General features: G+C 71.2%; 75 protein-coding genes and 1 pseudogene (2 of these 76 only partly in view). 34 read left to right on the forward strand and 42 right to left on the reverse strand.

Annotated features, from left to right (window positions below; genetic code table 11):
• Positions 1-242, forward strand: the final stretch of a protein-coding gene (locus WME83_RS48070) for an ATP-binding protein (protein ID WP_437316422.1). The gene continues 1,336 nt to the left of window position 1, outside the view; only the last 242 of its 1,578 coding nucleotides appear in the window; the start codon falls outside the window, past its left edge; the stop codon is at positions 240-242.
• A gap of 15 nt (positions 243-257) precedes the next feature.
• On the opposite strand, the gene WME83_RS48075 is transcribed toward WME83_RS48070, so the two are convergent.
• From WME83_RS48075 to WME83_RS48110, 8 genes are all read right to left on the reverse strand, one after another.
• Positions 258-1,238 (reverse strand): alpha/beta hydrolase family protein, encoded by a 981-nt coding sequence (locus WME83_RS48075; protein WP_437316423.1) that lies wholly within the window; start codon positions 1,236-1,238, stop codon positions 258-260.
• An 8-nt stretch (positions 1,239-1,246) separates the two neighbouring features.
• A complete protein-coding gene (locus WME83_RS48080; RefSeq protein WP_437316424.1) occupies positions 1,247-1,645 on the reverse strand; it encodes a hotdog domain-containing protein in 399 nt (132 codons plus the stop codon).
• A 4-nt stretch (positions 1,646-1,649) separates the two neighbouring features.
• Positions 1,650-2,744 (reverse strand): fatty acid desaturase, encoded by a 1,095-nt coding sequence (locus WME83_RS48085; protein ID WP_437316425.1) that lies wholly within the window; start codon positions 2,742-2,744, stop codon positions 1,650-1,652.
• Between the two features lie 38 nt (positions 2,745-2,782).
• The gene (gene cfa / locus WME83_RS48090) at positions 2,783-3,955 is read right to left on the reverse strand and encodes a cyclopropane fatty acyl phospholipid synthase (RefSeq protein ID WP_437316426.1); all 1,173 of its coding nucleotides are present in this window, start codon (positions 3,953-3,955) and stop codon (positions 2,783-2,785) included.
• Positions 3,956-4,327: 372 nt separating this feature from the next.
• Positions 4,328-4,912 (reverse strand): Uma2 family endonuclease, encoded by a 585-nt coding sequence (locus WME83_RS48095; RefSeq protein ID WP_437316427.1) that lies wholly within the window; start codon positions 4,910-4,912, stop codon positions 4,328-4,330.
• A 52-nt stretch (positions 4,913-4,964) separates the two neighbouring features.
• Complete coding sequence (locus WME83_RS48100) at positions 4,965-5,708, reverse strand: SirB1 family protein (protein WP_437316428.1); 744 nt, start codon at positions 5,706-5,708, stop codon at positions 4,965-4,967.
• A gap of 46 nt (positions 5,709-5,754) precedes the next feature.
• Positions 5,755-6,564 (reverse strand): polysaccharide deacetylase family protein, encoded by an 810-nt coding sequence (locus WME83_RS48105; protein WP_437316429.1) that lies wholly within the window; start codon positions 6,562-6,564, stop codon positions 5,755-5,757.
• Positions 6,565-6,567: 3 nt separating this feature from the next.
• Positions 6,568-7,125 (reverse strand): hypothetical protein, encoded by a 558-nt coding sequence (locus WME83_RS48110; protein WP_437316430.1) that lies wholly within the window; start codon positions 7,123-7,125, stop codon positions 6,568-6,570.
• A 176-nt stretch (positions 7,126-7,301) separates the two neighbouring features.
• On the opposite strand from WME83_RS48110, the gene WME83_RS48115 reads away from it, so the two are divergent.
• The 7 genes from WME83_RS48115 to WME83_RS48145 all read left to right on the forward strand — a co-directional run bounded on the left by WME83_RS48115 (position 7,302) and on the right by WME83_RS48145 (position 16,317).
• Positions 7,302-8,771, forward strand: coding sequence for an MBOAT family O-acyltransferase (locus WME83_RS48115; RefSeq protein WP_437316431.1), 1,470 nt, complete (start codon positions 7,302-7,304; stop codon positions 8,769-8,771).
• 116 nt (positions 8,772-8,887) lie between these two features.
• Complete coding sequence (locus WME83_RS48120) at positions 8,888-9,220, forward strand: hypothetical protein (RefSeq protein WP_129580382.1); 333 nt, start codon at positions 8,888-8,890, stop codon at positions 9,218-9,220.
• 135 nt (positions 9,221-9,355) lie between these two features.
• Positions 9,356-9,946 carry a hypothetical protein gene (locus tag WME83_RS48125; RefSeq protein ID WP_437316432.1) on the forward strand — a complete coding sequence of 197 codons (591 nt, stop codon included), beginning with the start codon at positions 9,356-9,358 and terminating at the stop codon, positions 9,944-9,946.
• 49 nt (positions 9,947-9,995) lie between these two features.
• The gene (locus WME83_RS48130; protein WP_437316433.1) at positions 9,996-10,694 is read left to right on the forward strand and encodes a hypothetical protein; all 699 of its coding nucleotides are present in this window, start codon (positions 9,996-9,998) and stop codon (positions 10,692-10,694) included.
• A 212-nt stretch (positions 10,695-10,906) separates the two neighbouring features.
• Positions 10,907-12,007 carry a tryptophan 2,3-dioxygenase family protein gene (locus tag WME83_RS48135; RefSeq protein ID WP_437316434.1) on the forward strand — a complete coding sequence of 367 codons (1,101 nt, stop codon included), beginning with the start codon at positions 10,907-10,909 and terminating at the stop codon, positions 12,005-12,007.
• On the forward strand, positions 12,004-14,049 hold the full coding sequence (locus WME83_RS48140) for a DCC1-like thiol-disulfide oxidoreductase family protein (protein ID WP_437316435.1): 2,046 nt from the start codon (positions 12,004-12,006) through the stop codon (positions 14,047-14,049). The genes WME83_RS48135 and WME83_RS48140 overlap by 4 nt, the downstream gene beginning before the upstream one ends.
• Before the next feature lie 9 nt (positions 14,050-14,058).
• Positions 14,059-16,317, forward strand: coding sequence for a hypothetical protein (locus WME83_RS48145; RefSeq protein WP_437316436.1), 2,259 nt, complete (start codon positions 14,059-14,061; stop codon positions 16,315-16,317).
• 105 nt (positions 16,318-16,422) lie between these two features.
• Here the strand turns inward: WME83_RS48145 and WME83_RS48150 are convergent, their stop codons facing one another.
• Together WME83_RS48150 and WME83_RS48155 are read right to left on the reverse strand one after the other, a co-directional pair.
• Positions 16,423-16,848: a hypothetical protein gene (locus WME83_RS48150; RefSeq protein WP_437316437.1), complete on the reverse strand. Its 426-nt coding sequence runs from the start codon at positions 16,846-16,848 to the stop codon at positions 16,423-16,425.
• Between the two features lie 276 nt (positions 16,849-17,124).
• Positions 17,125-17,895 (reverse strand): SDR family NAD(P)-dependent oxidoreductase, encoded by a 771-nt coding sequence (locus WME83_RS48155; protein ID WP_437316438.1) that lies wholly within the window; start codon positions 17,893-17,895, stop codon positions 17,125-17,127.
• 129 nt (positions 17,896-18,024) lie between these two features.
• On the opposite strand from WME83_RS48155, the gene WME83_RS48160 reads away from it, so the two are divergent.
• Positions 18,025-18,672 carry a TetR/AcrR family transcriptional regulator gene (locus WME83_RS48160; RefSeq protein ID WP_437316439.1) on the forward strand — a complete coding sequence of 216 codons (648 nt, stop codon included), beginning with the start codon at positions 18,025-18,027 and terminating at the stop codon, positions 18,670-18,672.
• A 91-nt stretch (positions 18,673-18,763) separates the two neighbouring features.
• Here WME83_RS48160 and WME83_RS48165 read toward each other — a convergent pair whose 3' ends face one another.
• The 8 genes from WME83_RS48165 to WME83_RS48200 form a co-directional block, all read right to left on the reverse strand.
• The gene (locus WME83_RS48165) at positions 18,764-19,729 is read right to left on the reverse strand and encodes a hypothetical protein (protein WP_437316440.1); all 966 of its coding nucleotides are present in this window, start codon (positions 19,727-19,729) and stop codon (positions 18,764-18,766) included.
• A 139-nt stretch (positions 19,730-19,868) separates the two neighbouring features.
• Positions 19,869-20,018, reverse strand: a complete 150-nt coding sequence (locus tag WME83_RS48170; RefSeq protein WP_437316441.1) for a hypothetical protein — start codon at positions 20,016-20,018, stop codon at positions 19,869-19,871.
• 68 nt (positions 20,019-20,086) lie between these two features.
• A complete protein-coding gene (locus tag WME83_RS48175) occupies positions 20,087-21,514 on the reverse strand; it encodes a non-reducing end alpha-L-arabinofuranosidase family hydrolase (protein ID WP_437316442.1) in 1,428 nt (475 codons plus the stop codon).
• A 648-nt stretch (positions 21,515-22,162) separates the two neighbouring features.
• Positions 22,163-22,744, reverse strand: a complete 582-nt coding sequence (locus tag WME83_RS48180; RefSeq protein ID WP_437316443.1) for a hypothetical protein — start codon at positions 22,742-22,744, stop codon at positions 22,163-22,165.
• A gap of 31 nt (positions 22,745-22,775) precedes the next feature.
• The gene (locus WME83_RS48185; RefSeq protein ID WP_437316444.1) at positions 22,776-23,624 is read right to left on the reverse strand and encodes an SDR family oxidoreductase; all 849 of its coding nucleotides are present in this window, start codon (positions 23,622-23,624) and stop codon (positions 22,776-22,778) included.
• 208 nt (positions 23,625-23,832) lie between these two features.
• Entirely contained in the window at positions 23,833-24,588 is a 756-nt protein-coding gene (locus tag WME83_RS48190; RefSeq protein ID WP_437316445.1) for an FISUMP domain-containing protein, read from the reverse strand.
• Positions 24,589-24,780: 192 nt separating this feature from the next.
• Entirely contained in the window at positions 24,781-26,049 is a 1,269-nt protein-coding gene (locus WME83_RS48195) for a tetratricopeptide repeat protein (protein ID WP_437316446.1), read from the reverse strand.
• 216 nt (positions 26,050-26,265) lie between these two features.
• Complete coding sequence (locus WME83_RS48200; RefSeq protein ID WP_437316447.1) at positions 26,266-27,216, reverse strand: LysR family transcriptional regulator; 951 nt, start codon at positions 27,214-27,216, stop codon at positions 26,266-26,268.
• A 74-nt stretch (positions 27,217-27,290) separates the two neighbouring features.
• Here WME83_RS48200 and WME83_RS48205 point away from each other — a divergent pair, with 74 nt between their 5' ends.
• Positions 27,291-28,538 (forward strand): MFS transporter, encoded by a 1,248-nt coding sequence (locus WME83_RS48205; protein WP_437316448.1) that lies wholly within the window; start codon positions 27,291-27,293, stop codon positions 28,536-28,538.
• Positions 28,539-28,577: 39 nt separating this feature from the next.
• Here the strand turns inward: WME83_RS48205 and WME83_RS48210 are convergent, their stop codons facing one another.
• Positions 28,578-29,474: a polysaccharide deacetylase family protein gene (locus WME83_RS48210; RefSeq protein ID WP_437316449.1), complete on the reverse strand. Its 897-nt coding sequence runs from the start codon at positions 29,472-29,474 to the stop codon at positions 28,578-28,580.
• Positions 29,475-29,591: 117 nt separating this feature from the next.
• Between WME83_RS48210 and WME83_RS48215 the strand changes: the two genes are divergently transcribed.
• Positions 29,592-30,479, forward strand: a complete 888-nt coding sequence (locus WME83_RS48215; RefSeq protein ID WP_437322125.1) for a LysR family transcriptional regulator — start codon at positions 29,592-29,594, stop codon at positions 30,477-30,479.
• A 77-nt stretch (positions 30,480-30,556) separates the two neighbouring features.
• On the opposite strand, the gene WME83_RS48220 is transcribed toward WME83_RS48215, so the two are convergent.
• Positions 30,557-30,940, reverse strand: a complete 384-nt coding sequence (locus WME83_RS48220; protein ID WP_437316450.1) for a hypothetical protein — start codon at positions 30,938-30,940, stop codon at positions 30,557-30,559.
• Positions 30,941-31,170: 230 nt separating this feature from the next.
• Here WME83_RS48220 and WME83_RS48225 point away from each other — a divergent pair, with 230 nt between their 5' ends.
• Positions 31,171-31,797: a hypothetical protein gene (locus WME83_RS48225; protein WP_437316451.1), complete on the forward strand. Its 627-nt coding sequence runs from the start codon at positions 31,171-31,173 to the stop codon at positions 31,795-31,797.
• A 78-nt stretch (positions 31,798-31,875) separates the two neighbouring features.
• Here the strand turns inward: WME83_RS48225 and WME83_RS48230 are convergent, their stop codons facing one another.
• The 3 genes from WME83_RS48230 to WME83_RS48240 form a co-directional block, all read right to left on the reverse strand.
• A complete protein-coding gene (locus WME83_RS48230) occupies positions 31,876-32,805 on the reverse strand; it encodes a PP2C family protein-serine/threonine phosphatase (protein WP_437316452.1) in 930 nt (309 codons plus the stop codon).
• A 351-nt stretch (positions 32,806-33,156) separates the two neighbouring features.
• On the reverse strand, positions 33,157-34,521 hold the full coding sequence (locus tag WME83_RS48235) for a DUF1552 domain-containing protein (protein WP_437316453.1): 1,365 nt from the start codon (positions 34,519-34,521) through the stop codon (positions 33,157-33,159).
• Positions 34,518-36,275, reverse strand: coding sequence for a DUF1592 domain-containing protein (locus WME83_RS48240; RefSeq protein ID WP_437316454.1), 1,758 nt, complete (start codon positions 36,273-36,275; stop codon positions 34,518-34,520). The genes WME83_RS48235 and WME83_RS48240 overlap by 4 nt, the downstream gene beginning before the upstream one ends.
• 599 nt (positions 36,276-36,874) lie before the next feature.
• On the opposite strand from WME83_RS48240, the gene WME83_RS48245 reads away from it, so the two are divergent.
• The gene (locus WME83_RS48245) at positions 36,875-38,029 is read left to right on the forward strand and encodes a family 16 glycosylhydrolase (RefSeq protein WP_437316455.1); all 1,155 of its coding nucleotides are present in this window, start codon (positions 36,875-36,877) and stop codon (positions 38,027-38,029) included.
• Positions 38,030-38,180: 151 nt separating this feature from the next.
• Here the strand turns inward: WME83_RS48245 and WME83_RS48250 are convergent, their stop codons facing one another.
• Positions 38,181-38,537, reverse strand: coding sequence for a hypothetical protein (locus tag WME83_RS48250; protein WP_437316456.1), 357 nt, complete (start codon positions 38,535-38,537; stop codon positions 38,181-38,183).
• A gap of 258 nt (positions 38,538-38,795) precedes the next feature.
• On the opposite strand from WME83_RS48250, the gene WME83_RS48255 reads away from it, so the two are divergent.
• A complete protein-coding gene (locus WME83_RS48255) occupies positions 38,796-40,346 on the forward strand; it encodes an outer membrane protein assembly factor BamB family protein (RefSeq protein WP_437316457.1) in 1,551 nt (516 codons plus the stop codon).
• 39 nt (positions 40,347-40,385) lie between these two features.
• Here WME83_RS48255 and WME83_RS48260 read toward each other — a convergent pair whose 3' ends face one another.
• From WME83_RS48260 to WME83_RS48275, 4 genes are all read right to left on the reverse strand, one after another.
• Positions 40,386-42,074 (reverse strand): DEAD/DEAH box helicase, encoded by a 1,689-nt coding sequence (locus tag WME83_RS48260; RefSeq protein WP_437316458.1) that lies wholly within the window; start codon positions 42,072-42,074, stop codon positions 40,386-40,388.
• A gap of 79 nt (positions 42,075-42,153) precedes the next feature.
• A complete protein-coding gene (locus tag WME83_RS48265) occupies positions 42,154-43,782 on the reverse strand; it encodes a DUF1592 domain-containing protein (RefSeq protein ID WP_437316459.1) in 1,629 nt (542 codons plus the stop codon).
• A complete protein-coding gene (locus tag WME83_RS48270) occupies positions 43,779-45,167 on the reverse strand; it encodes a DUF1552 domain-containing protein (protein WP_437316460.1) in 1,389 nt (462 codons plus the stop codon). The genes WME83_RS48265 and WME83_RS48270 overlap by 4 nt, the downstream gene beginning before the upstream one ends.
• A gap of 252 nt (positions 45,168-45,419) precedes the next feature.
• Entirely contained in the window at positions 45,420-46,541 is a 1,122-nt protein-coding gene (locus tag WME83_RS48275; RefSeq protein WP_437316461.1) for a hypothetical protein, read from the reverse strand.
• A gap of 757 nt (positions 46,542-47,298) precedes the next feature.
• Here WME83_RS48275 and WME83_RS48280 point away from each other — a divergent pair.
• Entirely contained in the window at positions 47,299-48,657 is a 1,359-nt protein-coding gene (locus tag WME83_RS48280; RefSeq protein WP_437316462.1) for an LLM class flavin-dependent oxidoreductase, read from the forward strand.
• A 29-nt stretch (positions 48,658-48,686) separates the two neighbouring features.
• Here WME83_RS48280 and WME83_RS48285 read toward each other — a convergent pair whose 3' ends face one another.
• The gene (locus tag WME83_RS48285) at positions 48,687-49,883 is read right to left on the reverse strand and encodes an FAD-dependent monooxygenase (RefSeq protein ID WP_437316463.1); all 1,197 of its coding nucleotides are present in this window, start codon (positions 49,881-49,883) and stop codon (positions 48,687-48,689) included.
• 519 nt (positions 49,884-50,402) lie between these two features.
• On the opposite strand from WME83_RS48285, the gene WME83_RS48290 reads away from it, so the two are divergent.
• A complete protein-coding gene (locus WME83_RS48290; RefSeq protein ID WP_437316464.1) occupies positions 50,403-51,065 on the forward strand; it encodes an STAS domain-containing protein in 663 nt (220 codons plus the stop codon).
• A 29-nt stretch (positions 51,066-51,094) separates the two neighbouring features.
• Here the strand turns inward: WME83_RS48290 and WME83_RS48295 are convergent, their stop codons facing one another.
• The 3 genes from WME83_RS48295 to WME83_RS48305 form a co-directional block, all read right to left on the reverse strand.
• Positions 51,095-52,558: a hypothetical protein gene (locus tag WME83_RS48295; protein WP_437316465.1), complete on the reverse strand. Its 1,464-nt coding sequence runs from the start codon at positions 52,556-52,558 to the stop codon at positions 51,095-51,097.
• A gap of 1,154 nt (positions 52,559-53,712) precedes the next feature.
• Positions 53,713-54,264 carry a hypothetical protein gene (locus WME83_RS48300; protein WP_437322126.1) on the reverse strand — a complete coding sequence of 184 codons (552 nt, stop codon included), beginning with the start codon at positions 54,262-54,264 and terminating at the stop codon, positions 53,713-53,715.
• Positions 54,149-57,604, reverse strand: coding sequence for a DUF6531 domain-containing protein (locus WME83_RS48305; protein ID WP_437316466.1), 3,456 nt, complete (start codon positions 57,602-57,604; stop codon positions 54,149-54,151). Before WME83_RS48305 ends, WME83_RS48300 begins: the two co-directional genes overlap by 116 nt.
• A gap of 297 nt (positions 57,605-57,901) precedes the next feature.
• Between WME83_RS48305 and WME83_RS48310 the strand changes: the two genes are divergently transcribed.
• Positions 57,902-59,392 carry a HEAT repeat domain-containing protein gene (locus WME83_RS48310; protein ID WP_437316467.1) on the forward strand — a complete coding sequence of 497 codons (1,491 nt, stop codon included), beginning with the start codon at positions 57,902-57,904 and terminating at the stop codon, positions 59,390-59,392.
• A 162-nt stretch (positions 59,393-59,554) separates the two neighbouring features.
• On the opposite strand, the gene WME83_RS48315 is transcribed toward WME83_RS48310, so the two are convergent.
• Positions 59,555-59,866: a hypothetical protein gene (locus WME83_RS48315; protein ID WP_437316468.1), complete on the reverse strand. Its 312-nt coding sequence runs from the start codon at positions 59,864-59,866 to the stop codon at positions 59,555-59,557.
• Positions 59,867-60,144: 278 nt separating this feature from the next.
• On the opposite strand from WME83_RS48315, the gene WME83_RS48320 reads away from it, so the two are divergent.
• A complete protein-coding gene (locus WME83_RS48320; protein ID WP_437316469.1) occupies positions 60,145-61,374 on the forward strand; it encodes a winged helix-turn-helix domain-containing protein in 1,230 nt (409 codons plus the stop codon).
• On the opposite strand, the gene WME83_RS48325 is transcribed toward WME83_RS48320, so the two are convergent.
• Entirely contained in the window at positions 61,371-61,934 is a 564-nt protein-coding gene (locus WME83_RS48325; protein WP_437316470.1) for a hypothetical protein, read from the reverse strand. The two genes, WME83_RS48320 and WME83_RS48325, sit on opposite strands and share 4 nt — an antisense overlap.
• 251 nt (positions 61,935-62,185) lie before the next feature.
• On the opposite strand from WME83_RS48325, the gene WME83_RS48330 reads away from it, so the two are divergent.
• Positions 62,186-63,385, forward strand: coding sequence for a glycosyltransferase (locus WME83_RS48330; protein ID WP_437322127.1), 1,200 nt, complete (start codon positions 62,186-62,188; stop codon positions 63,383-63,385).
• A gap of 444 nt (positions 63,386-63,829) precedes the next feature.
• Positions 63,830-65,035 (forward strand): PAS domain S-box protein, encoded by a 1,206-nt coding sequence (locus WME83_RS48335; protein ID WP_437316471.1) that lies wholly within the window; start codon positions 63,830-63,832, stop codon positions 65,033-65,035.
• Here the strand turns inward: WME83_RS48335 and WME83_RS48340 are convergent.
• The gene (locus WME83_RS48340; RefSeq protein ID WP_437316472.1) at positions 65,029-65,145 is read right to left on the reverse strand and encodes a hypothetical protein; all 117 of its coding nucleotides are present in this window, start codon (positions 65,143-65,145) and stop codon (positions 65,029-65,031) included. The genes WME83_RS48335 and WME83_RS48340 overlap by 7 nt on opposite strands.
• A 482-nt stretch (positions 65,146-65,627) precedes the next feature.
• On the opposite strand from WME83_RS48340, the gene WME83_RS48345 reads away from it, so the two are divergent.
• Positions 65,628-67,706 carry a hypothetical protein gene (locus WME83_RS48345; protein ID WP_437316473.1) on the forward strand — a complete coding sequence of 693 codons (2,079 nt, stop codon included), beginning with the start codon at positions 65,628-65,630 and terminating at the stop codon, positions 67,704-67,706.
• A 166-nt stretch (positions 67,707-67,872) separates the two neighbouring features.
• Here WME83_RS48345 and WME83_RS48350 read toward each other — a convergent pair whose 3' ends face one another.
• Positions 67,873-69,396 carry a radical SAM protein gene (locus WME83_RS48350; RefSeq protein ID WP_437316474.1) on the reverse strand — a complete coding sequence of 508 codons (1,524 nt, stop codon included), beginning with the start codon at positions 69,394-69,396 and terminating at the stop codon, positions 67,873-67,875.
• Between the two features lie 292 nt (positions 69,397-69,688).
• Between WME83_RS48350 and WME83_RS48355 the strand changes: the two genes are divergently transcribed.
• A complete protein-coding gene (locus tag WME83_RS48355; protein ID WP_437316475.1) occupies positions 69,689-70,105 on the forward strand; it encodes a peptidase inhibitor family I36 protein in 417 nt (138 codons plus the stop codon).
• A 105-nt stretch (positions 70,106-70,210) separates the two neighbouring features.
• Here the strand turns inward: WME83_RS48355 and WME83_RS48360 are convergent, their stop codons facing one another.
• From WME83_RS48360 to WME83_RS48380, 5 genes are all read right to left on the reverse strand, one after another.
• Entirely contained in the window at positions 70,211-70,708 is a 498-nt protein-coding gene (locus tag WME83_RS48360; RefSeq protein ID WP_437316476.1) for a hypothetical protein, read from the reverse strand.
• A gap of 4 nt (positions 70,709-70,712) precedes the next feature.
• Positions 70,713-71,228 carry a hypothetical protein gene (locus WME83_RS48365; RefSeq protein ID WP_437316477.1) on the reverse strand — a complete coding sequence of 172 codons (516 nt, stop codon included), beginning with the start codon at positions 71,226-71,228 and terminating at the stop codon, positions 70,713-70,715.
• 37 nt (positions 71,229-71,265) lie between these two features.
• Positions 71,266-71,991 carry a hypothetical protein gene (locus tag WME83_RS48370; RefSeq protein WP_437316478.1) on the reverse strand — a complete coding sequence of 242 codons (726 nt, stop codon included), beginning with the start codon at positions 71,989-71,991 and terminating at the stop codon, positions 71,266-71,268.
• A 326-nt stretch (positions 71,992-72,317) separates the two neighbouring features.
• Positions 72,318-72,698 carry a hypothetical protein gene (locus WME83_RS48375; RefSeq protein ID WP_437316479.1) on the reverse strand — a complete coding sequence of 127 codons (381 nt, stop codon included), beginning with the start codon at positions 72,696-72,698 and terminating at the stop codon, positions 72,318-72,320.
• Positions 72,699-72,835: 137 nt separating this feature from the next.
• Positions 72,836-75,397, reverse strand: a complete 2,562-nt coding sequence (locus tag WME83_RS48380; RefSeq protein ID WP_437316480.1) for a transglutaminase-like domain-containing protein — start codon at positions 75,395-75,397, stop codon at positions 72,836-72,838.
• Positions 75,398-75,972: 575 nt separating this feature from the next.
• Between WME83_RS48380 and WME83_RS48385 the strand changes: the two genes are divergently transcribed.
• From WME83_RS48385 to WME83_RS48425, 9 genes and pseudogenes are all read left to right on the forward strand, one after another.
• Entirely contained in the window at positions 75,973-77,376 is a 1,404-nt protein-coding gene (locus WME83_RS48385; protein ID WP_437316481.1) for an FAD-binding oxidoreductase, read from the forward strand.
• Between the two features lie 270 nt (positions 77,377-77,646).
• Positions 77,647-79,773, forward strand: a complete 2,127-nt coding sequence (locus WME83_RS48390) for a PEP/pyruvate-binding domain-containing protein (protein WP_437316482.1) — start codon at positions 77,647-77,649, stop codon at positions 79,771-79,773.
• 11 nt (positions 79,774-79,784) lie between these two features.
• On the forward strand, positions 79,785-80,777 hold the full coding sequence (locus tag WME83_RS48395; RefSeq protein ID WP_437316483.1) for a lamin tail domain-containing protein: 993 nt from the start codon (positions 79,785-79,787) through the stop codon (positions 80,775-80,777).
• Between the two features lie 304 nt (positions 80,778-81,081).
• The gene (locus WME83_RS48400) at positions 81,082-82,797 is read left to right on the forward strand and encodes an ABC transporter substrate-binding protein (RefSeq protein ID WP_437316484.1); all 1,716 of its coding nucleotides are present in this window, start codon (positions 81,082-81,084) and stop codon (positions 82,795-82,797) included.
• A gap of 101 nt (positions 82,798-82,898) precedes the next feature.
• Positions 82,899-84,107 carry a cellulase family glycosylhydrolase gene (locus WME83_RS48405; protein ID WP_437316485.1) on the forward strand — a complete coding sequence of 403 codons (1,209 nt, stop codon included), beginning with the start codon at positions 82,899-82,901 and terminating at the stop codon, positions 84,105-84,107.
• Between the two features lie 261 nt (positions 84,108-84,368).
• Positions 84,369-86,660, forward strand: coding sequence for a DUF5916 domain-containing protein (locus tag WME83_RS48410; RefSeq protein WP_437316486.1), 2,292 nt, complete (start codon positions 84,369-84,371; stop codon positions 86,658-86,660).
• Positions 86,661-87,077: 417 nt separating this feature from the next.
• Positions 87,078-88,805 (forward strand): AMP-binding protein, encoded by a 1,728-nt coding sequence (locus WME83_RS48415; protein WP_437316487.1) that lies wholly within the window; start codon positions 87,078-87,080, stop codon positions 88,803-88,805.
• A gap of 14 nt (positions 88,806-88,819) precedes the next feature.
• Positions 88,820-107,746, forward strand: a pseudogene (locus WME83_RS48420) (non-ribosomal peptide synthase/polyketide synthase); the annotation flags it as partial.
• A 175-nt stretch (positions 107,747-107,921) separates the two neighbouring features.
• Complete coding sequence (locus tag WME83_RS48425; protein WP_437316488.1) at positions 107,922-109,124, forward strand: hypothetical protein; 1,203 nt, start codon at positions 107,922-107,924, stop codon at positions 109,122-109,124.
• Between the two features lie 41 nt (positions 109,125-109,165).
• On the opposite strand, the gene mxcH is transcribed toward WME83_RS48425, so the two are convergent.
• Positions 109,166-111,775 carry a TonB-dependent siderophore myxochelin receptor MxcH gene (mxcH, locus tag WME83_RS48430; protein ID WP_437316489.1) on the reverse strand — a complete coding sequence of 870 codons (2,610 nt, stop codon included), beginning with the start codon at positions 111,773-111,775 and terminating at the stop codon, positions 109,166-109,168.
• Between the two features lie 321 nt (positions 111,776-112,096).
• Here mxcH and WME83_RS48435 point away from each other — a divergent pair, with 321 nt between their 5' ends.
• From WME83_RS48435 to WME83_RS48445, 3 genes are all read left to right on the forward strand, one after another.
• A complete protein-coding gene (locus WME83_RS48435) occupies positions 112,097-113,782 on the forward strand; it encodes a cyclic peptide export ABC transporter (RefSeq protein ID WP_437316490.1) in 1,686 nt (561 codons plus the stop codon).
• Between the two features lie 181 nt (positions 113,783-113,963).
• A complete protein-coding gene (locus tag WME83_RS48440) occupies positions 113,964-114,737 on the forward strand; it encodes a 2OG-Fe(II) oxygenase (RefSeq protein ID WP_437316491.1) in 774 nt (257 codons plus the stop codon).
• A 90-nt stretch (positions 114,738-114,827) separates the two neighbouring features.
• Positions 114,828-115,343: the 5' portion of a 2OG-Fe(II) oxygenase gene (locus WME83_RS48445; protein WP_437316492.1), read on the forward strand. It continues 237 nt past the right edge of the window; the window shows 516 of its 753 coding nt (coding positions 1-516); it begins with the start codon at positions 114,828-114,830; its stop codon lies beyond the right edge, outside the window.

Genomic DNA, 115,343 nt, shown 5'->3' on the forward strand with positions numbered 1-115,343 from the left:
CGCGGGCCGCGGGCGGGGGCGCGCGCATCGAGGTCGAGGACAACGGGCCGGGGATCGCCGAGGCGGTCCGCGAGACGCTGTTCGAGCCGTTCATCACGACGAAGGAGGTCGGCGAGGGGACGGGGCTCGGGCTCGCGGTGTGCCGCGGGCTCGTCGAGGCGGCGGGCGGCGCGATCGGGGTCGAGGCCGGGGCCGAGGGCGGGGCGCGGTTCGTGGTGCAGCTGCCGGGCGCCGCGGGGTGAGCGGCCTCGCGCTCGCTACGCGCCGAGCCGCGCCATCGCGTCGACGGCGGCGCGCCGGAGCGCCTCGGCCTGGTAGACGATCGCGCCGGCGTGCCCGGTGTCGAGCCACCGGAGCTCGCTCGACCTCCAGTGCGCGTGGAGCGCCTCGACCTGATCGGGGAACACGTACCCGTCGCGGCGCGCGCCGACGAGGACGGTCGCGTCGAGCCGCCGCGGCGCCGGGTGGCGGTCGAGGTCGGCGGCGCCGAAGAGGGCGCCGAGCCGCGCCCGCGCCGCCGCGGGCCCGCCCAGCGCCTCGAACTCGACGCTGACGGACAGCATCCCCTCGGTGAACACCGGCACGGCGCTGCGGCCGGCGCCGAAGACCGCGACCGCGAGCGGGCGCGCCGTCACCGCCGCGGCCAGCGCCGCCGACGTCCCGCCCATGCTGAAGCCGACGACGCCGATGCGCTCGTATCCCTCGCGGGCGAGGTGCTCGACGAGCGCGCGCGTCTCCTCGACGGTGGAGAGGTTCATCAAGAGGTGCTCGGCCACGGTGCGGATCGCGGTGGCGCGCTGCCCGGGGGGCCGGCGGAGGCCGTACATCGCGTTCTCGAGGAGGATGACCTCGATGCCCTCGCGGGCGGCGAGCGGCCGGAAGAGCCGCGTCCGCGCGGCGAAGCCCTCGTCGCCGGAGGCCGCCAGCGCGACGTAGACCGGCCGGCGGCGCCCCCGCTCGGGCGCCCTGGGCGCGATGCGGCGCACGAAGGCCGTGCCCGCGCAGGGCGGCAGGCCCGGGAGCGCGGCGGCGAAGGAGCCGTCGGTCACGTCGACGAGCCCGTCCGGCCGCGGCCGCCCCCAGGCGACCGCCGCGGCGCGCGGGGGCTCCGAGAACCGCGCGATGGTCGGGACCCGGTCGAGGACGCCCTCGTCGCCCCAGCCGGCCGCGAACAGCCGGCGGCGGCGGGACAGGACGGCGTGGGCGTGGTCGAGCCAGTGAACGGATCGCGCGCGCACCGCCGCCCTCACGCTCCTCCGTCGAGCACCACGCCCCGGGCCTGGAAGCGCATCACCTCTTTCCCGTCCTGGTTCCAGCAGCCGCCGCGCATCGCGAGGCGCACGCGCCCCGGCTCGCGCGCGACCTCGGTGATGGTGGCCTCGCAGCGGATCGTGTCCCCGGTGAAGACGGGCCGCAGGAACTCGAACTGCATCTCCCGGGCGAGGAAATCGATCTCGCCGCCGAGCCGGGTGGGGAGCGTCGCCGTGAGCAGGCCGTGCACGACGCGCCTGCCCTGCGCGTCCGGCTGCGCGTGATGGCGGCCGGCGTCGCCGGAGATGCGCTGGAACTCGAGGACGTCCTCGTCCGTGAAGCGGCGCTCGACCGCCGACACGTCGCCGACCTGAAAGGCACGCTCGCGCTTCATCCCGTCATCCTCCTGCCTCGCGGCCCGTCTCGTGACATCCGTCGTGGAACCGCGCCCGCTCGGACGTCGGCCTGCCGTCGTAGTCGGTCCAGCGGCGCGCGTCGTAGTCGTAGAGCCGGCAGACGCGGAGGATGCGGCGGAGCTCCTTCACGCTCCACGCCTGGACGACGACGCGACCCGGCAGCAGCTCCTCCAGCCGCTCCTGGGCCTCCTTGAGGCGGACGAGCGGGATGCGCGGGTCGATGTGGTGGGCGAGGTGAGCCATGATGTTGGACGCGAACGGGCGCGTCCACGCGGGGAACCGGAGGTGCACCGTGCCGCGCACCGTGGCCTCGGCGAGCGACCACGCGTCGCGCCTGTCGTACCAGATCACGGAAGGGTGCGTGTGATTGAAGTAGACGACGAACCCGATGAGCCAGCCGAACGCGAGCCACGGGACGACGACGCCGAACGCCGCGCCCGAGAGCCAGCCGAGCCACGCGGGGCGCCCCGGCGCGCCCGCGGCGCCGGCCCAGAGGATGGCCGCGAGCTGCGCCAGCATCATCGACAGCACGAGCAGGCAATCCAGCGTATAGACGCGGCGCGGGCGGTCGAGGTGCTCGCGCCGGGGGAAGAACAGCCGCTCTCGCCAGATCTCGAGCGGATAGTACAGCGAGAGCCCGAGCGGCGTCCGATAGGCGCGGTAGAGCGCCCGGCGCAGGCGCGGGAGCGCGTCGAACTCCGCCTTCGAGAGGGGCGTCCAGACGAAGTCCTTGCCCTTCAGGTTCGTGTAGGCGTGGTGCGTGCGGTTGTGGGAGAGGTCCCAGACGCTGTACGGGTGATACGACGGCAGGAACGCGATGCGGCCGAGGACGCGGTTCCACGTCGGCAGGCGGGTGTAGCTGCCGTGGCACGCGTCGTGACCTATCATGAAGAGATTCCCGCTGAACAGGCCGGCGACGAGGCCGCAGGCGAGCCCGGCGAGGAGCGACGAGGCGGTGATGGCCCCGTAGAACGCCGCCCCGTAGGCGGAGAGCGACAGGCCCATGCGCAGGAGCGCCGATCCGAGCGTCCTGTGACGGTACGGCGAGAGCTGCTGGCGGAGCTGTTGCACGGACATGGCAGAGGCCCTCTCCGGGAGCGCTGCGGCGCGCGCCCTCAGCGCGGCGCGTGGTAGCCCCCGCGCACGCCCGACGGAGAGAGGACGAGCTGCCAGAGCTGGGCCGCCCTCGCGCGGAACGCCCCGGCGCACGTGAGGAGATAGCACTTCCACATCCGGTAGAAGCGCTCGCCGTACCGGTCGCGCAGCCGGGGCCAGCTCCGGTCGAAGTTCTCGAACCAGCACATCAGCGTCCGGTCGTAGTCCGCGCCGAAGTTGTGCCAGTCCTCGATCACCATGACGCCCTCGCACGCCTCCGTGAGCTGCGCCGCGGAGGGGAGGAGCGCGTTCGGGAAGATGTTGTCGTTCATCCAGGCGTCGTACGACGTCTTGGACACGTTCCCGCCGATGGTGTGCAGGAGGAACAGGCCGTCGTCGACGAGCTTTCGCCGCGCGATGGAGAGATAGCGCCGGTAGTTCTTGTACCCGACGTGCTCGAGCATCCCCAGCGAGACGATCCGGTCGAACCGCTCGGCCGTGGCGTCGAGCTGCCGGTAGTCCTCGACGCGGATCGAGACGGGGAGGCCGGCGCACAGCGCCGCGCCGAGCTCGGCTTGCTCGCGGGAGATGGTGATTCCGACGACCGAGACGCCGTAGCGCTCCGCGGCGAACCTCGCGAAGCTGCCCCAGCCGCACCCGATGTCGAGCACGCGCATGCCGGGCGCGAGGCCGAGCTTGCGGCAGACGAGATCGAGCTTCGCCTCCTGCGCCTCGTCGAGCGTCGCGGCGCCCCGCCAGTAGGCGCAGCTGTAGACCATGTTGCGATCGAGCATGGCGCGGTAAAGGTCGTTGCCGAGATCGTAATGCCTCCCCACCTGCGCGCTCCGCGCGCGGCTCTGGAGGTTGCGGAGCCGGCCGGAGAGCGCGCCCGCGGCGATCTCCGCGCGGGCGGCCCAGGGCAAGGGGACGCGCTGCGACAGGAGCCGCTCGGTGACGACGTCGAGGCGCTCCGCCTCCCACGCGCCGTCGACGTAGGCGTCGCGCAGGCCCGTGAGCCCGCGGGAGAGCGCGATATCGTAGACATCGTCGCGGAGGACGCGCACGGAGAGCGGGCCGCGCCCGCCTATCTCGATGCCGGCGCGGCGCGCGAGCGACTCGACCACCGCGCGAGGACGAGCCTTCTCGGGGCGGGCGAAGCCGCCGAGAGGCACCGCGAGCTCAGGAAACCACATGACTGCATCCCGGGATGAGCTGATGGAACCGTCACGCGCGTCGCCAGGGTCGTGAGCGCGGCGGACATGGCTCCATACGAGGAATCGTTACCAACCACCAGGGCGTCAAAGGCACCAGAGGACAACGAACCTGGTGATCTCGGCAGCCCGACGGCCGACACCGCATGATGGGTGTCGCGACATTGGCTGGAACGTAAGCGTGGACGAGAATGCCTGTCAAGCGTGAAGCCGTTTTGGCGCCGCCCGCGGACAGGGCTGCTCCGCGGCGGCCACGCAGGTTTCATGGGCGTGCGCCGCCGCGATCGACGGCCCGGGGCCTACCGGACGGATTCGTGCTCGGCCGCGGCCGAGGGGAGGCCGCGGCGCCGGGCGCTACTCCTCGACGGCACCCGGAAGCCACCACGAGGCGACCGCGAGCTCTCCGTGGAACGGAGGCAGCACGACGCGCTCGTCGTCCTGCGCCGTCGCCGTGAGCGCCGGCCTTTCGCCGACCGTCTCGAACACCTCGACCAGCCGGCGCATCGGGTCCACGATCCAGCTCCAGCCGACGCCGGCGCGCGCGTAGAGCGGCAGCTTCACCGCCACGTCGTCGCGGGCGGTCCGCGGCGACAGGACCTCGCAGCACCAGTCGGGGAGGATCGTCAGCGGGTTCTCGTCCGGCAGCTCGGGGACCCGCTCGACGCGGAATCCGCACAGGTCCGGCACGACGAGCCGGCCGCCGGGGAAGCGGATCTCGGTCTCGGGTTCGATCCACCAGCCGGCGCCGCCGACGTTCGCGTCGAACGGGACGAGGCCGTGCAGGCAGAGCCTGGCCGCGCGGCGATGCCGCTTCCCGGGCCGCGACATCGTGCGGAGGACGCCGGGCTCCAGGATCTCGCCCGTCAGGTGCTCGGGCAGGGCGCGGATGCGCTGGTAGAGCTCCTCGAAGGTCAGGGGGGCCGCGGCAGGTTGACCCATGCCAACGAGGGTATCCGATCGCGCGCAGCGCGCGAGCGGCGATCGGGCGATGTCAGTTCAGCCCGCGCCCCAGCGGCGGCCACGGCCGCTCCCCGCCGAGCTGGTCGAGCTCCTTCCGCAGCTCGTCGGTCGGCGCGAGCACCTGCATCCGCTCGAGCACGCTGCGCAGCCGCGCCGCGTCCGAGCGGCTCGAGTAGATCGAGCGCAGGTTGTTCAGCATGCGCACCAGGATCTGCCGCTTCTGCGCCGGCACGAGCAGCCGCGGGTCCGGATCGCGCGTGGCGCCGGTCGCGCGGGTGTGCAGCGCGCGCAGGTCGTCCCGGCCGAGCAGCCGGCCCTCGAACGGATCGATGAGCAGCACGCCGCCGCGGACCGGCGTCCTCACCAGGAAATGCCCCGGGAACGACACGCCCTGCGCCTCCAGGCCGGCGCGCTGGCACACCTCGAGGAGCACGACCGCCAGCGTGATGGGGATGCCCGTCCGGCGATCCAGGACCTCGTGCAGGTAGCTGTTCTTCGGGTCGTAGTAGTCGCCCGCGTTCCCGTGGAACCCGAGGTCGCCGTAGAACCAGCGGAGCAGCTGCTCGATCGGGCCGCTGCCGGGCGTCGCCTCCGGGGCGCGCAGCGGGCGCTCGATCGCCCGGCGCGCCTCGCCGCCGAGCTGGTCGAGCACGCCGAGGTAATGCGGGATGTCGAGGCCCGGGTACGCGGCGTCGTCGATGAGGAGCGCCGCCTCGGCGAGGTCGAGCTCGTCCTCCGGCCTCGCCGCGATATGCGCAAAGAGCGTCAGACTCACCGGCGCAGCCATCGGACGGAGCGTAGCGCCACCTGCGAGAAATGGTCTAGGCCAGGGCGTCGTCCCGGCCACCTTCGTCGAGCCACGCGTCGACGCGGACCCCGACCAGGTTGCGCTGGCTCATCGCCGCGAGGATCCGCGGGAGCGCCGCGACCCCCGCGGGCGCGTGGTCGTCGCGCTCGGCCGCGTCGTGCAGCAGCACGATGGCCCCGTCGCGGAGCCCCGGGATGACCCGGGCCGCCACCCGCTCGGGGCTTGCCCCGGCGAGCCCGTCGAACCCCCGCGCCGACCAGCCGATTACGTCGAGGTCGAGCGCGTCGACGACGCGGGCGATGCGCGGGTTCGTGTGGCCGACCGGCGGCCTGAACAGCGTCGGGCGGGCGCCGGTGATCCGCTCGAGGGCGTCGAGGCCCCGCCGGAGGTCGCGCTCGACGGCGCGGGCCGAGCGCAGCGAGAAGAGCCGGTCGTGCGCGTGGCTGTGCAGCGCGACGGCGTGGCCCCGCGCCACGATCTCGCGGACGAGCTCCGGGTGGGCCTCGGCCTTGCGGCCGATGACGAAGAACGTCGCCTTCACGCCCGCCTGGTCGAGGAGATCGAGGACCCGCGGCGTGTGCTCCGGGCTGGGTCCGTCGTCGAACGTGAGCGCGACGCCCCGCGCGCCGGGCGGGCCGCGCTTCACGACGTCCACGAACATGCCGAGCCCGAGGAAGAAGACCCCGCACAGGACGAGCGCGAGGTACCCGACGATCGCCGCGCCGGCGACCGCGAAGGGCACCGGCGCGACGAGCAAGGACCGCGCGACCAGCGCGAGCGCGCCGAGCGAGGCCGCATAGAGGAGCGCCCGCGCGACCGGCACGGCCTACTTCTTCGCGCGCTTCTTCTCGGGCTCGACCTCGAGATCGTCGTCGAGCTCGTCCGCCGCGGCGGACGCCGCGATGCGCTTGTTGCCCCCGGCCGCGGCCTTCACCGCCGGCTTCGCGCCCGGCCTCTCCTCGTCCGAGGGGTCGTTGTCGGCCTCGTAGAAGCCGCCGAGCAGGGCGGCGATCGCGGCGAGCGACGTGATCGCGAGGCCGCCGAACGTCCCCGCGCTCCCCGCGGCCTCGCCGAGCGACAGGTTCGCGCCGCCGAGCTCGCCGAGCGGCGCCGGCACCTCCATGGTCAGCCAGCGCCGCGCGGCGTACATCAGGCCCGCGCCGAGCAGCGCGCCCACGAAGGCCTTCATCCCCGCCTCGATCTTCGCGTCCTTGGCCCAGATGGGCTTGCCGGCGACGAGCCCCACGAGGACCCCGGCGAGCGCCGCGGCCACGTAGGCGACGATCGCGATGGGCGCCGCGTAGCCGAGCTTCGCCAGCCCGAACCCGAGCAAGCCCCCCACGATGAGCCCCTTCACAATCCCGAGGATCAGGCGACCCAGCATCTGCTCCATCCTTGGCACGACGCGGGGCGCCGTTCAACATGGCGCCGCGCTGCCGGCTGCACCGCGGGGCGCGCGTCGTGGTAGACGGCGCCCACCGCCCGGGTAGCCCGCGCGTTCGGCCCTGCCGGCCGCCGCGCCCCCCCTCGCCGCAAGCCTGACCCGGGCTCCGACCGGCCGTGCTCTTCAACACCCTCCGTTACGCCGAGTTCTTCGCCGCCGTCTTCGTCGGATCGTGGGCGCTCGTGCGGTTCGCCGGCATCCGCGCGCGCGTCGTGTTCCTGCTCCTCGTGAGCTACGGGTTCTACGCGGCCTGGGACTGGCGCTACCTGCCGCTCATCTTCGCCTCGTCCACCGTCGACTTCCTGCTCGCCCGCGCGATCGCCCGCGAGACGAGGCCCCGGGCGCGTCGCGCGATGCTCATCGCCACCGTGGCGCTGAACCTCGGGTTCCTCGGCTTCTTCAAGTACTGGAACTTCGCCCTCGAGAACGCGGCCGCGCTGCGCGCGTTGCTCACGGGCGAGCCGGCGAGCGTCGGGCACGCGTTCCGGGTGCTCCTGCCGCCGGTGGGCATCTCGTTCTTCACGTTCGAGTCGATGAGCTACGTCATCGACGTCTACCGGGGCGAGCTCCCGCCCCACCGGAGCTACCTCCGCTACCTGCTCTTCGTCGCGTTCTTCCCGCACCTCGTCGCCGGCCCCATCGTGCGCCCGCGCGACCTGCTCCCGCAGTTCGAGCGCGCCCCGAGCCTCACCCGCGAGGAGGCGGGCGAGGGGCTGTTCCTCGTCGCGATCGGCCTCGTGAAGAAGGTCGTCCTCTCGGATCAGCTCGCGCTCAACCTCGTCGACCGCGTCTTCGAGCGCCCGGAGAACTACTCGGCCCTGGAGGTCCTCGCGGGCGTCTACGGCTACGCCGCGCAGATCTACTGCGACTTCTCGGGCTACACCGACATCGCGATCGGCTCGGCGCTGCTGCTCGGCGTGCGGTTCCCGAAGAACTTCGACGCGCCGTACAAGGCGCAGAACCTCGCCGACTTCTGGCGCCGCTGGCACATCTCGCTCTCCACGTGGCTCCGCGACTACCTGTACATCCCGCTCGGCGGCAACCGCGGCTCGGAGCTCGCGACGTACCGCAACCTGATGATCACGATGCTGCTCGGCGGCCTCTGGCACGGGGCGTCGTGGAACTTCGTCTTCTGGGGCTTCCTCCACGGTCTCGGCCTCGCCGTGACGCGCGCCTTCCAGCGCGCCGTGAGGCGCCGGCGTCCGGAGGGCGAGGGCGCAGCGTCGGCCGCGCGCTCGCCCCTCGCCCGCTTCCCGATCCGCGCGCTGTGCGTGCTGCTGACGTTCCACTACGTCTGCCTCGCGTGGATCTTCTTCCGCGTGCCGACCTTCTCGCAGGCCGTGCTCATCCTGCGGCAGATCGGCACGCTGACGACGTTCCACCCGAACCTGCCGCCCGTGCTCGTCGCGCTCCTCGCGGTCGCGCTCCTGTCCCACTACGTGCCCGAGCGCCTCTACGAGCGCGCCCGCGGCGCCTTCATCGCGGCGCCCGCGCCGCTCCAGGGCGCGCTGCTGTTCCTGGTCGCGGTCTCGCTGCACGAGGCGGCGAGCGCCGCCGCGGTGCCGTTCGTGTACTTCCAGTTCTGATCCGGGCGCCGGGCGGGCGGGAGGGCTCGACCACGGGGGAGCCCGGGCGCCGGGCTCGCCGCATCGCCGGCTCATTTCTGGGGATCGCCGGAGGATCGGTGCATTACGCTCGTGCCGTGCGCCCGTCCCGTGCCGCTGCCCTCGTCCCCTTCGCCGCCCTCCTGGCCGGCGCGCTCTCGCCGGCGTGCAGCGTGGCCAACGTGCCGTCGAACGCGATGCCGATGGTCCGGGCGCGCGCCACCTCCGACCTCGACTGTCCCGACAAGGACGTCCGCGTCGAGGAGCAGCTCGGCGGCCAGTTCAAGGCCGTCGGCTGCGGCCGCAAGGCGTACTACCGGGCCGCGTGCGAGGCGCTCCGCTGCGTGGTGAGCGGCGAGGGCGAGGCGGCCGTCCCCTGGAGAGACCGGCCCGAGCCCATGGACGTCGACCGGGGCCGGGGCCTGCAGTAGGCCGCGCCGCGGCGGCTGACCCCGGGTTTTGCGGGCTTTTTTGGGGCACGTGGGCTCGGGTTCGAGGTAGCCTGCCGCGTCTCGACATCCGCCCAGGGGTTCGGCCATGGCCTTCATCACCACCGAGAGCTGCACGTGACGGACAGGGCGCCGGCCGACATCGACGGTCCGGAGCCGGCCGCCGCTGGACGGCCCGAGCCGGCGGAGGACGGCGAGCGCGCGCCGGCCGCCGCCGACCGGCCTGCGCCGGCCGGGCCGGACGCGACCTCCCCGCCGCGCGAGCCGGCCGACGCCGAGCCGCGGCGCCGGACGAAGAAGCGCGCCAAGCGGCGCGACGAGAAGGGGGCGTCGCCCCCCGGCAACGCCGCGCCGGAGCGCCCTCGCCATCCCGAGATCGAGCGCCTCGAGCAGGCGTTCGAGCGCGGCGACTACGCGCTGGTCCGGGCAGGCGCGAGGCGGCTCTTGGCGGAGGAGATCGAGCGCAGCAAGCCCGGCCGCGAGCCTCCGGAGGAGGACCACCCCTACCGCGCTCGCGACGAGGTGAAGTCCGCGCAGGACCTGGCCGAGCAGCACGAGCGCGAGCGCGACGAGATCCGCCGCGCCGCGCGGGCGCTGCTGCGCCGGACCGATCCCGATCCGCTCGCCGTCGCCCTGCTCCTCGCGGCGGCGGCGCTGCTCGCGTTCCTGTCGCTCTGGTACTGGTCCCACAGCCACGTGTCTCCGTGACGACCCCGCGCGTGACGACCCCGCCCGGTACCACCGACGAGGCAGCGCGGTGAGCCCCGCGATCGAGCGCACCCCCGGCCGCCCCCGCGCGCGGCGGCTCGCCGCGCTCGGGCTCGCGCTGCTCGGCTGCGGGGGCGCGCCCGCCCCGGCCCGGCCCGCGGCGTGGAACGCGGCGCCCGACGGGCAGCAGGGCGCCTCCTCGGGCACGCAGGCCGAGCGCTACTTTCCGCTCGTCGACGGGCACATCTACCACTACGCGACCATGAGCGAGGGCGGCGAGCAGGGCCTCCTCGTCGCGCGCGTGCACCGCGCGGACGAGCGCCGCGGCGAGCTCCGGTTCCCCTCCGGGGTGAAGCGCTTCGCGTTCACCCCCGAGGGCGTGATCCGCAGCGACACGGGCGTCTTCGTGCTCAAGGAGCCGATCGCGCCCGGCACGACGTGGACCGGCGAGCACGGCGGCCGCGCCCGGATCGCCGCGGTCGACGCCGCGATCGAGGTGCCCGCGGGCCGGTTCACGGGGTGCGTGCAGACGGTCGAGGAGCGCCTCGGCGACAGGCCGGCGCGCTTCGTGTCGACGTTCTGCCCGGACGTCGGCGTGGTGGCGATCGAGGCGGCGAGCGGCGCGAGCTACGAGCGGGCCGAGCTCAAGAGCTACGCGCCGCCCGTCGACGTCGGCCCCGACGGCCTGCGGCGCGCGCCGGCCGTCGACGTCGGCCCGCCGCCCGGCGCCCCCCCAGGCGCGCGGTGAGCGCGCCGCGGGTGGAAAACGCGCCGCGCGCCCCGCCGGTGGAAGGCGCGGCGGGCCCGTGAAACCGCCCTCCGGACCGGGCGCGCTTTCCGTGCGCGCGGCGCCGGCGCACTTCCGTTTCCGGGGTCGCGGGAAGTAGACTCCCGGCGCCGCTCGAGGCGCCGGCGCGCCGCGCGAGCTCCCCGGCGGCCCGTCTCGCGATCGCCACCGACATGAACTACTGGGATTATATCCACGTCGAGGAGCTGCTCGCCCTCCAGGGTGGATTCGACGACGACGAGCAGAAGGTCAGCAACGACGAGGCCCTGTTCATCGTCGTCCACCAGATCTACGAGCTCTGGTTCAAGCTCATCCTCCGCGAGCTCACCTCGGCGCGCGAGCTCTTCCGCCAGAACCCGGTGCCCGATCAGAAGCTCGCCTCCGCGGCGCGCTCGTTCCGGCGGGTCGTCACCATCTTCGAGCAGGCGATCCAGCACTTCCGGGTGATGGAGACGCTAACGACGCGGGATTACTTGGATTTCCGGGATCGCCTCATCCCCGCGAGCGGCTTCCAGTCGGCGCAGCTACGCGAGATCGAGGTCCTGCTCGGGCTCGACGACGCGGTCCGGATCCCGCTCGGCCGGGAGGGCAGCTACAAGGAGGCGCTCAAGGCCGCCGACGGGTCGCCGTCGTCCGCGACGCGCCGGCTCGAGGCGCGGCTCGCGAGCGGGCCGAGCCTCAAGCACTACCTGTACGAGTGGCTGTCGCGGACGCCGATCGACGGCTCGAGCGAGCCGGAGGCGGTCCTGGGCTTCCTGCGCAACTACATGCGCTCGATGCGCGCCGAGAACGAGCGCCGGGTGCAGATCGCGATCGACAAGGCGCTCACCCCGGCGGACGTCGAGCGGCTCCGCGCGCGGTACGAGGCCGAGAACGAGAACGCCGAGGCGTTCCTGCTCGCCGAGGACGACCCGGCCGCCGACGCGGCCACGCGCGAGAAGCGGCGGGCCGTCCGCGCGGCGATCGTCTTCATCGAGAGCTACCGCGATCTGCCCCGGCTCGCGTGGCCGCGCGAGGTGCTCGACCGCATCCTGGAGATGGAGCAGGCGATGCTCATCTGGCGGCAGCGCCACGCGCGGATGGTCGAGCGGGTGATCGGCCGGCGCACCGGCACCGGCGGCTCCGCGGGCGTCGACTACCTCGACCAGACCGCGCTGCGCTACCGCGTCTTCGGCGATCTCTGGACCGTGCGGTCCCTGCTCTTGCGACAGCCGAGCGTCCCCGAGCTCGAGCATGCATCGGATTACGGATTCCGGGTCGAGGACTCTCCGTGAAATCACTTCGCGATCATTTCTTGCGCATCGACGCCCGCTCGCTCGGGCTGTTTCGCATCACCTTCGGGCTGGTCCTCATCGCCGACCTGTTCGCGCGGTGGCGGTGGGTGCGGGACTTCTACTCGAACGAGGGCGTCCTCCCGAACCACAACCACCTCTTCAACCTCCGCGGCAAGCAGCAGGTCTTCAGCCTGTTCCACGCCTTCTCGACGGTGGGGGAGGCGCACTTCGCCTTCGCGCTCGCGCTCGTCGTCTACGCCCTGTTCCTCGTCGGCTACCGGACGCGCGTCTTTCACGTCCTCGCGCTCCTCGCGCTGGTGAGCCTGACGTCGAGGAACATCCTGCTCGAGAACGCCGGCAACTACGCGGCGATCGCGCTGCTCGCGTTCACCGCCTTCCTGCCCTGCGGGAGCCGCCTGTCGCTCGACAGCCTCCGCGCCTCGCTGGCGCTCCGGGACGAGAAGCGCGACACGGAGCTGAACGACCGGTCGCGGACCTCGGACGCCGAGATCGAGGCCGAGCGCCTGCCCGGCTGGTCGCCGACGTCGCTCGCCGCGCTGGCGGTGCTGCTGCAGATCGCGCTCATCTACCTGTGTACGGCGCTCCAGCAGCGCGGCGAGGCGTGGCGCGACGGCACGGCGTTCTACTACGCGCTCCACGCCGAGCGCCTGGCGAGCGACGCGGGCACCTGGCTCCGCGACGCCCTGCCGCTCGGCACGCTGCGCGGGCTCACGTTCGGCACGTGGGCCATGCAGCTCGCGATCCCGGCGCTCATCGTCGTCCCCGCGCTCTTCCGCTGGACGCGCGGGGCCGCCGCCGCGCTGATGGTGGTGCACGGGCTGATCCTCGGGGTCTTCTTCGATCTCGGGCTGTTCGGCTGGGGGCTCGCCGCCGCCGCGCCGCTCGTGATCCCCGGCGAGCTCTGGGACGCGTACGAGCGCTCGTGGAACGAGCGGCGGGCGCGCACGCTCGTGTACGACGCCGACTGCGGCCTGTGCCTCACGCTGTGCCGCCTGATCAAGCGGCTCGATCTGCGCGGGCACGTGGCCTTCCAGGGCAACGGCGCGCTCGACGAGCTCTACGTCCGCAACCAGACGGGCGCCACGGAGCGCGTGCCGATGCCGAAGGAGGTCACGCCGGAGCTCGTCGAGCGCACGGTGCTCGCGATCGACCGGAACGGGCGCGTGCACACGCAGGGCGGGGCGGTGACCGAGGCGCTCCTGGCGTTGCCGTTCGGCTGGATCGCCTGGCCGCTCAAGCTGCCGGGCGTCTCGCACCTCCTCGACGCGCTCTACGAGGTGGTCGCGACGCGCCGGCACCACATCAGCATGCTCCTCGGCAAGCAGGCGTGCGGGATCCCGCTGTTCGACGAGAGCCACGCGGACGGCGACGACGAGGGCGCCGCGCCGCCGAGCCCCGCGCCGGCGGTGCGGGTGGCGCGCCTCGCGCTCGGGTCGCTGCGCGAGGCGGCGGTGCTCGTGGTGCTCGCCGCGATGCTGGCGCAGACGGCGAAGGAGAACCCGCTGCCCGGCGCGGCCGCCATCCCGCAGGGGCCGGTGCTCGCCGGCGTGGCGTCGTGGCCGCGCATGCTGGCGCGGTGGGACGTGATGGCGCCCGAGCCGCCGCGGGTCAACGCGCTCCTCGTGATCGACGGCCAGACGCGCGCGCAGCAGCCGATCGATCCGCTGACCGGGGAGGAGCCGCGGCTGCAGCCGGCCGGGCACCCCGGGGCGAGGCTCGGCCAGCTCTGGTCCGACTACCTCGATCGCGTCCGGCGGCCGGAGTGGTCCGATTTCCAGCGCGCCTTCCGCGACTACCTCGCGAAGGGCGGGCCGCTCTCGGAGGAGGGCGGGCGCGAGATGTCGCTGACGGGCTACGACGCGTACTGGGTCTCGGCGCCGACCCCCGCGCCCGGCGAGCCCGCCCCCACGGCCTTCGAGCGGGAGAAGCTGTTCTCGCACTCGCGGGGGGGCATGGGGAAGCTCGGCGAGCGCATGCCGCCCCTCGCGCCGGGCCTCGCCCGACCGAACAAGCCGGACTGAGGCGCTCGCATGCGTGAGCCTGACGAGGACCCGAGCGCCGCCGATCGCGGCGCGCCGGAGGAGAGCGCGCGTGCTGGCGAGGCGGCGCCGGAGCAGAGCGCGCGTGCTGGCGAGGCGGCGCCGGAGCAGAGCGCGCGTGCTGGCGAGGCGGCGCCGGAGCAGAGCGCGCATGCTGGCGAGGCGGCGCCGGAGCAGAGCGCGTCACCCGGCGACGGCGCGCCGCCCGGCGACGGCGCGCCGCCCCGGGCCGCAGCCGGAGCCCCGAGGCCGCCGGCGAGGGACCGCCTCCGGCGCGCGGGGCGGTGGATCAAGGAGCATTACTGCACCATCGACGTCCGCACGCTCGGCCTGTTCAGGCTGGTGCTCGGCTTCCTCCTGGCGAGCGACTGCGTGCGCCACTGGGCCGAGGCGCGCTGGATCTACAGCAACGACGGGGTGCTCACCAACCACTACCACCTCTTTCACCCGAGCAGCGGATTCAACTTCAGCCTCTATCACGCGTTCTCGTCGCTCGGAGAGGTCCACGTCGCGTTCGCGCTCTCGCTCTTCTGCTTCCTCTGCTTCTTCGTCGGCTGGCACACGCGGCTGTTCTCGATCCTCTCCTTCCTGCTCGTGACGAGCAGGGACAACCGGATCGTCATGATCGAGAACGGCGGCTATGTCGTCGTGAACCTCATCACCTGCTGGGCGATGTTCATGCCGACCGGCACGCGCTTCTCGGTCGACGCGCTGATCCGCTCCTACCGCGAGCGGCAGGAGCGAACGGCCGCGGATCTCGCGGACCGGAGCCGCCCCGCGTGGGCGCTGCGCCCGTACGTCTCGGGGATCGTGCTCCTCGCGATCCTCAACCTGGCGACCATCTATTATTTCAACGTCGTCAACAAGTCAGGCCTCATCTGGCGCCGCGGCGAGACGGTGCATTACGTGCTGCACCTCGACCGCATGGTGACGGGGCTCGCGGTCGTCGCGCGGGAGTACATCCCTTTCTGGGCGAAGCGGGGGCTCACCTGGGGCGTCCTCATGGTCGAGGCGCTGCTCGTGATGTGGATCCTCTCGCCCTACGGCCGCCGCTTCACGCGCGCGCTGGCGATGCTCGGGATGTGGGCCTTGCACGGCTCGTTCGGCGTGATGATGCGCCTCGGCCCCTTCTCGTGGTTCATGATCGGCTGGTCGTTCCTGCTGCCGACGTCGCAGCACTGGGACGCGCTCGAGCGCTGGTATCGCCGCCGCGCGGCGCTCCGGGTCGTCGTCTACGACGCGGGCTCGCCGCTCGCCTTCGCGATCATGCGGCTCCTGCTCCGGCTCGATCACCTCGAGCTGCTCCGGTTCGAGGAGGCGCGCGCGCCGGCCTTGGCGGAGGCGGAGGCCGCGGGGGGAGGGGAGGCGGTGGGGGGAGCAGAGGCGCGGCCGGAGCTCTTCGAGGCGCGCGATCCGTCGGATGGCCGGGTGTTCCGGGGCGCCGCGGCGCTGCGCGAGATCCTGCAGGCGCTCCCCGGCGGTCGCTTTGCCCGCCCGCTGGTCTGGGCGCTCTGCCTCGGCGCGCCCGGCGCGCTGCTCGCGGCCGTGTCGCGGCGGCGCGACGCCATCGCCAGGTTCTTCGGGCTGGCGCGGCCGCCGCGCGCGAGGGCGCTGGCGGTGGGGAGCCCGTCGCCGCTCGCGGAGAAGGTCGCCCGCGGCCGGGTGATCGCGCGGGAGGCGCTGGTCGCGTACCTCGGGCTCTGCGCCGTGAGCCAGGCCATCAACGAGAACAAGAGCGTGCCTGCCGTCCTCAAGCACGCTCAGCCGAAGATCGTGCAGGCGACGATCGTGTATCCGCGGCTGCTCCAGGGGTGGGGGATGTTCGCCCCGAACCCGATCACCGAGGACGGGTCGATCAGCGTCGACGCGATCACCGTCGACGGACGGCACGTCGATCCGTTCACGGGGCTCCCGCCCGATCTCGAGCTCTCCGACGCGCGGGGGCTCGGGCTCGGGCAGATCCGGCAGGACTATTTCAACCGGATCCGGCTCGACCGGAACAAGCCGTTCCGCAAGCCCGGACTCCAGGACTACCTGCTCGGGTACCACGAGCGCACCGGGCGGCCGGACGACCAGATCGTCGCGTTCGACGTCTACTGGGTGCGGGATCAGTGCCCGAAGCCGGGGGAGAGCGCGCCGTACAAGAACGAGGCGATCCCGATCCTGTCGTACCGGAAGCCGGGGTATCGGCCGCGCCCGGGGCTGCCGCCGCTGCCGCCGGCGCCGAAGGAGCAGAGCGCGGGGAATTGAGCCCGCGTCGCGAAGAGGCGAGGGGGCGGCGAGCCGCCGCGAGCCGCCGGAAGCGCGCGATTCGGGGGGGCGTGGCGACGGATCACCGGGACGGTGGCAGGTCGGTCACCGCTGGCAATCGAGCGTCACGGTCCGGCCCGACGCTTCGGCGGGGACCGCCGTGCTGCGCACGTCGCCGCGCCCACACTGCCAGCGGGCGTAGTACTCCTTGGCGCAGCCGTACGCGGGATCTCCGATGACACGGTGGTCGATCGCGTACTGGCAGTAGGTGAGGCCGTTGCAGGCGCGGGCCAGGTTGTAGGTCTGGTTCCCTGACGAGGTGCCGCAGTTGGCCCCATAGGTCGCCTCGATGACCCTGATCGGGCTCCGCCTTTCCTCCTCGGCGGCATCGCTGTCCGGGTTGTCCGACACGCCCGCCGTCTCCCCCTCGCCGCCGATGTCCGCGGTCTCCGGCGCGGCGCTGGCGCTCGTCGAGGAGATTGCCAGGAATCCGCCGAGGAGCGCCCTGCTGATACCGATGAATGCCGTCACCTCGCCCTCCGACTCTCGCGGGCCACGGGCTCGGATCGCGGCGCGTCATCCCGCTCCGAGCACCCAGCCCGCACAGGTTGTTTAACGTCACCCCGGAGCGCGTCGAGCCCCTCGTCTCGGTGTCCAGCGCGGCTCTCCGAGTCGGTGTCCAGCGCGGCTCTCCGAGGATGGGAGAGCGTCCTGACCTTCCGGTATTCCGCATGTTCGCCGCGGCGGGCGCGCGGCGTTCGAGGCGGCGCTGCGCGAAGAGAGCAGCGACGAGCCCGCAGTTCCAGGTCACATCGGCCGGCCGCCGCTCGCGCGGATGATCTCCCCTGTGACCGCGGTGTTCACCGCCGAGCACAGGAAGACGATGGTGGGCGCCACCTCCTCGGGCCTCAAGAGCCGCCCCACGGGATACGCCTTCGCGCGCTGCGCTAGCATGTCCGGCGACGCCCGCGCGCTCATCCGGTCGGTCACGGTCAGGCCCGGCACCACCACGTTGGCCAAGATCCCGTGCGGCCCGAGCTCGCGCGCCAGCACCGCGGTGAGCCCGTGGAGCGCCGACTTGGCGGCGGCGTAAGGACCGGCGCCCACCACGCCGTCGAGCGCCACGCCCGAGGAGACGTTGACGATCCGGCCCCAGCCGCGGGCGCGCATGGAGGGCACCGCGGCCTGGATGGCGGCGAAGGCGCCGTCGACGTTGTCGTGGAGGGTGCCCTGCCACTCGTCGAGCGGGATGTCCTCGAACCGCGGCGCCTCCCAGGGCAGGCGCTCGCTCCAGCGGACCGCGTTGTTGACGAGCACGTCGAGCTGCCCGAAGCGCGCCACGGTGGCCGCGACCGCCGCCTTCACCGACTCGAGCGACCCGAGGTCGAGCTCCAGCGCGAGCGCCTCGCCGCCTCGCCGCTCGATCGCCTGGACGACCTCCGCTGCCTTCTCACGCTCGCTCCGGTAGGTGAGCGCCACGCGGGCCCCCTCGGCCGCGAGCTGCAACGCCACCTCCTTGCCGATCCCCTGCGAGCCGCCGGTCACCAGCGCGGCTCTGTTCTCCAGCCCCAGCTTCATGCGCCACCTCGCTTTCGGCGTGAAGGTAACCGAACTGGAAGAAACTTCCATGATGAAATTGGAAGAATCTTCCATTTGGGCCTGCGGTGGGCCCCTGGTCAGCGGCGCGGGGCTACGGTAGGGAGGGCCATGGCCGTGGCGCGACAGAGCGGCGTGGCGCGCCGGGAAGCGCTGCTCGACGCGGCGCTCCGCTGCTTCGAGCAGCGGGGCCTCTTGCGCACCGGCATCGAGGACGTCCGCAAGGAGGCGGGGGCGAGCCCGTCGAGCGTGTACCACCTCTTCGAGGACTTCCCGGCGCTCGTGGCGGCGCTGCTCGAGCGGACCTTCGAGCGGTTGCTGGGGGACGTCACCGCGCGCGTGCGCGCTGCCAGGACGGCGCGCTCGGCGGTGCGGGCGCTGGTCTCGGCGCACCTGACGTGGGTGCTCGACCACGAGGCCGAGGCGCGCTTCATGTACCAGGCGCTCGCGCTGGAGCTCGACGGGCATCACCGCGCCGCGCTGCGGGAGACGAAGGCGCGGCTCAAGGCGGAGATGACGGCGCACCTCGCGGAGCTCGGCGTCCTCTCCGGGGGGCGCTCGTCCGAGGTGATGGTCGACGTCGTGCTGCTCGGCCCGGCGCACCAGGCCTGCCGCGCCTACTTCTCGGCGCCGGGCGCCGTGGACCCCGCGTGGATGAAGGCGACGCTGCCCGACCTCGCGTGCGCGGCGCTGGCCAGGCTCGTGCCGAAGGAGAGTGGAAGTCCCCCGGCGGCCGGCGCACCTCGTCGCCGTCGGTGAGCGGCGTGGCGGGCCGCGGGAGGCGGTCGCTCGGGTGATGATGGCAGGTCGCGTTCTGCGGGCTCATGGCCCCGCAGAACGCGCTCGGAGCTCACGAGGGGCGAATCGGCTCCGCGAGCCAGCGGACGAGCGCCTCGCCCTCGAGATCGAGCAAGGCGTCCTCGACCTCGCCGGGGCCGATCGCATGGGCTCGCTCGAGGATCATGCGCTCTTCTTCGGACGTCGGCCGCCGGCCGATCCGCCGCGCGAAGAGGCGGCCGAGCAGCTCGAGGATCGCCTCCTGTTTGCCGCGTTGCTCTCCGCGCAGCTCGCCGCGTTGCTCTCCGCGCAGCTCTCCTCGTTGCTCGGCCTCGATGATCATCTCGCCGATGATCGGCGTGCGCCGGAGCAGCCCCTCTTCCTTGTCCTCCACCATCTTGACCAGCTCCTTGTGCAGAGTATGCCCCCAGGGATCGACGGTCGCCATCACGAGGAGCGCCGTGTACAGCTCGGCCCGCTCCTCGGCCGTCCCCGCCCTCGCGTGGATCTCGGCGACGACCTCCCGCAGCGCCGCCGCGGTCGCGTCGCGCGCGAGCGGCGCGAACACCAGCCAGAGCACGCTGCCGCGCGCCCGCAGCTCGGCGACGGTGCGCTGGTAGACGGCGTCGACGCGGAAGCGCGCGCCGCTGAACGGCCGCCCCGGCCAGGCGATGCGGCGCTCGCCCGACGCCGGCAAGCGCCGCCTGCGGCCCGACAGGACCACGGCGACGCTCTCGATCGGCGGCACCGGCTCGCCAGGGGCTTCGCGCCGGAGCGCGGCGAAGAGGAAGCCGAGGTACTCGAAGACGCGATCCGGGACGTCGTCGCGGAGCGCGAAGCAGAACTCGACGTGCAGCACGCGCGGCTGCTCGTCGACCCGCAGGCGCAGGGCCTTGTCGAGGCGGCGCTCCAGGGTCGTGACCTGGCTGTCGACCCAGCCGAGGACCTCGATGGCGCGGACCTCGGGGACGAGGGCGCGCACCAGGTCCTCGGGGCGCCTTCGGGCGAGGTGGCGCAAAGCGATGTCGGCGTCTCCCATGCGCGGGTCCATGGCACGGCGCGTACCAGGGGCGCGGGGGGCGAAAACCCCGCGTGCGGGCGGCGGCGCGCGCCGCGGGCGGGTGGCGGCGCCATGGCGGCGGCGGCCTCGCGCGAGCTTCGTCAGGTCCGGAGCCTCGTCAGGAGGAGCCCGTTCGCGAGGCCACGACGCTGAAGCGGATGCGCCCTGCGGACAGCTCGTCCCCCACCTTCAGGACCGCCGGGATCCCAGGGGTGAGGTGCTTTTGATGGCCGTCGCGGCACAGGTCGGTCCGGTTGTCGGAGCTCATGTCCTCGACGAAGCTCGAGCCCCTTCTACGGCCCAGTCACGATGGAGACCTCGAGGGCGCATCCGCGCTCACGGCACGGCCGTGAGCAACCCGAGGCTGTACTCGTTCAGGTCGTAGCTGCTCCCGGCCCGGGTGCGGCCCTGGAAGAGATATCGCATGTTGCACGTGTCGATCGTCATCGTCTCGTCGGGGTTGTCGCGGAGCATCTCGCCGTGGCTGATCCCGTCGTTCGACCAGCCGGCGCCGGTGACGTTGCTCTTCCCCGCGAAGGGGTTGGCCTGCGTGGCCGCGAGCGGCGTCCACGCCCCGTCGAGCCTGTCCGCCGTCCAGGAGCGGAAATACCGGCCGTCGCCGATGGCCTCGTGGATCAGGAGGTACTTGTTGCTGCCCTTGATCTTGTAGACGTTGGCGGCCTCGAATAAGGCGAACCTGGAGTCGCTCAGGGCGATGACCGGCGTGCCGAAGCCGTTCGGGAAGCTCGACTTGCTCGTCTGGCTTCGATAGAGATGTCCGTTGTCATCCGAGAAGAACAAGTAACAATTTGCATCGTCGCAGATCACCCAGAAATCGATCCATGTGCCCGAGCCCTTGTTCTCGGTGACGATGGCGGGCTCCCTCGCGATGAACGTCTTCGGCGCCGACCACGACCTGACGTCGCTCGGGTTCGTGCTTGTCGAGTAGGCAGGCGGCTGTGTCTGGTAGACGAGGTACCACAGCTTCTGCGGCGAGAAATAGAAGAGCTGCGGGGCGCACTTGTAGCCCGTCAGGTTGCGGTTGGTGCTCAGGTTCGTCTTCGGCGCCGCCCCGGCCTGGTCCCAGTCGGTGAAGTTCAGGTACGTCATGTTGTAGCCGCCGGCGTAGTGCGTCGCGTACACGTGCCACTTGCCGTCATGGAAGAGAACGGTCGGGTCCTTGATCGACACGGAGCCGCTCGGCGGCGTGATCAGCGGGGGCGACGCCGTCCAGTCGAAGCTCGTGGGCACGCCGCAGCCGCCCCCCGCGCCGCCGCCGCCTCCCGCGCCGCCGCCCCCCGCGCCGCCGCCGGTGCTCGTGGACCCGCCCGCGCCACCGCCGCCGCCCGCGCCGCCGGCCCCACCGGCACCGCTGCTCGCCGAGGAGCTCGCGGACGAGCTCGAGCTGCTGCTCGAGGAGGCGCTCGCGCTGGCGCCCGAGCCTCCGCTGCCGCTCACCGACGCGAGCGCGGGCTTCCCGGTGCCGTTGGCGCAGAACCCCCACGTCGCCGAGGCGCCCGGACCCAGCGTCCCGTTGTAGTTCTCGTTGGCCGCGTGGATCTGCCCGCCCGACGCGGTGACGCGCGCGTTCCACGCGTTGCCCAGCGTCGAGCCGTTGAGCCCGACGACGACCCCCCAGGCGGTGACCGCGCCGTCGCTCGTGTTCTTCACCGTGACGTTCGCGCAGTACCCGGTTCCCCACTGCGATTGCAGCGCGAGGTCCGCCTCCAGCGTGCCGTCCGGGCTCTTCACCGCGGAGTCCACGGATTCGCTGTCTTCGTGGTCAGCGATCCCGGAGATGCAGGCGAGCGAGCAGCACGCGACTGAGGCGGAGATGCAGCTAAGCAAATAGGTGATGCGCATAAGGGTTCTCCAGGGCCGGAGCGGCCGAACTGTAAGGTTTCGCCGTCGAGCAGCCGCCACACGATGCCTGTGTCGATGACCACACGCGGCATGGAGCCGAGGCGATGCTGAAGATGCGCGAGCGCGTGTCGGGGCTCATGGCCGCGACCGCTGTCACACCGCAGCCAGCCTGCGGGAACAAAGGAAAAGAATGCTACCGCGCGCCAATGTGAGCGTTCACATGGTCGATGTCAACGCCAATTCACCGACCCGCGGCCATCCTTCTGAATGCGGATGAAAGACTCGAGTACCGATGGATTCCATCTGTCCGCGCGGGCACGCGCGCTGCGTCCCTGTCCCGACGAGCGCGTCGACATCCGGAGCCGAGGTGGGAGCCCCGAAGGTGAGCACGCACATGACTCCCCAGGTCCGTTCTTCGCGATCGCCGTCGGCCGACGGGAGACGACCTACGGTGTCGTGAACCGCCATGGCCGTTCGCGCGGGCGGATCGAGGTCGCGCCTCGGCCACGCACCGGGCGCTCGGCCGCGCCGTCGACGGCGCTGCGCGGCTCAGCCCGGCGGGGGCTGCTCCAGGCGGTGCAGGTGGTGCTCCTCGCCGTTCAAGGTCAGCACCGCCATGAACCCGTTGCGCACGAGCTCCTCCTCGAGCCTGAACTCGTGCGTCCCCGGGGCGACCGAGGTGTCGACGACGCGCGCGATCGCCGGCACCAGGGTGGCGCCGGGGTAGCTGTAGATCTCGAGGCGCAGCGCGCAGGCGCGCTCGATCGTCGCGCGCGCGACGAACGCGCCCGCGCCCTCGGTCACCGAGAAGGCGCTCCCGAGCTCTCCCTCGACGGAAGATCTCCCGAGCGCCCAGGCGATCTGCTGGCCGGCGATCGGGGCATATACGTCCAGCACCATCACGTCCTTGTTCTGCTCCTTGAAGCGCGCGTGGAGGCGCGCCCGGGTGGCGGCGTCCACGCCGCCGCCGATGGTGATGAGGTCGAAGTCACCGGCGTGGAACTCCGCGTCCGGCGATGCGCTCGACGTGCCGACCGCCGAGTGCCCCTGCTGCTTCAGCGCTGCCACGCTCCGCTCGAGGATATCGGCCCTCTTGCCAATGACCAGGATCCTCTTCGGTCTCGATACCATGCTCTCTCCTCCCTCGCGATCTGCCGCCGCGTCATCGGAACGCCTCCACGTGGCGCTCCAGCCACTCGTCGAACGTCCGCGCCCTGCGCCCGAGGAGCTCCTCGACCGTGGGCGAGGGCTCCTCTCCGTTGCCGACCCTGATCAGCGCGAACGCCTCGAGCACGGCGCGGATGAACACCTCGGGGAGCCCCGCCTTCGTCATCTGCTCGCGGGCGGCGTCCTCGCTCACGTCGACGTACCTGAGCGGTCGCCCGATCGCGGCGCCGATCTTCGCGACCTGCTCCGCCGCGCTCAGGGCCTCCGGCCCGGCGAGCACGTACTCCTTGCCCTCGTGCCCCGCCGAGGTCAGCGCCTTCACGGCGACAGCCGCGATGTCGCGCTCGTCGATGGGCCTTGTCTTGGCGTCGCCCAGGGGCTGGAACACCGCGCCCTGCGCCTTGATGGAGCCGGCCCACTGGAGCGTGTTCGAGGCGAACCCTCCCGGCTGGATCATGGTCCAGCTGACGCCCGACGACTTGACCCTCGCCTCGGCCTCGCGATGCCAGCGGCCGATCTGGATGTCGGGCGCGCTGACGACGCTCGATGACGAGAGCAGCACGATGTGCTTTACGCCCGCCTTCTTCGCCGCGCCGGCCGCGTTGCCGGCGAGCTCCGGCAGGTCGCCGCCCGCGCAGACCAGAAACGCCCTGTCCGCGCCTGCGAACGCCGCGTCGAGCGTCTCGGGCTTCGAGAGATCGCCCTGCACGACGGCGACCTTGCCGCCGCGCTCTCCCAGCCTCGCCGGGTCGCGCACGAGCGCGCGGACCGGTTGGCCCGCCTCGACGAGCTGCTCGAGCACCGCACCGCCGACGTTCCCTGTCGCTCCGGTCACGAGGATCATCTGCCGCTCCCTCTCCTGGTCCGTGGTTCACCGCGCTCGCCTCGTCGGCGGGGGCGTCCGGAGAGCAACGTGCACCAGCGCCGCTCGAGCGTTGGACTGCACGCCAATGTATTGGAAGAATTCTGCTCGTTTGTTGCGCGCGCGCCGTGCGCCTCCTGCGCGCTCCGCAGCGCGCCGGCACGTCGCGGTCAGCGCGAAGCGCGGCGGATCACGTCTTCACGCAGCGCACGCTGCCGGCGTCCCGGCCATCGCTGGCGGTGCGATAGATACCGTCCGCGAAGTGTCCGAGCATGCGCACCCACCACATCCCGTCGTCCTCCGGGGTGGAGGTCCAGAACGACGTGATGTCATCGTCTTCCTCCGTGGTCCAGATGCCTTGCCAGAGTCGTACCCCGGCCGGCTCCGCGGCGAAGCCCCAGCGGTCCGTGGCGTCGCTGTTCCGCCATGCGCCTCGGGCCTTGAGCTGCGCGCCCGCATCGGCGCCGCGCCACCCTGTCCGGGGAAGCTCCTCGTCGAGCACCCCGACGGTGGTCTCGAGGACCTGCCAGTCCGCATCCGAAGGCAGCCGAAAGCCCGCGGGGCAGGCGTTCATCGCGGCGGGAGCCTCGTAGTGGCGACCCCAGCGGTCGCAGCCCGCCGGCTCGTCGCCGCGACACCACGAGCCCTCCGGGGTCTCGTACGCCATGTTCTGCGCGGTCCAGATCTGCTCGCCGATCCTCACCCAGCGGTACACCTGGCCATCGCGAGCATCGGTGAACGTGCCGGAAGTGCCGTCGAAGCTCGGTCCCTCCGGCGGCGCCTCCGATTCCCCTCCACCACAGGCCGCGAGCGCGACTCCGAGCGAGAGGGCCAGGGCCAGCCGCGCGGCAACCCCGCCTCGGGCGGTGGTGCCCTCCTGACGGCAGCGCCACCCGGCGGCACGCGAGCTCCAGCGAAGAGGGGAGGAAAGATAGGCAGCTTTCATGGCCCGTTCGTATCTCGGCCGCAGATTACGGGGAAGCCGGTCGCGGCGCCAACGAGCAGCAAGACTCCTGCGGCAGCAAGAGGCGAGCGGCGGCGTCGCTCGACGATCCCTCCCTGAAGGTCCGTACGTGCTGGATTCCATGGGCGTTCGCAGGACCGCCACCTCTCTGCGACTCGGCCGGATCAAGCCATCTCACCGCGCTCGGCCTTCGGCTTCTGCGATCGAGCGCGGCCGCTTGCGGCGACCGGCGGCGACGTCGTCGATCAGCTTCAGCACGCCACGCGTGATGGCGTCGGTGGGGTCGAGGGACAGCGCGGAGGTCGCCTCGGCGAGCGCGCCCTCGACGTCTCCTGTCAGCAGGAGGATCACGGCGAGGTTGCAGCGGAGCCCGGCATCCCCGGGCCGAAGCTCGAGCGCGCGCCTGGCGATCGGCAGGGCGTCGCGCGCGCGATCGAGCTCCAGGTATACGGCGCCGAGCTCGCGACATCCGTCGGCCTGCTCGGGATCGAGCGCGTGCGCGTGCTGGAGGGCGGCCAGGGCAGCGTCCATATCGCCCAACCGCATCTCGACCTTGCCGAGCAGCCAGAGGGTCGCGAACGTGCCCTTTCGCTCGGCCGCCTGCCGGAGCAGCGCCCGGGCTCGCTCCAGCGTGCCTCGATCCGCCGCTGCCAGGGGCTCTGACGGTGGCTTGAGCGCGAGGTGTCCGCTCATCTCGGCAGCCCGGGTGAAGAGCGCCTTCCCGTCGCGGAGATCGGCGGCGAGCGTCTCCGCGTCGGCGCGGACCGACGCTGGGAGCGACGGATCGCCGAGGAGCCCGTCCAGCACCTCGAGCGCGTCGCGCTCCTTGCCGTTGAGCGCGAGGGTCCTCGCCAGAGGCACGCGCACCCCCGCGAGGCGGCGGTCGGGGTCGGCGTGCACCGCGCGCCAGAACCAGGCTTCGGCCTCGGACCGGTAGCGTTCCTTTGCCTCCGGGCCGATGGCCGCCTCGGCGCGCGTCGACGAGAGCTGGCCTAGATCCGCATAGCCAGGCGCGTAGCCGGGCCATGAGCCGAGGATTCGTCGGAGCCAGAACTCCGCGTCGTCGAACTGCCCGCTCGACGCGTGCGCGGCCGCCTCCCGCCCGTACTCCACCGACTCTTCGGCGCTGATGAACCGCGGCATGGCCGACCACCCGCACCCGTTGCACATCCACCCGTCGACGGCCAGCGGGTACGCTCGCCAGATCTCGACCTGATCACCACCGCCCGCGGTCGTGAACACGACCTTGCGGAGCGGCCTGTCGCACCGCTCGCACGCCGCGATCTCCCTGCGGCCCGGCTCCCTCGGCTCCTGCGGGAACGCCTTCGCGCGATCGAGATCTCGCAGGATGACGCGGTCCTCCTCGAACGCGACATCTCCGGTGCTCCTGCGAACGCCGAGAGCAGCGAGGACGCGATTCCAGAGTGAGCTCAGTGAGGGCATAAAGAGTGTCTCGAGGAGGGGGGCCGTCAGGATGCGGGGCAGGTGAGGTCACGCCGAGCGAAGCGACGTGGGCGAGCGCCCGCGCTTGCGCCGAGTCCACGCTTCGCGATCGCCGCGACCCGACTGGAGACTACCCCGCGGGGTCGCGAGTCGCCACGCGGCCTCGACCGCTGCCCGAGCGGCCGCCCGCTCGAGGCCGGGCCGCGCGCCGCGCGATCAGCCGCGCCGCGGCGACGCGCCGTCGACCACCGCCGGCACGGACGCCCGCATCGCCTCGATGAAGCGCCGCAGCCGGGCCGGATAGAAGCGCGCGTGGGGATAGACCAGGTAGACGGGCAGCGGATCCGCCTGCCACGTCGGCGCGAGGTGCAGCAGCCGCCCTTCCGTCAGGTCGTCGGCGACCAGCCAGGACGAGGCCACGCAGACGCCGAGGCCCATCAGCGCGGCGCTGCGCAGGGCGTACAGGCTGTCGGTGCTCATGCGCGGGCGGATCGCGAGCTCGATCCGTTCGCCGCCCGACGCATGGGTCAGCGCGATCGTGTCGCGGTAATAGGTGCGCAGCGAGAGCCAAGGCATGCCGGCCAGCGCCGATGGATGGTCCGGCGGCGCGGCCCGGCCCAGCACCGAGGGGGCGGCGGCCACGATGCGCGGCACCTCGGCCAGGCGGATCGCCACCACCGCCGGGTCGGCCACCGCGCCGACCAGGATCGCGCAGTCGATGCCGTCGGCGATGAAGCTCGGCTGCCCGTCGCGCAGCAGCCACTCGACCGAGACGCGCGGGTAGCGGCGCAGGTAGTCGGCGAGCGGCTTGACCAGCTGGTGCTGGCCGAACGCGTGCGGCACCACCACGCGCAGCGTCCCGTCGGGCTGGTCGCGGTCGCCCCGCAGGTCCGACTCGAGCGCCTCCAGGCTCGCCAGGAGCGCCTTGGCCCGCTCGAAGCAGCGCTCGCCGTCCTCGGTCAGCTTCATCGTGTGCGTGGAGCGCTGCAGCAGCGGCAGGCCCAGCGAGCGCTCCAGCGCCTGCAGGCGGCGGCTCACGGTGGGCTGCGTCGTCCCGAGCTGGGTGGCCGCGGCCGACAGGCTCCCCGCCTCGACGATCCTCACGAACGTCTGCAGCAGCGCGACGCGGTCCATCGACGAGGGGGAGGGCGGCGCCGGCTTGGTCATGCGTCAAACGTATAGCCATCGTGCGCCCCACGCCACTACAGCGCCGGAGCGGCGCTCCACATACTCCGTGCACCATGCAAGCCATTCCGCTGACGCATACAACCCCTGCCATCGAGCCGGCGCCCGCCGCGTCGGCGGCGCCCCTGCCCTCCGCCCTGGTGCTGCTGCTGTCCGCCGGGGCGGGCCTGGCCGCGGCCTCGCTCTACTACAGCCAGCCCATGCTCGGCGTGCTCGGGGCCGAGCTCGGCGCGGGAGGCCGCGCGCTCGGCCTCGTGCCCATGCTGGCCCAGCTGGGCTACGCGCTGGGCATCCTGCTGCTTGCGCCGCTCGGCGACCGCTACGATCGGCGGCGCATCATCCTGGCCAAGGCGGCCGTGCTGGCGGCCGCGCTGCTGCTCGCCGGCGCCGCTCACGGGATCGGCGCGCTGCTTCTGGCCAGCCTGATCACCGGCCTGACCGCGACCCTGGCGCAGGACATCGTGCCCGCCGCCGCGGCGCTGGCCCCCGAGGCGAACCGGGGCAAGGTGGTCGGCACCGTCATGACCGGCCTGCTGCTGGGCATCCTGCTGTCCCGCGTGGTCAGCGGCTTCGTGGCGGAGCATTTCGGCTGGCGCACGGTGTTCGTCGCCGCGGCGGCCAGCATCGCCCTGCTCGGCGCGGCGATGTGGCGCGGGCTGCCGCGCTTTCAGCCGACCACGCAGCTGAGCTACGCCGCGCTGCTCGGCTCCTTGGCCGAGCTGTGGAAGCGCCACGGCGCCTTGCGCCGCGCGGCGCTGGCCCAGGGGCTGCTGGCGGTGGGGTTCAGCGCGTTCTGGTCCACCCTCGCCGTGATGCTGCACGGCGCGCCGTTCCACCTCGGCAGCGCGGCGGCGGGGGCCTTCGGCCTGGCCGGCGCGGCCGGCGCGGTGGCGGCGCCCCTGGCCGGCCGCATCGCCGACCGCCGCGGGCCCGAGCTGGTGACCCGCATGGGCGCCGCCCTCGCGGCCGTGGCCTTCGCCGCCATGGCGCTGTCGCCCTGGCTGTCGACGCACGGGCGGCTGTGGCTGCTCGGCGCCAGCGCCGTCGCCTTCGATTTCGGCATCCAGGCCGCGCTGGTGGCGCATCAGACCATCGTTTATGGCATCGAGCCCGGCGCGCGCAGCCGCCTCAACGCCGTGCTCTTCGTCGGCATGTTCGTCGGCATGGCCCTCGGCGCCGCGCTGGGCGGCGCGCTCTTGGCCCAGTGGGGCTGGCTGGCGGTGACGGCGCTCGCCTCGTCGACGGCGGCCGGCGCGCTCCTCGTCCGGCTCTGGCCGGGGGCGCGCCCGTCGCCGCGCGGGTGAGACCATCGTCCCGATCTCGCCGCCTCCCGGCGGCGCCAGTCAGCTCTCCCCGCAGCTCTTCTTGTACCAGTCGGCGATCTCTCCGCCGGTCGTCACCCAGACCTCGCGGCGCGAGGTGACGTGGGCGAGCGCCCTGGCGAGGTACTTGCTGCGATGGGGATGCCCGCTCAGGAACGGGTGCAGGCAGATCGCCATGACGCGCCCCGATCGCGCGCCGTCCTCGTAGAGGACGTCGAACTGATCGCAGATCATCCGCCCGAACATCTCGCCGCTCTGCCCTTGCTCGAGGAAAGCCGTGTAGTCGTTGATCTCGACCGAGTACGGGAGCGACAGCACCGAACCGCTCTTCACCCGCATCGGGTAGGGCTGCTCGTCGTTGACCCAGTTGGCGACGTACTCGACGCCGGCCGCGGCGAGCAGGTCGAGCGTGCGGTGCGATTCGGTCAGCCCCGGGCTGAGCCAGCCGCGGGGCCGCTGGCCGGTGCTCTGCCGGACGGCGTCGATCACGGAGCCGATGAGCTGCCGCTCCTCCTCCTCCGACTGGCCGTTGATCAGCGTGGAATTGTTGGTGCCGTGGCCCATCCACTCCCAGCCGAGCGCGTTCCCCCCCTCGATGATGCGGGGATAATGCCGGCAGACGTCGGCGTTGAGCGCCGCGGTCCCCTTCACCCCGTGCTTCTCCATCACATCCATCATCCGCCAGACGCCGACGCGGACGCCGTAGTCGCGCCAGGAGTAGTTCAGCACGTCCGGCACGAGGCCCGCGGTCGCCGCGATGATGGAGGCGGAGGGACGATCGAACAGGAAGTGCTCGATGTTGGGAATGACCCAGACCGCCACCCGCGCGCCGTTCGGCCAGCGCAGCGGGGGACGGTCGGGGATGGCGGAGTACGGGAAACGATCGTGCTGCTGCGGCGCCGGTGGAGCGTGCGACATCGACTCTCTCCTTGGTCGGGAACCCTGTGGACACGGTACATCCCCTGGACACCGTGGACAATAACGCTATAGTTCCGAACACTTCGGATCTGGATGTCCGAAATGGAGACGGCGCGAATGGACAGCCTCGGCCCGCTCAACGCCTTCGTTCAGGCCGCTCAGACGCGCAGCTTCACGGTCGCGGGGCGGCAGCTCGGCGTGTCGTCGTCGGCGATCGGCAAGGCGGTCGCGCGGCTGGAGGAGCGGCTGGGCGTGCGGCTCTTCCACCGCTCGACGCGCACGATCACGCTGACGCCGGAGGGCGCGCTCTTCCTCGAGCGGTGCCGGCGCATCTTCGCCGAGATCGAGGCGGCCGAGCTGGAGCTCTCGCAGACGCAGGGCGCGCCGCGCGGCAAGCTGCGCGTGAGCATGCCGCTCGCCGGCATGCTGATGATGCCGGCGCTGAGCGCGTTCATGCGAGCCTATCCCGAGATCGAGCTCGACCTCGATTTCTCGGACCGGCTCGTCGACGTGATCGAGGAGGGCTTCGACGCCGTGGTGCGCGCGGGCGAGATCCGCGATTCACGGCTGATGGCCCGAGCGCTGGGCACCTTCCGGCTCAAGCTCGTCGGCGCGCCCGATTACCTCGCGCGGAGGGGTATCCCGCGGAGACCGGAAGACCTCAGGTCTCACGCGTGTCTGCACCATCGCTACGCGACCAGCGGCAAGCTCGAGCCGTGGCCGCTGCGCCGCGGGCGCAAGCAGCTCGAGATCGATCTGCCGACGACGGCGGTGGTGAACACGATCGAGCCTCTGATCCACATGGCCGAGCAGGGGCTCGGCATCGCCTGCCTGCCGGATTTCGCCGTCCGCCGTCAGCTCGACGACGGCGCGCTCGTCACCGTGCTCGACGGCCACACCCATCACGCGGGCCTGTTCCGGTTGCTGTGGCCCTCGAGCCGCTACGTGTCGCCGAAGCTCAGGGCCTTCGCGGACTTCATGGCGCAGAACCTGTTCCCGGCGTGATCGACGCGCCATTTCAGCGCCGATCGACGGCGGATGCGGCGTTACGGCTCTCAAGCTCGGCGAACGAGAGCCGCCCGCTATAGAACCTCGAAGCCGCTACATTCGCGAAGGAAGCGGATGAACGTGAGGAGGACCTCTCGGTTCGTGCTGTAGTTTCGATGGGCGTCCTCGCCCTTGTAGAGCGTCCCGTCATCCGGATCGCGCGTCGTGCCGCCGTCGAGCAAGAGGCGGTCGCCCTCGGCGAGCGTCGGCAGCAGACGGGCTTCCAGTGCGTCCGCGACGAGCCGGCACTCTTCTTGGGTCAACCCGTTGCCGCAGAACTGGTCGTGAAGATCGGCGACGCGGGTGTCCGGGAGGACGTTCAGTCGACGGATGGCCTCCACCAAGGGGCGCCAATGCCAGAAGTTGACGCGGAAGCCGAGGTCGTCAGGGCGACCGAGATCGTTCAAGAGAATTCCCATCGGGCTCCGTCGCGCGTTTCGGCCGTGTGAGGCGGCGGCTCGGGTCGTCGTGGTAGGCCGGGTCGAGTGTCGTCGGGCGGGGGCAGGTGTCAACCCTGACGTCCGGCAGGTCGAGCGCGCCGGCGTCTTCCGCGACCAGCGCGGCCACGTCGTCCAGGATGCCCGCAGGGCGGGATCACGAGAACGCTTGCGCGCGAGGGCGGCCGCCATTTTCGTCTATCCTGGTCGCCATGATCAAGCCCAGCAGGAGCGGCCGAGGTGCGCCGTCGGACGACGTGTTCGCCGCGAGGAGGCGCAAGCCGGTGCCGCACGAGTTCGTGCTCGAGGCGCTGGCCCCGCTCGGGCCCGAGACGCGGCCGATGTTCGGCTGCGTGGCGGTCTATGTGGAGGACAAGATCGTCTTCGCCCTGCGCGACAAGCCCGCGCCGTTGCAGGACAACGGCGTCTGGCTCGCCACGTCGGAGGAGCACCACGCAGCGCTGCGCGCGGAGTTCCCGAACATGCGGAGCATCGCGGTGCTCGGGCGCGCGGTGACGGGCTGGCAGGTGCTCCCGGCGAACGCGCCCGATTTCGAGGAGGCTGTCCTGCGCGCGTGCGCGCTCATCCGGGCGGGCGATCCGCGCATCGGGAAGGTGCCGGGAGAGCGTCGAAAGCGGGGTGAGGCGCCGGCGAAGAAGGCGGCAACGAAGAAGGCGCCGGCGAAGAAGGCAGCGGTGAAGAAGGCGGCGGCGAAGAAGGCGCCGGCGAAGAAGGCAGCGGCGAAGAAGGCGCCGGCGAAGAAGGCAGCGGCGAAGAAGGCGCCGGCGAAGAAGGCGCCGGCGAAGAAGGCGCCGGCGAAGGCGGATCGCCCCCGATGAGCGACGACTGTTCCGCAGCGCTGGGGCGGCGTGCCCCGCGCGACGGCCACCGCCGGCCTCATGGATCACCGCGATGGCCTAAGGTGACCTTCCCCCTCGCAGCTCGACGACCGGAACCTCCTGGCCCGGCAGGGGCGCCTGCAGGTGTTCGCCGTCGACATCCGCCACCAGCACCGTGATGTTGTCATCCCCGCCCGCCCGAAGCGCCGCCTCCACGAGCGCGTCGCACGCTTCGACCGGCTCGGGATGGCGGCGGAGCGCCGCAGCGATGGCGGCGGGGTCGACGAGCGCGCCGAGCCCGTCGGTGCAGAGGAGCAGCCTATCGCCGCGGCACAGAGCGACCCGGGCGAGGTCGACGACGAGCGCATCCGACATTCCCACCGCGCGCGTGATGACATTCCGAGGAAGCTCGGCGAGCTGCTCGGGGGTCATGTCCAGCAAAGCGCGTGTCCCCTCCGGGAGCGAGTCGACCTCCTCGGGAGAGCGCTCGCGGGCCCTGCGGATGTCCTCGACCACGGTGTGATCGCGCGTGAGCTGGACGAGCCGCTCGCCTCGGAGGAGGTGCGCGCGCGTGTCGCCGACGTGCGCCACGATCACGCTGTCGCCGTGCAGCGCGGCCACGGTCAATGTCGTGCCCATCATGCAGCTGAGCGGGTGCCTGGCCGAGAGCGCGACAATCGCGCGGTTGGCGGCGACCACCGCGCCGCAGAGGAGTCGGGCTGATTCTTCCGAGGTCGCCGGGAGCGGTCCCCTGCACATCGCGGCGAGGATCTCGGCCGCGGCGATGTCGCTGGCGACGCCGGACGGGCCACGGCCGCAGCCGTCGTAGACGCCGAGCACGAAGACCGAGCCCACGAGGCGACCCTGCGCCGCGGGCGGGCCCAGCGAGTCGCCGCGGGCGAGATCGATGACCTGGAACGTGTCCTCGTTGTGATCGCGGCAAAGGCCTGGCCCCGAGCGGGCGGCGACCGCGATCGAGATATCGGCTCCCTGGGTCCGGTACGCCACGGGGAGATCCTAGGACACCGAACGGGTTGAAACCCCGAGAAAATGAACCACAGGGGCACAGAGGACACAGAGAAAGAGAGAGCTCAGAATCCTTTCTTCATCCCTCTGTGCGCTCTGTGCCTCTGTGGTTCCAATCTCTTCATTCTCGGGCGTTTCAAGCTGATTGGCGCTCTAGAACACCGAACACGTCGATCGGCCGAGAAATGAACCGCCAAGGACGCCAAGGAGAGAACGAGATCTTGGCGTCCTTGGCGGTTCGAATTTCCGCTCTTTCGAGCGGCTTCAACCCGTTTGTCGCTCCAGCGCAGCGCGAACAGGCTCCGGTCGAGGGCCCGCGCCGCGCCCCCCTGCTCAGGTGAGCGGCAGGGCGCCCCCGGTGTTCAGCACGCCCTCGCCGAAGCTCGTCATGTCGTCGAAGCCCATGTAGTGGAAGCAGCTCACGAGCATGTCGGCGAAGGAGCGCCTGCCCTTGAAGTCGAGCAGCCGCCCGCGCCGGAAGTGGTCGTGCGCCTTGCCGGCGAGGACGACCAGGGTGTCCTCGATGCTGTGGGTGTCGCCCTGCCCGAGCTCGTTCCAGTGCACGACGAGCGTGTGATCCCAGAGCGTGCCGTCGCCGTCGCTCGTGCTCTTCAAGATGTCGTAGAGCTTCGTGTTCTGCTGCCAGAGGTGCTTGTGGATCTTGCGGACGTCGGCGAACGCGGCGGGGTCGCTGTTGTGCGAGATGTCGTGGTGCCCCTCGCTGAGGCCCAGGTTCGAGTAGACCCGGTTGCTGGTGTTGCCGCTCCAGTTGAAGTTCACCACGCGCGTCAGATCGCAGGCGAACGCCAACGCGCTGATCTTGAAGAACAGCTCGCCGATGATCGCGTGGTTGTCGTCGGCGTAGGGGTTGAGCTTCTCGCCGAGCGGGGTCTGCACGCACGCGGCCGCGCCGTTGCCGGTCTGGAGCGCGCGCTCGACGTCGCGGATCGACTCGAGGTGCTGCTGGATCTTGGCGCGGTCCTCGGCGCCGAGCCGGGTGAGCAGGCTGTTGCCCTCCTCGCGCACCAGATCGAGGGCCGACTGCCGCTTCGCCAGGCGCCTCAGCACCTCTTGCTGCGCCGCCTGATCGTCGGACGTGAAGGCGAAGATGCGGGCGTAGGCCGCGTACGGGTCGGTCTCCGGCGGGATCGGGGTCTGCTGGCCCGCGGGCCCCGCGTGAGCGTGCGTGTTCCAGATGTCGTTCCACTTGTCCCCGACGCGGAACACGAGGTGCCGGTGCGCGACGCGCTCGTCGGCTTCCAGCACGCGGCCGCCGATCGCGTGGTCGGCGCTCGGCCCCTCCACGTAACCGATGGTGCTCTCGGTGCCGCCGATCGGGAACGACCCGGTGCCGGACTTCCACGGCGCGAGCGAGCTGCCGCCCTGCTGGTGGTTGTCGGCCCGCGCGTCCTCCGGCAGATCGTAGAAGCGCTTGTGCAGGTTGTTGAGGAACACGAGATCCTCGCGGTACGGCTCGAGCGGGGAGAGGAACTCGCCGAGCTCGAAGCTCGTCTCGCCGGCGGCGCTGAAGCGCTTCGCCGTCTCGTCGCCGTTCGCCTGGAAGACGAACATGATGCGCCGCGGGGGCTGCGCCGGCTGGGCTCGCGCGCGGCTCGTCCGCATGGCATCGAGGAACGGGAGCGCGAGCGCGACTCCGGACGCGCCACGCAGGAAGGTTCGGCGGCTCAGCGGTTTCATGGTCTCTCCGGGTGGATCACGGGGCGGTAGCGGAAGGCGTCGGTTCGCGTGAGCGCGACCACGAGCTCGGACAGGCTGTAGCCGCTCTCCTGGAAGGCGACCGAGAGCGCCGCCATCGAGCAGCGATCGGCGTCGGTCCGGTCGCGACCGTAGAAGAAGCGGAAGTTCTGCAGCACGTAGCAGGCCCGCGCCTCCTCGCTCTCCGCGAGGCGCTGTCCCAGCTCGGCGGCGTTCGCCACGGGGCCGTCGATGTCGCGCGTGTACGCGATGGTGCTGGAGGTGTCGACCGGCTTGCCGTCCTCGTCCGCGGTGCGGGAGCGGCCCACGGCGTCGAACGACTCGAACACCACGCCGATCGGATCCATCATCTGGTGGCACCCCGCGCAGGTCGGATCGGTGCGGTGGCGCTCGAGGCGCTCGCGCTGCGAGAGCCCCTCTCCGAGGCCCTCGAGGTCGAGCTGTACGTTGTTGGGCGGGGCGGGCACGAGCCCGCACAGGAGATCGGTGCGCACCTTGAGGCCGCGCCGGACGATCGAGGTGCGCGTCGCCTTGTCGCGCGTGAGCAGCATGCCCTGGGTCAGCACGCCCGAGCGGCCGGGCATGTCGACCCTGACGAAGTCGTCGCCGCTCACCCCGTCCACGCCGTAGTGCCGCGCGAGCGCGCCGTTCACGAAGCTGTGGTCGGCGGTGAGGAGCTCGCCGAACGAGCCGCCCGGGTCCGCGAAGACGCTCATCACGAAGGTGCGCGTCTCCTCTTGCAGCAGGGCGGGCAGGCCGGACGCGAGGTCCGGATACACCGCGGGATCGCGGGTCATGCCGCTCAGCAGGTCGATGTCGAGCCACTGGTCGAAGTACTCGAACAGGCGATCGGCCTTGGGGTCGGCCAGCATGCGCCGCACCTGGGCCTCGATCTGGTCCGGCGTGCCGAGCTCGCCCGCGGCCGCGGCGCGCGCGAGCTCCTCGTCCGGCTGCGACTGCCAGAGCAGGTACGAGAGCCGCGAGGCCATCTCGTACGGCGTGGGCTCGGTGACGTCCCCCGCGCTCTCCTTCCCGAACTCGACGCGGTAGAGCACGTTCGGCGACTGCAGCATGCTGAAGACGACCCACTCGATGCCGTCCTGGAAGGTGTAGCCGTCCGCGCCCGCGGTGAAGCGCTCCTCGTAGCTCTGGACCTCGGCCTCGGTGAGCGGCCTCCGGTACGCCCTGGCGCCGAAGGTGCGGATGAAGTCGCGCGCGCACTCGAGCTCACCCAGCGCCGCCGGATCGCAGGAGACCAGCCCCGGAGCCTTGGCCGCGACGGCGGCAATCTGCTCCGCGGCGTCGAGGTATTTCTGCGCGACGAGCGAGCCGACCGTCAAGAAGCCCGCGTTGTTGCGGAAGCCGAGCGACTCGGGCTCGTTCGGGAACGTGGCGACCGCCGCGTCGATGGTGGGGGCCACGCCCGGGACGCCGGCGAAGAGATCCTTCAGCGTGTTCGTGTACTCGTCGTTGCTGAGGCGGCGGAGCGGCGCCGCGCCGGGCTGCGGCGTCTGGCAGAAGGGCGAGGCCAGCACGTCGTCCGGGGGCTGGCCGCTCTCGGGCTCGCCCACGCCGCCGCTCCCAGCGCCCGGGCCGGGCCCCGTGTCGTCACCACCGGGCCCGCCGATCTGGCCGTTGCACGCCGCGACGAGCGCGAGCAAGAGCGGCGCTGCGCGCCTGAACCGTGAGCCGGTGAGCTCGAAAGGAAAGCGATGCGTGTGTTGCTCGGGGTTCACCGTCTCCTCCACGCCGCGTCCGAAGAAAGGCACGAGTCGTTGCGAGCGCCGACCCCATGGGTCGACGCCGGCACGGGTTCACGACGCTGCGACGCGACAGCGACGAGAGGAGAAACGTACCAGAGCTCGTTCGATCAGGCACACGCAACGGATCGATCGAGAACACTTTTGTGCGCCAACGACTCACTCGTTCATCCATTTTCTTTACTGTCGCTGCGCTTTTTGAATCTCCACGGCAACTGCGGCGTGGCGCCGGACATCGTCGAGATAGTAAGGTGTTTTAATTAAATGCCAGTCACCCCTCGCCGGCGGCTCCTGGGTCGCCGGTCCTGGGCGTCCCGGTGTCAGCGCCCGGATGCCGCTGTGGCCATGGACGTGGCGAGGCGCCGGAGATGCGTCATGCAGGCGCGTCCTCGCGAGAGGCGCTCTCCGCGGCGGACGACGGATATCTGCGCTGCGCGCTCCGCGGCCGCGTGGTCGCGCTCGACGCGGTGACAGGGGAGCTCCTGTAGCAGGCCTACCCTAGCACGGGCTGCGGCCACGGCGCCAGCCTCCCCTGCGGATCCGGCTCATGTTAACGTTCTCGCGGAGGTTCCACCATGCTTATGAAATTCCGTGCTGGTTCGATGATCGCCGCTGCCTCGCTGGCGCTGGCGGTGAGCTCGACCGCGGTCGCGAAGCCTTACAAGGGAGGAGAGCTCTACACGACCCAGGGCTACCTTCATGGTCGTATCGAGGTGCGCATGCGCATGGCGCGCGGGAGCGGCATCCTGTCGACCTTCTTCACCTACAAGGACGGCTCCGAGATGTCCGGCGCCTTCTGGGAGGAGATCGATATCGAGGTCTTCGGGAAGGACAACGCTCGGAGCTGGCAGTCCAACATCATCACCGGCATGGGCACGAGGGTGACGTCGGAGGCGGTCCACAACGCGGGCTTCTCCCTCGCCGACGGCTATCACACCTACGGGCTGGAGTGGACGCCGACCTACGTCGCCTGGAGCATCGACGGGGTAGAGATCAAGAGGTCGACGGGCGCGCAGGTGACCGCGCTGACGAACCCCCAGTCCCTGCGCTTCAACTTGTGGTCCTCCGAGGCCACCGAGTGGGTCGGACCGTTCGACGATTCCGTCCTCCCGCAGCACCAGTTCGTCAACTGGATCAAGTACTATCGCTACAACAATGGAGCCTTCGAGCTCGCGTGGCAGGACGATTTCAACTCCGTGGACAGCGGTCGATGGGGCAAAGCGGACTGGACGTTCGACGGTAACCGCGTGGACTTCGACCCGCAGAACGTGACGGTGAAGGACGGCACGCTGGTGCTGTCGCTGACACGGGAGGGGCAGACCGGATTCAACGGAGCCGTGCCCCGCGACGAGGGCACCGAGCCTGGCACCGGCGCGGGCGGCGGCGAGGGCGGGGCGGGGACGACGAGCGCCTCCTCCGGGGGCGGCGAGGGCGGGGCGGCGACGACGAGCGCCTCCTCCGGGGGCGGCGCGGGCGGGGCGGGGACGACGGTCGCCTCCTCCGGGAGCGGCGCGGGCGGGGCGGGGACGACGGCCACCTCTGGCGGCCCGGGCGGCGGCGCGCCGGGCGTGGGCGGTGCAGGCGGCGGGACGACGCCGGACGAGGGGTCCTCCGACGGAGGTTGCGGGGTCGTCGCCGCCGGAGCCAGCGCCCCGGCGAGCTCGTGGGCCGCGGCGCTCGCCGTGGGGCTCTCCGCCCTGGCGATGCGACGGCGCCGGAACCGCGGCTGATCTCGGGCCAGCCGAGCGGCTGAGGCGGCGTCGCCCGCCGCCGGCGGCGCTCCCGGCGGCAGCAGCAGCTATCCCCCCGCAGCGGAGGCTCCACGGCCGACGCGATGAGCGAACGCTGCGGGGCTCGCGGGCGCGCGGCGGCTTCTGGCGATCAACAGAAGAACACCTGCTCACCTCGCTGGAGAAAAGACGCGATCTGCGCCAGCCTGCGGTTGCCGCCGACAACCTCGGGCGGCAGGCGCGCGATGGCAGCCCGGAATGGCCCCTGCATCGCGGCGACCTCGTCCAGAGGGACATCGATCCCATGCGCGTGGTCACCGTCGAATTCGGGCCACACCTCGGGTGGGACGCCGTGGAGCTCGCAGTACACCTTCAGCTCATTCCAGCTCGAGTACGAGATGATCTCGGCGTCTCCATCGACGGGCACCACTTCATGGTGCGGCTGGCCGTCGTTGCCGGTGTAATGGTCGACGCGGAACTCTCGTGCGTGGAACAGCGATCCTGACATCGTGTCTCTGTCGTCTATCCGTCCATCCGTCGAAGGTCAAGTTGCGCTTCGGGCGGACGATGGGCGCCGTCGGATCCACCCGCATCGTCCTGAGCGGCGCTGCGCGATGCCTCCGGAGAATGCTGATCGTCGCTGCTTGACGCGTCCTCCAAGGTACAACAGTTCTCAGGACAATCCGAGACGCAGCGGCAACGGAGCTGGCCGGTCCAGGCCCCCGAGAGCTGCTGTCCTCGACATGCCGAGGGGGAGGGGATCATCATGGAGCGAATCTTGAGGACGCGGCCCGCGATCGCGGTCGCCGCTCTTGTCGTCCTGCTCTTCGCCGTCCAGAGCCGCGCGACCACGGGCGCGAGCGCCGGGCGCTGGACCGTCTTTGGCAGAGATCTCGCCAACACGCACAACGCGGACGACGAGTGCGACATCGGCGCAGCGAACGTCGGGTCGCTCTCCGTCCGATGGAGCTTCACGACGAGCGGCAGCGTCTCTGCGACGCCCGCCGTCGATCACGAGGCGGTCTATTTCCCGGACTGGGGCGGCAGCCTGTACAAGCTCGACGCCGACACCGGGCTCCCGCTCTGGACGCGCACGATCCCCGGCCTCACGGGCACGGCGGACGCCATCTCGCGCACGAGCCCGGCGCTCCACGGCCACATGCTGTTCCTCGGCACCCAGGCCGGGGCGCACCTGCTCGCCGTCGATCGCCGCACCGGCGATCTCCTCTGGAAGACGCAGGTGGACCCGCACCCCGCGGCCATCGTCACGCAGTCGCCCGTCGTGCACGGCGGCCGCGTGTACGTGGGCGTCTCCTCGCGCGAGGAGCTCTTCGCCGCGGACGAGGGATATCCGTGCTGCACGTTCCGCGGCAGCGTGGTCGCGCTCGACGCGGTGACAGGGGAGCTCCTGTGGCAGACCTACCTCGTCCCGGCGGGTTACAGCGGCGGCGCGGTGTGGGCCGGCGCGCCCGCCATCGACGTCGGCCGGCGCGCGCTCTACGTGACGACCGGAAACAACTACACCGTGCCGTCGTCCGTCGCGGCGTGCGCCGAGGCGGCCGTCGACGATCCCCTCGCCGCCGAGGCGTGCCTCGCGGCAGACGACCATATCGATGCCATCGTCGCGCTCGACCTCGACACCGGCGCGACGAAGTGGGCGCGCCGGCTGCAAGGCTTCGACGCCTGGACGGGGGCCTGCTTCTATGGCTACGACTGGTGTCCTTCCCCGATGGGGCCGGATTACGACTTTGGCACGGGCGCGGCGCTGTTCTCGGCCGGCGCGGGGGAGCAGCGCCGCGCGCTGGTCGGCGCCGGGCAGAAGAGCGGAATCTTCTGGGCGCTCGACCGGGACGACGGGAGCGTGGTGTGGAGCACGCTGGTGGGCCCCGGCGGGATCCTGGGGGGGATCATGTGGGGGGTCGCCCTGGACGAGGGCAGGATTTATGTGCCCATCGGCAACAGCGATGAGATCGCTCATACGCTGCACCCGTCGGGCGAGATCATCACGTGGGGGTCGTGGAGCGCGCTCGACGCCGCCACGGGCGAGATCCTGTGGCAGACCGCAGATCCCGCGGCGGGCGCGCAGGACAGGGGGCCGCTGACGGTCGCGAACGGGGTGCTCTACGCCGGCTCGATGAGCGGCGACGTGCATGCGCTGAGCGCTGCGACGGGCGCCATCCTGTGGAGCCACCCGGCCGACGGGTCGGTCAACGCGGGGCCGGCGGTGTCCCGCGGGACCGTGTACTGGGGGAGCGGGTACCAGAGCTTCGGCGTCGGCACGCCGGGGCATACGCTCTTCGCGTTCGGCCTGCCGTAGTTGGACCGGCGATGTGGCCACCACGGTCCCAGGTGCGCCTCATCGCTCCTGGCGTGGCGCGGTGACCCTCGCCCACACCGCCAGGATCATGGCCTGTTCCAGGGTGCTCGGCGGGGGATGGCCCCTCGGGGGCTCGGCCGGCAGGGGCACGGGGGGCTTTCCCCTGCGCCATGGCGCCTCGTGGCGCGCCGAGGCCCCGGCCGCGGGGCCGCGGCGCCCGACCTCGTAATCGACCGCGGACACCGCCTCCTCGAGGGTCGAGAAGCGCTCGACCAGCTTGCCATCCAGCAGGACGTGCCACCGCTTCCCGCGAGCGCCGCGGGCGAGGACGGCGACCTCGCTGATCGCGCCGGGCTTCCTCTCGAAATGGAGCGCGAGGCCGAAGCGGCCGAGCGACACCCACGCATTGCGCGAGATGGCCAGCACCTCGGGGTCGACGCGGAGGCTCAGGGGATCGAAGCGCGCGGCGCGCTCCTGGATCTCGCGCAGCGTGATGCGGCCCGCCTCGACCTCGAAGCCGGGGTAGTCGAAGGTCACCTGCCGGTAGAAGCGGCTCGCCTCGGCGGCGTCCCTGCCCTCGAGATCGAGGTCGCGGGGCATGCCGAAGAGCGAGGGGAGCGTGCACAGCTGGAGCGAGGAGAGGTCGACGAAATCGAGGACGAGGCAGTCCTTCTTGCCCGGATGGAGGCGGGTGCCGCGCCCGACGCACTGGGCATAGAGCCCCTCCGAGCGGGTGGGGCGGGCCATCGCGACGCAGGAGACGCCAGGGTCGTCGAAGCCCTCGGTGAGGACAGCGACGTTGGTGAGCACCTGGACGCGCTCTTCCCGGAAATCGGCGAGGATCCGGCCGCGGAGGTCGGAGGGCATGTCGCCGTGGACGTAGGCGGCCCGGACGCCGAGGTGGTTGAGCGCCTTCGAGAGGTTCCTGGCGTGCGCGACCGTGACGCAGAACGCGATGGTGCGCCGGTCGCGCGCGAGCTCTTGAAGGGAGCGGGCGACGAGCGCGTTGCGCTCCTCCAGGTCGACGGCCTCCTCGAGCTCGTCCGTGGCGAAGTCGAGGCCGCCCGCGTCGAGGCGGGAGAGGTCGGTGGCGGTGGCGACGCGGTAGCCGGTGAGGGGGGCGAGGTAGCCGTCCGCGATCATCTCGGGGAGGGTGCGGCTGTAGACGATCGCCTCGAAGACGTCGTCGAGGCCTTTGCCGTCGCCGCGGGCCGTCGTCGCGGTGAACCCGAGGAGGGTGCCGGTCCACGCGGGGTCGAAGGCGCCGAGCTGGCGGAGGACGCGGCGGTTGTCCTCGGCGGGGGCGTGGTGGCATTCGTCGTAGATCACGAGGCCGATGTCGCGGCCACGGGTGACCTGCTCGAGCCGCTTCTCGTGGAGGGAGCGTATCGAACAGACGATGACCCGCGCGTCCGCCGGGGCGCGGAGCTCGCCCTGCTCGACGGCGACCGCGGCCTGCCCGCCGAGGGCGCGCTCGATCTTGTCCTTGGCCTGGAAGAGGAGCTCTTCGCGGTGGGCGAGGACGAGGACCTGCCGCCTGGCGAGGCGGGCGAGATGGGAGAAGATGACGGTCTTGCCAGCGCCGGTGGGGAGGCACACGACCATGCGGCGGACGCCGCGCCTGCGGGCCGCGAGGACCGCGTCGATGGCGGCGCGCTGGTAAGGGCGCAGGGCGGGCGCGCCGGGGCCCATCGGCGCTGAGGGGGTGGTGAGGGGGGCGCTGGTCATGGGCTCTCGCGCTGGCGTCGCGCCAGCATAGCCCGGGGCCCCCGCCCGCGCCCTTCACGGCGCAGGCCCGCCGCGCAGGCTACTCCCGGCGAACGCGGGCGCGCATGTGCTCGGTGCCCGCGAGCTGCGCGAAGTACTCGACGAGTCCGATCTGCCCGTTCACGAGGCCCTGCTGGGCCTCGCTGATGGCGCACTCGGCCCCGAGCGCCCCACCGTAGGTGTAGGCCGCTCCGAGCTTGCTCACGCACTCGGTCACCTCGGGCGCGCCGGCGAGCGCCTCGGCCAGGCCCGTCGCGCCGACGACAGGCCGCTTCTCGCCCTTGACGACGATGTAGCCCGAGTCGTCGATGGGAAGGTGGCCCTCGTCGGCGCGGTAGCGCCCCGTCTCGTCGAAGTGCTCGAGCGCGAAGCCCGTCGGGTCGAACGACGCGTGGCACCCGTTGCAGGCCTCGGCCGAGATGTGGATCTCCTCGTAGCGCGCGCGCGTCGTCGTCTTCCCCGGATCGGGCTTGGTGATCGCCGGGATGTTCTCCGGCGGCGGGGGGACGTCGCCGCAGAGGAGCCGCTCGAAGACGAGCAGCCCGCGGTGGGTCGGCGACGAGCCGTCCATGCGCGAGTTCCCCGCGAGGATGGAGCCCTGGGCGAGCAGCCCGACGCCCCACTCCGCGGGCCGATCTACGCGCTGGAAGGCCGAGCCTGTGACGTTGCCGTACCCGTAGAACGTCGAGAGCTGGTCGTTGAGGAAGGTGTACGGCGCGGTCAAGAGCTCGGTCACGCCCGCGCCGCGGGTGTAGAGGACCTCCTCGAGGAAGAGGCGTGTCTCGTCCTGCATGAAGCCCCCATAGGTGCTGAAGTCGGGGAGGTTCTCCTTCGCGATCCCGTTCACCTTGCCATAGCTGAGCCACTGCTGCAGGAAGCGGCTCATCGCCTCGTGGCCGCGCGGCGAGCTGAGGAGCGCGCGCGCCTCCTCGACGAGCGCCTCCGGCGAGCCGAGCTCCCCGCGCGCCGCCTTGTCGAGCAGCTCGGGCGTCGGCGTCGTGCCCGTGTAGTTGTAGGCGAGCGCCGTCGCGAGCTCGTGCTGGGACAGCTCGTAGCGGCCGCCGTTGGGCGCGCCGATCTCCGAGCGGTAGAACGCGTGGGGCGACTGGATCATGGAGACCAGCGTCCACTTGAGGCCGACGCGGAAATCGGACTTCCCGCTCACCGAGGCGTGGAGCGCCAGGAGCTCGCTCTTCTCTTCCTCGCTCACCGGCCGGCGGAACAGCCGCAGCCCGTGCCGGGTGACGAACTCGGCGGCGCACTCGGGGCCAGGCTGCGTCGCCGCGCACGGGAGCGAGGTCGCCAGCGCGGCCTCGGCGGTCACGATGTCGGCGACGTCCTCCGCCGTGCCCAGCAGCTCCTTCGCGGTCTGGACGCCGACCTGCAGGGCCTCGGCGTCGTTGGTGAAGCCGAGCTTCGATGTCGGGTCGGTGCCCAGCCGGACGCCCGACCACGCCGCCGCGCCGAGTTCGGGGAAGATGTCGCGGAGGCTGTTCTCCAGCTCCAGCGCGGAGAGCCGCCGCAGCACCGGCGCGCCGACCTGCGCCTGCTCGCACGAGTCGCCGTCGATGGGAGGGTCCTTCTCGGGGTCGCCCCCGCCCGCGTCACCGACGCACGCGAGGAGCGATGACGCGACCCCGGCGAGCACCCACGTTTGCCAGCGGATCATGACTTCAGCTCCTGGATCGGCTGCGCGCTGTGCGCGCCGATCTGCTTGATGGAAACGCCCATGGCATCGCCGAGCGTGGCCAGCATGTTGACGTGGTCGGTGTCGACGTCGACGACGCCGCGGCTCGCGATGCGGCCGCCGGCGTTGCCGATCAGGACCGCCGGGAGATAGGAGTGGACGATCTGGTTCCCGAGGTAGACGTCGTGGACGTCGGAGTTGTGATCGGCGCCGTCGCCGATCTCGCTGCACACGTAGATGAGCGAGTTGTGCAGGACCGTGTTGCCCGGATCGAGCGGGTCGGGCTGGTCGAGGACGGCGAGCAGCTTCTCCGCGAGCCGCGCGAAGAACCAGCCCTGGATCGACGCAAACTCCATGCGACCGGCCGGCTCCCGGGAGTGGGACGTCGCCCCGTGGTAGGCGCTCGCGCTCCCGGGGCCGCCGTTGAAGCTCATGGGGAGATCGCAGTTGACCCACAGGTTCTGCATCGTGACGACGCGCGCGGTGCCGCACACCATCGCGTTGGCCGCGACCTCGAGGTGCGCGTCGATGACGCTCCGCAGGTTCGCCTGCTCGAAGACGCTCTTGCCGGAGAGCGCGTCGAGCGCGGGCAGCGCCGGCCTCTCGGCGCAGCCGTTCACGACCGGCCTGTCGGACGCGGCCTTGAGCGAGCGCACCGACTCGAGGTGCACCCCGAGCTTGCTCTGCTCCCTCGTGAGGCCCGAGAGCGCGCGCTGCATCTTCTCGAGCTGCCGCTCGGTGAGCCCGAGCGCCTCGTTGCGGAACGCGACCTCGTCCGTCGCCGGCGCGCCTCCGCCCTGCTGCCCGCCGCCGACGGCCCCGAGCATCTCCGCGGCCGCGGCCGCGGGGTCCTCGATCGGGCGCACCCAGACGCCCCCGTGCCTGATCAGGTACGAGTTCTTGTCGAACCCCGTCCCGTCCTGGTTCCTCGGGTATGGGTTGGCCCCGAGGTTGTAGGCCTCGACGCCGAGCGCCTGCGCGATGGTATGGTCGATCGAGTCGGCCCCGGCGCCGTCCTTCACGCCGGTGAGCACGCCGGAGACCGCCTCGTGGTTGCCGAAGCCGTTGATGCCGAGCCCGCGGCAGACATTGACGTATTTCCCGAAGGGCGCGAGCGCCGACAGGACCGTCGAGCCCTTCAGGAAGTCCGCGCCCGGGGAGCCGTACGGCTCGGCATACTCCATGGGCATGCCATGGGGGACGAAGTAGATGAACAGCCGGACCGGCGCCGAGCTCGGCTCGGCCAGCGCCAGGTTGCTCATGCGGAAGGCGAGCGGCGCCGCGATTCCGGCGCCGAGCGCCTTCAAGAAGACGCGGCGCCCCAGCGCGAGGTCGCTCTTTTGGTGTTTCTTGGCAAGAGAACGCATCTCGTCGTCTCCATTCGGGCAAAGCAAGAAAGCCCCGTGGATGATCGTCGTACCGTCGTTTTGTTGCTGCGCCGGTAAGAAAGGAAGTTTGGCGTGAGAATTATCTCACGGTCGGCACGCGAAGCAACTCCAATGAACGTCGATATCTTGTGCTGCGTTGCTCGGTGATGTAAAATACATTCGCTCGCGATACGCGGCCAGGCGGGGAGTGGGGCGCCGGGCGGAGCGACGGATACGTGCGCTTCGGATCGTTCAGCGGCGGTCGCGACGCCGACGCGCGCGGCCCGCGAGGGACAGCGCGAGCCCGAGCGCGGGCAGCGCCCAGCCGCACGCGGCGCCGCGGCCCGCGCTCGCCGAGCAGCCGACGCTGACGTGATCGTCCTCCGGGGTCTCCGGGGGGTCACCGCCGGCGCCCGGGCCGGGATCCGCGCAGGAGCTCACGTCATCCTCGGAGCATTCGCTGGGGTGCCTGTCGCAGCGTGCCGCCCTCGCGCTGCACCAGGCCTCCTCGAAGCCCTCGGGCGGAGCCGCGCACCCCTCGATGTCCTCGGCGATGGTCGCCGCGTCGGCCGGGAAGACGCCCGTCGCGCCGGCGTCGCCGTGCGGGACGCACGTGCGCTCCTTCTCGATCGTCGTGCCGTCGACGAGGCTCCTGTACGTGAGCTGGTAGCAGTACTCCGTGGCCGCGACGTCGTACGACTCGCCGAGGGACCCTTCCCAGACCGTCTTCTTGCCGAGCTCCTCCCCGTCGGGGCTCGAGAAGGAGAAGGTCTTCACGTACTGGCCCACGCCGTGGTCCACCCCCCCGCTCACGTCGAGGAAGACCTTGACGTAGCGCTCCACCTCTTTTGCAACGCACATCTCTTCAGGACCGCAGGTCCACCCATCGTCGATACAGCAGCTCGTCTCGCCGTGCCAGCGCTCCTCCACGACGACGCTGGCCTGGACGGGGACGGCGCCCACGTCCATGTCGACTGCGGCGCTGGCCTGGGTCTCCCAGATGTCGGCGCCGATGCTCTGTTGCTCGACCGTGACCTGGTAGGTGTGGCCGTCGACGAGCGGGGCCGCGGGGCGAAAGGCGAGCAAGCTCTCGCCCTCGCTCGCGGGCACGCCGGCGACCTCCTCCTGGGCGCCGGCGAGGACCTCGCCTGTTTCCTTGTCCGTGACCACGAGCACGGGCGCGGTCTCCGGACAGTTGGAGTAGCAGCTGACCCGGGCCACGATGACCCCGTCGAGCGGCACGGCGCGCGGGACCGAGGTCGCATAGCGCCCGTCCGGCGGAGGCGAGCAGGCGGCGCTCGGACGGGAGATACAGAGAGCGCTCAGGCCTCCCATGACGGCGAGGGTCAACGCGGCGAAACGAGAACAAGGCATCGAAGTTCCTCCTCGAGCGACCCGGCGCGGGTCAGCTCCGCAAGGGCGTGCGCGGACAGACGTGCCGGTGTGCAGTCGCCGTGCCTGCCGCGGCTCGCCCGACCGCCGCGAGGTTCTCGCGGGCTCCGCGCGCGCCGCGCATGACGTTGGTGTCAGGCTGTGCCGCCGGCCCTGGGCGAGCTGTCGCGCCGCCGAGCCTTGCGCGCGCCAGGCAGATGCGATGTGAGCATGCTCCTCGTCGCCGCATCGGTCGTCGTGGAGGAAGTCGCCTGCGCCCGCCGCGAACACCGCCCGTCCGGCGAGGCTCATCCCGTCCGAGGGCTCGAACGGAGCGATGCACGCGACGAGGCCAAGGCGCATGATGCGCGCCCCGAGGCCGGCCCCGCAGGCGAGCAGGTAGGGCCGGCCCCGCTCGTCCCCGCGAGGAGGAAGCGACACGTGACCGAGCGGGGCCGGATGGACAGCGGCGCGCGCCAACGGTCGACATCGCTGCCAAAGCGCCCGAGTCGGAGACGATCCTCGAAGTCCAACACGTGCTGGCCAGGGGATGTTGCCCGGGGAGCACCTCGGCAGCAGCACCCGTGCTTCCCCGCGGGCTCTCGTCGCGCCTTCTGGCGGCCCCTCCGGCGCGCCGGCACCGGCACGACGCTTGCCCAGGCGCTCCGACGGCGGCTCCGCCAGGGCCGACCGTCCCCGCCGTGTCGCCTCGGGCCCGCGGCGGCCGCCCTCCTCACGACCCAGCCTCAGGACCCTTCTCATGAGCTCACCCCGCAAGCAGCTTCGACTCGGCGCGTTCATCCCCGCCACCGGCCACCACGTCGCCGCCTGGCGGCACCCCGACGCGCAGGCGGACGGCGGTCACAGCTTCAAGCACTACAAGCGCGTCGCCCAGGCCGCCGAGGCCGCCAAGCTCGATGCCGTCTTCCTCGCCGACAGCGCGGCCGTCTGGGGAGGTGCCTCCGATCTCGAGTCCCTGTCCCGGAGCGCCCGCGCCGCGGCCTTCGAGCCGATCACCCTCCTGTCCGCGCTCTCGGCGGTCACGGAGCACATCGGCCTCATCGCGACCGTCACCACCACCTACAACGAGCCCTTTCACCTGGCGCGCAAGTTCGCGTCGCTGGATCACCTGAGCGGCGGCCGCGCCGGCTGGAACCTGGTCACGTCGGCCAACCAGGCCGAGGCGCAGAACTTCGGGCTGGACGCCCACGTGGAGCACGCCCGCAGGTACGAGCGCGCCGAGGAGTTCATCGATGTCGTGACGGGGCTCTGGGACAGCTGGGAAGACGATGCCTTCCTGCGCGACAAGGAGTCCGGCGTCTTCTTCGATCCGGACAAGCTGCACACGCTGCACCACAAGGGAAAGCACTTCTCGGTGCGCGGGCCGCTCAACGTGGCGCGCTCGCCGCAGGGGCACCCGGTCCGCGTGCAGGCGGGCTCGTCGGAGCCGGGCAAGGAGCTGGCGGCGCGCACCGCGGAGGTGATCTTCACCGCCCAGCAGACGCTCGCGGACGCCCGGGCCTTCTACGCGGACGTGAAGGGACGCCTGGCCAAGTACGGGCGCAGCCCCGAGCACCTGAAGATCATGCCCGGCCTGTTCCCGATCGTCGGGCGCACCCAGGCCGAGGCGCAGGCGAAGTTCGACGCGCTCCAGGACCTGGTCCACCCGACGGTGGGGCTCTCGCTGCTGTCGGGGATGATCGGCGGATTCGACCTCTCGAAGTACCCTGTCGACGGGCCGATACCGGAGCTCCCGGCCAGCAACGGCGGCAAGAGCCGTCAGGCCCTGCTCCTCGATCTCGCCCGGCGCGAGAACCTCACCATCCGGCAGCTCTACCTGCGCATCGCCGGGGCGCGCGGCCACAAGCAGCTCGTGGGCACGCCGGAGACCATCGCCGACCTGATGGAGGAGTGGCTGCTGAACGACGCGGCCGACGGCTTCAACGTGATGCCGCCCCACCTGCCCGGCGGGCTCACCGATTTCATCGACCTGGTGCTCCCCGAGCTGCGCCGCCGGGGCCTCTTCCGCACCGAGTACGAGGGCCGCACGCTGCGCGAGAACCTGGGGCTGCCGCGCCCCGAGAACCGGTTCGCCCGGCGCGCCGCCGGCGCCGCCTGAGCGAGCGCCGGCGGCGCCGAGCGCGGCGCTCAGCCTCCCTTCGCGTAGTCGGGGAGCTCGATCTTGTCGGCCGGCGAGGAGACGATCCAGCCCTCGCGTCGCCGCAAGAGGGGGCTGGACGCGACGCGAAGGGCCGTGTGGAGGAGCGAGACGCCGAGCCTCGATTTCGGGTGCGCGATCCTAGGGACGCCGGGTGGGAGCTTCTGGGCCAGGTCGACGTAGGGGCGCATGCGCTTCTCATAGGCCGCGAAGGCGTCTCGATGATCGGAGTGCCGCGACAGCTCGCCCGCGAGCACGTAAGCGCCGACGAGCGAGAGGCTCGCGCCCATTCCGCTGACCGGCGACGCACAGTACGCAGCGTCGCCCACGAGCGCGGCCCGACCGCGTGACCAGCGCGGCGCCATGACCTGGCTGACCTCGTCGAAGTAGACGTCCTCGGCGTCGGCCAGCGCGGCGAGCACCCGCGGCGACTCCCAGCCGGCGTCGGCGAAGACGCGCGCGATGAGCGCCTTCTGCTCGGCGGCGCTCAACCCCGCATGGCCGCGCGCGGGGGACAGGAACCACAGCGATGCCCGGGTCGTGCCCACGTTGTCCGGGCGCAGGATGATCGATCGGCTGCCGGGGGCGTGGTACCAGCGGGCCCAGGCGCTGTCGGACGCTCCGCGGGGCATCGTGAAATAGCTGCCATAGAGGCCGAGCGGGCGGATCGTGGGCTCGTCGCCGACGATGAGCGTACGGGTTCGTGAGCGGATGCCGTCGGCGGCGACCACGAGGTCGACGTCGCGCTCGGCGCCGTGCTCGAAGGAGACCGTCACCCGGTCGCCGTGGTCGCGGAGGCCCGTGATCTGGTTGCCAAAGAGATACTCCGTCGTATCTCGGGTGCGGTCGTAGAGAATCTTGGCGAGGTCGCCGCGAAGGATCTCGAGCTCCTGGGTAAACCCGCCGCCGTCCGAGCTCGCCGCGGGGAACTCGGCCTTTGTCGCGTCGTGCTCGTCGACGAAGCGGAGCCCCTGCTCCCCCGTGCTGGCGGCGCGGATGTCGCCTTCGATCCCCATGCGGCGCACGACCTCCCGCGCCGCGCCCTGGACGTCGATGTTCTGCCCGCCGAGCCGGAGCGCGCCGGCGCGCTCCACGACGACGGGCCTGATGCCGTAGCGCGCAAGCCAGAAGGCGAGCGCGGGGCCGGCGATGCTCGCACCCGCGATCAGCACAGTTCGATGTTCCACGGATCACTCGCTCCTATCTCTTACGGTGGCCGTGAGGCGGTGGGCCGCTCCGTCAGCCAGGCTCTAGATGTTGCATGAATTCAAGGAATGTCGACGCGCGGGTCGTGGAGCGGCAGGCCCGCCCGAGGCCACCTTGCACGTGCGGTGATCCATCGCTCGATCGCTGGTGTCAAAGAAGGGTCGCCACCGGCGCCGCGGTGACGGGCCCGCGGTGCAGGCGAACTCTGCGGTGAGACGACCTCTGCCGTTGTCCGGCCTCCGGGGCGGAAGCTGTACGTGAGTGTCAGTCAGCGGTGAACATGCGATTGGGGCTGGCCGCCGACCCAGATCTCGCCTGTATGATCCCGGCATGGGGAACGATAGCGTTGTTGGCGGCTCACCCGTGGCGCCGCCTGCGGGGTACGACGCCGGCGACATCTTGCATCAGGGGCCTCATGTCGTCGTCTGCCGGGCGCGGGGTACTACACGACCAAGCTCGCGCTCGCGTACCTGTACGGGGATCACGAGGGCGCGCTGACGATGGCGCTCCGCGCGCACGAGCGGCTCGCCGGCGGGGTCGGCCAGTACTTCGCGCTCGCCGATCTGCCGCTCTACACCTGCCTCACGATCACGGCGCTCGGCCCCCGGGCGGACCGGGAGGAGAGCGTCAAGCTCGCGAAGGCGCGGCTGGAGGAGGAGCTCGCCGAGCGGGCGCGCGTCGAGCAGGCGCGGGCCGAGCTCCAGGATGATCTCATCCGCGTCCAGCGCGACCGCCTCGCGGAGATGTCGTGTCCGCTCATCCCGATCACCGACCGCATCATGGCCATGCCGCTCATCGGGACCATCGACGCGGACCGGGCGAATCAGGCGCTCGAGACGGCGCTGCGCGGCGTGTCGGACACGGGGGCGCAGGTGGTCATCCTGGACATCACCGGCGTGAGCGTGGTGGACAGCGCCGTCGCGGCGACGCTCTTGCGGACGGCGGCCGCGCTGCGGCTGCTCGGCGCGGAGGTGGTGATCACCGGGGTTCGCCCGCAGGTGTCTCGCGCCCTGGTGAGCCTCGACATCGATCTCGGCGGGCTCGTGATCCACGCGACGCTCCAGCGCGGGATCGGCCATGCGCTCCAGCGGACCGACGAGGCCCCGCGCCTCGCGGAGCTGGCTGCGCGGGGGCCGAGGGCCCTGCGCGACGTGCCGCGGTGATCCCGGGGCTGCGGACGGGCAAACGAGAATTAGTTCGATTCTGCCTTCTCGCCGGCCCTCCTCCGCGAGGTCCACCGGAGCGCCTCGGGGAGGACGCCGGCGACGGCGGCGAGCGCGTCATCTCCACCGACGCGCGCGATGAGGGGAGCGAGCTGCTCCACGCCGCCCCAGCGGCTCAGGGTCGACACGAGCGTGACGTCCTCCGCCGCGTCCCCGAGGCTCACGGCGAACAGCCTTGCCGCCGTCGCGAGCGACATCCAGGGAGCGCAGCGCACCACGCTCTCCAGACCCTCGGTACCCCGGTCGTCGTGGTAAGCAGCGACAGCGCGCGCGGCGAGCGCGGGGCGCGACCGCTCGGGGGCGGCGAGACAGAGCGCCGCGAGGGCCATGATGCGCGCGGCCTCCGAGCCACCTCCGCCGCCTCCCTCGGCGATCTCCACCGCCGCCTCGAGTCCGAGCACCTGGATCGCCTCGGCCGCGTGATCACAGACGAGCCCCGCGGCGGTCCACGGGGGATCCAGCGAAGCCACCGCATCGCGCGCCGCTTGCACGAGCGAGCGGCCTCCCTCGGTCGCTGCGGCGCAGAGCAGCGGACGAGCGGCGAAGATCCCGCTGCCGCAGAGCTCTCGGATGATGCCGAGCGCGCGTTCCGGAGCGCCGAGCTCGGCGGACCGCACGGCCAGCGCGGCAGGGGTCGGGAGGGCCTCGTCCAGCAGCCTGGAGAGCTCGGCCTGCCCGAGGAACGGGAGCAGGGCGGCGGTGCACGCGTCAGTGTCGTGCCTCTCGGCATCCTCGTCGTGGTCGATCAAGAACGCATCGAGGGACATCGAGACCGCGCGGGCCCGCTCCTCATCGGGCAGCACTGGCAAGAGGGGCGCCAGCGCGTTCGCTCGGGACGTCGGAGGAAGAGACATCGCCGCGCGGAAGAGGGCGAGCGCCTGGTTCTGGCCGAGCGCCTCCGCCGTGGCGAGCCGCGCGAGCGCCTGCCCTGGCTTCGCGCTCGACAGCGCGCGCTCGACGGCTTGCTGGACGAGCGCTTCAGCCTCGGATTGCGGCAGGAAGTCGGCGGCCGTGAGCCACGCGCTCAAGTAGCTGTCGGGTCCTCCTTCCGCGCGCCACGTGGCCGAGACCGCCCACCGCGCGAACGTCGACGCCTCGTCGCTCGATGCAGCGCGCGTAGCGGTGAGCCATGCGAGCGCGTCTTCCCATCCATCTCCGCGCCATGCCGCGCCTGTCCTCCTCACAATGTCGAGCGCGCGCGCCTCGATGCTGGCGCGCAGCGGGGGAGAGGCGCGCGCCGCGAGCGCGAAGAGTGCGACGGAGAGCGCTCGCTCGGTGTCGTTCCACGCTTCCCCATCGGCCCCGTCGGCTTCGGGAGGCCACGCGCGATGCAGCGTTTCGAGAGCGCCCTGCGCGAGCGCGACCCTCATGAAGCTCGACAGCACGTCGAGCGGGATCTCCACGGCGTCTGAGGCGAGAAGCGGCGCCGACATCGAGCGTCGCACGCGTCCCAGCTCTGCCCGACGCGCAGCGAGATCCTCGCGCGAGCGCGGCCATGCCCACTGCGGTGCGCAGAGCGGAAGAAGGTCGGCGCGCGGTGCGCCGGAGGAGACGAGGTGGTCACCGGCGTACCGGCGGAGGTAGTTGACCGCGCCGCCCTCCGGTGTGTCGACGCTCTCCCAGGTGCGAACGAGCGTTCGGGCAGCCTCGGCGAACCGCTGCTCAGCGTGCGCGACGTGCTCCCGGTGCGCCGCCGCCCAGGCGGCGCGCAGGGCTTCATGACGAAAGCGAATCTGGCGACCCTCTTCACGCCATTGGAGAACCGGATCGACGGCCTTGCGATGCGTATCGAGAGAGCCGGTCACCTCGGCGGCCTGCGCCCCGAGGAGCGGCGCCAGCTCATCAGCGTCGAGCGGCGCGAATGCGCACGCGAGGGTCGTCATGAGCGCTTCCAGCCGCGCCGCACCGCGATCGCGGAGCGAGCTCGCGATCGCGTCCACATGAGCGCGTGGACCTGGACCATCGACGGCCGCCCAGGCGAGATGGTCGCGGAGAGATGGATCGACCTCCTCCAGGCGGAATCCGTCGACCGAAACATACGACACGTGCGCGGCGCGGAGGCCAAGCCGCTCTGCCCACCGCTCGGCAACGTCGCGCGTGCCGGAGACCGTCACCACCACACGCGCGGCGGAGCCTGGCGCGTCCAGCACCGAGCGGCGAGCGTCGTCCGGCCAGTCCACACATGCGTCAGGCGTGATCAAGCCAATCAAGAGCTGCGGCTGGCCGTCATCGCCCTCCCAGTTCATGATGCGGTTGACGAGGCTCGTGCGGACACCGAAGTGAAACTCGTCGAATCCCGTGCCTTCGGGCCATGGGCCGGCGGAGAGCCGCGCGAGCACTTCTTCCTCGAAGGCCGCGCCAAACACGCGTCCCGCGCGGACGAGGAGCTTCAGGGTGCCAGGACCTGTGATCGAGCAGAAGAAGCGTTCAATCACCGTGCTCTTCCCTGCGCCAGAGGGACCATGGACGACGCACGCCGACGGGCGCCCCGCTTCGTACCAGGATCGCAGCGCTTCGAACGCCCTGAGCTGGCCCTCACCAAAGAACTGTCCCTCCATCGAACTCTCCTGAACCCGGGGATGACTCGTCATCTTCGCCGGTACTTCCCGAACTTGCCGCGCTTTCCTCCCTCGCCTATCACCGCGTGGCTGATTCCGAGGCTCTCGAACATCTGTTGGCAAAGGTCGCAAGGGTTGACGCGGTTGCCGCCTTTGGTCTGAAATGTCTCGATCGAGACGTTGGGATTGTCGAACTTTGCTTTGAGTCGGCTGTTTACTTCTGCCCCCTTTTGCTCTTTGGTCATCGGTACAAACGGTTCCCTCTTGTTTCCCCTCTTCTTGGCGGCGTTTTGCTCGCTTTCGACCTCAGCGGTGATATCGTTCTTCATGCGCTGGAGCGCCTGGGTCTCGGCGCACGAGTTCTTGTGGTAGTCGTGCGGGATCTGTCCGCCTGCTTCAGGCTTCTTGTTTCTTGCTTCGTCGATATTGTATCCTTCGTACAGCACCGTCGCCGGCCGCGTGCTATTATCGACGATTCGCGTATAGACGAGCCCCCACGGGTCTCCGTAGCCGAACGGGTCGTTCCTGGCATAAGCGAATGTGTTGAGCCCGCCGAGCGGCTCCACCGGATCCGGCGAGATGTACCGGCCGAGCGCCGGGTCGTAGTAGCGGTAGCGGTTGTAGTGGAGCCGTCTCCGCATCGGCGTAGTGCCCCAGGAACCTGAGCGGCGTCGCCGCCCGCGCTCCCGCGCGCACGGCGGCTTCGCCCCACGCCGTCCTCGCGATCTCGGCGATGATTTGGCCGTCGCCGCCGAGGAGCCGCTCCGGGAAGCCCGCTAGGTCGTTGGCATAATAGACCCACGGTCCTTCGCGGGTCTCGCCGCCGCGCCGAACGATCTCCCGGTGCGCCAGCGGCTCGCCGTCACCATCGAAGCAATACCGCCGTTCGAACCTCACCTCGTCAGCGTCGGTGACCTCGTGAAGCAGGGTGCTACCGTGCCAGTAGAACCGTGTGCGCCGGAGGGACTGCCGGCTCCCGTCGGCGCCTCTCCGGTAGAGCTCCTTCTTCAGCCGCCGCGCGAACGCGTCGTACGTGTATTCGATCGCACTACCGTCCGGCAAGACCACCTCGGACAGCGTGCCCGCCTCTGCCCACTTATACGACGTGACGCGATCGCCCGCATCGGTCCGCTCGCGCCGCTCGGTGAGCCTGCCGAGCTCGTCCCAGACGAGCGTTGTCGTGCCCGTGCGCAGGAGCAGATCGCCGCCGCCGTACTCACGGCTTGCGCCCGTCCCACTCGCGTCGTGCACGTTGCCCGCCGGGTCGTAGGCGAAGAGCTCGCCACGAGCGCCCTCCGGCACGACCGCGACGAGCTGTCCGAGCGCGTCGTACTGGTAGCGGGTCCACCCGTATCGCGCGTCCCACAGGGCCGCAAGCTCGGAGGACGCGCTATACTCCATCCGCTGATGGAGCGTCGTCGCGGGCTCACGCGCGCCTGTCCACGCGGGCTCCCCCGGGCGCACCCGCCGCTCCAGCGCTGGCGACGTGACGTGCCTCTCGGCCAGCCTGCCCGCGAGATCATAGCTCAGCAGCACGCGTCCGCCGCGTGACAGCGCGCGCTCGATCTCCCGCCCGGCAAGGTCGAGCCGCACCTCCATCTCCTCGGCCTCGTCGAGCCGCAACGTGAAGCTGTGACCCGCGTAGTTTCGGCGCCATTCCGCGGTGTGGCCGATCGACGTCCGGAGGCGCACGGGAAGGCCGATGGCATCGTGCTCGACCTGGACCTCGAACGCCTCGCCGCCGACGATCTGCCGCTCCCTGACGATCGCGCCCGCGGCGTTGCGCACGAACTCCACCCTCCCGCCCGCAGTCTGGGCGGCCAGCACGTCGTCCCGGAAGTCATACTCGAACATCTCCTCGGCCCCGTCCGCGCGCGTCCGCTTCACGATGCGCCCGAGGAGGTCGCGCTCGAGAAAGACCTCATGGCCGCTCCCGAACGACACACGCACAACGCGGCCCGCGAGATCGTGATCGTAGCTGATCTCGCGACCGTCGAAGGTGCGCTCGTACTGCTTCAGCCCGGTCGGTCCCAGCTTGAACGAGTACATCTCCCCCCGTGCGTTGACGACGCGGACGAGCCGCTCCTTTCGGTCATAACGCAGCCGGACCGTGCTCCTGTCGGGTAGATGCGCCTCGGCGAGCGAGCCGGTGCCGCCCCGAACGAGGATAGTCCTCCGCCCGCCGGGATCGATCTCCTCGATCACGTTACCCAGGCCGTCGTGGACGAACCGCCAGCTCTGCCCGCCCGGTTCCTCCATGGAGACGAGTAGACCTTTGTTGCTGTACCTGTAGGAGGTGACCGCACCGCTCTCGTCGCGAACCGATGTACAGCGCCCGAGCTCATCGTATGTCGCTTGCCAGAGCACGACGCCGCTCTCGTCCGAAGCCTCGACGGCGTTGGCGTGGTCATCGTAGCGATAATGCCGACCACGCCCGTTGGGAGCCATCGTCTGCACGGGCAGCCCGCGCGCGTCGTAGCGCAGCTCGAATAGCGCGCCCGTGGAGTCCTTGATGAGGAGCGCGTCCTTCGTGTACTCGACGACCGTCTCGCCGCCGCCCGGATCAACGACGCGGGTGATGTCTCCGTTCGGCAGGCGCTCGATGTGCGTCTCCTGGCCAAGCGCGTCGATCACGCGCGTCTCGTTGCCGAGCAGGTCGCGCTCCCAGCGTGTGGTGGCGCCCATCGCGTCCGTGTACGACGTGAGGTGCCCGCGCGCATCGTAGGTCCGTGTGAAGACGCGCCCGTTCGCCACCGCCTTGTCGGCCTTGCCGTGCGCGTTGCCGAAGTACCGGAACACGCACGCAGCGTCGGCGACCTCGCTGTAGCCGTGAGTGCCGTAGTCGATCTTGACGTGGTGGATCCCCTTGGCCCTGGTATGCCCGTCCGCGAGGAACTCGGGCAAGTCGTCCTCGAGGCACGGATCGACCCCGCTCTCATGCTCACCCCACGTCTCGATGCCCCGCCCCGCTCGATCGTAGCGGAAGAAGACCAGGCCCGTCGGCAGGCGGTACGACGAGAGCCGATGGTCGTCGTCGTACGTGTACGCCGTCGCGTGGCCGTCCGCGTCGGTGACCTTGGCGAGATTCCCCGCTGAATCGTGCTCGTACGTCGCGGCGCGCACGACCCTCCCGGAGGCGCACACGATCTCGAGCGCCGCGATCCGCCCCTCGCGCGTCGTCAGGACGCGAGTTGTCCGGCCAACGGAGTCGACGATGCGCGAGAGCGATGCCCCGCCGTAGTAGAGCTGGATCCGGTTCCCGGCGCGGTCCTCAACCGCCGCGAGGCGGAAGCGCCGGCGCGCCGGGTCGCCGAGATCCGGCTCGAAGATCCGCCGCGTGCCGTCGGGCACGTCGAGCGCGAACCCCTCCTCGTGCCGGTGGAGCACCCATCCGTGCGGTCCGATTACGCCCACGTCCCGCTCGACGACGCCGAAGGACACGTCAAGGCCATCGTCCGTCCAGACCTTCGCGCCGCCGCCGCGGCGCAGCTCGACCTCCCAGGCGAAGCTGTGAGTCCAGCCGTGGCCGAGGCCGATGTCCCGCTCCCGGCTGGTCGTCGAATACGAGCGCGCGAGCTCGAGCGGTAGCGGCCCTGGCAGCGCGAGGTCCAGGACGGGCGCGGTGAACGCCCGGCCGGTGATCACGTCGATGGGATCTCCGTGCGACGCCGCGCCGCTGCTGCTGCCGCCGTGGTGCTGTGGGCATCCGCCGCCGTCCTTCCCGGGGGAACCGCAGGCGCTCTTGCCGCCGCCACCGGCGCCGCTGCCTCCGCTCTTTCCATCGGAGCCTTGACCGTTCTTCGAGCCGTTGCCGCCGCCCGCCCCGCTCCCGCCTCCTGCGCCTCCCCCGCCCATGACGAAGACGCCGGGGTTCATGCCAGGGATCGCGGGGATGTTCGGTACCGGGGCTGTGCGCGCCATCGGAGCACCTCCTGAAGCAGCTGGAGCAAACCCGAGCACCTTCCTCGATGTCAAGCTCACCACGGCCCAGACGCGAGGAGGGCCGACGCACCGTCTTGGCGGTGGTCCCGTCTGGTGCGGTCGAATGAATTCTCAACAATGAGACGCGGAACCGCTGCGCCCACGAGAGCTTGTCTCCCGCCCCGCACGGGCACCGCCCGCTCCGGCTCGCTGGGCTTCTGTGCGGGCGCGCGCGCAGACACTGGCTGGTGAATCGGCGAGAATTCCAGCGCCCGCGCGCGGGTGCTAGCGTGCCCCATGCGCGAGCGCCTCGACGGGATCGTCGCCAAGCTGACCGCCGTTCGCGCGCGGGGGCTCTCGTGCTTCGGCAGCCACGCGCATCGCTTCGAGCTGCAGCCGCCGGCCACCGAGGCCGAGGTGGCCGCGTTCGAGGCCGCGCGGCGGGTGCGGCTGCCCGAGGACTACCGCGCGTTCCTGCTGCTCGCGGGGCACGGCGGGGCCGGGCCGCACTACGGGCTCATGACGCTCGCGCGGTGGGACGACGCGCGGTACGAGGCGCGCGACGACCTCGACGCCGAGTGCCCGCTGCATCCCGACACGCTGCCGCCCGGCCAAGGTTGGCTCGAGGCGCTCCTGCCCGGCGAGGACGAGCCGATGGACCGCGCGCTGCGGGGCACGCTGACCCTCGGCACGCAGGGCTGCAGCTTCTACAGCCAGCTCGTGGTCACCGGGCCGGCGCGCGGGCGGGTGGTGTACGTCGACCTCGACGGCGGGCGACCGTACTTCCCCGAGAGCGCGGGCTTCCTCGACTGGTACGAGCGCTGGCTCGGCGAGCTCCTGGCCGGATGCAAGATGCATGGGTTCGGCATCGGCATGCCGGGCTTCGAGCCCGAGCTGGCCGATGCGCTGCGCCGGGGGGAGCGCCTCGTGGACGCGCTGACGGCGATGCGCCGGCTGCCGCGGGTGGGCAGGGACACGCTCGAGCTGGTGATCGCGCGGCTCGATCACCCCGACGCCGGCGTCCGGGAGCAGGCGCTGGCCGTGATCGGGGACTTCGACGGCGATGCGAGGGCGCTGGCGCGGCCGTTCTTGCGCGATCCCGCGCCGGGGCCGCGCCGGGCGGCGCTGGAGTGCGTGTGCAAGGGCGATGCGGCGCGCTGGGCCGCCGATGCCCGCGCCCTGCTCGACGACGCCGACGGAGCGATCGCGTCGGCGGCCCTCCGCGCCCTGGACGACGCGCAGGTGCTGACGCTGGCCGATCTCGTGCCGCGCCTCCGCGACGCGCGCCAGGGCGTGGCGGAGGATGCAGGCCGGCGCTTCGCGGCGATGGCCGGCCGGGGCGTGCCGCCGGCGGAGGCCGCGGCGTTCGCCGCCGCCGCCGCGGCGATGCTCGATCACGAAGGGCCGCGCGTGGCGATGTACGGCCTGGAGGTTCTCGCGCACGTCGACGCGCCGGAGCTCGTGGAGCGGCTGCGCGCGTCCGCGCTCGGCGAGGAGCCCTGCCACCGGATGGGCGCGTGCCGGGCGCTCGTCCGGCAGGATCGCGCCGCGGGCCTCGACGCGCTGATCGCACTGACGCGGCACGCCGATCCGTTCGTTCGCCAGGGCGCCGCGCGCTTGCTGGGCGAGCTCGGCGACGCCCGGGTGCGGCCGGCGCTCGAGCGGCTGCTCGAGGACGAGACCAAGCCGTTCGAGCGCACGGCGAGCGGCATCCTCACCAGCGTGTACCGCGTGTGCGACACGGCCCGGATGGCGCTCGAGGCGATCGAGCGCCGCGCCGAGGCGTAGCGATTGCGGGATGTCGGTGATCCTGGCGTCCCGCGTCCGATCCGAGAGGACCGCGGCCACGGGCGTGCCGGCGTCCACCGTTCACCGCCGGCGCGCACCCCGAGCTGGCAGGAGGTGGTGGAGCACCTTGGAACAACCAACCGTGCCTTGCCTACCCCGACCTCAGCCGGGGCCCTCGACGAGCTCGATGCGGGTCCACACGTCGCCCTCACACGATCCCTCGGCTTCGATCCAAGCGCGGCAGCGCTCGCACTCGGTGTAGATCCCGAAATGCGCGGGCAGCCGGAAGCGCTCCCGGTCGCTCGCCGAAATGGCACACTCCTCGTCGACGTCTTGCCGTGGTGGTGAAGGCATCCCCTGCACCCATTCGAACAGGCCACACGGACCGTCTTTTCCCTGCCAGCCGTCGAGCGTAGCGCCACACCTGGGGCAAGCGAGCTGCGGCGCCGGCGTATACCAGTCAAACATCCCCATGCTGGAAACCTCTCGATGTGGTTGATCCGCCGAGCGGTCCGGCGGTGCGCTGCGGCGCCGGAGGCTGGGCCGGCACCAGCGCTCCGTCGTTCGCGCCTTTCGTGGCATCTTGAACTGTTCGCGAGACGCACGCGGCTCCGCCTCGCGCGCCGCCGACATCCGTTGGCCAACTTGCCACCGTACCGCTGATAACAGAAGCTGGTCATTGGGCGCGCCGCAACATTGTATTTTCTTTGCTCAGGCTCTATCGTGCGGGCCCGAACGGACGGAAGGCGCGGATGAAGGACACCCTGTCGGCGGCGGAGGCCCGGCGCGTCGCGCTGGCGGCGCAGGGCTTTCGGGCGGAGCGGCCCGGGCCGGCGGCGACGAAGCAACACTTGACCCGGCTGATCGAGCGGCTGGGCGTCGTGCAGATCGACAGCGTCAACGTGGTCTCGCGCACCCATTACCTGCCGGCCTTCTCGCGGCTGGGGGCCTATCCGCGGCCGATGCTGGAGGAGCTCGCCTGGGCGAGGAAGCGGCCGCTGTTCGAGTACTGGGCGCACGAGGCCTCGCTGCTGCCGCTCGCCGCCCAGCCGCTGCTGCGCTGGCGGATGGCCGACGCGCGCGACGGGGTGGGCGTCTGGAAGGGCGTGGCGCGCTTCCTGCGCGAGCACCGGACGGTGGTGGACCGGGCGCTGGAGCAGATCCGCGAGCGCGGGCCGCTGGCCGCCTCCGAGCTCGAGGTCGGCGCGAAGGGGGCGGGCGGCTGGTGGGGCTGGAGCGACGCCAAGCGGGCGGCCGAGTGCCTGTTCTGGAGCGGCGAGCTGACGACCGCCACCCGGCGGGGGACCTTCGAGAGGGTGTACGGCCTGCCGGAGAAGGTGCTGCCGAGGGCGGTGATCGAGGCGCCGACGCCCGCGCGCGAGGACGCCCAGCGCGCGCTGATCCGCATCGCCGCCCGGGCCATGGGCGTGGCGACCGAGCGGGACCTGCGGGACTATTTCCGCATGGGGGTCGCCGAGGCGAGGGCGCGGGTCGCCGAGCTGGTCGAAGCCGGTGAGCTGCTCCCCGTGGGCGTGAAGGGCTGGCGGGAGCCGGCGTTCCTCGATCCCGCCGCCCGGCGGCCGAGGCGGATCGAGGTTTGCGCCCTGCTCTCGCCCTTCGACAACCTGATCTGGTTCCGCGAGCGCACCGAGCGGATGTTCGGCGTGCGGGTGCGGCTCGAGATCTACACCCCCGCGGCGAAGCGGACCCACGGCTACTACGTGCTGCCGTTCCTCGAGGGCGACGCGATCACCGCGCGGGTGGACCTCAAGGCCGATCGCAAGGCGGGCGTGCTGGTCGTGCAGGCGAGCCACGCCGAGCCCTCGGCGGGCGCAGAGACGCCGGAGCGGCTGGCGGGCGAGCTGCGGACGATGGCCGCGTGGCTGGGGCTGGAGCACGTGCGGGTGGAGCCGAAGGGCGACCTGGCGGAGCGGCTGAAGAAGGCCCTGTCGGGCGTCTCGGCGTCCCGCAGGAAGCGCTAGCCGGACACGCGCTCGACGAGGTACCCCACCTCGCTCGTCCCTTCCTCCGCGCCGGCCAGCTCCTGTGGACCCGACGCTGGAGGGCCGATCCGCTCGGCGAACCAGCGCAGCACCTCTCCAAAGGAGCCGCCGTCGAACAAGAGGTCGGAGCCCCCAGATGTCGGATGGGAGCTGTCTGGAGCGTAGATGATCGTCGTGCTCCGAAGGACCGTCGCCACGGCGCGGGCGGCCTCGCGAAGACCCTCGCGGACGTGGGGTTCGAACACGAATGACCACCATCGGGCCGGATGCGTGAGCTCGAGGCCCGTCCGGAAGACAGTCGCGGAGAAGCCGAAAGGACCCGACAGCGAAAGGTGCCCTGTCTCGAACAGCTCCTCGGCGGCGTTGCTGTAAAGTGGGTCTCGGTCCCAGCGCCACGGACAAGGAGCGAAATCCAGGTCGAGGTGGACATCGAGCGCTGCTGCAGGACAGCCGAACCGCGCATCCAGCAGCTCCGGAAGGCGATAAAGCTCGTCCCAGGAGAGCGCGTGGTCGAGCAATGCAGTGAAATCAATGCCCACTCGAAGAACCTACCACGGTCCCCGACGCTCTCGCCGTCCATGACGCCGACGAGGGGAAGCGCGCTGGTTCGCGCGAGATCCACCGGCCGTTTCGGCCTGAACGGATGATCCGCGTCGCGGGCGTCTTCTCCCGCCCCCCGCTTCAGCATGTATACCGGAACTCGGGCGATAATACGATGAAAAATCGCATCGGCGGTGCCATTTCGTCCTCCGTCATCCACGCGGCGCGCGTGGTGAAAGGGAGAGAGACGATGCGGGTACTGCTGACGGGAGTGGGGACGCGCGGTGACGTGCAACCCGTGGTGGCCCTGGCCGCCGAGATGCGGCGTCGTGGGCACGACGTGCGGCTGTGCATTCCGCCGAACTTCATCGACTGGGTGGTTGGCATGGGCTTCACGGCGAGCCCGATCGGCATCGCGATGCGTGCGCCGAACGGGGCCGCCGGCGCGCAGGCCGCGATGCCGACGCCGGAGCAGGTCCGCGCGCTCGTCGCGCACCTCGTGAAGGACCAGTTCGACGCGACCGCGGCGGCCGCCGAGGGATGCGACGCGATCGTGGCCGGCGGAGCGCACCAGTACGCCGCGCGGTCCCTCGCGGAACGGCTGGGCATCCCGTCGGTGGTCGCCCTGTACGCGCCGGTGGCCCTGCCGTCGCCGGATCATGCGCCCGGCGGGGTGCCCGGGGGCGACGCGGACGCCAACCTCCGAGGCTGGCAGGACGAAGCGCGGAGCTGGAACGAGCGGGTCCTCGAGCGGCTCAACGACCATCGGGAGCGGATGGGGCTGAGTCCGCTGAGCGATGCGTTCAGCCACGTCCTGGGCAAGGCTCCGTGGCTCGCGGCGGACCCGGTCCTCGGGCCGCTGCCGGCGACGCCCGGCCTGGAGGTCGCGCAGACGGGAGCCTGGCTGCTTGAGGACACGACGCCGCTCGTCCCCGAGCTGGAAGCGTTCCTCGCCGCCGGCGAGCCGCCCGTCTACGTCGGCTTCGGCAGCATGCCCGTGGACCCGCAGACCGGCCGGAGCGTCATCGAGGCGGTGCGGGCCGCGGGGCGCCGCGTGGTGCTGTCGCAGGGGTGGGCCGAGCTCGGTCTGGTCGACGACGCCGCCGACTGCATCGCGATCGGCGACGTCAACCAGCAGGCGCTGTTCCCGAGGGTCGCCGCGGTGGTGCACCACGGCGGGGCGGGGACGACCACGACCGCGGCGCGCGCGGGGGTGCCGCAGGTGATCGTGCCGATGTTCGCGGATCAGCCGTACTGGGCGGCGCGCGTGCGGGCGCTCGGGATCGGGACGTCCGTTGCGCGTGGGGCGCTGAGCGCGGAGTCGCTCCGGGCGGCGTTGGGGGGCGCGCTCGATGAGGGGGTCGCTGCTCGCGCCGGCGCGATCGCGGGCGCCGTGGCGGTGGATGGCGCGGCCGTAGCGGCGGACCTCGTCGAGAGCGCCGCCGCGTGAACCTCGAGGGGGCGCCGCGTCCGGCTCATCGGGCGCGCGCAGGGACCTCGCTTGCGGCCCCGTGCGCGACGAGCTCGGTCACGCGGAGCTGATCAGGGACAGGGACGGCGCGGGTGGCGGCGCCATGGCGGCTCGGCACCTCGCGAACCGCGGGGGCAGTGGAGCCCCGACGGCAGCCAGCTTGCCGCTACGACGTCGAGCGCCCAACCCGGGTTGGAGCGTCACTGGACGTCCGAAGAGCGAAGCTTGATGGGAGAACATCTGGCACGACCGTTGTGGGTGCTTTGCGGATCAGCACGGCGCCTGAGTCGGCCCGTGATCGGCGCAGGGCCGGCGCGATGAATCGCTCGATGCTGCGATCGCCCGCCCAGAGCCCTTGCGCGATCAAGACTACATCGCCGTACTCCTCGACATGGCGACGGCGCCTCCTGTACAGTACACGACATGACCGAAGCTGCGAACCCGGACGAGCTGGAGATCGCGACGGGCTACATGAGCGCTGTCCTGAATGGGCCGTTCATCGCGATGGAGTGTACGGGGGACACCGGGGCTCTCGAGATCGCCGCGTGGAGCGCCGGGGCAGCACGGGTTCTTGGCTATGCCAGGGAAGAGGTGATTGGCCGCCGCCTCTCGGACACGATCCTGGGCGGCGCCGACGTCGACCTCTGGCGGCGCCTCTGCGACGGGCCGGTGGGCGCGCCGCTCACCGTCCAGCACAGGCGGGCGGACGGGGGCGTCGTCGTGTGCGAGTGGGTCCACCAACCGATGCGCGACGCGGGCGGCCGGGTGGTGCGCAGGCTCTTCCTCGGGCAGGACGTGACCGGGCTCGGCCGTGCGGCGGAGCAGGCGCGAGATCACGCGATCCTCCTCCGCGCCATTCTCGATCACGCTCCGCTCGTCGCGTGCAAGTACGACCGCAATGGGGTCTTCACCTTCCATGACGGCAAGGGGATCGAGCGCGCGGGCCTGACGCCGGGGCAGCTCCTCGGCATGAACGTCTTGGACCTGTACGGGGTCGACCCGGCGTCTGCGGAGGCGATCCGGCGAGCGTTCGCTGGAGAGGCTGCGGAGATGGACACCGAGGCCCACGGCGCGAGCTGGCGGTCGTGGTTCCTTCCCGTGCTGGACGAACGCGGCGCGCCTGACGGTGCCGTTTCCGTGACGTTCGACATCACGGACCTCAAGCGTAGGGAGAGCGAGATCGAGGCGAAGCTCGCCATGATCGAAGCCCAGCAGCAGGTCATCCGCACGCTATCGACGCCCATCATCGAGGTCTGGGATCGCGTGCTGACAATGCCGATGGTCGGCGTCATCGACAGCGCGAGGACCTCCGAGGTGATGGACAACCTCCTCGATGCGATCGTCACCAAGGGGGCGCGCTTCGCGATACTGGATCTCACCGGGGTCGACGCGGTGGACACGAAGACGGCGAGCTACCTCGTCGAGCTGGTCCGCGCGATAAGGCTCCTCGGCGCGGAGGGCGTGATCACGGGCATCCGGTCGAACGTGGCGCAGACGATGATCACGCTGGGTCTCGACCTTTCGGAGGTCATCACGATGGGCAATCTCCGCGCAGGCCTGAAGCTCTGCATACGGCGATTGAACATCGAAGCCGCCGCCGCGACCGGCGGCGCAAAGCGGCCTCAATAGATCTCGTGCTCGGCAGCGACGGGCGCCACCGCGTCGAGACGCCTCGTCAGCTCGCGCACGTGCGTTGTTGGCACCTGCGGGAACCGGTGATGCTCTCGATGATAGAACATGCTGTACGCGAGCGCTGGCTTCCATCTCCCGCGCTGCGTGCGCGCGACGCGCGCGGCACGGTCGCACCCGTGGCGCGCGGTTCACACGGCGAAGATCCCGGCCGCGCGCTCGCCGGCCAGCGCGCGTCCGACGCCGATTTCAAAGATCCCTTGTCGCCGCGATGCCCCGCTGCCGACGCCGAGCACAGGGGAACCTCACCGAAACGCACACGGCCCGACAGCGCCGGGCACCCTTGGTACACGGGCGACGTCCGCCGCCGCCTCGCCCAAGTCGATCTCGGGGAGCTCGCCGGCATGTACGGGCGGGCTCGCCGGCCATGAGCACCGCTCCTGTGTTGTCGCCCGCCGTGCCGCCGCGTACATCCGCCGCGGCGGGCGGGCTGCGGCTCGGAAGGTCCCAGTCTTACAGGGTGAGAGCGGCTCGCGTCTCCCGGCGTCGGTTCCTCTTGGGGTCCCATCGGCGCTGACGATATCCTGCGAGAATGCGCCTTTCTCCTGTGCTCGCCGTCCTCGCGCTCGTCGGCTGCTCCACACATCCGCAAGCCGCACACGACAGGGTCGATTCGCTGACCTCGGCCCTCGACCCGACGCCCGCGGGTACCTGGAAGATCCGCGACTGGGGCGATGTCTCCTTCGATGACCACGCTCGCTTCGTCTACCACGCGGGCATGGAGAGAGTGCTGCTCGTCAGCGGTCGCCCCAACCGCGGCGTGTTCAGCTGGGATGGCCGCGGCTGGGACCACGTGGCCGACGCCAACAGCAGCCTGTTCATGCAGGGAGCGGCCTACGATGAGGCGCGCGATCGCGTGGTGGTGTTCGGCGGGCTCGCGGCCGACCACGTCGGCGCCGACCGCTCGCGCAGCACATGGCTCTTTTCGGGGGGAACCTGGCAGGAGCAGACGCCGAGCGGCCCTGAGGCAGGCGGCGGCGCGACCCTCGTGTACGACGCCGCGCGCGACCGCGTCGTGCTCACGGGCGGCGCCGGTCATACCAATGCCACGCCGCGCGACGACACCTGGCTGTTCGACGGAGAGGCCTGGACGAAGGCGGACGCCGCCGAGTCGCCGGCCTCGCAGTACGCCGGCGCCGCCTACGACCGCGCGCGCGAGCTCGTGGTGCTGGTGCGGCCCGTCGACGGCCCGGCCTCCGAGACCTGGGAATGGAACGGCGCCGCGTGGAGCCGGATCGCGGCGACGACGCCGCTGCCGTACGCCTACAGCTACTCGCTCGCCTACGATGAGACCGCCGGACGTGTGGTGGGCCTGGTCGAGGGCGGGCTGTGGGCCTGGGACGGGAGCGCCTGGTCACGTGTGGACGCGAGCGACGGACAGGAGAGCGAGCGCGCCCACGCGGTCATCGCCTATGACGCCGCGCGGGGCCGCCTCGTCGCCCACAACGCGTCGGCCAGCACCTGGGAATACGACGGAGCCACCTGGCACGAGCTGCCGTCCACGCGCCCCCGGGCGCGCAACGGCGCTGCGCACGTCTACGATCCGGCGCGCGAGCGCGTGATCTACTTCGGCTCGGTCACCGATCCCGAAGACGCGACCTGGGAGTGGGACGGCGCGGGCTGGACGCGCGGCCCTCGCGCGGTGTCGTCGACGCCGACAGGGCTCGCCATGGCCTACGACAGCAGGCGATCGCGCGCGGTGACCGAGGTCGACCAGCAAACCTGGGAGTATGACGGGACGGCCTGGGTCGACGTGGGGCCCGCGCCGAGCGCGATGTCGCTGATGGCCTTCGACGCCGCGCGCGGGGTCACGGTCGCGCTGAGCGGCGCGGCCACCTGGACCTGGGACGGCGCGAGCTGGCAGCAGGTCATGGTCGACGGGCCCACCCCCGCGCGCGACAGCGCCATGGCCTACGACGCGTCGCGCGAGCGCATCGTGCGGTTCGGCGGCTACACGGACGGGTCGGGAGACTCGCAGATCGACGAGACCTGGGAGTGGGACGGCAGCAGCTGGACCCTGATGTCGCCCGTCACGCGCCCCACGGCGCGCGGCGGTCACTCGATGGCCTTCGACGAGCGCCGCGGGGTGATGGTGCTCTACGGCGGCTATCGCCACAACGAGGTCTGGGAGTACGACGGAACCACCTGGGTACAGCGCGTGACGCCGACCGCGCCCCCTGGCTCGTTCTCGAACGGTCTCGTCTACGACGCCGCGCGAGACCGGATGATCTTCTTCGCAAACGACGGAACGCTCTGGGAGCTCCTGCCGGTGGGCGATGCCTGCACGTCGGGCGACGAGTGCGCGAGCGGAGCGTGCGTGTCCGGCGTCTGCTGCGACCGCGCCTGCACGTCGAGCTGCGAGGCGTGCAGCGTCGAGACGGGCGCGACCCAGAGCGGCATCTGCGAGGTCCTGCCCGACGCCGGCGCGGACTGCACGAGCTCCGACGTCGACGCGGGCTCCCCTGACGGAGGTCCCACCTCGCCCGGTAAGGGCGGCGGCGGCTGCGGCGTCGCGCAGAGCGCGCCGCGCACGTCCGGAGCCCTGGCCTGGCTAGGCGGGCTCGCGCTCGCCGCCGTCATCCTTCGCAGGCGCGGCCGCGCGGCGGAGTGACCCTGCCTGCCAAGTCGACTCAAAGGCGGTCGGTGGGCGCTGCTCGAGACCTACGAAGAGGACGCGAAGGTGAGGGCCGAGCCGCTCGATGCGGTGGAGCTCGATCTAGCGGCGATCTGGACCCGATGACGATGGCTCATCCCGCTTTCTGCCATGGTCGCTCGACTCACCCCATGAAATCGTTGAGCCGCACCTTGTCGTCCAGGAGATCGCGCGTGCGCCGCCCCGCGCCGTCCGCGCGCAGCGCCTCGACACGGGGCCACGCGAGGAGCCCCGCGACGGAGTCTGCATAGAACATCCCCCGCGGCGTGAGGCGCAGCGCCTCCGCGTCCAGCGCCGCGAGGCCGGCGGCCTCGATCGCCTCGATCGCCTCCCCGAAATGCTCGACGAGATCCGCTCCGAAGATCTCGCGATACGCGGCGCGCGGGACGCGGAGCCGGCAAAGGGTGCGGGTCACGAAGAGCAGGCGCAGATCTTCCTCGTGGTACGCGAAGAAGAGATCGTGCTCCCCCCAGAGGCCCGCCTCCAGCGACTTGGCGCGCGCGAGCTTCACGGCGCGACGCCGCGAGAGGTCCGTGAACGACGAGATCGAGAGCGGCCCAAAGCCGATGGCGTCGTAGCGCGCGGGCGTGAAGCTGTGCTCCTCGTAGACGAAACGGCGATCGGTCGCGTGGACATCGGCGCGCTCGAAGTTCGTCAACGTCGCCTGAACGTAGCCGCGCTGGAGCAGCGCCTCGCGCACGGCGAGCCAGTTGTCGCAGGCCTGCTCGACAGAGGGCAGCTCGGCGCGGATCGCCCGGTCCTCTGCCCACGGGGTGCCTTGGCCTGCGGCGAGCACCAGATGATAGACGCAGATCTGATCGAACCCGAGCGCCTGGGCCTCGCCCGCGTCGGCCAGCATCCGCGCCAGGGGCTGAGAGGGCAGGTTGATGAGGAAGTCGCCCGACACGGTGAGCCTGCTCCGGTGAGCCTTCTCGACGACCCGCTCGACGTCGCGCCGGCCGCCGAAGCCTCGCCGCCCCATCCGGGTGAGCATCGCCTCATCGAACGTCTGCACGCCCATGCTGATCCGCCGGTGGCGGGCCGGCATGTCGAGCAGCACCTCGAAGGGACCGCGCAACAGCGAGCGAAACAGGGCCGGGACGCCCTCGAGCGTCACCTCGGCCCCACGCAGATCGAGATGGCGCCCGAGCGCCTCGCCGATGGCAGAGAGCTCCCCCCTCGGCGTGAGGTTGGCTGTCGCGCCGCCGAAATAGACCGCGTCCACGCGTCGCCCGGCAAGCTCGGGGTGCTCCTGGAAGAACGCGTCGATCTGCTCGGCCACCGCCCGCGCCGTGCGGCGGAGCAGCCCCTTGTCGTAGGGGTCGTGCGGGAACGTGCAGAACCCGCAGCCCTCGACCCTCGGATTGCACTGCGCGTGCGGGAGCACGCCGACGAGGATCGGTCGGGTGGGGTCGAGCTGCACCCAAGGGGGCTCGCCCGCGCCCGGGATCCCCTCTCGGTCCTCAGGAGCCCTGGCGAGGCCCAACGCACGCACCTCGCCGTCGGCGCGCCGGACGGTCCCTCGGAGCACGCCGCGTGACCGCTCGACGGCAGGCCGCATCAGCGGCAGCATGGGATACCCCTGCAGGAGCCGGTGCCGCTGGGGCCCTGACATCCGCCGCGCCAGCTCGCCACGCCACGACGTCACCAGGAGGATGCTACGGGCCCCAAGCCGACCTGTCGAGCGCCTGAGAGCGCCTGAAGACGAGCAGCGGCCATCGCCCGCAGCTCGCCTCCCGCGGGCGATGTGCCGTCGCGCATCGACGAGCCGTCCGCGCAGTCCGTCCTCCAGCATGGGATATTTTCAGAGATATGCGAGCCCGTGTGTTACTTGAGTTAAATTCTGTTAACGATCATCGAAACCGGGAATGCGTGAATCGCCTCCAGCGCTAGGTGCCTCCGCAGTACCTGCCCATGGGTGGGCAGGAGGAGGAAACCACATGCGCTTGCTCAAACTCGTTCAGAACCTCCGCCGTTTCGCTCCGTCCCGCTCCCTGGGCCTACGCGCCCTGGTGGGCGTCGGCGTCCTCGCGGGGGCAGGCCTGCTGCTTCCCGAGGTGGCCTCGGCGGAGGAGGACCCCGTTCCCTGCCCGTTCGACGGCGTCCTCTGCCTCTTCGAGGAGGAGGGCTACGGCGGGGAAATCTTCAATGTCCGGGCGCTGAACCCGCAGGTGGGCACGTGCGTCAACCTTCCGGAGCACGGCTGGGAGGGAAGAGCACACTCTGCCTACAACACCAACGGCGCCGCCGCCGCGATCTTCACGAACGAGGACTGCATCGGCTACCCGTACCCCGTCTTCGGGGAGAGCGGCCTGAGCCCGCTGCCGTTCGTCCCCAAGAGCGTCTACGTCTTCTGAGGCCGATGATCCGGCTCGACCAGCCGCGCTGACGGCGAACCGCGCAGCGCCGCCGCGACGCGCCCATTCACCAGGCGGCGCCGGCTCGGACGGCCGCCCTCTCGCTCACGCGTAATCGCTCTTCAGCGCCTCGTAGAACGCGTCGCTCATCAGGTAGTCCGCCCACCACGGCTCCACCGGCGTCGCCCCCCGGCGCTGCTGGAACAGCACCAGGTCGTCCAGCTCGCCGTCGTACCAGCCCCACAAAAACCGGGCCCGCAGCACGTCCACGTTCCGCCGGCGGAGCTCGGCCACCGCGTCCTCGAGCGACTCGTCGTCGAACTCGTCGACCAGCGCCTCCGCCTCGTCGATGATCTCGCCGAGGTACGCCAGCCCCTTCTTGGTGACCTCGAACCGCGCCTTGCGGCGATTCACCTCGATGAGGTCCGCGTTGACGAGCTCCTGCAGGACGTCCTCCAGCGGGCTCAGCTCGGGCGGCAGCACGATGGGGAACTCCATGCCTCCGTCGGCGGGCTTCAGGTCCATCTTCTTCAGCACGTAGATGCCGGCATAGACCAGCTTCTGCTCGCGCGACACGATCGGCTGTCTGCGTCCTTCGAACATGGTCTCACTCCGCGATGCGCCAGGCCTCCGCCTCCAGGCGGATGTGCCGGCGCCCGTCTGCGTCGGTGTCGAGCCACGCGTCCACGTCGCCGTGGGCGTAATACACGGGGGTGCGCCCCGCCGCCTCCGGCCGCCGGATGCGCGCGGCGTGGGGGTTGCACATGGCGAGCACGATGGCGCGCTCGCCGGAGTACGCCGCGGGCAGCCAGCGCTCCAGGAACGCCGACAGGAGCACGGTCACCGAGTAGTCCTTGGCGACCTCCTCGACGAAGAACTCCAGCTCCACGTCGTCGGCCAGCTCCTCCGGATCCTCCGCGGCGTGGACCGCCACGACGAGCGCGTCGGTCACCCGGACCGGCCCGCGATCCGCGCGGCCATCCAGCCGGAGCGCCTCGACCCGGCACCAGCCGAACTGCGTGGACTCCACGTCCGGCGCGTCGCGGTGCTGCTCGAGGTTCAGCAGCTCCAGCGCGGGACGGCAGCGGAACGGGAGCTCGGAGATGCTGCGCAGGGGCTGCATCGCGGCGGGCGGGCAGACGGCGGACGAGCGGCCGCTGCTACGCGACGAGCCGCTCGGGCCTGCGGCCGCGCTCGCTGCGGCGGACGCCGAAGCGCGAGCCGGCGCTGGACTTGCCGCTGCCGAAGCGGCTGCTGCCGGTGTTGTTGTAGCGCCGGCCCGTTTGCGACGACTTGCTGTGGTCGACCGCGGACGGGTTCGAGGCGCGGTACGCGTCGCGGTGGGACCGCAGGTCGGGCGCGCGGCCCGGCGGCGTGGTGTACGGCTGCGTGTACACCGGCACGTAGTTCGGGCGCAGCGCCGACGACACCATGGCGCCGAGGAGCATGCCCGAGGCCAGGCTCATCACCGGCGAGCTGTAGTAGGCGTAGGGGCCGAACCCGGACGTCTGCATCTGCGCGGCGCCTTCGCCCGAGACGTCCCGGCGGATCGTGAACACCTTCTCGGGGTCCTGCACGCCGCCGTCGCCGTTCTTGTCGAAGAAGCCGGTGACGACCTGCGTCTTGGCGTCCACGTCCTTCACGGCGACGCTGATGACCTCGCTCCCCTGGTAGAGCTCGTTGACGCGCCGCTCGAAGTCCTCGGGCCCCTCGGCCGCCTTGTAGGCCTCGTTGACCTTGTCGAGGTCGAGGTCGACGGTGGTGTTCTCGGTGGTCGCCCACCGCTCCTTGGACGGCCCGCCGTTGCCGGCGCTGTCGCAGCCGGCGGTCGCGACGGCGAGGGCTGTCAAGAGCACGACGGGCAGGGTGGTCTTCGTCATCGTCATCTAGGACGATCTGTCTGGGGCCTCAGGGGGATTCTGTCAAGCAGGCGCGGATGAGCCCGGCACCGGGAGCCCGGCAGGCGTCGGGAGCGACGCACGCACGCGCGGTGTGGGGCGCCGCGCAAGATCCTGGAGGGGCGCGCCGCGTCCGCGTGGCGAGCGCCCCGCGCTCACACGCCGAGCACCGCGCGGCTGCCGGCGCAGCCCGCTCGGTTGAGCTCCTCGGGTCGGACCGCACGCTCCCGCCAGGGCGCTCCGCCACGGCTCATGGCCACGGCGGGAGGCGCCTCGGCGTGTTCAGTACGGAAGCTCCAGCGCGCGCCGGACGATCAGGGTTGACCCGGGCACAGGAAGTAGGCGGGGTCGACGAAGCCGCCGCAGATGTCGCGCACCTCGTCATTGCATTCGATCACGCCGCTGCAGCCGCATTCCGGCCTCGCTCGGCAAATCGTGCCGCGTCGGCCCGGCTCATTGCACCATTCCACGTAGACGCAATCGCGCGCCCTGGCGGCGACGCCTGCCTTGCCGGCGTCTTCGCCAGGTGTTCCATCGGGGATCTCCGAGCTCATGCTCGAATCCCCGACCCCGTGCAGCCGCATGACGCCGTCCCCAAGATCCTCCACGGTGATCTCAGCGGAGCTCTCTCCCGCCTCGCCGCACCCCGCCAGGAACACCGCCGCGACACTCAGGCACATCAGTCGCCTGCCCATGTGACCCATAGAGCACCTCCCTTCAGGGAATCCATGACCCAAGGTTGCCGCCATCGCCTGACCGTGGGAGCCCGTCGAGCCCGCCGCGCTCCCAGAATCGCTTCTCCCGATGCTGCCCCCGGACGGGTTCGGCCCCTTCAGTACTGGAGATTCAGCACGTACTGGACCGAATCTCCCAGCTTCAGCCTGTCCTCCGAGTCGGGATACGCGTCATCCGGTTGACCGTGGTCGTGGAAGACGACCACGTACGACTCCCCCTCGGGAAGCGGGTAGGTCGTCGCCCGATCCGCGCAGCGCGCCGGCACGGACACGGGCCACCTGGGCGCCATCCCGGGCTCGCTCTCGGCGGGCGGGCCGTTGGGATCGACGTAGGGCCCCACGCAGAGCACCGGCTGCAGGGTGTTCCCGCCGCCCGGCACCGTGCTGACGGAGACCGCCCTTGCCCCGGTGGTCGCCTTGCTGATGCGATAGACGTCCTTCTCGCCGCGCCCGAGGATGCCCGTGACGCCGCTCTGCGTCAGCCAGAAGTCGGGGCCGGACTCGTACGCGGCCTGCAGGGAGAGGACGTCGTCCGCGCCGATGTCGTCCGTGGGGCCCAGCGGATCCCAGGTGACGGTGTTCGTCGTCGTGCCGCGGGGCTTGTATCCCGAGAGCACGAACACCGCCTTGCCGTACTGCGCCTGCGGCGCGATCGCCTCCGAGTAGCGCTCCCACAGGAATTGATACGGGACGCTGCCGGACGCATCCGGATTCGTGGCATCGAAGACGTACCACGGAACGGTGTCGCTGTTCGGGGCCGAGCTGCTGTTCTGCGTCTTGCCGCCGTGATGGGGCACGCCCGGGATGTACGCCTCCGTGAAGAAGTGGTTCCCCCAGCCGCCGAGGTTGCCGTCGCTGGACACGACCCGGGAGAGGACACCCGCGCTGCGGGCGATGGACGCCAGGACCGGCGCGTAGTCGTAGCACTGGACGCCCCCGATTCCGTCCTCCCAGCTGAGCTGGGAGTTGGGCTTCCCGTACTGGAGCGATTCGGCGGGATCCAGCCCGTCGCCCAGGAAGATGGTCGACACGTCGCCCAGGTTGGTCGGCTGGCTGTACCGGTAACGCTGCGTCACGAGCCGATACAGCCGGCGCATGGTCTCGAGCTCGCTCGTGGTCCCCTGCGCTGCGGCCACCGCGTGATCCAGGAACGAGAACTTCGACTCGTCCGTCGTCCGGCGGAACGCCCCGGTGAGCTTCCTCTGCACGTCGTACGGCGGCGACCACTCGTAGAGCACCGTGAAGTGGTCGCGGATGTTGTCTTGATCGCTGCCGTACCCGCCGTTCAGGTTGACGCCGTCCTCGTCCTCGTCGTAGCCGTACGTCTCGAGCTCAGCCTTGGAGATGGCGCCGCTGGCGACGAGCGGGTAGGGGTTGTGGATCACGTAGAACACGACGTCCTGCCCGATGCGGGCGCCCCAGGGGGTGAAGGCGCGCGCGTAGTAGCGCCCGACGGGCGCGTCGCTCGGAACGGTGACCCGCCAGTGCTCGCGGTTCCGGCTGGAGAACGCGCCGTTCGCGAAGATCCCGCCCCGGTAGTCGCCGTCGGTCGGCAGGGACTTGGCCCAGGACACCTCGGCGCCCGTGGCGTCCGAGATGATGCGCACGGTCGCGTTCTGGGTCCCGTTCAGGCTCGAGTCCTCGACGGCCACCGAGAACGTCGTGCCGCGGCGGACGGGCGGCGGGCGGACCCCGTTCACGACCGTGGCGCCCTGCGCGAGGGCCACGCCCTCGCTCCAGGCGTCGTAGTCGCCCGTGCGCATCGCGCCCTGGTAGAGGAACTGGACCCGGTCCCAGCTCGCCTTGGCGGCCGCCCGCGCGAAGCTCTTCTCGCTGACGCCGAACCAGAACTTGGCAGGGTTGTAGGCGCTGGCGGCCAGCGAGAACTCGAGCGTATGCTCCGCCGCGTTCAGCTGCCCGAGCGGGAAGTTGTACTGGCCCTGATCGAACCCGCGGCGATAGAGCAGGTTGCCGTTCACCTTCACGTTGTCGGCGTAGGCGAACTGGCTTGGATCGGTGTTCCGGTAGGCGCCTCCCTTGAGGAACACCGGGGACGCCGAGGCGTCGACCGCGACCTTGGCGCGGACCTGCGCGGCGGCGCTCGGGGGGTCGACCCACACGATCTTCAAGGAGTTCCCGGAGGCGTCGTAGGCCCTGAAGCTCAGGGTGCGGCCCGCGTTCGGGGCGACGTAGGTGAGCTCGAAGCGGTACCAGCCCTGGCGTGAGCCGGAGACGTCGTACACGCGCTGGCCGCTGCTGTTCGGCTGCGTTTGCTGGGTCTGGTCCGACTCGCCTGGGCGCGAGGTGACCTTGACGGACTCGAACCTGTGGCTCGTGTCCACCTGTCCCGTGCTCGTCTTCGCGGCGAGCTCGAACCGGATCGTCTCTCCGTTCGCGTCCGGTTGATAGACGTGGACGACCTGCGAGAAGGTCCCCGAGCCGGCGAACGTCTCCTCGACCGATTTCATGTAGACCCTGCCAGGGACCTCGAGGGCGCGGAGGGGCGCCAGGGTCTTCTGGAGAGCCTCGTCCGGGATCGTCGGGATGCTCGTGAGCTCCTGAGCGGCGGCCTCGACCGGGGTCTCGAGCGCGAGCTCGTCCTCGAGCGCGAGCTCGTCATCGGAGCACCCGACGGCGGGGCCGAGGGCGCCGAGGAGCAAGAGGGCCAGAGCGTGGCCGTGACGGGCGGCGCCCCGAGCGCGACGAGGTGTGGCGTGCGTCGACGAAATGCTGTTGTCCAACATACTGCCTTTCTCGGAGATGCTGGGCCTCGCGCGCGGGGTGAAAAGAGGGTGCGCGCATGGCGTGATCGGACCATCGCGGCGAGCCGGCTCGCCCGCGGGCACGCGGCGCCCAGCGTAGACTCGACGGACATCTGGATCATTGTAAATACATTTTCCAAATCGAATGCTGCATATCTATCATGCATCCTGTGCATCTCGTCGCCATGGCGTCTTTCGGGCGTGAGCTCCGCGGCGTGGTGTGCGTCCGCCGCGCGCTCGCGCGATCAGCAAAACGCCGGTACGCTCCTGCCGCGGTCTCCTTGACACGATGCGATGCGCTCCGCGCCGCGTGACGCGCCCCGCCGGGCCCCTCGATCGGCCCGCCAGCCGCCGTCTCCCGCCGCTCTCGAGATCGGAAGGCGCGCGCTCTATCCTGCCAGAGCAGGCGCAGGCGCGGCCGCCGGGCACGCCCCGTCGCGGCGCGGCGATGCCTGCTGACGAGGAGGCCTCTCATGTCGCTCTCAGGTCATCGTTTCTCCCCAGCGGCGCTCGCGTCGCTCCGCTCCGCCTTCCGCGGCGAGCTCATCGACGCCGATCATCCGGTCTACGACAGGGCCCGCGTCGTCTGGAACGCCCGGATCGACCGGCGCCCCGCGCTGATCGCCCGCTGCACCGGCGTGGCGGACGTCCTCGCGGCCGTCCGATTCGCCCGCGAGCAGGGCGCCCTCGTCGCGGTGCGGGGCGGCGGGCACGACGTGGCCGGGAGCGCCGTCTGCGAGGGAGGCCTCGTGATCGACCTGTCGCCCATGAAGGGCGTCCGCGTCGACCCCCACCGGCGGACCGTGCGCGCGCAGGCGGGCCTCACCTGGGCGGAGCTCGACCGCGAGACGCAGGCCTTCGGGCTCGCCACCACGGGCGGCCAGTGCTCGACCACCGGGGTCGCGGGGGTCACGCTCGGCGGCGGCATCGGCTGGCTCATGCGCCAGCACGGCCTCACCATCGACAACCTGATCTCGGCCGACGTGGTCACCGCCGACGGCAGGCTGCTCGTCGCGAGCGCGCGCGAGAACGAGGAGCTCTTCTGGGGGCTGCGCGGCGGCGGCGGCAACTTCGGCATCGTCACCGAGCTCGAGCTGCGGCTGCACCCCGTCTCGCAGGTGTTCGCCGGGATGCTCGTCCACCCCGGCGAGCGGCTCGGGGACGCCTTGCGGTTCTATCAGGAGTTCGCCGAGCGCGAGCCGGACCCGCTCGCGAGCTCGCTCATCTACTTCGAGCTGCCCCCGATGCCCGAGATCCCCGAGCGCCTGCGCGGCGCTCCGGGCGTCGCGATCGTCGTCTGTTACAACGGGCCTCCGGACGAGGCCGAGCGCGCGCTCGCGCCGCTGCGCGCGTTCGGCCCGCCCGCGGCGGAGATCGTGGGCCCCATGCCGTACCTCGCGCTCCAGGGCATGTTCAACGGGTCCCCGGCGGGAGACTACGGGTTCAGCCAGTGCATCCGCTCGCAGTACGTCGCGAGGCTCGGCGACGCCGCGATCGAGGCGCTCGTCGCCCAGGTCCAAGCCCGGGTCTCCCCGCTGTGCCTGTTCGAGATCGCCCACCTCGGGGGCGCGGTCGCGCGCGTCGGCGAGGACGAGACGGCGTTCGCGAGGCGGTCCGCGCCGTTCTTCTCGATGTTCCAGTCGACATGGACCGACCCGGCCGACGCCGAGCGCAACATCCGCTGGACGCAGGCGGCCTGGCAGGCCATGCGCCCCTTCTCGCTCGGCGTGACCCACCCGAGCTTCATCGACGGCGACGAGCCCGAGGCCCGGGTGAGCGAGACCTTCGGCGACGCCAAGATGAAGCGCCTCGCCGCCCTCAAGCGCGCTTACGATCCGGAGAACTTCTTCCGGATGAACAAGAACATCAAACCCTGATGGGCCGCTGCCCAGGACCTCGGCGCCGATCGGGACGAGCTGGATCGAGCGTCGAGAGGCCCTGGAAGCAGCCCGGGAATCGCGCGATCTGTGCCAGCTCGGCCGCGGCACACCTCGCGACGCGAATGTCGCTCCCGCAGCCCTCGAGCGCCGCCCCCGGCCGCAACCGGCACGGCCGCCAGGCTGGCATCACGCTTGCTCGACTCCGGCCAGCTTCGGCGCGGGAGAACCCAATCGATGCGAGCCTGGATTTTGGCGCCTTGCGCGGCCTTGCTTTCGGCAGCTGCGCTGACGGCGTGCGGCGATGCCTCGGACGTGAAGCCCGGCACCGGCGGGCCACCCCGGACCGAGGTCGACTTTCGCACGGAGCTCGCCACGCGCGACGATTACACGTCCCTGGCAGGCGAAGGCGCAGAGGTGAAGTACCTGATGATCGTCGACGGTCGCGAGCCGCCGGCGGTCTTCGCCCGCGCGGAGTGCCTGTTTCAGGACACCGACAAGTACGCCTACCATCTGCAGTTCCTCCGTACGCTGCCGGAGTACGCGTCGCTCGCGCCGGAACGCTACGCGGACATGGTGCTGCGCCGCGCCAGCCGCGCGATGTGGGGCGGCGGCCTGAAGCTCTATCCGGCCACGCCCCATCCCCGGACCGGCGCGGCGGGCGTGCTCGCGTACACGGTGTACAGCGAGACCGGGCCCGACGAGATGTTGACCGTCGACGACATCGTGCAAGCCGACCGACGGCTCAAAGGCTGCAGCCCGTTCGCGGAGAGCTTCCTGGTGTTCACGCCGGATGGCGCTGCCCAGAGCGTGGCCGTGCGGGCCCTCTCCGACGAGCTCGCCGCAGCGGGCGTCGCGCTCGTCGACCCGAGCGCGCTGCTCGGCGGGCTGTCCGCCGAGACCTACAGCGAGGGCGAGGCGTACGGCTACCTGAAATTCGTGGACGGCGCCGCCGCGGTCGGCGTCGGACCGCGCGACGTGCTCGTGATCGACGCAGCGCCGAGCGATCTGGGGCTCGTCGCCGGCCTCGTCACCCGGCAGCCGCAGAGCCTGGCCAGCCACCTGAACCTGCGCCTGCGCGAGAAGGGGATCCCGAGCGCCGCGGCGCCGGGCGCGCTCGACAACAGCGTGCTCCGCGCGCTCGCGGATGGGCTGGTCCACCTCACGGCGCGCGGCGCGCACGTGGAGATCGAGCCCGCGCGTCTGGAGGACGCCGAGGCGTTCTGGAGCAAGCGCCGGCCGCCGCTCGGCGATCCGGCCGCGGATCTGGAGGTCGCCACGCCCGCAGCCCTCGGCTCGCTCGGCGCGGCGGACGTCGCGGCGTTCGGCACCAAGGCCGCGAACCTCGGAGAGCTGTCCCGGATCCTGCCCGAACCGAACCGCGTCGACGGGTTTGCGATCCCGTTCCGCGCCTACGCCGACTTCATGCAGCGGCGCGGGCTCGACGCCGACGTGACGGCACTGCTCGCCGATCCACGGGTGTTCACCGACGCCGCCTACAAGAAGCGCCGCCTGTCGGAGCTCAGGGCCCGCATGCGCGCCGCCGAGCACCTGCCCGAGCTCGGCGCGGCGCTCGAAGCTGCAGTTCGCCAGGCCTACGGCCCCGCCGGGCTGGTCACCAGGCTGCGCTTTCGCAGCAGCACCAACGCCGAGGACCTGCCGGGCCTGTCGGGAGCAGGTCTGTACGACTCGCGCAGCGGTTGCCTGGCCGACGACCTCGACGCCGACGCGCTCGGGCCGTCGGCATGCTTGAGCGCGGAGCACGAGGCGTACCTGCGCGGCGAGCTCGAGCGGCGCCGGCTCGAGCTCGCCGAGCACCCCGATCGGAGCCATCTCCTGCCGATCATCGAGGACCTGGAAGAGGACTTGACCGAAGAGAAGAGCGCGCTGCTCGCGGTGCGCCGGGTCTGGGCCAGCCTGTGGAACGAACGCGCGTTCGACGATCGCGCCTACTATGGTATCGATCATACAAAGGTGTTCATGGGCGTCGCGGTCCACCCCGCGTTCGTCGGGGAGCGCCTGGAAGCCGTCGTGATCACGGGGCTCGAGCCCGACGCGCCGGAGCCCTTGGTGCGGGTCGTCAGCCAGGTGGGCGAGGTCGGCGTCGTCGAGCCGTCGGACCCCACCGCCAGCCCTGAGATCCTGACGTTCCGGCGCTCTGCCGCCGGAGCGCCGAGCGAGATCACGCTGGTGTCGCCGTCCTCGCTGGCCGCGGACGGGGCTCGGCTCTGGTCCGACGCAGCGCTCGACGAGCTCGCGGGGCTGCTGTTCGTGGTGCATGACCACTTCGCGGCCAGCGTGTATCCCACGCTCGCCCCGCTGTCGCTCGATATGGAGGTCGACGTCACGATGGACGGACGGACCGTGATCAAACAAGCCAGACCCTACACACCCTGATGGAGGCAGACATGACCTCGAAGATGACCCTGTACGGCCTCGCGATCTTGCTCGTTTGCGCCGGCTGCTCGAGCTCCGATCCAGGCGACGGAGCGCGCCCGGGGGGCGGCGGGGGCGGCGCCGGTGGCGGAGGCGGCGGCGATGGCGGAGGCGGCGCCGGCGGCGCAGGGCCGGGCGCGAGCGACGCGCTGTGCGGCGAGCGTCCCGGCGGCAGCTTCTTCGCCACCCACGTGCTGCGGTTCGAGGCCAGCGACGGGCAGATCGTCCTCCAGCTCAGGCGCACCTGGGAAGAGGCCGGCGTCGGCGAATCGTCCTTGTTTCGGCTGGATGGGTTCAGCGTATCGCGCGACGGTGAGGCGACGTGCGTGACCGAGCCGGACAAGCTCGAGTACGTCAACACCCATCATAACTGGACCGACGTCGCGCGCGCCGACGCGGGCGAGGCGCGCTATGAGCTCGCCATGAATCTCGGCGCTCCGGCCACGTTGAGCGCGTTCGCCGCCGACGGCACCGTGCTGGTCGACGCCGCCCCGCTGATCGCGACCGGCAGCCCGGCGTTCTGTCCAGCGTGCCCGACGCCGATGCCCGTGTCGATCTCGGAGGTCATGCTCGACAACACGACGACGCTGGCGGACGACGCCGGCGAGCACGAGCCGTGGATCGAGCTGTTCAATCCATCCTCGGGGGACGTCGATCTGACGGGCTGGACGCTGTCCGACGACTTCACCGAGCGCGGCAAGTGGCCGCTGCCCCCCGTCACCCTTCCGCGCCACGGCCTGCTCGTGCTGTTTGCCGACGGCGACACCGACCAGGGCGAGCTCCACACGAGCTTCGCGCTCGATCCGAGCGGCGGCGAGCTCGTGCTGACCGCCGCCGACGGCTCGAGCGACGGTGGCCTCGTGCTCGGCGCGCAGGCGCCCGATGTGAGCCTGGCTTACCAATGGACCGCGGGCGACTACGTCATCGGCCAGCCGACACCCGGCGAGCCGCCGGCAGAAGACTGAGCGCGCCTCCGCGATCTCACCCCGCGCGAGCGGGCCCGCGCGGCCCGGCCCCCAGCGAAAGGCGCCCCACGCCGCGCGCCGGCGAGGGAGGGCGCGACGACCGCCCGGGCCTCTCCGTTGACATCCGCCCACTTAACCGGTACAGCGATCCGAGCAACGTCGAGCGCGGCGTCCGGGGTCTCGTACGATCCCACTTCCTTTCTTGGTTGCCGCGCCACGGCGCCGCGCGCTGTCACGGAAAACGAATCGTCGCGGGGAACCAGGCGTCGCCCGCGCGGAGAGGCTTGTCATGATGACTGGACTGATGCCGCGTCGCATCATCTTCCTGTCGGCGCTGATGCTGTCCGCCAGCGCCGCCGCGGGCTGCTCTTCCAAGGACAAGGGAGGTGCCGGGGCGGCGCTGGGCGCTCCGGAGGGGTCGGCGGCGCCCGCGTCGAAGCCGGCGGCCAAGGGCGCCGCGATGGTCACGATCTCGCGAGAACAGCAGGCTTCCTGGGTGCGGAACTTCAACCCGCTGCTCGCCGAGGGGAACGTGCGGTTCCCGACCGTCGCCGGCATCTACGAGCCGATGCTCATCTACAACACGATGAAGAGCGAGTACACGCCGTGGCTCGCGACGAGCTACGCGTGGAGCGACGGGAACAAGAAGCTCACGTTCACGATCCGCCCCAAGGTAGCGTGGTCGGATGGACAGCCGTTCTCCGCGAAGGACGTGGCGTTCACGTTCGAGCTCCTGAAGAAGCACCCGGCGCTCGATCTCTCGGGGGTGTGGAAGTTCATCGACGCCGTGGCGGCGAAGGACGGCGCGACGGTCGAGTTCACGCTGAAGCGGCCGTACGTGCCGGGGCTCAGCTACATCGGGCACCAGCCGATCGTGCCGGAGCACGCGTGGAAGGACGTCGCCGACCCGGTCACGTACGCGAACGAGAACCCCGTGGCGACAGGGCCGTTCACCGAGGTGAAGGTCTTCCAGAACCAGGTGTACGAGCTCGGCAAGAACCCGAACTACTGGCAGACGGGCAAGCCGGCGGTCGACGGGATCCGCTTCCCGGCCTACCCCGGCAACGACCAGATCAGCCTCGCGCTCACGAACGGCGAGATCGACTGGGCGGGCGCCTTCGTCCCCGACATCGACAAGGTCTTCGTCGCCAAGGATCCGGCGAACCATCATTACTGGTTCCCGCTCGTCGGCGGCACGGCCACGCTGTATCCGAACACGACGAAGAAGCCGTTCGACGACGTGCGCGTGCGCAAGGCGATCAGCATGGGCATCGACCGGGCGCAGATCGTCAAGATCGCGGCGAACAACTACACGCAGCCCGCGGACGCGACCGGCCTCGACGACTCCTACGACCGCTTCCGCAACGAGAAGGCGGTGGCGGCGGGCGACTGGGTGAAGCTCGACGTGACCCGGGCGAACCAGCTCCTCGACGAGGCCGGCTACGCGAAGGGCGCGGACGGGATCCGGGCGAAGGACGGCAAGCCGATGCGCTTCGAGATCAACGTCGTCACCGGCTGGTCCGACTGGGTCCGCGCGGTCCAGATCATCGCGCAGAACCTGAAGCAGCTGGGCATCGACGCCACCCTCAAGACGTACGACTTCAGCGCGTTCTTCGAGGCGCTCCAGAAGGGCACGTTCGACATGTCGATGGGCTGGACCACCGTCGAGCCCACGCCCTACAACTTCTACCGCGATCTCATGAGCGCGGAGCTCTTGAAGCCGGTGGGCGAGGTCTCCGCCCGCAACTGGCATCGCTTCGGCGCGAAGGAGGCCGACCCGCTGTTCCGTGCGTTCGAGTCCGCGATCGACCCGGCCGAGCAGAAGCGCATCCTCGACGAGCTGCAGACGATCTTCGTGCAGGCCGCGCCGGTGATCCCGCTCTTCAAGAACCCGTCCTGGGGTGAATACAACACGAAGCGCTTCACCGGGTTCCCGACCAAGGAGAACCCGTACGCCAAGCTGACGCCGAACAACCCGCCGGAATACCTGCTCGTCCTCACCGAGCTCCGGCCGAGATGACGCGATGGGCGCCGCCCGCTCGGCGTCGGTCGGCCCGCCGGGTCGAAAGGTGCAATCAGGAGAGAGGAAGGGATGACATGACGTACGTGAATCATCGGTCGATGGCTGGTTGGGCCGGAGCCGCCCTCGTGGCGCTGGGCCTCTCCGTGGGGTGCGGCGACGGCTCGGGCGACCCGCAGGGCTCCGGGCAGGACGCGACCGGCACGGGCGGGGGCGCGACGGGCTCGGGCGGGGGGGCCGCCACGTCCGGCGGCGGCGACGGCGGCGGCGGCGCGGCAACGAGCAGCGGCGCGTCGACGAGCAGCGGCGCGTCGACGAGCGACGGCGCCTCGACGAGCAGCGGCGCCACGTCGGGCACGGGCGCCGGGGGCGGGGGAGGGGGCGAGCCGTCGACGGGGTTCTCGGTGCGCGGCCGGTTCCTCTACGACCGCTGCGGTGAGAAGGTGCTGCTCCGGGGCGTCAACGAGATGGTCGTGTGGCTGCCGTCGGGCCCCGACGGACTGCCGGAGTTCGCGGAGATCGCGAAGACGGGCGCCAACACGGTGCGGATCGTGTGGAATACCGAAAACACTGCGGCGGGCCTCGATACGGCCATCACGAACGCGCTCGCGCAGAAGCTCATCCCGATCGTCGAGCTGCACGACGCCACGGGCAAATGGGATGGCCTGCCGAGCCTCGTCGACTACTGGACGGAACCGGAGACCGTCGCCGTGATCAAGAAGCACGAGCAGAACCTGCTCGTCAACATCGGCAACGAGGTCGGGGACCAGGTGGACAACGCGGCGTGGGAGGCGGGCTACAAGCAGGCCATCACGAGGATGCGCGAGGCCGGCATCACGGTGCCGCTCATCATCGACGCCTCCAAGTGGGGGCAGAACATCGACCAGCTCCAGGCCGTCGGCCCCGCCCTCGTCGCGCACGATTCGAACATCATGCTCAGCGTGCACATGTGGTGGACCGACGGGAGCGGGGCCACGATCACGAAGGAGCTGAACGAGTCCGTGGCGCTGGAGCTGCCCCTGATGGTCGGGGAGTTCGCGCAGCACGCCGTGTACGAGTGCAGCCAGCACCCGTTCGATTACAAGACGCTCCTCGCCAAGAGCGTCGAGCTCGAGGTGGGGTGGCTCGCCTGGTCGTGGGGCGCCGTCGAGAACAACGACTGCAAGGACGACGGGCCGTTCGACATGACGACCGACGGCACCTTCGCGGGGCTCACCGGCTGGGGCCGCGAGGTCGCGGTCACCGACCCGAACAGCATCCAGAACACCTCGGTTCGCCCGCACTCCATCGAGACCGGATCGTGCAAGTAGCGCGAATCGTGCCGCAAGGGCGCTGACCTTCCGGGACATCGCAGCACCCCGCGAACGACAAAGTCGAGCTCTGGCCTGCCGCGTCAGCGGCGCACGCGCCCTCGTCAACGGTCCCATCGCACCCGCAGACGGGGCTCGCGTCCCGGGCAATCCCCCCCGGTGCGCTCGACCGCGCCGGGCCGCCGCACGTGCGCCTTGACAGGGACGGTGCCTCCCGGTAATCGTCGGCGGCGTCGATAATGAAAATGACATTCGTTTTCGATGTGTGAGGCCTCACGACGCTGGCGCTCCGGGGCCCGGGTTCCTGCCGGACGCGCCCCCGAGGACCTGCCGCGCCGGGAGCGCGCCCGGTGCGGCTCCTCGTGGGCGGCGCCGGCGCTCGCCGCCGCGCTCGCGCTCGGCGTCCCGCAGCGCGCGCGGGCCGAGCCGCCGGTGCCGCTCTCGAGGCTCACGGGGCAGGTCGAGATCGACGGCGTGGTGGACGAGGCCGCGTGGCAGGCGATCGCCCCGGTGCCGACCATCGTCTACTGGCCCGCGTTCGGCAGCGCGCCCTCCGAGGTCACCGAGATCCGCGTCGCCTACGACGACGGGCACCTCTACCTCGGGGCGCGGCTCCGCGATTCGGATCCCTCGGAGGTGCGGGCCAACTCGCTGTCCCGCGACGAGGACGTCGGCGACGACAGCGTGGGGCTCATCGTCGACCCGTTCAACGACGACGCGACGGCGCTCTCCTTTTACACGATGCCGACCGGCGCGCGCGTGGACGGCACCATCACGGGCGATCTGGCCTCCGGCGAGCCCGACTGGAGCTGGAACGGCCACTGGGAAGCGGCGGCGCGGCGGACGAGCGACGGATGGTCGGCGGAGATGCGTATCCCCTTCTCCACGCTCGGCTTCCAGAGCGAGACGGGCCGCGTGACCATGGGCCTCTCGGTGGTCCGCTGGCTCGCCCGGCAGAACGAGCGGCACGTCTGGCCGCACGTCCCGCCGAAATGGTTCAACGCGTACTCGAAGCCCTCCAAGCTGAGGGACGTCGCGCTCACAGGGGTCGTCCCGCGCCGCGCGCTGTACATCACGCCCTACGCGCTCGTCGGCTACTCCGTCAGCACGCCGCCGGAGGCAGCGCACCGGCCCGTTCGGGACATCGAGACCGCCGTGTACAACGCCGGCGTGGACGCCAAGTACGGCGTCACCAGCGAGCTGACCCTCGACCTCACCGTCAACACCGACTTCGCGCAGGTCGAGGCCGACGATGAGCAGATCAACCTGACCCGATTCCCCCTCTTCGCCCCGGAGAAGCGTCAGTTCTTCCTCGAGCGCGCCGGGATCTTCGAGTTCAAATTCAACCTCTCCGGGGATGGCCGCCTGTTCCACAGCCGGCGCATCGGGCTCGCCGAGGGCGAGCCGGTCGCGATCCTCGGCGGCGCGCGCCTCGCCGGCCGCGTCGGACGGTGGGACATCGGCGCGCTGGACATGCAGACGGCGCGGAGCGACGCGCTGCCGTCCGAGAACTTCGGCGTCCTCCGGCTGCGCCGCCAGCTCGACGATCCGCTCTCGACCGTCGGCGGAATGCTGACGAGCCGCGTCGGCCTCGACGGCCGTTACCAGCTCGCCTACGGGCTCGACAGCACGGTCCACGTCGTCGCCGACGAGTTCCTCACGCTGAAATGGGCGCAGAGCCTGCGCTCGGCGCGGCCGGCGGCGCCGGACGAGGCCGAGCCGGCGCGCCCCATCGACAGCGGCCGCGCCGTCGCGCTGTGGGAACGGCGGCGCGGCGAGGGGTTCAGCTACCGCGCGGAGCTGAGCTGGGCCGGCGACGATTTCGACCCCGGCATGGGCTTCGAGCCTTACCAGGGGTATCGCTCCGCCGAGGTCTACTCCAGCTATTCATGGCTGCTCGACGCCGGCTCTCCCGTGGCCGAAGCCTGGCTCGACACGCGCGTCCAGGCCTACCAGCGAAACAGCGACGATCTCATCGAGTCTGCGCTGCTCAGCCCCATGTTCGGGCTCACGCTCGCGAGCGGAGACGCGCTCGAGGTGCTGAGCCGCCACCGGCACGAGGCGGTGCGGGAGCCGCTGGTCCTCGACGGCGGGATCGAGGTGCCGGAGGGCCGCTACCTCTTCCATCGGGCCGGCGCGTGGCTGACCATGCCGGCCGCCCGCAGGCTGCGCTGCGACGTCACCCTCGAAGGAGGGGAGTTCTACGACGGCCACAGCTTCTCGGCCCTGCTGAGCCCGGGGTGGAACCCGTCGCCGCACTTCAGCCTCGGCGGCGACTACCAGATCGAGGCGATCCGCTTCCCGGCGCGGGACGTCGCCCTCGACGCGCACATCGCGCGGGTGCGCCTGAAGCTGGCGTTCGACATCCACGCCTCCCTCAGCGCGTTCCTCCAGTACAGCAGCCTCACGGACCGCACGAGCGTCAACGTGCGCCTGCGCCACCACGTCCGCGAGGGCACCGACCTGTGGCTGGTCTACGACGAGCGCGCCGGCGGCGAGACGGCCCATGAGCGCACGCTCCTGCTCAAGTACACGCACGCGATCGTGCGCTGAGCGCCGGCGTGGCCCCTCGCAGCGACGCCATCACGGCGCGGCGTAATCGCCGGTACTGGTCCGCCGCACGTCGCGCTTGACATCGAACCCTCGATCGGGTACCCCTCGCGCTGTTGATATTGAACATAATTTTCATTTTCGTTGTGGTTTGAATCACCGATCCGGTCCGGGTCGCCCCCGCCGCCGGGGGCCTCCGCTGGGCGGATCGGCGGCTTCGTGGCGCGGCTGCTCGTCGAGCCGCGCCCAGGAGGGCGCCCCGGCCTCGGGGACCGGCGCGCCGGTGGAACGTCTCGGGGCAGGAGGGGCGCTGGACCCAGCGCCTCCGAGGGCCCGCGCAATGCCCATGAAGGAACTCACGCAATGAACGCTTTGCAACCGGCAGCACCCGCAGGGTCGATGAGGAGCTTCGTCGAGCTGATGAGCGAGAGGGCAGCCCTCCACCCGCAGCGGGTGGCGCTGCGGTTCCTCGGCGACGGAGAGGCCGTCAGCGATACGTTCACGTACCGAGAGCTCCACGAGCGCGCCTGCGCGCTGGCCGCGTCGCTGCAATCGATGGCCACGAAGGGCGAGCGCGTGCTCATCGCGTGTCCGAGCGGGCCCGATTACGTCATCGGCTTCCTGGCCTGCCTGTACGCAGGGCTCATCGCCGTCCCCGCCTATCCGCCGGACCCGGGCCAGGTGCACCACGTGAAGCGGCTGCTCTCCATCGTCCGCGACGCGCGCCCGCGCCTCGTCCTGACGAGCCTGGAGCTGGTCGGCCCGTTCGAGGCGGTGAAGCAGGGGTTCCCGGAGCTCGCCGAGGTGGAGATCGTCGCGGCGGGCGGCCGAGGCGCCGCCGAGCACACGCTCTGGAAGATGCCGGCGATCGGCCCCGGCGACATCGCGTTCCTGCAATACACCTCCGGATCGACCGCCGCGCCCAAGGGCGTCATGGTCGGCCACGACAACCTGATCGCCAACGAGGTGGTGATCCGGAACGCCTTCTCCATGCGCGACGACGATGTCGTCGTGAGCTGGCTCCCGCTCTTCCACGACATGGGGCTCATCGGCGGGCTCCTCCAGCCGCTCTTCAGCGGGCAGTCGGCGGTGCTGATGGGGCCGCAGCACTTCATCGAGCGGCCGATGCGCTGGCTACAGGCGATCTCGCGGTACGGCGGGACCGTCAGCGGCGCGCCGGACTTCGCCTACCGGCTCTGCGTCGAGCGCGCCCGGGCGGCCCTGCCGGAGGGGCTCGATCTCTCCGGCTGGCGCCTCGCGTTCTGCGGGGCAGAGCCGCTCAAGGCAGCGACGCTCCGGGCCTTCTCCGATCGGTTCGGCGCGGCGGGGTTCGACCCGGCGGCGCTCTATCCCTGCTTCGGCCTCGCGGAAGCCACGCTGTTCGTCACCGGCGGGCGGCGCGGCGGCGGCGCGGTCGAGCGGCGCTTCGACGCGAAGCGGCTGGCCGAGAACGCCGTGAGCCCGGCCGAGGCCGGCCAGAGCCTCGTGGGCTGCGGCGACGCGCAGCCGCTGCACGAGGTCGTCATCGTCGATCCCGAGACCGGGGCGGCCGCGGGGCCAGGCCGGGTAGGGGAGATCCAGGTCGCGGGCCCGAGCGTCACCCACGGTTACTGGGAGAAGCCCGAGGCCACCGCGGCGACGTTCGCGGCGCGGGACGGGCGCGTCTTCCTGCGCACCGGCGATCTCGGGTTCAAGCACGAGGGCGAGCTGTTCATCACCGGCCGGCTCAAGGACCTCATCATCGTCCGCGGGCACAACCTGTATCCGCAGGACGTCGAGCGGACGGTCGAGGAGCAGGTCGAGGTGGTGCGCAAGGGGCGCGTGGCGGCGTTCGCCGTCGATCTCGGCGGGAGCGAGGGGATCGGCGTCGCGGCGGAGGTGAGCCGGCGCATGCAGAAGCTGATCGAGCCCGAGGACGTGTGCCGATTCATCAGCGAGGCCGTGGCCGAGGCGCACGGCGAGCCGGCCAGCGTGGTCGTGCTGGTCCAGCCCGGCGCGCTGCCGATCACGACGAGCGGGAAGCTCCAGCGCGCCGCGTGCCGGAAGGGCTGGCAGCGGGGCGCGCTCGACGCGTTCGCCGTCTACGAGCAGGGCCGCACGACGGTCGCTTCAGCAGCAGTTCGGAGTGTCGAGGAGCAGGTGCAATGAACCACGAATCCATCGAGAGCGCCGTCGAGTCCCAGATCGAGGTCGTCAAGAAGGGCCGCGTGGCGGCCTTCTCCCTCGCCGAGGGCGGCGAGGCGGGGATCGGCGTCGCCGCGGAGGTCAGCGCGGCGCTCCGGCGGATGATCAAGCCGGAGGCGCTCTGCCGGGCGATCGACGAGGTCGTGGCGCGCGCGCACCAGGGGCCCGCGGGCGTGATCCTGCTGCTGAACCCGGGGGCCATGCCGCTCACCGCGAGCGGAGAGCCGGTGCGCGGGGCCTGCCGGGACGGCTGGAGGGACAGGTCGCTCGACGCCTTTGCCGTCTACGAGCGCGGGAAGCTCCTCGCGCGGGACGCGGCCGCGCCGGCGGCCGCCGCGAGCGGCGCCGCGGCCACCGCGACGGAGGAGCGGCTCGCGGCGATCTGGCGGGAGGTGCTGCGCGTGCGCCGGGTCGAGGGCGACGACAGCTTCTTCGGCGCCGGCGGCGACTCGCTCAAGGCGGCGCAGCTCCTGTCGCGCGTCAACGAGGCCTTCGGCGTGCGCATGGAGCTGCGCGGCCTGTTCGAGGCGTCGTCGTTCCGCGCGCTGGCCGCGAGGATCGATGAGCTGAGGCGCAGAGGGGCGCGCGCGGAGCCCGCGGCGATCGCGCGGGTCCGCCGCGACGGCCGGATGCCGCTGTCGTTCGCCGAGCAGCGGCTGTGGTTCCTGTGGCAGATGGAGCCGGACAGCGCGGCCTACAACATCGCCGGCAGCGCCGAGCTCGCCGGCGCGCTCGACGTCGAGGCGCTCCGCCGCACGTTCCAGGCGCTCGTCGCCCGCCACGAGGCGCTGCGCACGCGCTTTCCGCAGGAGGACGGGCAGCCGTACCGCGCGATCGACGAGGCCGCGCGGATCGAGCTGCCGGTCGTGGATCTGAGCGCGGCGCCGGGAGGGGAGCGCGAGGAGCGAGGGCGCCTCGTCGCGCAGGAAGAGGCGTGCGCGCCGTTCGACCTGGAGCGAGGGCCCGTGCTCCGGGTGCGGCTGATCCGGCGCGCGGAGCGCGACCACCGGCTGCTCGTGACCATGCATCACATCGTCTCGGACGGCTGGTCCATGAACGTGATGATGGACGAGATCGGCGCTCTCTATGAGGCGTACAGCCGAGGCCTGGAGCCGGCGCTGCCGGCGCTGCCGATCCAGACCGCCGACTATGCGGTCTGGCAGCGAGCGTGGCTGGAAGGAGGGGAGATCCAGCGGCAGCTCGAGTACTGGAAGCAGCAGCTCGGGGCCGAGCAGCCGGTGCTCGAGCTGCCGACCGTCCGGCCCCGGCCGGCGTCCCCCAGCCATCGCGCCGGGACGAGCGAGTTCGAGGTGGGCGAGGCGCTGACACGGCAGCTGAACCGCGTCGCGCGCGCGAACGGCGCGACGCTGTTCATGCTCTGCCTCGCCGCCTTCAAGGTGCTCGTCTACCGGTATTCGGGCCAGAGCGACCTCCGGGTCGGCGTGCCGGTGGCGAACCGGAGCCGGGTGGAGATCGAGAAGCTCATCGGCTTCTTCGTCAACACGCAGGTCCTCCGCACCACGCTGGGCGGGAACCCGAGCTTCAGGGAGCTGCTCGGCAGGGTGAAGGAAGCGGCCCTCGGGGCGGAGGCCAACCAGGATCTGCCCTTCGAGCGGCTGGTGGACGCCCTCCGGCCCGAGCGACGGCTGACGCACTCGCCGCTGTTCCAGGTCATGTTCTCGTGGCGCCCGGAGGTCGGGGCGGAGCGCCACGCGATCTCCGGGCTGGAGATCGTGCCCGCTCCGCCCTCGGACGCGGTGGCGAAGTTCGACCTCACGCTGCACCTGACCGAGACGCGCGCGGGGCTGCGCGGGTCGTTCGTCTACCGGGCGGATCTGTTCGATCCCCGGCTGATCGCGGGGATGCAGGAGGGGTTCTTGCTCCTCCTGCGGGAGCTCGAGGGCAAGATCGACCGGCCCATCGCCGCGCTCGAGTGGGTCGAGGCGCGCGAGCGGGCCCGCATCGTCGCGGGGTTCAACCCGACGGGCGTGCCCTACGCGCAGCGGGGCGTGCACGCGTGGATCCAGGCGCAGGTGGAGGGGGCGCCCGAGGCGACGGCCGTTCGCTTCGAGGAGAGCGCGCTGAGCTACGCGGAGCTCGATCGGCGCGCGAATCAGCTCGCGCGCTGGCTGCGCGCGCAGGGCGTGGGGCCCGAGGGGCGCGTGGGGCTGTACGTCGGCCGCTCGCTCGACTTCGTCGTGGGGCTCTACGGCGTGCTCAAGTGCGGCGCGGCCTACGTGCCGCTCGATCCGAAGCTGCCGGCCGCGCGCCTCCGCGACATGGTGGAGGACAGCGGAGCGCAGCTCGTCCTCGGCCGCAGCGAGGCGCGGGACTCCCTGTCTCAGCTCGGGGCGAGGCCGGCCTTCCTCGACGATCCGGAGCTCCTGGCGACGCCGGACGGCGCCGTCGGCGAGCGCGTGCACCCGGACAGCGCGGCGTACGTCATCTACACGTCAGGCTCGACCGGGCGGCCCAAGGGGGTCGTGGTCACGCACCGCAGCGTGAGCAACTACGTGCAGGGGGTGCTCGAGCGGATGGCGCTCCCGGAGCGCGCGAGCCTCGCGATGATCTCGACGGTCGCCGCGGATCTCGGGAACACGGTGCTGTTCGGCGCCCTGTGCTCGGGGCGCGCGCTGCACCTGATCTCCGAGGACCGGGCGCTCGATCCGGACGCGATGGCCGAGTACATGCACGCGCACGGCGTGCACGCGATCAAGATCGCGCCGAGCCACCTCTCGGGGCTCCTGCAGGCCGCGCGGCCCGGGTGGGTGCTCCCCGAGCACACGCTGGTCGTGGGCGGCGAGGCGACGTCCTGGGAGCTCGTCAGCGAGGTGCGGCGCCTCGGCGCGTGCAGGCTCCTGAACCATTACGGGCCCACGGAGACGACGGTCGGCGTGCTCACGCACCTCCACGCCCCGGATGAGCCGCGGCCGGCGACCACCGCGCTGCCGCTGGGCAAGCCGCTGCCGAACAGCCGGGTGTACATCCTGAACCGCGATCTGCAGCCGATGCCGGTCGGCGTGCCGGGCGAGATCTTCATCGGCGGCGAGGGCGTGGCGCGCGGGTACCTGAATCGGCCCGACCTGACCTCGGAGCGCTTCATCCCGGATCCGTACGGCGAGCCCGGCGCGCGGATGTACCGCACGGGGGATCAAGCGCGGTACCTGGAGGACGGGACCATCGAGTTCCTCGGGCGCATCGACGAGCAGATCAAGCTGCGGGGATACCGCATCGAGCTCGGCGAGATCCGGGCGGAGCTCCGCGCGGCGCCCGGCGTGTCCGACGCCCACGTGCTCGTGCACGGCGGGCAAGCGGGCCACGCGCGGCTCGTGGCGTACGTGATCGCCGCCGGCGAGCGCCGGGACACCGAGGCGCTCCGGGCCGCGCTGAGCGCCCGGCTGCCGGACTACATGGTGCCGAGCGATTACGTCTGGATGGATAGCTTCCCGGTGACGGCGAACGGCAAGCTCGATCGCAAGGCGTTGCCGGAGCCGGTCCGCGCGGAGGCGCGGGCGCTCGTCCTGCCGCGCACGGAGGTGGAGGAGAAGCTCGCGGCGGTGTGGCGAGAGGCCCTGAAGGTCGAGCAGGTCGGCGTTCACGACAACTTCTTCGCGCTGGGCGGGGACTCGATCCTGACGCTGCAGGTCGTGGCGCGCGCCAGGAAGCTGGGCGTCTCGCTGACGCCAAAGCAGCTCTTCGCCCACCAGACCATCGCCGAGCTGGCCCGCGTGGCGGAGGTCGCGAGCGAGCCCTCCGCGGCGGCGCGCGAGGAGGCGTCCGGAGAGGTCGAGCTGACGCCGGGCCAGCGGCGCTTCCTCGCGCAAGGGGCTGCGGCCGACCTGCGCGCGGCGCAGTCGGTCCTCCTCGAGCTCGCGGCGCCGATCGACGAGGGCCGGATCGAGCGCGCGTTGCAGCACCTCGCGGCGCACCACGACGCGCTCCGGCTGCGATTGCGGCGAGAGGGAGGGGCGTGGAAGCAATGGCTCGCCGAGGGCGCTTCGCCGCGCCTCACCCGCCGCGTCGACGTGGCGGGCGAGCGCGACCTCGAGGCGGCGGTCCAGCGCGCCGCGGAGGAGGCGGCGCAGGGCCTCGATCTGGAGCACGGGCCGCTGCTGCGCGCGGTGTACCTGGACCGCGGGGCCGGGCGCCCGGCCCGCCTGCTGCTCGCGATCCATCGCCTGGTGGCGGACGGCGCTTCGTGGCGGATCTTGCTCGAGGATCTGCAGACGGCGTGCGCGCAGCTGCGGGACGGGGTGCCCGTGGCGCTGCCCGCGAAGGGCACGCCGCTCAAGCGGTGGGCGCGGCTCGCCAGCGAGCCGGCGGAGGGCCCGGCCCTGGAGCGAGAGCTCGCCTACTGGCAGGAGATGGCCCATGTCGGCGCCAGCCAGCCCGCCGGGACGCGGGACCGGGGGCGCGGCGGCGACGCGGCGACGGCGCTGCTCGTCGAGCTGCCCGAGGAGCAGACGGCGCAGCTCCTGTCCGCCGCCGCGAACGACGCCTACAGGACGCAGCCGCGCGAGCTGCTCCTCAGCGCGCTCGCGAGCGCGCTGTGCGACGGATCCGGGCAGGAGAGCGCGCTCTTCGAGCTGGAGGGGCACGGCAGGGGCGCGCTGGGCGACGGGGTGGACGCGGCGCGGACCGTGGGCTGGCTGGCCGCGCGCTGCCCCGTCCGGCTGACGCCGGTCGCGGGCGATCTCGGCCGCTCGATCAAGGCGATCAAGGAGCAGCTGCGCGCCGTGCCCCGCGGGGGCATCGGCTACGGGGCGCTGCTCGGGTCGGATCGCGCCGAGCTCGCGTCCGCGCGGGCGGCGCGGCCCGAGGTCAGCGTCTCGCTCGCGGCGCTGTGGGATTGGCCCCTCGAGGGCGGCGCCTTCCGGCTCGTCCGTGAGCTCTCGGGCGACGAGCGCGGCGATCACGGGGCGTCCGAGGCCGGCATCGCGGTGACGGCGGGCGTCGACGAGGGGCGGCTCCGGATCCGCTTCGGCTTCCGCGCGGGCGCCTGCACGGAGGAGCGGGCGCGCGAGATCGCGGCGCGGTGCGCGCAGCAGCTGAGCGCGCTCGTCGCGCATTGCCTGGACGAGCGCGCCGGGGGCGTCACGCCGTCGGATTTCCCGCTCGCGCGGATGACGCAGGAGGAGCTCGACGCGCTGCCGGCGGTGCCGCGGGACATCGAGGACATCTTCCCGCTGAGCCCGATGCAGCAGGGGATGCTGCTGCACACGCTGCTCGAGCCGGGGTCCGGCATCTACGTGATGCAGGACCACTACCGCATCGACAGCGCGATCGATCCCGAGGTGTTCGTCGCCGCCTGGCGGCAGGTCGTCGCGCGCCATCCGGCGCTCCGCGCGTCGTTCGTGTGGCAGCACGAAGAGAAGATGGTGCAGATCATCCACCGGCGCGTGCCCTCGGCCGTGGAGTACCTCGACTGGACGGGCACGCCGGAGGAGGAGCAGCAGCGGCGCATCGGCGAGATGATGGCGGAGGAGCGGCGGAGCGGCTTCGATCTCGCGCGGCCTCCGCTCCTGCGGCTGCGCCTGTTCCGCCTCGGCGAGGCCAGCTTCCTCTTCGTGAAGAGCCGCCATCACATCCTGATCGATGCCTGGTGCCGCTCTCTCATGCTCGTGGACTTCTTCAAGCTCTACCGCGCGCTCTCGACCGGGACCGACGCGGCGCTGTCGGCCCCGCCGCTCTACCGGGATTTCATCGCCTGGCTCATGGGCCAGGACCGGGAGAAGACCCGGCAGTACTGGAGAGACGAGCTCGCCGGGTTCGAGGCGGCGACGCCGCTCTCGATCGACAGGCCGCTCACGAAGGACGCTCGCGTCTCGGACGTCGTCGACGCGGCGCTGTACCTGAGCGAGGCCGAGACGGAGGTCCTCGGCCGGGCGGCGCAGCAGCACCAGATCACGCCGAACACGATCGCGCAGGGCGCGTGGGCCGTGGTGCTGTCGCAGTACAGCGGCACGAACGACGTGCTGTTCGGGGTGACGGTGGCGGGGAGGCCGGCGGAGATCCCGGACATTCAAGAGACGGTCGGCCTGTTCATCAACACGATCCCGCTGCGCGTGCGGGTCCCCGCGCGCGAGCGGGCCGCCGTCGTGCGCTGGCTGCGGGATCTGCAGGACAAGAACGCTTCGCTCCGGCAGCACGAGCAGCTGCCGCTGGTGGACATCCAGGCGTGCAGCGAGGTGCCGCGCGGTCTGCCCTTGTTCCACAGCCTGTTCGTGTTCGAGAACGCGCCGCTGGATCACTCCCTGTCGGCATGGGGCGCGGAGTTCCGTGTCGATTTCGGCAGCCACCGGACGCACACGAATTACCCGATCACCGCGGTGGCGATCCCCGGCAAGCGGATGAAGCTGCTGCTGTCCTACGACGCGCGGATGTTCGCGGCGGCGGACATCGAGCGGATGCTGGGGCAGTTCCGGCGGCTGCTGCTGGCGATGGCGGAGCGGCCCGAGGGGGGCGTGCACGAGCTGCCGCTGCTCGGGCGCGAGGAGGCGGCGGCGCAGGAGGCGTGGAACCGGACGGAGCGGGCGTATCCGCTGGAGCGCGGGTACGTGGGCCTGTTCGAGGAGCAGGTGCGAAGGCAGCCGGAGCGGGTCGCAGCGAGATGCCTGGACCGGAGCGTGAGCTACGGCGCGCTGAATGAGCAGGCGGCGCGGGTGGGTCGGGCGCTGTCGGCGGCCGGGGTGAAGGCCGGGGACGTGGTGGCGGTGTTCGCCGAGCGCGGGCTGGAGCTGCTCGCGATGATCCTCGGGGTGTTCAAGGCGGGCGCGGCGTACGTGCCGCTGGACAGCAAGCACCCCGCCGAGCGCACGGCGCAGCTGATGAAGCTGTCGGTGGCGCGGGCGGTGGTGGTGAGCGAGGGGTGCCGGGGACACCTGAGCGAGGCGGAGCAGCGGCTGGAGGGGGAGCCGCGGCCGGCGGTGCTGGTGTTCGAGGCGCTCCAGCGAGAGAGCGATGCGCTGAGCGATGAGGCGCTGTGGCGCGGGGCGCCGGTGCACCCGGCGCAGCTTGCGTACGTGATCTACACGTCGGGCTCGACCGGTACGCCGAAGGGGGCGATGGTGACGAGCGCGGGAATGCTGAACAACCAGCTCAGCAAGGTCCCATATCTCGGGTTGACCGAGCAGGACGTCATCGCGCAGACGGCGTCGCAGAGCTTCGACATCTCGGTGTGGCAGTTCCTCGCAGCGCTGCTTTGCGGGGCGCGTGTGGAGATCGTGCCGGACGAGGTGGCGCACGACCCGCTGGCGCTGCTCAGGCACGTGAACGAGACGGGGATCACGGTCCTCGAGAGCGTGCCGTCGCTGATCCAGGGGATGCTGGGGGAAGCGAGGGTGGAGCTCCCGAGGCTGAGGCGGATGCTGCCGACGGGCGAGGCGATGGCGCCGGAGCTGGCGCGGCAATGGCTGCGGCGGTATCCGCACATCCCGCTGGTGAACGCGTACGGTCCTGCGGAGTGCGCGGACGACGTGTCGCTGCACACGGTGGAGGAGGCGCCCGGGGAAGACGTGGTGTTCCTGCCGATCGGGCGGCCGACCGACAACAACCGGCTGTACGTCGTGAATCAGGCGATGCAGCGCGTGCCGGTCGGGGTGGTGGGCGAGCTGTGCGTGGCGGGCGTGGGCGTGGGGCGCGGGTACCTCGGGGATCCGGGGCGTACGGCGGAGGCGTTCGTGCCGAATCCGTTCAGCGACGTGGCCGGAGAGCGGCTGTACCGGACAGGGGATCTGGGCAGGTACCGCGCTGATGGCGTGCTGGAGTGCGTGGGGCGCGTCGACCACCAGGTGAAGATCCGCGGCTTCCGGATCGAGCTTGGCGAGATCGAGGCGCGGCTGCTGGAGCAGCCCGGGGTGAAGGAGGCGGTGGTGCTGGCCCGGGAGGACGCGCCCGGGCAGAAGCGGCTGGTCGCGTACGTGGTGCTGGAGCGCATCGACGGGGGGGCGCACACGGGCGATGACCCGCGGCGCGCGTGGGAGGCGCTGCGGGCGCAGCTGGGCGAGGCGCTGCCGGAGTACATGGTGCCGCAGGTGTACGTGCTGCTCGAGCAGCTGCCGCTGTCGGCGAACGGCAAGGTGGACCGCCGGGCGCTGCCGGCGCCGGACCTGAGCCAGGCGCAGCGCGCGTACGTGGCGCCGGAGAGCGCCCTCGAGCAGAAGCTCTCGGAGATCTGGAGCAAGTCGCTGCGGGTCGAGCGCGTCGGGCTGCACGACAACTTCTTCGAGCTGGGCGGCGACTCGATCATCGCGCTTCAGGTGGTCGGCCGGGCGAAGAGCGCGGGCATCGGCCTCCATCCGAGGGACGTGTTCCAGCACCAGACGCTGGCGGCGCTCGCCGGGGTGGCGCGATGGATCGAAGCAGCGGTGATCGACCAGGGCGACGCCGAGGGCGAGGCCCCGCTGACGCCGATTCAACGCTGGTTCTTTGACCAGGAGTTCCCCGAGCCGCACCACTGGAACCAGTCGGTGCTGCTCGAGGTCACGGAGGCGCTCGACCTGGAGCTCCTCGAGGCCGCGCTCCAGCACCTGGCGCGCCACCACGACGCGCTCCGGCTGCGCTACCGGCGCGAGGCGGGGACGTGGACGCAGTGGTACAGCCAGGGCCCCGAGCCGCGGCTGACCTCGCGCGTCGACCTGACGGGCGAACCGGACGCGCCGGCGGCCATCGAGCGCGCGGCGAACGCGGCGCAGCGGAGCCTGGACCTCGAGCAGGGCCCGCTCGTGCGCGCGGTGTACATGGGCTGGAAGGACCGGGCGTCGGGCCGCCTGCTGATCGTGATTCACCACCTCGTGGTGGACGGGGTGTCGTGGCGCATCCTGCTGGAGGATCTGCAGACGGTCTACCGGCAGCTGCAGAAGGGGGAGAGCCCCGCCCTGCCGGCGAAGAGCAGCTCGTTCAAGCGCTGGTCCGAGGAGCTCCAGCGCTATGCCGCGTCCGAGCGGCTCGGCGCCGAGCTCGCCACCTGGACGCAGGCGCTCGAGGGAGACGCGCCGATGCTGCCCGCGCGGGATCCGGGCGGCGAAAACACGGTGGCGTCGGCGCGCACGCTGCGGGCCGAGCTGGGCGAGGCGGAGACGCAGGCGCTGCTCACCCAGGCGCCGCAGGCGTACCGGGCGCAGGCGAGCGACCTGCTGCTCACGGCGCTGACCCGCGCGCTGTGCGCGTGGTCGGGCCAGGAGAGCCTGCTCGTCAGCCTGGGTGGCCACGGGCGAGAGGACCTGTTCGAGGGCGTGGACGTCTCGCGGACCGTGGGTTGGTTCACGACGCAGTATCCCGTCCGGCTGACAGCCGCGGGAGATGACCTGGGACGGTCGATCAAGGCCATCAAGGAGCAGCTCAGGGCCGTGCCCGGCAAGGGCATCGGCTACGGCGTGCTGCGCTATCTCTCGGGCGCCGGGGAGGCGCTGAACACGCCGGTTCGCCCGCGGGTCGCCTTCAACTACCTGGGGCAGTTCGACTCGACCGCGGATGGCAAGAAGCTGTTCTCCCTGGCCAAGGAGCCGTCCGGCGACGACCGCGCGGGGAGCAGCGCGCGGGACGCCTGGTTCGACGTCAACACCGCCGTCCACGGGGGCCGGCTGCAGATCAACTGGCGCTTCAGCGAGGGCCTCCACACGGAAGGGCAAGTCCGTCAGCTGATGGAGCGCTTCGTCGAGCAGGTGCGCCGCGTCATCGAGCATTGCCTCGACGGGCGGTCCGGCGGGGTCACGCCGTCGGACTTCCCGCTGGCGCAGCTGACGCAGGAGGAGCTCGATGCGATGCCGGTGCCCGCGCGGAACATCGAGGACATCTATCCGCTGAGCCCGATGCAGCAGGGCATGCTCGTGCACACGCTGCTCGAGTCCGGCTCCGGCATCTACCTCATGCAGGAGCACTTCCGCTTCGACAGCGCCATGGATCCCCAGGTGTTCCTCGCCGCCTGGGAGGCGGTGGTCGAGCGGCACCCGACGCTGCGCACGTCCTTCGTCTGGCAGACGGAGGGCAGGATGCTGCAGATCGTGAACCGGAGCGTCCCGTCGCCGGTCGAGTACCTCGACTGGGGCCACCTGACCGCGGACGAGCAGCAGCAGAGCCTCGAGGCGCTCATCCAGGACGAGCTCCGGCGTGGGTTCGACCTGGCGAGGGCGCCGCTCATCAAGCTGCGGCTGATCCGGTTCCACGAGCGGTGCTTCTATTTCATCAAGAGCTATCACCACATCCTGATCGACGGCTGGTGCAGCTCGCTCCTGCTCGTCGAGTTCTTCGCGCGCTACCAGGCGATGATCGAGGGCGGCGAGCCGCGCCTGTCGAGCCCGCCGCAGTACCGCGACTTCATCGCGTGGCTCGGCGCGCAGGACCGCGCCGCGGCGCTCCGGTACTGGCGAGAGACGCTGGCGGGGTTCGAGGCGCCGACGCCGCTCGCGATCGACCGGCCGATCCCGAAGGACGCGGGCACCTCGCGCGTCGCCGAGATCGTCGTGTACCTGAGCGACGCCGAGACCGAGCTGCTCGGCCGGGCGGCGCAGCGACAGCAGATCACGGTGAACACGATCGCGCAGGGCGCGTGGGCGGTGCTGCTGTCGCAGTACAGCGGCGCGAACGACGTGCTGTTCGGGGTGACCGTGGCGGGGCGGCCGGCGGAGATCGAGGGCATCCAGGACACGGTCGGTCTGTTCATCAATACGATCCCGCTGCGGGTGGCGGTGCCGGGCGCGTCGGACGACGTGACCGTGTCCGGGTGGCTCAAGCAGCTCTTGGCCCAGAACGCCGTGATACGGCAGTACGAGTACATGCCGCTCGTGGACGTCCAGGCGTGCAGCGAGCTGCCGCGCGGCAAGCGCCTGTTCCACAGCCTGCTCGTGTTCGAGAACGCGCCGCTGGATCACTCGCTCATGAAGCGGAAGTACCAGTTTCACGCGGATCTGAGCAGCCACCGGACGCACACGAACTACCCGATCACGGTGGTGGCCATCCCCGGCAAGCGGATGAAGCTGTTCCTCTCGTACGACGAGCGTATGTTCGCTGCGGCGGACATCGAGCGGATGCTGGGGCAGCTCCGGCGGCTGCTGCTGGCGATGGCGGAGCGGCCCGAGGCGAAGCTCCGGGAGCTGCCGCTGCTCGGGCGCGAGGAGGCGGCGGCGCAGGACGCGTGGAACCGGACGGAGCGGGCGTATCCGCTGGAGCGCGGGTACGTGGGCCTGTTCGAGGAGCAGGTGAAGAGACACCCGGAGCGGGTGGCCGCGAGGTGCCTGGGCCGGAGCGTGAGCTATGGCGCGCTGAACGAGCAGGCGGCGCGGGTGGGTCGGGCGCTGTCGGCGGCCGGGGTGAAGGCCGGAGACGTGGTGGCGGTGTTCGCCGAGCGCGGGCTGGAGCTGCTCGCGATGATCCTCGGCGTGTTCAAGGCCGGCGCGGCGTACGTGCCGCTGGATAGCAAGCACCCCGCCGAGCGCACGGCGCAGCTGATGAAGCTGTCGGTGGCGCGGGCGGTGGTGGTGAGCGAGGGGTGCCGGGGGCACCTGAGCGAGGCGGAGCAGCGGCTGGAAGGAGAGCCGCGGCCGGCGGTGCTGGTGTTCGAGGAGCTCCAGCGAGAGAGCGATGCGCTGCGGGAAGAGGTGCTGTGGCGCGGGGCGCCGGTGCACCCGGCGCAGCTTGCGTACGTGATCTACACGTCGGGCTCGACCGGTACGCCGAAGGGGGCGATGGTGACGAGCGCGGGAATGCTGAACAACCAGCTCAGCAAGGTCCCATATCTCGGGTTGACCGAGCAGGACGTCATCGCGCAGACGGCGTCGCAGAGCTTCGACATCTCGGTGTGGCAGTTCCTCGCGGCGCTGCTTTGCGGGGCGCGTGTGGAGATCGTGCCGGACGAGGTGGCGCACGACCCGCTGGCGCTGCTCAGGCACGTGAACGAGACGGGGATCACGGTCCTCGAGAGCGTGCCGTCGCTGATCCAGGGGATGCTGGGGGAAGCGAGGGTGGAGCTCCCGAGGCTGAGGCGGATGCTGCCGACGGGCGAGGCGATGGCGCCGGAGCTGGCGCGGCAATGGCTGCGGCGATATCCGCACATCCCGCTGGTGAACGCGTACGGTCCTGCGGAGTGCGCGGACGACGTGTCGCTGCACACGGTGGAGGAGGCGCCCGGGGAAGACGTGGTGTTCCTGCCGATCGGGCGGCCGACCGACAACAACCGGCTGTACGTCGTGAATCAGGCGATGCAGCGCGTGCCGGTCGGGGTGGTGGGCGAGCTGTGCGTGGCGGGCGTGGGCGTGGGGCGCGGGTACCTCGGGGATCCGGGGCGTACGGCGGAGGCGTTCGTGCCGAACCCGTTCAGCGACGTGGCCGGAGAGCGGCTGTACCGGACAGGGGATCTGGCCAGGTACCGCGCTGATGGCGTGCTGGAGTGCGTGGGGCGCGTCGACCACCAGGTGAAGATCCGTGGCTTCCGGATCGAGCTTGGCGAGATCGAGGCGCGGCTGCTGGAGCAGCCTGGGGTGAAGGAGGCGGTGGTGCTGGCCCGGGAGGACGTGCCCGGGCAGAAGCGGCTGGTCGCGTACGTGGTGCTGGACCAGGCAGCGACGCAGGGCGGGGACGACCCGCGGCGCGCGTGGGAGGCGCTGCGGGCGCAGCTGGGCGAGGCGCTGCCGGAGTACATGGTGCCGCAGGTGTACGTGCTGCTCGAGCAGCTGCCGCTGTCGGCGAACGGCAAGGTGGACCGCCGGGCGCTGCCGGCGCCCGACCTGAGCCAGGCGCAGCGCGCGTACGTGGCGCCGGAGAGCGTCCTCGAGCAGAAGCTCTCGGAGATCTGGAGCAGGACGCTCGGCGTCGAGCAGGTCGGCCTGCACGACAACTTCTTCGAGCTGGGCGGCGACTCGATCATCGCGCTTCAGGTGGTCGGCCGGGCGAAGAGCGCGGGTATCGGGATCTTGCCGAGAGACGTGTTCCAGCACCAGACGCTCTCGGCGCTCGCCGGGGTGGCGCGATGGATCGAAGCGGCGGTGATCGACCAGGGCGACGCCGAGGGCGAGGCCCCGCTGACGCCGGTCCAGCGCTGGTTCTTCGAGCAGGAGCTCCCCGAGCCGCACCACTGGAACCAGTCGGTGCTGCTCGAGGTCACGGAGCCGCTCGACCTGGAGCTCCTCGAGGCCGCGCTCCAGCACCTGGCGCGGCACCACGACGCGCTCCGGCTGCGCTACCGGCGCGAGGCCGGGACGTGGACGCAGTGGTACAGCCAGGGCCCCGCGCCGCGGATGACCTCGCGCGTCGATCTGCGCCGCGAGGCGGATCCCTCGGCGGCGATGCTCCGCGCGGCGAACGCGGCGCAGCGCAGCCTGGACCTCGAGCATGGCCCGCTCGTGCGCGCCGTGTACATGAGCACGGAAGAGAGGGCGGCGGACCGTCTCCTGCTGGTGATTCACCACCTCGTGGTGGACGGGGTGTCGTGGCGCATCCTGCTGGAGGACCTGCAGACGGCCTACCGGCAGCTGCGGAAAGGGGAGAGCCCCGCCCTGCCGGCCAAGAGCAGCTCGTTCAAGCGCTGGTCCGAGGAGCTGCAGAAGTTCGCCACGTCCGAGCAGCTCGCCTCGGAGCTCGATTCCTGGATGCAGACGCAGGGCGGCCAGGCGCCTGTGCTGCCCGCGCGCGACCCGGGCGGCGCCAACACGGTGGCGTCGGCGCGCACGCTGCGGGCCGAGCTGGGCGAGGCGGAGACGCAGGCGCTGCTCACCCGGGCGCCGCAGGCCTACCGGGCGCAGGCGAGCGACCTCTTGCTCACCGCGCTGGCCCACACGCTGTGCGCGTGGTCCGGCCAGGAGAGCTTGCTCGTCGGCCTGACCGGCCACGGCCGAGAGGACCTGTTCGAGGGCGTGGACGTCTCGCGCACCGTGGGCTGGTTCACCGCGCATTACCCGGTCCGTCTGGCGCCCGCGCCGGAGGACCTCGGCCGGTCGATCAAGGCCATCAAGGAGCAGCTCAGGACCGTGCCCGGCCGGGGCATCGGCCACGGCGTGCTCCGCTATCTGAGCTTGCATGGCGAGCGCCTGCGCGACGCCGCCAGGCCGCTCGTGGCCTTCAACTACCTGGGTCGGTTCGACGACCTGTCCGACGCAGAGGCGCTCTTCCGTCCGGTGGCGGACTCCTTTGGAGACGACGCCAGCGGCGCGAGCCGGCGAGAGACCTGGCTCGACGTCAACGCGGGCGTGCACGGCGGCCGGCTGCAGATCGGCCTCCGCTTCAGCGAGAACCTCCACGCCGAAGAGGAGATCGCGCGCCTCCTGGAGCGGTTCGTGGAGCAGCTGCGCGGGCTGATCGCGCACTGCCTCGACGAGCGAGCCGGCGGGGTCACGCCGTCGGACTTCCCGCTGGCGCAGCTGACGCAGGAGGAGCTCGACGCGATGCCCGTGCCCGCGCGGAACATCGAGGACATCTTCCCGCTCAGCCCGATGCAGCAGGGGATGCTGCTGCACACGCTGCTCGAGCCGGGCTCCGGCATCTACCTCATGCAGGAGCTCTATCACTTCGACACGCCGATCGATCCGGCCGCCTTCGTGAGCGCCTGGGAGGCGGTGGTCGAGCGGCACCCGACGCTGCGCACCTCGTTCGTGTGGCAGTCGGAGGGCAAGATGCTCCAGATCGTCAACCGGAGCGTCCCGTCGCCGGTCGCGTACCTCGACTGGAGCCACATGACCGCCGAGGAGCAGCAGCGGAGCCTCAAGGAGCTCGTCCAGGGCGAGCTCCGGCGGGGGTTCGATCTCGCGCGGGCGCCGCTCCTCGGATTGCGGCTGATCCGGCTCGCGGAGCGCAGCTTCTACTTCGTCGAGAGCTATCACCACATCCTCATCGACGGGTGGTGCAGCTCGCTCCTGCTCGTCGAGTTCTTCGCCCGCTACCGGGCGATCGTGGCCGGCGAGCGCCTGGAGCTCACCCATCCGCCGCCGTACCGCGACTTCATCGGGTGGCTCGGCCGGCAGGACAAGGAGCGGATGCTCCGGTTCTGGCGGGAGACGCTGGCGGGGTTCGAGGCCGCCACGCCGCTCGTGATCGACCGGCCGATCCCGAAGGACGCGGGAACGTCGCGCGTCGAGGAGCTGGTCGTCTACCTGAGCGAGGCGGAGACCGAGCTGCTCGGCCGGGCGGCGCAGCGGCAGCAGATCACGGTGAACACGATCGCGCAGGGCGCGTGGGCCACGGTGCTGTCGCAGTACAGCGGCGCGAGCGACGTGCTGTTCGGGGTGACGGTGGCCGGGCGGCCCGCGGAGCTCGAGAACATCCAGGACACCGTGGGCCTGTTCATCAACAGCATCCCGCTGCGGGTGGAGGTGCCGGGCGCGTCGGACGACGTGACCGTGTCCCGGTGGCTCAAGCAGCTCTTGGCCCAGAACGTCGTGATGCGGCAGCACGAGCACGTGCCGCTCGTGGACATCCAGGCGTGCAGCGAGCTGCCGCGCGGCAAGCGCCTGTTCCACAGCCTGCTCGTGTTCGAGAACGCGCCGCTCGACTCCTCCTTGATGAAGCGGAGGTTCGAGCTCCAGGCGGAGCTCACGAGCCAGCGCACGCACACGAACTACCCGCTGACGGTCGTCCTCACGCCAGGATCGCAGCTGGAGCTCCGGTTCTCCTACGACGAGCGGATGTTCGCTGCGGCGGACATCGAGCGGATGCTGGGGCAGTTCCGGCGGCTGCTGCTGACGATGGCGGAGCGGCCCGAGGCGAAGCTCCGGGAGCTGCCGCTGCTCGGGCGCGAGGAGGCGGCGGCGCAGGACGCGTGGAACCGGACGGAGCGGGCGTATCCGCTGGAGCGCGGGTACGTGGGCCTGTTCGAGGAGCAGGTGAAGAGACACCCGGAGCGGGTGGCCGCCAGGTGCCTCGGGAACATCGTGCGCTACGGCGAGCTGAACGAGCAGGCGGCGCGGGTGGGCCGGGCGCTGTCGGCGGCCGGGGTGAAGGCCGGAGACGTGGTGGCGGTGTTCGCCGAGCGCGGGCTGGAGCTGCTCGCGATGATCCTCGGCGTGTTCAAGGCCGGCGCGGCGTACGTGCCGCTGGACAGCAAGCACCCCGCCGAGCGCACGGCGCAGCTGATGAAGCTGTCGGCGGCGCGGGCGGTGGTGGTGAGCGAGGGGTGCCGCGGACACCTGAGCGAGGCGGAGCAGCGGCTGGAAGGAGAGCCGCGGCCGGCGGTGCTGGTGTTCGAGGAGCTCCAGCGAGAGGGCGATGCGCTGAGCGAAGAGGCGCTGTGGCGCGGGGCGCCGGCGCACCGCGAGCAGCTTGCGTACGTGATCTACACGTCGGGCTCGACCGGTACGCCGAAGGGGGCGATGGTGACGAGCGCGGGGATGCTGAACAACCAGCTCAGCAAGGTCCCGTACCTCGGGCTGACGGAGCGGGACGTCATCGCGCAGACGGCGTCGCAGAGCTTCGACATCTCGGTGTGGCAGTTCCTCGCGGCGCTGCTTTGCGGGGCGCGTGTGGAGATCGTGCCGGACGAGGTGGCGCATGACCCGATAGCGCTGCTCAGGCACGTGAACGAGACGGGGATCACGGTCCTCGAGAGCGTGCCATCGCTGATCCAGGGGATGCTGGGGGAAACGAGGGTGGCGCTTCCCAGGCTGAGGCGGATGCTGCCGACGGGCGAGGCGATGGCGCCGGAGCTGGCGCGGCAGTGGCTGCGGCGGTATCCGCACATCCCGCTGGTGAACGCGTACGGTCCTGCGGAGTGCGCGGACGACGTGTCGCTGCACACGGTGGAGGAGGAGCCCGGGGAAGACGTGGTGTTCCTGCCGATCGGGCGGCCCACCGACAACAACCGGCTGTACGTGGTCAACGGCGCCATGCAGCGGGTTCCCGTGGGCGTCATCGGCGAGCTGTGCGTCGCGGGCGTGGGCGTGGGACGGGGCTACCTCGGGGATCCAGCGCGCACGGCGGAGGCGTTCGTGCCAAACCCGTTCAGCGATGTGGCCGGAGAGCGGCTGTACCGGACAGGGGATCTGGCCAGGTACCGGGCTGATGGCGTGCTGGAGTGCGTGGGGCGCGTCGACCATCAGGTGAAGATCCGCGGCTACCGCGTGGAGCTCGGCGAGATCGAGGCGCGGCTGCTGGAGCAGCCCGGGGTGAAGGAGGCGGTGGTGCTGGCCCGGGAGGACGTGCCCGGACAGAAGCGGCTGGTCGCGTACGTGGTGCTGGAGCAACCCGACGGTGGAGCCCCGGCGGACGGTGACCCGCGGCAGGCCTGGGAGGCGTTGCGCGCGCAGCTCGAAGCGGTGTTGCCCGAGTACATGGTGCCGCAGGTGGCCGTGCTGCTGGAGCAATTGCCGCTGTCGGCCAACGGCAAGGTGGACCGCCGGGCGCTGCCGGCGCCCGACCTGAGCCAGGCGCAGCGCGCGTACGTGGCGCCGAGCACCGCGCTGGAGCAGAAGCTGGCGGAGATCTGGAGCAAGTCGCTGCGGGTCGAGCGGGTCGGGCTGCACGACAACTTCTTCGAGCTGGGCGGCGACTCGATCATCGCGCTGCAGGTGGTCGGCCGGGCGAAGAGCGCGGGCATCGGCCTCCAGCCGAGGGACGTGTTCCAGCACCAGACGCTCTCGGCGCTCGCCGGGGTGGCGCGATGGATCGAAGCGGCGGTCATCGACCAGGGCGACGCCGAGGGCGACGTACCGCTGACGCCGATCCAGCGGTGGTTCTTCGACCAGGATCTCGCCGAGCCGCACCACTGGAACCAGTCGGTGCTGCTCGAGGTCACGGAGCCGCTCGACCTGGAGCTCCTCGAGGCCGCGCTCCAGCACCTCGCTGGCCACCACGACGCGCTCCGGCTGCGCTGCCGGCGCGAGGCCGGGACATGGAGGCAATGGTACAGCCAGGGCCCCGAGCCGCGGCTGACCTCGCGCGTCGATCTGCGCCACGAGGCCGACGCCCCCGCGGCGATCGAGCGCGCGGCGAACGCGGCGCAGCGCAGCCTCGATCTGGAGCGCGGCCCGCTCCTGCGCGGCGTGCTCATGAGCACCGGCGCCGGAGAGCGGCTGCTCCTCCTCTGCCATCACCTGGCGGCCGACGGCGTATCCTGGCGCATCCTGCTGGAGGACCTGCAGGCGGCCTACCGGCAGCTGCGGGCAGGCCAGGCCGTGGAGCTCCCGCCCAAGACCACGTCCTTCAAGCGCTGGTCGCAGCTGCTCCACGACCACGCGAAGGGCGAGCTCGCGCGGCGAGAGCTCCCCTACTGGCAGCGGGCGGTGGAGAAGGGCCATCCCGACCTGCCCGCGACGAACCCCCGGGGCGACAACACGGTGGCGCGCGGGCGCACCGTCTCCGTCGTCCTGAGCGAGGCCGAGACGTCTCAGCTGCTGACCCGCGCCAACGAGGCGTATCACACGCAGATCAACGATCTGCTGTTGACGGCGCTCGCGCAGACGCTGTGCGCGTGGTCCGGGCACGAGAGCGCGCTCATCGAGCTGGAGGGGCACGGAAGAGAGGATCTGTTCGAGGGGGTCGACACGACCCGCACCGTCGGTTGGTTCACCATCCTTTACCCGGTGCGGCTCACGCCGGAGCGGACGGACCTTGGTCGCTCGATAGAGGCCATCAAGGGCCAGCTCAGGGGGCTGCCGAGCAAGGGCATCGGCTACGGCGTCCTGCGCTACCTGTCCGAGGAGGGCAGGGCCCTCGCCGGCGGCGCGCAGCCTCGGGTGCAGTTCAACTACCTGGGGCAGTTCGATCAGACGTTCGACGAGCGCGGCTTCCTGCGGGTCGCGCCCGAGCCGTACGGCGACGAGCGCAGCCCGAGGAGCGTGGAAGACACCTGGTTCGGCGTGAGCGGGCACGTGCTCGGCGGGCGCATGCAGCTCAACTGGCGCTACAGCGCCGACATCCACACGGAGGAGGTTGCGCGTCACCTGCTGCACCTGTATGTCGAACACCTGCGGGGGATCCTCCAGCATTGCCTGAAGCGGGCGTGAGGCGCCGCGGCGGCGGCCTTCGCCGCCGCCGCGCCCGGCCCGAGGCAGGGCCACCGCAGCAGGTTGGTTTCACTTGTGGCTTCGCCCCGCCCGCTGGCGGCGGGGCGGTCGAAGGAATGGGTGCTTCATGGACATCTCGAAACGACGCGCGCCCCTCATGGTCTCTCGTCGCATGGCGCTGTTCTCCCTCGCCGCCCTCGCGAGCTGCGGCAACAACGAGCCCGGCGGCGAGACGACGGAGTATGCCGGTGGTCCCCTGTACCTCATCGCGACCGAGGTCAGCGCGGGCGATCACTTCCAGGTCTACCTGGTCCTGTCCCCGACCTTCGACGCGTCGACGGCGATCGACGCGACCCGCGGCCTGGAGCTGCAGGGGCGGCCGATCCCCATCGTCCACAACGGGGCCGTCTACGTCTCCGACCGCACCGCGCCCACGGTCACACGCTACCTCGTGACGGAGGATGGACAGCTCGCGCCCGACCGGACCGTGAGCTTCGCCAGCGTCGGCGTGCAGGGCATCGACGGCGCGAACATGCACATCGTCAGCGACGAGAAGGCCTACCTGTTCGACCCGGCGAGCCTGCGGATCCTCGTCTGGAACCCCACGGAGATGAAGCTCACCGGGGCGGAGATCGACCTCACCGAGGTCAGCCGAGAGGGGTACACGGCGGTTGCCTGGCTCGAGCCGTTCAACGTCGCCTCCAGGGGTGATCGCCTCTTCATCCCCGTGAGCTGGTACGATCAGGACGGCAACATCGCGTTCGGCGCCGCGCTGCTCACCATCGACACGAGCTCCGATACGGTGGTCGCCTTCTCGAAGGACGACCGGTGCGGTGAGGCGTACATGAGCGTCGAGGCGCCCTCCGGCGACATCTATTTCTTCGCCTCGGCGGAGAGCAGCGCCCAGCACCATTACGGGGACGGCGCGCGGCGCCCCTCCTGCGTGGCGCGGGTGCGCGCGGGGGCGGACACCTTCGATCCCGACGACGAGGTCCTCGACCTCTCGGCGCTCGTGTCAGGCCGCGCCGCGCAGGGCGCGATCTCGGACGGGGCGACCGGCTTCTTCTTCGCTGCGGCGGATGAGGCGCGCTGGGAGGAGCGGGAGCAGAACGGGTGGTCGTTCTGGCGCATCTGGCACTACGACTTCGAGACGAAGGAGGCGCGCGAGGTCGACTCGCTCCCGTGGTGGGCCGGCTCCACGTACCACTACGAGATCGACGGCCAGAAGTACCTCCCCTTCTGGGAGGCCACGCCGGACGACGGCTGGAAGACGACGGTGTTCAAGATGAGCGGGACGGACAACCCCGCGCCGCTGTTCTCCTTCGCCGCCTCCTACAGGGCGATCGCGCGGCTCAAGTGAGCTCTTCGTGAGGCTCGATCCCGGAGCGTCGAGGTCCGATGTCAGTAATCTACGGTCCCCTTGAAGTAGAACGCGCGTCCCGGCTTCTCCACCCGGAGCACGTCGTACGCGCGGGCATCGGTCAGGTTCTGCACCTCGAGGGTCGAGCTCACGGTGACGGCGCCTCGCACGAGGTACGTCAGCCCGATCGCGTGCAGGAGCTGCGACGGGATCGCCGCCTTCACCGCCGCCGGCAGGCCGGCGCTCTCCCAGCTCGGGAGGAACTCGTGGACGTAGCGCGTGGACCAGGAGAGCGACAGCTCATCGCCCGGCGCGTTGACGCCGGCGAACCTGAGCCCGGCGGTCGCGTTCGCGAAGAGCCAGGGCCGGTTGGGGAGCCGCTCCCCCGCGAACCGCTTGTAGGCGCCCTCGTCCGAGATGTTGCGGAGGTCCATCCAGGTCACGTTGCCCTCGAGCGAGACATGCTCGCCCGGCGACGTCCAGCCGACGGAGCCCTCGACGCCCACGGAGCGAACGGTCGCGATGTTCTCATGCATCTCGTGCAAGCGGTCCACGGAGGGGAGCCGCGCGATCATGTCGTCGACGTGGCGCACGAAGCCCTGAACCGTGCCGCGCACGGCGCCCGCGGGCGTGTCCGCCCAGGCGAGCGTGGCGCTCACGGTCGCGTTGTGGCTCGTCTCCGGCGCGAGCTCCAGGTTCGGCGAGAGGAGCGCTCCGTCGCCGAACACCTCCTCCGGCTGGGGGAGGCGCGTCGCGAGCTCGTACGCGCCCTTGAGCGACAGCCACTCGGCGGCCTGGAACACCAGCCCGTCCCCGATGCCCAGGCGGTGCGTCGCCCGCTCGAGCGGACGGACGGAGTTGTCGAACGTCTCCACCTGATCGGTCGACAGCCAGTACAGGTAGTCCTTGGCGAAGAGGATGTTCTCGAAGCGGCGCTCGGCGGCGTAGGCCTGGTACTCGACGCCGCTCACGAGCGTGAGCACCTCGCGGCGCGTCGTGAGCGGGTCGATGCGGCTCGGGTTCAAGCGCAGCCGCTCCTTGCCGGTCCGCCGCGTGTCGCTGGGAGCGACGGTGATGTGCAGCGCGTGGTCGTCCGCCAGGTAGATGTCCGCGTGGAGGCGGCCGAGCGCGCGGTGCTCCCACTGGGTGAGGTCGCTCCGGAAGGGGCCCACCTCGCCGGCCGTCGACATCGCTGGCCGCTCGTACGTCCGGCGGCCGTACCAGTCGTAGACCCAGCGAGAGGTGTCCTTGAAATCGATCCTGCGATGGGTGTATCCCCCGGTCAGGGACACCGCGAGCCCGCGGACGAACAGGTTCCGCTTCTCGTAGCGCAGCGTCCCGCCCTGCGCCGATTCGCCGGACACGACCTCTCCGTAGGGCACGGTCATGCCGACGTTGTGCTGCAGCTCCTTCTCGAAGCTCGTCGAGAAGAGCCGGAGCAGCAGCCGCTTCGCCCACGGCCGGTCGACGACCCCGACTTCGACGTTGCCGCCGAGCGCGCGGTACCCATCGTGGAAGCGGTGCACGCGCGCGGGCCGGGGCTCTCCCGCCACGTCGACCTGCACATCGATGGGGTAGTTGTTCGCCGCGTAGTCGACGAAGCCGCTCCCGTTCACGACGAGCCCGCTCGGCTCATGGCGATGCCGGGCGGCGATCGTGGCCCGGTACGTCGCGAACGAGCCCACCTGGTACGAGGCGCCGGCGTGCGTCCCGCGAACATCGTGATCGGTCACCAGGTTGATCGCGCCGCCGAGCGCGTCCGCGCCGAAGCGGATCGGGACGACGCCGGCGTAGACCTCCGCGCGCTCGATGGCGTTGACCGGGACATCGCCGACGCCGTTCCCGAAGCCCGCCGCCTCGAGCGGGATGCCGTCGAGAAACACGCGGATCTGGCCGTCGGTGAGCCCGTTCAGCTCGAGGCGGTTCCTGGATCCGAGCCCGCCCGCGCGCGTCACGGCGACGCCGGGGCTGCGGCTCAGGACCTCGCCGAGACTGGCGCTCTCGCGCCGGGCGCGCTCGGTCTCGATCACCTCGATCGGCATGGCCGACCTGCGGAGGCGGTCCGCCTCCGACGCGCCCTTCACGACGACCTCGATCGGCGCGGCCGCGCGGGCCGGGCGCGCCGGGCGATCGCGCGCCGGCGGCGGCGGCGCATCGACGGCGCCTCCCGGGGCGAGCGGCGGCGGCGCGGCCGGCGGCGGGGCCGCGTCGACGGCGCGAAACACGTAGTCATAAAGGATCCTCGCCGCGACCGGCTTTCCGTCGACCGTGGCGGGCGCGAAGCTGAGCTCCAGGGCCGCGCGCGTCGCGGCCTCGTCAAACCCGTGTCCCTGCGGCGTCACCACCTCCGCCGAGGCGACGCGCCCCTCGGCGTCGACGAGGAGCTTGAGCCGGACGACCGCCTCGATCCGCGCCGCGCGCGCGGCCTCCGGGTACTCCGCCTCAGCGTGCTTCAGGAGCCGAGGCGCCTCGACGCTGCCCGTGCGCTCGGACGCCGGCCGCTCCCCGTCCGGCGGTGTCTGCGCGCGCGCCTCTCCCGCCATGAGCAGGAACCCCGCCGAGCCAGCGCCGAGCAGACGGATGAGACGATTGGTGCTCTTCGACCTCCGTGCTGGAAACTGCCTGAAACGACCGCCGCGAGCTCTCGACATGCTGGAGAGCGCCTCCGTTCCTGCGCATCGCGAACATTGCATCTCCAGCGCACGCGGCGCGGAGTGCTGCGCGACGAGTTTGTGATCTGAAATAGTGTTTGACAGGTTTCTCCGGCCGTGTCAAATGGCTCTTGAATGTGAAAGTGATTTTCAAGTTCCGGAAGGGACGTCCTTTCACCTCGGTTTGCCCAGCTCCGGGTGACGCCCCTCGGGCGGCGGCGTGGGCATCGACGTGAGTGTTCTCCAGCGCGTGAGCGCTGCGTGGCGGAAAGCGTGCCGATGGCGACGAGCGAAGCAGAGAGGCTACCTGGGTGGAGGCCGGTGCAAACGGACGTGCCGGGCGGGGGAGGGCTGCTCTCCGCGCTGGTCCGCTCGTCGCGCGGGCTGCTCGCGGCCGCGCTGATCACGAGCCTCATCAGCGGGTTTTGCGCGGCGCCGCTCGTCGCGCTCATCAACCAGGCGCTGAACGGGCAGAGCGGCGACTTGCCTGCGCTCGGCTGGAAGTTCGCCGGGATCAGCGTCCTTGTGCTGCTCACCCGCTGGGTGTCGCAGTCCCTCTGCGTGCATCTGAGCCAGGTCACGCTCGCGCAGATGCGGTCCCATGTCAGCCGCCAGGTGACCGGCGCGCCTTATCGACACCTCGAGCTCCAGGGCTCGGCGCGCGTCCTCGGGATCCTCACCGAGGACATCGCGACGCTCTCGCAGTTCTTCGTGTCGGTCCCGTCCCTGTTCCTGGACGGCGCCGTCGTGCTGGGCTGCCTCATGTACCTGTGTTTCCTCTCGTGGCGCGTGTTCCTCTTCGCGGCGGTCATCGTCGTCGTGGGCTCGCTCGGGTTCCACCTCGCGAACACGAGCGCCCTCCGTTACCTGCGCGCCTCGCGCCTGCACGAAGACAGGCTGTTCCATCACTTCCGGTCGCTGTTCGACGGGGCGAAGGAGCTCAAGCTCCACCGGGCGCGCCGGGGGGCGTTCCTGTCGAGCATGCTGGACGGCAGCATCGACAAGGTGCGCGAGGAGCGCACGAGGGGGCTGACGATCTACGTCGGCGCGGAGAGCTGGGGCAGCTTCCTGTTCTTCGTCTTCATCGGAGCGGTCCTGTTCGTCTTCAGCCGCTTCTTCAGCGTCGACACCTATGTGATGTCCGGCTACGCGCTCGTCTTCCTGTACATGCAGCTGCCCATGGAGGCGGCGCTGCGGGCGCTCCCGAACATCAGCCGAGCCCGCGTCGCCCTGGAGCGCATCGAACAGGTGACCGGCAGCCTGTCTGCCGAGGGCGTCCGGGCTCTCGCGCCGCCCCCGCCCCCGTTCGAGCGGCTGCGGCTGCGGGGCGTCACGCACGCCTACTACCGGGAGCAGGAGGGCCGCACCTTCGTCCTCGGCCCGATCGACCTGGAGCTTCGCCCCGGGGAGATCGTCTTTCTGGTCGGCGGCAACGGGAGCGGCAAGACCACGCTCGCCAAGCTCATCGTGGGTCTCTACGCCCCGGAGGGCGGGGAGATCCTGCTGAACGGCGCGCCGGTCACCGAGGAGACGCGGGACGCGTACCGCCAGCTGTTCTCCGCGGTGTTCTCGGACTTCTTCCTGTTCGACAGCCTGATCGGCCTCGAGGGGGGCGCGCTCGACGAGCGCGCCCGGAAGCTCCTCGCCGAGCTGGAGCTCGGCCACAAGGTGACGGTGCGGGATGGAGCGCTCTCCACGACGGAGCTGTCGCAAGGCCAGAGGAAGCGGCTGGCGCTCCTGGTCGCGTATCTGGAGAACCGTCCTGTCTATGTGTTCGACGAGTGGGCCGCCGATCAGGATCCGGCCTACAGAGAGGTGTTCTACCGCCGCCTTTTGCCCGAGCTCAAGGCGAGGGGGAAGGCCGTGCTCGCCATCACGCACGATGATCGCTATTTCCACCTGGCCGACCGCTGCGTCAGGCTGGAATTCGGCCGGCTCGCGCCTCGCGGTGACGAAGGAGACGCAGCGGAGAGCCACGCGGAGGCGCAGGCCGTCGTGAGCGCCTGACGCGAGGCGCGACACGCAGGGCCGCTCCCGGCTTCGTGAGCGGCTGTCGCTGGACATCGCCGTACGGGCGGGAGCCGCCGCGCGAGCCGCGTTCGCCCGCGCCGGCCTCTGCGACGCGAGCGCGGCGGCGCAGACGCACGCCGCGCTGGATGCAGGTACGAGAATCGAAAGGTGCACGAACATGCAAAAGGTGTTTGCCAACTCGCAGTTTGCCATCTATGATGACGTCCTGAGCTCCGCTGATTTTCAGCGGTTCTGGACGATGTTCCAGAACACCGAGTTTCAGCCCGCGCACGCCAAGCGGATGCGCGATTTCTACCGGGTGAGCGACGGCAACCCGTTCGTCGGCGAGAACATCGCGTGGGCGCCGGTCGCGATCGAGCCCATGCTGCCGCCCGGCATCACCGTCGAGTCCCTGCCGGTCCGCTTCTACCCGACGAAGACGGCGATCGACGCCCTCCTCGACGCGCTCCAGAAGCTCCTGCCGACCTGCACGGATCTCATCGGCAGCAAGGGCCACGACTGGATGGGCATCGTGGGGAAGCTGTACGCCTATCCCGCCGGGAGCAGCATGTCGTGGCACAGCGACGACGACGAGCTCGACGGCTCGTTCATCTTCTACGCCAACCCGGTCTGGGACGTGCAGTGGGGCGGCGAGCTGTTCGTGGCCGACGAGTCCACGCGCAACCAGCTCGTCCGGGAGTCGATGCACAATTTCGGCAGCAAGCAGGACACGGAGGTGCTCCTGCGCAAGGGGTTCGGACACTACATCATGCCGAAGCCGAACCGGCTCGTCGTCGTCGGGCCGGGCAACCCTCACAAGGTCGGCAAGGTCTCCTCGGGGGCTGGCGACCACGTGCGCGCGTCGTTCTCCGGGTTCTTCATCGCCCCCGCCGGCCTGGAGAAGCTCATCATGGCCGAGCGCGCCCGCCGCCCTCGCGGAGAACGGCAGTAGGCCTCACGGCGGGGAGGGAGAGGGTGTCGAGCGCCCGGCGCGCGCCGTCTCGCACGGCTCCCGGGGCAAGAAAGGAACGGGTGCACGACCATGAAGCCAGTTTCCATCAATTCGCAGTTCGCTGTCTTCGATGACGTCCTGTCTCCGGAGGAGTTCGAGCGGTTCTGGCGGATGTTCCGGAACGCCGACTTTCGCACCATCCACGCCGAGCGCGTGCGCGCCTACTTCCGGGCGAGCGACGGCCACCCGTATACCGGCGGGAACATCGCGTGGACGTCGACGTCGATCGAGCCCTTGCTCCCGCCGGGCGTGGCGATCGACGCCTTGCCGGTCCGCTTCTACCCGACGCGCGACGCCTATGACGCCGTCATCGACGCGCTCCGGCGGCGCGTGCAGAGCTGCGCGGAGATCATCGGCCGGGAGGGGCACGACTGGGTGGGCATCCTCGGGCGGCTCTACGCCTACCCGTCCGGGTGCAGCATCTCCTGGCACAGCGACGACACCGACTGCACCGGCGCGTTCATCTTCTACGCCAACCCGGTCTGGGACGTGCAGTGGGGCGGGGAGCTGTGCGTGGCCGACGAGTCCACGCGCGATCAGCTCGTC

This window comes from Sorangium sp. So ce385 (assembly GCF_051474135.1).
Taxonomy (GTDB): Bacteria; Myxococcota_A; Polyangia; order Polyangiales; family Polyangiaceae; genus Sorangium; species Sorangium cellulosum_D.

What these genes read in the sequence shown, in the direction of transcription:
- WME83_RS48195 (WP_437316446.1), bottom strand. Translation starts at nt 26,049, where the DNA reads ATGCCCTCACTGAGCTCACTCTGGAATCGCGTCCTCGCTGCTCTCGGC.
- WME83_RS48210 (WP_437316449.1), bottom strand. Translation starts at nt 29,474, where the DNA reads ATGTCGCACGCTCCACCGGCGCCGCAGCAGCACGATCGTTTCCCGTAC.
- WME83_RS48205 (WP_437316448.1), top strand. Translation starts at nt 27,291, where the DNA reads ATGCAAGCCATTCCGCTGACGCATACAACCCCTGCCATCGAGCCGGCG.
- WME83_RS48315 (WP_437316468.1), bottom strand. Translation starts at nt 59,866, where the DNA reads ATGGGGATGTTTGACTGGTATACGCCGGCGCCGCAGCTCGCTTGCCCC.
- WME83_RS48085 (WP_437316425.1), bottom strand. Translation starts at nt 2,744, where the DNA reads ATGTCCGTGCAACAGCTCCGCCAGCAGCTCTCGCCGTACCGTCACAGG.
- WME83_RS48185 (WP_437316444.1), bottom strand. Translation starts at nt 23,624, where the DNA reads ATGATCCTCGTGACCGGAGCGACAGGGAACGTCGGCGGTGCGGTGCTC.
- WME83_RS48225 (WP_437316451.1), top strand. Translation starts at nt 31,171, where the DNA reads ATGATCAAGCCCAGCAGGAGCGGCCGAGGTGCGCCGTCGGACGACGTG.
- WME83_RS48110 (WP_437316430.1), bottom strand. Translation starts at nt 7,125, where the DNA reads ATGCTGGGTCGCCTGATCCTCGGGATTGTGAAGGGGCTCATCGTGGGG.
- WME83_RS48280 (WP_437316462.1), top strand. Translation starts at nt 47,299, where the DNA reads ATGAGCTCACCCCGCAAGCAGCTTCGACTCGGCGCGTTCATCCCCGCC.
- WME83_RS48305 (WP_437316466.1), bottom strand. Translation starts at nt 57,604, where the DNA reads ATGGCGCGCACAGCCCCGGTACCGAACATCCCCGCGATCCCTGGCATG.
- WME83_RS48425 (WP_437316488.1), top strand. Translation starts at nt 107,922, where the DNA reads ATGGTCTCTCGTCGCATGGCGCTGTTCTCCCTCGCCGCCCTCGCGAGC.
- WME83_RS48290 (WP_437316464.1), top strand. Translation starts at nt 50,403, where the DNA reads ATGGCGCTCCGCGCGCACGAGCGGCTCGCCGGCGGGGTCGGCCAGTAC.
- WME83_RS48400 (WP_437316484.1), top strand. Translation starts at nt 81,082, where the DNA reads ATGCCGCGTCGCATCATCTTCCTGTCGGCGCTGATGCTGTCCGCCAGC.
- WME83_RS48270 (WP_437316460.1), bottom strand. Translation starts at nt 45,167, where the DNA reads ATGCGTTCTCTTGCCAAGAAACACCAAAAGAGCGACCTCGCGCTGGGG.
- WME83_RS48145 (WP_437316436.1), top strand. Translation starts at nt 14,059, where the DNA reads ATGCGTGAGCCTGACGAGGACCCGAGCGCCGCCGATCGCGGCGCGCCG.
- WME83_RS48375 (WP_437316479.1), bottom strand. Translation starts at nt 72,698, where the DNA reads ATGGGCAGGCGACTGATGTGCCTGAGTGTCGCGGCGGTGTTCCTGGCG.
- WME83_RS48260 (WP_437316458.1), bottom strand. Translation starts at nt 42,074, where the DNA reads ATGACCAGCGCCCCCCTCACCACCCCCTCAGCGCCGATGGGCCCCGGC.
- WME83_RS48170 (WP_437316441.1), bottom strand. Translation starts at nt 20,018, where the DNA reads ATGAGCTCCGACAACCGGACCGACCTGTGCCGCGACGGCCATCAAAAG.
- WME83_RS48215 (WP_437322125.1), top strand. Translation starts at nt 29,592, where the DNA reads ATGGACAGCCTCGGCCCGCTCAACGCCTTCGTTCAGGCCGCTCAGACG.
- WME83_RS48220 (WP_437316450.1), bottom strand. Translation starts at nt 30,940, where the DNA reads ATGGGAATTCTCTTGAACGATCTCGGTCGCCCTGACGACCTCGGCTTC.
- WME83_RS48180 (WP_437316443.1), bottom strand. Translation starts at nt 22,744, where the DNA reads ATGGTATCGAGACCGAAGAGGATCCTGGTCATTGGCAAGAGGGCCGAT.
- WME83_RS48395 (WP_437316483.1), top strand. Translation starts at nt 79,785, where the DNA reads ATGACCTCGAAGATGACCCTGTACGGCCTCGCGATCTTGCTCGTTTGC.
- WME83_RS48320 (WP_437316469.1), top strand. Translation starts at nt 60,145, where the DNA reads ATGAAGGACACCCTGTCGGCGGCGGAGGCCCGGCGCGTCGCGCTGGCG.
- WME83_RS48310 (WP_437316467.1), top strand. Translation starts at nt 57,902, where the DNA reads ATGCGCGAGCGCCTCGACGGGATCGTCGCCAAGCTGACCGCCGTTCGC.
- WME83_RS48155 (WP_437316438.1), bottom strand. Translation starts at nt 17,895, where the DNA reads ATGAAGCTGGGGCTGGAGAACAGAGCCGCGCTGGTGACCGGCGGCTCG.
- WME83_RS48345 (WP_437316473.1), top strand. Translation starts at nt 65,628, where the DNA reads ATGCGCCTTTCTCCTGTGCTCGCCGTCCTCGCGCTCGTCGGCTGCTCC.
- WME83_RS48095 (WP_437316427.1), bottom strand. Translation starts at nt 4,912, where the DNA reads ATGGGTCAACCTGCCGCGGCCCCCCTGACCTTCGAGGAGCTCTACCAG.
- WME83_RS48410 (WP_437316486.1), top strand. Translation starts at nt 84,369, where the DNA reads ATGTGTGAGGCCTCACGACGCTGGCGCTCCGGGGCCCGGGTTCCTGCC.
- WME83_RS48265 (WP_437316459.1), bottom strand. Translation starts at nt 43,782, where the DNA reads ATGATCCGCTGGCAAACGTGGGTGCTCGCCGGGGTCGCGTCATCGCTC.
- WME83_RS48365 (WP_437316477.1), bottom strand. Translation starts at nt 71,228, where the DNA reads ATGCAGCCCCTGCGCAGCATCTCCGAGCTCCCGTTCCGCTGCCGTCCC.
- WME83_RS48165 (WP_437316440.1), bottom strand. Translation starts at nt 19,729, where the DNA reads ATGGGAGACGCCGACATCGCTTTGCGCCACCTCGCCCGAAGGCGCCCC.
- WME83_RS48340 (WP_437316472.1), bottom strand. Translation starts at nt 65,145, where the DNA reads ATGTTCTATCATCGAGAGCATCACCGGTTCCCGCAGGTGCCAACAACG.
- WME83_RS48295 (WP_437316465.1), bottom strand. Translation starts at nt 52,558, where the DNA reads ATGTCGGCGCCGCTTCTCGCCTCAGACGCCGTGGAGATCCCGCTCGAC.
- mxcH (WP_437316489.1), bottom strand. Translation starts at nt 111,775, where the DNA reads ATGTCGAGAGCTCGCGGCGGTCGTTTCAGGCAGTTTCCAGCACGGAGG.
- WME83_RS48355 (WP_437316475.1), top strand. Translation starts at nt 69,689, where the DNA reads ATGCGCTTGCTCAAACTCGTTCAGAACCTCCGCCGTTTCGCTCCGTCC.
- WME83_RS48440 (WP_437316491.1), top strand. Translation starts at nt 113,964, where the DNA reads ATGCAAAAGGTGTTTGCCAACTCGCAGTTTGCCATCTATGATGACGTC.
- WME83_RS48370 (WP_437316478.1), bottom strand. Translation starts at nt 71,991, where the DNA reads ATGACGATGACGAAGACCACCCTGCCCGTCGTGCTCTTGACAGCCCTC.
- WME83_RS48335 (WP_437316471.1), top strand. Translation starts at nt 63,830, where the DNA reads ATGACCGAAGCTGCGAACCCGGACGAGCTGGAGATCGCGACGGGCTAC.
- WME83_RS48255 (WP_437316457.1), top strand. Translation starts at nt 38,796, where the DNA reads ATGGAGCGAATCTTGAGGACGCGGCCCGCGATCGCGGTCGCCGCTCTT.
- WME83_RS48160 (WP_437316439.1), top strand. Translation starts at nt 18,025, where the DNA reads ATGGCCGTGGCGCGACAGAGCGGCGTGGCGCGCCGGGAAGCGCTGCTC.
- WME83_RS48250 (WP_437316456.1), bottom strand. Translation starts at nt 38,537, where the DNA reads ATGTCAGGATCGCTGTTCCACGCACGAGAGTTCCGCGTCGACCATTAC.
- WME83_RS48385 (WP_437316481.1), top strand. Translation starts at nt 75,973, where the DNA reads ATGTCGCTCTCAGGTCATCGTTTCTCCCCAGCGGCGCTCGCGTCGCTC.
- cfa (WP_437316426.1), bottom strand. Translation starts at nt 3,955, where the DNA reads ATGTGGTTTCCTGAGCTCGCGGTGCCTCTCGGCGGCTTCGCCCGCCCC.
- WME83_RS48405 (WP_437316485.1), top strand. Translation starts at nt 82,899, where the DNA reads ATGGCTGGTTGGGCCGGAGCCGCCCTCGTGGCGCTGGGCCTCTCCGTG.
- WME83_RS48235 (WP_437316453.1), bottom strand. Translation starts at nt 34,521, where the DNA reads ATGAAACCGCTGAGCCGCCGAACCTTCCTGCGTGGCGCGTCCGGAGTC.
- WME83_RS48330 (WP_437322127.1), top strand. Translation starts at nt 62,186, where the DNA reads ATGCGGGTACTGCTGACGGGAGTGGGGACGCGCGGTGACGTGCAACCC.
- WME83_RS48275 (WP_437316461.1), bottom strand. Translation starts at nt 46,541, where the DNA reads ATGCCTTGTTCTCGTTTCGCCGCGTTGACCCTCGCCGTCATGGGAGGC.
- WME83_RS48360 (WP_437316476.1), bottom strand. Translation starts at nt 70,708, where the DNA reads ATGTTCGAAGGACGCAGACAGCCGATCGTGTCGCGCGAGCAGAAGCTG.
- WME83_RS48190 (WP_437316445.1), bottom strand. Translation starts at nt 24,588, where the DNA reads ATGAAAGCTGCCTATCTTTCCTCCCCTCTTCGCTGGAGCTCGCGTGCC.
- WME83_RS48080 (WP_437316424.1), bottom strand. Translation starts at nt 1,645, where the DNA reads ATGAAGCGCGAGCGTGCCTTTCAGGTCGGCGACGTGTCGGCGGTCGAG.
- WME83_RS48200 (WP_437316447.1), bottom strand. Translation starts at nt 27,216, where the DNA reads ATGACCAAGCCGGCGCCGCCCTCCCCCTCGTCGATGGACCGCGTCGCG.
- WME83_RS48135 (WP_437316434.1), top strand. Translation starts at nt 10,907, where the DNA reads ATGAACTACTGGGATTATATCCACGTCGAGGAGCTGCTCGCCCTCCAG.
- WME83_RS48245 (WP_437316455.1), top strand. Translation starts at nt 36,875, where the DNA reads ATGCTTATGAAATTCCGTGCTGGTTCGATGATCGCCGCTGCCTCGCTG.
- WME83_RS48415 (WP_437316487.1), top strand. Translation starts at nt 87,078, where the DNA reads ATGAGCGAGAGGGCAGCCCTCCACCCGCAGCGGGTGGCGCTGCGGTTC.